Annotated in this window: 111 protein-coding genes, 2 pseudogenes and 1 riboswitch; of the genes and pseudogenes, 45 read left to right on the top strand and 68 right to left on the bottom strand. The window is 60.9% G+C overall.

The window, feature by feature from the left end; genetic code table 11:
• Positions 1-332: 332 nt before the first annotated feature.
• Entirely contained in the window at positions 333-803 is a 471-nt protein-coding gene (locus RE4_RS07145; protein ID WP_020906455.1) for a hypothetical protein, read from the top strand.
• 7 nt (positions 804-810) lie between these two features.
• Here RE4_RS07145 and RE4_RS07140 read toward each other — a convergent pair whose 3' ends face one another.
• The 3 genes from RE4_RS07140 to RE4_RS07130 all read right to left on the bottom strand — a co-directional run bounded on the left by RE4_RS07140 (position 811) and on the right by RE4_RS07130 (position 4,016).
• On the bottom strand, positions 811-1,734 hold the full coding sequence (locus RE4_RS07140) for a DUF2797 domain-containing protein (protein WP_042950954.1): 924 nt from the start codon (positions 1,732-1,734) through the stop codon (positions 811-813).
• Positions 1,735-1,797: 63 nt separating this feature from the next.
• Positions 1,798-2,454: a DUF305 domain-containing protein gene (locus RE4_RS07135; RefSeq protein WP_060938319.1), complete on the bottom strand. Its 657-nt coding sequence runs from the start codon at positions 2,452-2,454 to the stop codon at positions 1,798-1,800.
• Positions 2,451-4,016 carry an LVIVD repeat-containing protein gene (locus tag RE4_RS07130; RefSeq protein WP_020968633.1) on the bottom strand — a complete coding sequence of 522 codons (1,566 nt, stop codon included), beginning with the start codon at positions 4,014-4,016 and terminating at the stop codon, positions 2,451-2,453. Before RE4_RS07130 ends, RE4_RS07135 begins: the two co-directional genes overlap by 4 nt.
• Positions 4,017-4,194: 178 nt before the next feature.
• On the opposite strand from RE4_RS07130, the gene RE4_RS07125 reads away from it, so the two are divergent.
• Together RE4_RS07125 and RE4_RS07120 are read left to right on the top strand one after the other, a co-directional pair.
• Positions 4,195-4,782 (top strand): TetR family transcriptional regulator, encoded by a 588-nt coding sequence (locus RE4_RS07125; RefSeq protein ID WP_225320295.1) that lies wholly within the window; start codon positions 4,195-4,197, stop codon positions 4,780-4,782.
• Positions 4,783-4,827: 45 nt separating this feature from the next.
• Positions 4,828-5,964, top strand: a complete 1,137-nt coding sequence (locus tag RE4_RS07120) for a GIY-YIG nuclease family protein (RefSeq protein WP_060938318.1) — start codon at positions 4,828-4,830, stop codon at positions 5,962-5,964.
• A gap of 81 nt (positions 5,965-6,045) precedes the next feature.
• Here RE4_RS07120 and RE4_RS07115 read toward each other — a convergent pair whose 3' ends face one another.
• The 4 genes from RE4_RS07115 to RE4_RS07100 all read right to left on the bottom strand — a co-directional run bounded on the left by RE4_RS07115 (position 6,046) and on the right by RE4_RS07100 (position 9,851).
• Complete coding sequence (locus tag RE4_RS07115; RefSeq protein WP_047889153.1) at positions 6,046-7,263, bottom strand: Dyp-type peroxidase; 1,218 nt, start codon at positions 7,261-7,263, stop codon at positions 6,046-6,048.
• On the bottom strand, positions 7,256-7,756 hold the full coding sequence (locus RE4_RS07110; RefSeq protein ID WP_019747182.1) for a copper chaperone PCu(A)C: 501 nt from the start codon (positions 7,754-7,756) through the stop codon (positions 7,256-7,258). Before RE4_RS07110 ends, RE4_RS07115 begins: the two co-directional genes overlap by 8 nt.
• Positions 7,757-7,781: 25 nt before the next feature.
• Positions 7,782-9,212, bottom strand: a complete 1,431-nt coding sequence (locus tag RE4_RS07105; protein WP_020906462.1) for a PepSY-associated TM helix domain-containing protein — start codon at positions 9,210-9,212, stop codon at positions 7,782-7,784.
• Between the two features lie 108 nt (positions 9,213-9,320).
• Positions 9,321-9,851: a hypothetical protein gene (locus RE4_RS07100; protein WP_029254615.1), complete on the bottom strand. Its 531-nt coding sequence runs from the start codon at positions 9,849-9,851 to the stop codon at positions 9,321-9,323.
• 214 nt (positions 9,852-10,065) lie between these two features.
• Here RE4_RS07100 and RE4_RS07095 point away from each other — a divergent pair, with 214 nt between their 5' ends.
• Positions 10,066-10,410: a hypothetical protein gene (locus tag RE4_RS07095; protein WP_060938317.1), complete on the top strand. Its 345-nt coding sequence runs from the start codon at positions 10,066-10,068 to the stop codon at positions 10,408-10,410.
• Between the two features lie 386 nt (positions 10,411-10,796).
• Positions 10,797-11,963 (top strand): MinD/ParA family ATP-binding protein, encoded by a 1,167-nt coding sequence (locus RE4_RS07090; RefSeq protein WP_060938316.1) that lies wholly within the window; start codon positions 10,797-10,799, stop codon positions 11,961-11,963.
• 37 nt (positions 11,964-12,000) lie between these two features.
• On the opposite strand, the gene RE4_RS07085 is transcribed toward RE4_RS07090, so the two are convergent.
• The 3 genes from RE4_RS07085 to RE4_RS07075 form a co-directional block, all read right to left on the bottom strand.
• Complete coding sequence (locus RE4_RS07085) at positions 12,001-13,035, bottom strand: baeRF2 domain-containing protein (protein WP_060938315.1); 1,035 nt, start codon at positions 13,033-13,035, stop codon at positions 12,001-12,003.
• A gap of 201 nt (positions 13,036-13,236) precedes the next feature.
• The gene (locus RE4_RS07080; protein WP_019747189.1) at positions 13,237-14,319 is read right to left on the bottom strand and encodes a M48 family metallopeptidase; all 1,083 of its coding nucleotides are present in this window, start codon (positions 14,317-14,319) and stop codon (positions 13,237-13,239) included.
• 77 nt (positions 14,320-14,396) lie between these two features.
• Positions 14,397-14,600 (bottom strand): hypothetical protein, encoded by a 204-nt coding sequence (locus RE4_RS07075; RefSeq protein ID WP_003945456.1) that lies wholly within the window; start codon positions 14,598-14,600, stop codon positions 14,397-14,399.
• A gap of 145 nt (positions 14,601-14,745) precedes the next feature.
• Between RE4_RS07075 and RE4_RS31250 the strand changes: the two genes are divergently transcribed.
• Complete coding sequence (locus RE4_RS31250) at positions 14,746-14,901, top strand: DUF6131 family protein (protein WP_003945912.1); 156 nt, start codon at positions 14,746-14,748, stop codon at positions 14,899-14,901.
• On the opposite strand, the gene RE4_RS07065 is transcribed toward RE4_RS31250, so the two are convergent.
• The 5 genes from RE4_RS07065 to RE4_RS07055 form a co-directional block, all read right to left on the bottom strand.
• Positions 14,902-16,068 (bottom strand): carboxylate-amine ligase, encoded by a 1,167-nt coding sequence (locus tag RE4_RS07065; protein WP_060938314.1) that lies wholly within the window; start codon positions 16,066-16,068, stop codon positions 14,902-14,904.
• A 517-nt stretch (positions 16,069-16,585) separates the two neighbouring features.
• On the bottom strand, positions 16,586-16,972 hold the full coding sequence (locus RE4_RS30990) for a hypothetical protein (protein WP_127159968.1): 387 nt from the start codon (positions 16,970-16,972) through the stop codon (positions 16,586-16,588).
• 257 nt (positions 16,973-17,229) lie between these two features.
• Positions 17,230-17,508 carry a hypothetical protein gene (locus RE4_RS31545; protein WP_225320297.1) on the bottom strand — a complete coding sequence of 93 codons (279 nt, stop codon included), beginning with the start codon at positions 17,506-17,508 and terminating at the stop codon, positions 17,230-17,232.
• The gene (locus RE4_RS07060; RefSeq protein WP_238077062.1) at positions 17,444-18,637 is read right to left on the bottom strand and encodes a serine hydrolase; all 1,194 of its coding nucleotides are present in this window, start codon (positions 18,635-18,637) and stop codon (positions 17,444-17,446) included. Before RE4_RS07060 ends, RE4_RS31545 begins: the two co-directional genes overlap by 65 nt.
• Positions 18,638-18,821: 184 nt before the next feature.
• Positions 18,822-19,709 (bottom strand): SAM-dependent methyltransferase, encoded by an 888-nt coding sequence (locus tag RE4_RS07055; RefSeq protein WP_031331354.1) that lies wholly within the window; start codon positions 19,707-19,709, stop codon positions 18,822-18,824.
• 285 nt (positions 19,710-19,994) lie between these two features.
• Between RE4_RS07055 and RE4_RS07050 the strand changes: the two genes are divergently transcribed.
• Both RE4_RS07050 and RE4_RS07045 read left to right on the top strand, forming a co-directional pair.
• Positions 19,995-20,333, top strand: a complete 339-nt coding sequence (locus tag RE4_RS07050) for a hypothetical protein (protein ID WP_060938313.1) — start codon at positions 19,995-19,997, stop codon at positions 20,331-20,333.
• A gap of 47 nt (positions 20,334-20,380) precedes the next feature.
• On the top strand, positions 20,381-20,866 hold the full coding sequence (locus RE4_RS07045; protein ID WP_060938312.1) for a hypothetical protein: 486 nt from the start codon (positions 20,381-20,383) through the stop codon (positions 20,864-20,866).
• Positions 20,867-20,910: 44 nt separating this feature from the next.
• On the opposite strand, the gene RE4_RS07040 is transcribed toward RE4_RS07045, so the two are convergent.
• The 4 genes from RE4_RS07040 to RE4_RS07025 are packed head-to-tail and all read right to left on the bottom strand — an operon-like array spanning position 20,911 to position 24,082.
• Positions 20,911-21,681, bottom strand: coding sequence for a glucose 1-dehydrogenase (locus tag RE4_RS07040; protein ID WP_060938311.1), 771 nt, complete (start codon positions 21,679-21,681; stop codon positions 20,911-20,913).
• A gap of 8 nt (positions 21,682-21,689) precedes the next feature.
• Positions 21,690-22,265, bottom strand: a complete 576-nt coding sequence (locus RE4_RS07035; protein ID WP_019747199.1) for a TetR/AcrR family transcriptional regulator — start codon at positions 22,263-22,265, stop codon at positions 21,690-21,692.
• Positions 22,266-22,316: 51 nt separating this feature from the next.
• A complete protein-coding gene (locus tag RE4_RS07030) occupies positions 22,317-22,844 on the bottom strand; it encodes an SRPBCC family protein (RefSeq protein ID WP_020906471.1) in 528 nt (175 codons plus the stop codon).
• Between the two features lie 50 nt (positions 22,845-22,894).
• Positions 22,895-24,082, bottom strand: a complete 1,188-nt coding sequence (locus RE4_RS07025; RefSeq protein WP_019747201.1) for a zinc-dependent alcohol dehydrogenase — start codon at positions 24,080-24,082, stop codon at positions 22,895-22,897.
• A gap of 185 nt (positions 24,083-24,267) precedes the next feature.
• Between RE4_RS07025 and RE4_RS31245 the strand changes: the two genes are divergently transcribed.
• The gene (locus RE4_RS31245; protein WP_019747202.1) at positions 24,268-24,414 is read left to right on the top strand and encodes a hypothetical protein; all 147 of its coding nucleotides are present in this window, start codon (positions 24,268-24,270) and stop codon (positions 24,412-24,414) included.
• Positions 24,415-24,564: 150 nt separating this feature from the next.
• Here RE4_RS31245 and RE4_RS07020 read toward each other — a convergent pair whose 3' ends face one another.
• Positions 24,565-25,203 (bottom strand): PAS and ANTAR domain-containing protein, encoded by a 639-nt coding sequence (locus RE4_RS07020; protein WP_019747203.1) that lies wholly within the window; start codon positions 25,201-25,203, stop codon positions 24,565-24,567.
• Between the two features lie 168 nt (positions 25,204-25,371).
• On the bottom strand, positions 25,372-26,247 hold the full coding sequence (locus RE4_RS07015) for a haloalkane dehalogenase (protein WP_060938310.1): 876 nt from the start codon (positions 26,245-26,247) through the stop codon (positions 25,372-25,374).
• 62 nt (positions 26,248-26,309) lie between these two features.
• On the opposite strand from RE4_RS07015, the gene RE4_RS31835 reads away from it, so the two are divergent.
• Positions 26,310-26,768 carry a MarR family winged helix-turn-helix transcriptional regulator gene (locus RE4_RS31835; protein ID WP_169801337.1) on the top strand — a complete coding sequence of 153 codons (459 nt, stop codon included), beginning with the start codon at positions 26,310-26,312 and terminating at the stop codon, positions 26,766-26,768.
• Positions 26,769-26,893: 125 nt separating this feature from the next.
• Here RE4_RS31835 and RE4_RS07005 read toward each other — a convergent pair whose 3' ends face one another.
• The 3 genes from RE4_RS07005 to RE4_RS06995 form a co-directional block, all read right to left on the bottom strand.
• Positions 26,894-27,508 carry a hypothetical protein gene (locus RE4_RS07005; RefSeq protein WP_020968648.1) on the bottom strand — a complete coding sequence of 205 codons (615 nt, stop codon included), beginning with the start codon at positions 27,506-27,508 and terminating at the stop codon, positions 26,894-26,896.
• Positions 27,509-27,557: 49 nt separating this feature from the next.
• Complete coding sequence (locus RE4_RS07000) at positions 27,558-28,346, bottom strand: hypothetical protein (protein WP_019747207.1); 789 nt, start codon at positions 28,344-28,346, stop codon at positions 27,558-27,560.
• A 70-nt stretch (positions 28,347-28,416) separates the two neighbouring features.
• A complete protein-coding gene (locus tag RE4_RS06995; RefSeq protein WP_019747208.1) occupies positions 28,417-29,289 on the bottom strand; it encodes a hypothetical protein in 873 nt (290 codons plus the stop codon).
• A gap of 369 nt (positions 29,290-29,658) precedes the next feature.
• Here RE4_RS06995 and RE4_RS06990 point away from each other — a divergent pair, with 369 nt between their 5' ends.
• Entirely contained in the window at positions 29,659-31,035 is a 1,377-nt protein-coding gene (locus tag RE4_RS06990) for a WS/DGAT/MGAT family O-acyltransferase (RefSeq protein WP_060938309.1), read from the top strand.
• Between the two features lie 18 nt (positions 31,036-31,053).
• Here RE4_RS06990 and RE4_RS06985 read toward each other — a convergent pair whose 3' ends face one another.
• From RE4_RS06985 to RE4_RS06975, 3 genes are read right to left on the bottom strand one after another with little or no spacing between them, the layout of a single operon-like run.
• Positions 31,054-31,467, bottom strand: coding sequence for a PPOX class F420-dependent oxidoreductase (locus RE4_RS06985; RefSeq protein WP_060938308.1), 414 nt, complete (start codon positions 31,465-31,467; stop codon positions 31,054-31,056).
• A 55-nt stretch (positions 31,468-31,522) separates the two neighbouring features.
• Entirely contained in the window at positions 31,523-32,389 is an 867-nt protein-coding gene (locus RE4_RS06980) for a hypothetical protein (RefSeq protein ID WP_060938307.1), read from the bottom strand.
• A gap of 12 nt (positions 32,390-32,401) precedes the next feature.
• Positions 32,402-33,379, bottom strand: coding sequence for an HAD family hydrolase (locus tag RE4_RS06975; RefSeq protein WP_060938365.1), 978 nt, complete (start codon positions 33,377-33,379; stop codon positions 32,402-32,404).
• A gap of 177 nt (positions 33,380-33,556) precedes the next feature.
• On the opposite strand from RE4_RS06975, the gene RE4_RS06970 reads away from it, so the two are divergent.
• On the top strand, positions 33,557-35,917 hold the full coding sequence (locus RE4_RS06970; RefSeq protein ID WP_060938306.1) for an arylsulfatase: 2,361 nt from the start codon (positions 33,557-33,559) through the stop codon (positions 35,915-35,917).
• A gap of 15 nt (positions 35,918-35,932) precedes the next feature.
• Here the strand turns inward: RE4_RS06970 and RE4_RS06965 are convergent, their stop codons facing one another.
• The 5 genes from RE4_RS06965 to RE4_RS06945 form a co-directional block, all read right to left on the bottom strand.
• Positions 35,933-36,706: an ABC transporter ATP-binding protein gene (locus tag RE4_RS06965; RefSeq protein ID WP_019747215.1), complete on the bottom strand. Its 774-nt coding sequence runs from the start codon at positions 36,704-36,706 to the stop codon at positions 35,933-35,935.
• Positions 36,703-37,743, bottom strand: a complete 1,041-nt coding sequence (locus RE4_RS06960) for a FecCD family ABC transporter permease (RefSeq protein ID WP_020906481.1) — start codon at positions 37,741-37,743, stop codon at positions 36,703-36,705. Before RE4_RS06960 ends, RE4_RS06965 begins: the two co-directional genes overlap by 4 nt.
• A complete protein-coding gene (locus tag RE4_RS06955) occupies positions 37,740-38,492 on the bottom strand; it encodes a class I SAM-dependent methyltransferase (RefSeq protein WP_060938305.1) in 753 nt (250 codons plus the stop codon). The genes RE4_RS06960 and RE4_RS06955 overlap by 4 nt, the downstream gene beginning before the upstream one ends.
• Complete coding sequence (locus RE4_RS06950) at positions 38,493-39,506, bottom strand: ABC transporter substrate-binding protein (protein ID WP_020968657.1); 1,014 nt, start codon at positions 39,504-39,506, stop codon at positions 38,493-38,495.
• Positions 39,507-39,564: 58 nt separating this feature from the next.
• Positions 39,565-39,745: riboswitch (cobalamin riboswitch) on the bottom strand.
• Positions 39,746-39,785: 40 nt separating this feature from the next.
• Positions 39,786-40,643, bottom strand: coding sequence for a siderophore-interacting protein (locus RE4_RS06945; protein ID WP_060938304.1), 858 nt, complete (start codon positions 40,641-40,643; stop codon positions 39,786-39,788).
• A gap of 482 nt (positions 40,644-41,125) precedes the next feature.
• Between RE4_RS06945 and RE4_RS06940 the strand changes: the two genes are divergently transcribed.
• A complete protein-coding gene (locus RE4_RS06940; protein WP_020968659.1) occupies positions 41,126-41,917 on the top strand; it encodes an SDR family NAD(P)-dependent oxidoreductase in 792 nt (263 codons plus the stop codon).
• Positions 41,918-41,969: 52 nt separating this feature from the next.
• Here RE4_RS06940 and RE4_RS06935 read toward each other — a convergent pair whose 3' ends face one another.
• Positions 41,970-43,310: a DUF1254 domain-containing protein gene (locus RE4_RS06935; RefSeq protein WP_060938364.1), complete on the bottom strand. Its 1,341-nt coding sequence runs from the start codon at positions 43,308-43,310 to the stop codon at positions 41,970-41,972.
• Positions 43,311-43,409: 99 nt separating this feature from the next.
• On the opposite strand from RE4_RS06935, the gene RE4_RS06930 reads away from it, so the two are divergent.
• From RE4_RS06930 to RE4_RS06920, 4 genes are all read left to right on the top strand, one after another.
• Positions 43,410-43,811, top strand: a complete 402-nt coding sequence (locus RE4_RS06930) for a nuclear transport factor 2 family protein (protein ID WP_029537656.1) — start codon at positions 43,410-43,412, stop codon at positions 43,809-43,811.
• 164 nt (positions 43,812-43,975) lie between these two features.
• On the top strand, positions 43,976-44,131 hold the full coding sequence (locus RE4_RS31240) for a DUF6131 family protein (RefSeq protein WP_003945564.1): 156 nt from the start codon (positions 43,976-43,978) through the stop codon (positions 44,129-44,131).
• Between the two features lie 136 nt (positions 44,132-44,267).
• Positions 44,268-44,744, top strand: coding sequence for a hypothetical protein (locus RE4_RS06925; protein WP_029254635.1), 477 nt, complete (start codon positions 44,268-44,270; stop codon positions 44,742-44,744).
• Between the two features lie 64 nt (positions 44,745-44,808).
• Positions 44,809-45,966 (top strand): AI-2E family transporter, encoded by a 1,158-nt coding sequence (locus RE4_RS06920; protein ID WP_029254636.1) that lies wholly within the window; start codon positions 44,809-44,811, stop codon positions 45,964-45,966.
• A gap of 7 nt (positions 45,967-45,973) precedes the next feature.
• On the opposite strand, the gene RE4_RS06915 is transcribed toward RE4_RS06920, so the two are convergent.
• Positions 45,974-46,189, bottom strand: coding sequence for a hypothetical protein (locus RE4_RS06915; RefSeq protein ID WP_019747225.1), 216 nt, complete (start codon positions 46,187-46,189; stop codon positions 45,974-45,976).
• Between the two features lie 187 nt (positions 46,190-46,376).
• Here RE4_RS06915 and RE4_RS06910 point away from each other — a divergent pair, with 187 nt between their 5' ends.
• A complete protein-coding gene (locus tag RE4_RS06910; RefSeq protein ID WP_007734706.1) occupies positions 46,377-46,646 on the top strand; it encodes a DUF4235 domain-containing protein in 270 nt (89 codons plus the stop codon).
• A gap of 22 nt (positions 46,647-46,668) precedes the next feature.
• On the opposite strand, the gene RE4_RS06905 is transcribed toward RE4_RS06910, so the two are convergent.
• On the bottom strand, positions 46,669-47,076 hold the full coding sequence (locus tag RE4_RS06905; protein ID WP_019747226.1) for a RidA family protein: 408 nt from the start codon (positions 47,074-47,076) through the stop codon (positions 46,669-46,671).
• Positions 47,077-47,187: 111 nt separating this feature from the next.
• On the opposite strand from RE4_RS06905, the gene RE4_RS06900 reads away from it, so the two are divergent.
• The gene (locus RE4_RS06900) at positions 47,188-47,403 is read left to right on the top strand and encodes a BldC family transcriptional regulator (protein ID WP_021333209.1); all 216 of its coding nucleotides are present in this window, start codon (positions 47,188-47,190) and stop codon (positions 47,401-47,403) included.
• Between the two features lie 72 nt (positions 47,404-47,475).
• Here RE4_RS06900 and RE4_RS06895 read toward each other — a convergent pair whose 3' ends face one another.
• From RE4_RS06895 to RE4_RS06885, 3 genes are read right to left on the bottom strand one after another with little or no spacing between them, the layout of a single operon-like run.
• Positions 47,476-48,675: an acetyl-CoA C-acetyltransferase gene (locus RE4_RS06895; protein ID WP_060938303.1), complete on the bottom strand. Its 1,200-nt coding sequence runs from the start codon at positions 48,673-48,675 to the stop codon at positions 47,476-47,478.
• On the bottom strand, positions 48,672-49,334 hold the full coding sequence (locus RE4_RS06890) for a 3-oxoacid CoA-transferase subunit B (protein WP_020906493.1): 663 nt from the start codon (positions 49,332-49,334) through the stop codon (positions 48,672-48,674). The genes RE4_RS06895 and RE4_RS06890 overlap by 4 nt, the downstream gene beginning before the upstream one ends.
• Entirely contained in the window at positions 49,331-50,098 is a 768-nt protein-coding gene (locus tag RE4_RS06885) for a CoA transferase subunit A (protein WP_153211317.1), read from the bottom strand. Before RE4_RS06885 ends, RE4_RS06890 begins: the two co-directional genes overlap by 4 nt.
• A 167-nt stretch (positions 50,099-50,265) precedes the next feature.
• Here RE4_RS06885 and RE4_RS06880 point away from each other — a divergent pair, with 167 nt between their 5' ends.
• A complete protein-coding gene (locus tag RE4_RS06880; protein WP_019747538.1) occupies positions 50,266-51,045 on the top strand; it encodes an IclR family transcriptional regulator in 780 nt (259 codons plus the stop codon).
• On the opposite strand, the gene RE4_RS06875 is transcribed toward RE4_RS06880, so the two are convergent.
• Complete coding sequence (locus RE4_RS06875) at positions 51,042-51,644, bottom strand: helix-turn-helix domain-containing protein (RefSeq protein WP_019747537.1); 603 nt, start codon at positions 51,642-51,644, stop codon at positions 51,042-51,044. The genes RE4_RS06880 and RE4_RS06875 overlap by 4 nt on opposite strands.
• A gap of 110 nt (positions 51,645-51,754) precedes the next feature.
• On the opposite strand from RE4_RS06875, the gene RE4_RS06870 reads away from it, so the two are divergent.
• From RE4_RS06870 to RE4_RS06825, 10 genes are all read left to right on the top strand, one after another.
• Positions 51,755-53,161, top strand: coding sequence for an MFS transporter (locus RE4_RS06870; RefSeq protein ID WP_060938363.1), 1,407 nt, complete (start codon positions 51,755-51,757; stop codon positions 53,159-53,161).
• A gap of 96 nt (positions 53,162-53,257) precedes the next feature.
• Complete coding sequence (locus RE4_RS06865; protein WP_046378066.1) at positions 53,258-55,165, top strand: alkyl/aryl-sulfatase; 1,908 nt, start codon at positions 53,258-53,260, stop codon at positions 55,163-55,165.
• Positions 55,166-55,182: 17 nt separating this feature from the next.
• Positions 55,183-56,163, top strand: a complete 981-nt coding sequence (locus RE4_RS06860; RefSeq protein WP_060938302.1) for a linear amide C-N hydrolase — start codon at positions 55,183-55,185, stop codon at positions 56,161-56,163.
• A 104-nt stretch (positions 56,164-56,267) separates the two neighbouring features.
• Entirely contained in the window at positions 56,268-57,599 is a 1,332-nt protein-coding gene (locus RE4_RS06855; RefSeq protein WP_060938301.1) for an MFS transporter, read from the top strand.
• Between the two features lie 46 nt (positions 57,600-57,645).
• Positions 57,646-58,839, top strand: coding sequence for an anhydro-N-acetylmuramic acid kinase (locus RE4_RS06850; protein ID WP_060938300.1), 1,194 nt, complete (start codon positions 57,646-57,648; stop codon positions 58,837-58,839).
• The gene (locus RE4_RS06845; RefSeq protein ID WP_060938299.1) at positions 58,836-59,711 is read left to right on the top strand and encodes a MurR/RpiR family transcriptional regulator; all 876 of its coding nucleotides are present in this window, start codon (positions 58,836-58,838) and stop codon (positions 59,709-59,711) included. Before RE4_RS06850 ends, RE4_RS06845 begins: the two co-directional genes overlap by 4 nt.
• Before the next feature lie 71 nt (positions 59,712-59,782).
• The gene (gene murQ, locus RE4_RS06840) at positions 59,783-60,700 is read left to right on the top strand and encodes an N-acetylmuramic acid 6-phosphate etherase (RefSeq protein ID WP_020968668.1); all 918 of its coding nucleotides are present in this window, start codon (positions 59,783-59,785) and stop codon (positions 60,698-60,700) included.
• Positions 60,701-61,480 carry a glucosamine-6-phosphate deaminase gene (nagB, locus tag RE4_RS06835; protein WP_020968669.1) on the top strand — a complete coding sequence of 260 codons (780 nt, stop codon included), beginning with the start codon at positions 60,701-60,703 and terminating at the stop codon, positions 61,478-61,480.
• 61 nt (positions 61,481-61,541) lie between these two features.
• Positions 61,542-62,156, top strand: coding sequence for an FAD-dependent oxidoreductase (locus RE4_RS31540; RefSeq protein WP_238077150.1), 615 nt, complete (start codon positions 61,542-61,544; stop codon positions 62,154-62,156).
• A gap of 886 nt (positions 62,157-63,042) precedes the next feature.
• On the top strand, positions 63,043-65,340 hold the full coding sequence (locus RE4_RS06825; protein WP_060938298.1) for a serine/threonine-protein kinase: 2,298 nt from the start codon (positions 63,043-63,045) through the stop codon (positions 65,338-65,340).
• Between the two features lie 27 nt (positions 65,341-65,367).
• On the opposite strand, the gene RE4_RS06820 is transcribed toward RE4_RS06825, so the two are convergent.
• A complete protein-coding gene (locus RE4_RS06820; protein ID WP_024487387.1) occupies positions 65,368-65,676 on the bottom strand; it encodes an amphi-Trp domain-containing protein in 309 nt (102 codons plus the stop codon).
• A 73-nt stretch (positions 65,677-65,749) separates the two neighbouring features.
• Between RE4_RS06820 and RE4_RS06815 the strand changes: the two genes are divergently transcribed.
• The 4 genes from RE4_RS06815 (at position 65,750) to RE4_RS06800 (ending at position 69,454) form a co-directional block, all read left to right on the top strand.
• Positions 65,750-66,082: a hypothetical protein gene (locus tag RE4_RS06815; protein WP_060938297.1), complete on the top strand. Its 333-nt coding sequence runs from the start codon at positions 65,750-65,752 to the stop codon at positions 66,080-66,082.
• Positions 66,083-66,198: 116 nt separating this feature from the next.
• On the top strand, positions 66,199-66,642 hold the full coding sequence (locus RE4_RS06810) for a Fur family transcriptional regulator (RefSeq protein WP_019747524.1): 444 nt from the start codon (positions 66,199-66,201) through the stop codon (positions 66,640-66,642).
• Between the two features lie 36 nt (positions 66,643-66,678).
• Complete coding sequence (katG, locus tag RE4_RS06805) at positions 66,679-68,901, top strand: catalase/peroxidase HPI (protein WP_060938296.1); 2,223 nt, start codon at positions 66,679-66,681, stop codon at positions 68,899-68,901.
• Between the two features lie 79 nt (positions 68,902-68,980).
• Positions 68,981-69,454 carry an NUDIX domain-containing protein gene (locus RE4_RS06800; RefSeq protein ID WP_020906507.1) on the top strand — a complete coding sequence of 158 codons (474 nt, stop codon included), beginning with the start codon at positions 68,981-68,983 and terminating at the stop codon, positions 69,452-69,454.
• 17 nt (positions 69,455-69,471) lie between these two features.
• Here the strand turns inward: RE4_RS06800 and RE4_RS06795 are convergent, their stop codons facing one another.
• Both RE4_RS06795 and ctaD read right to left on the bottom strand, forming a co-directional pair.
• Positions 69,472-70,323 carry a universal stress protein gene (locus RE4_RS06795; protein WP_060938295.1) on the bottom strand — a complete coding sequence of 284 codons (852 nt, stop codon included), beginning with the start codon at positions 70,321-70,323 and terminating at the stop codon, positions 69,472-69,474.
• 242 nt (positions 70,324-70,565) lie between these two features.
• Positions 70,566-72,299 carry an aa3-type cytochrome oxidase subunit I gene (ctaD, locus tag RE4_RS06790; protein WP_019747520.1) on the bottom strand — a complete coding sequence of 578 codons (1,734 nt, stop codon included), beginning with the start codon at positions 72,297-72,299 and terminating at the stop codon, positions 70,566-70,568.
• A 198-nt stretch (positions 72,300-72,497) separates the two neighbouring features.
• Here ctaD and RE4_RS06785 point away from each other — a divergent pair, with 198 nt between their 5' ends.
• Entirely contained in the window at positions 72,498-72,878 is a 381-nt protein-coding gene (locus RE4_RS06785; RefSeq protein ID WP_020906510.1) for a VOC family protein, read from the top strand.
• A gap of 3 nt (positions 72,879-72,881) precedes the next feature.
• Here RE4_RS06785 and RE4_RS06780 read toward each other — a convergent pair whose 3' ends face one another.
• From RE4_RS06780 to RE4_RS06770, 3 genes are all read right to left on the bottom strand, one after another.
• A complete protein-coding gene (locus RE4_RS06780; RefSeq protein ID WP_021343146.1) occupies positions 72,882-74,582 on the bottom strand; it encodes a sensor histidine kinase in 1,701 nt (566 codons plus the stop codon).
• Positions 74,572-75,303 carry a response regulator transcription factor gene (locus RE4_RS06775; protein ID WP_060938362.1) on the bottom strand — a complete coding sequence of 244 codons (732 nt, stop codon included), beginning with the start codon at positions 75,301-75,303 and terminating at the stop codon, positions 74,572-74,574. Before RE4_RS06775 ends, RE4_RS06780 begins: the two co-directional genes overlap by 11 nt.
• 234 nt (positions 75,304-75,537) lie before the next feature.
• Complete coding sequence (locus RE4_RS06770; RefSeq protein ID WP_019747516.1) at positions 75,538-75,882, bottom strand: PNPOx family protein; 345 nt, start codon at positions 75,880-75,882, stop codon at positions 75,538-75,540.
• Between RE4_RS06770 and RE4_RS31795 the strand changes: the two genes are divergently transcribed.
• Complete coding sequence (locus tag RE4_RS31795; RefSeq protein ID WP_306305299.1) at positions 75,779-76,342, top strand: RGCVC family protein; 564 nt, start codon at positions 75,779-75,781, stop codon at positions 76,340-76,342. The two genes, RE4_RS06770 and RE4_RS31795, sit on opposite strands and share 104 nt — an antisense overlap.
• Before the next feature lie 122 nt (positions 76,343-76,464).
• A complete protein-coding gene (locus RE4_RS06760) occupies positions 76,465-78,078 on the top strand; it encodes an amidohydrolase (RefSeq protein ID WP_029254654.1) in 1,614 nt (537 codons plus the stop codon).
• A gap of 23 nt (positions 78,079-78,101) precedes the next feature.
• On the opposite strand, the gene RE4_RS06755 is transcribed toward RE4_RS06760, so the two are convergent.
• Positions 78,102-78,722 (bottom strand): TetR/AcrR family transcriptional regulator, encoded by a 621-nt coding sequence (locus RE4_RS06755; protein WP_029254655.1) that lies wholly within the window; start codon positions 78,720-78,722, stop codon positions 78,102-78,104.
• A gap of 156 nt (positions 78,723-78,878) precedes the next feature.
• On the opposite strand from RE4_RS06755, the gene RE4_RS06750 reads away from it, so the two are divergent.
• The gene (locus RE4_RS06750; RefSeq protein ID WP_060938294.1) at positions 78,879-80,330 is read left to right on the top strand and encodes an APC family permease; all 1,452 of its coding nucleotides are present in this window, start codon (positions 78,879-78,881) and stop codon (positions 80,328-80,330) included.
• Positions 80,331-80,360: 30 nt separating this feature from the next.
• Here the strand turns inward: RE4_RS06750 and RE4_RS06745 are convergent, their stop codons facing one another.
• The 10 genes from RE4_RS06745 to RE4_RS06700 form a co-directional block, all read right to left on the bottom strand.
• On the bottom strand, positions 80,361-81,338 hold the full coding sequence (locus RE4_RS06745; protein WP_020968685.1) for an ABC transporter substrate-binding protein: 978 nt from the start codon (positions 81,336-81,338) through the stop codon (positions 80,361-80,363).
• A gap of 59 nt (positions 81,339-81,397) precedes the next feature.
• Entirely contained in the window at positions 81,398-83,008 is a 1,611-nt protein-coding gene (locus RE4_RS06740) for an ABC transporter substrate-binding protein (RefSeq protein ID WP_158630208.1), read from the bottom strand.
• A gap of 14 nt (positions 83,009-83,022) precedes the next feature.
• Entirely contained in the window at positions 83,023-84,327 is a 1,305-nt protein-coding gene (locus tag RE4_RS06735; RefSeq protein WP_060938292.1) for an NtaA/DmoA family FMN-dependent monooxygenase, read from the bottom strand.
• On the bottom strand, positions 84,324-85,154 hold the full coding sequence (locus tag RE4_RS06730; RefSeq protein ID WP_060938291.1) for a sulfurtransferase: 831 nt from the start codon (positions 85,152-85,154) through the stop codon (positions 84,324-84,326). Before RE4_RS06730 ends, RE4_RS06735 begins: the two co-directional genes overlap by 4 nt.
• Positions 85,155-85,215: 61 nt before the next feature.
• Entirely contained in the window at positions 85,216-87,183 is a 1,968-nt protein-coding gene (locus RE4_RS06725; RefSeq protein WP_060938290.1) for an acetyl/propionyl/methylcrotonyl-CoA carboxylase subunit alpha, read from the bottom strand.
• Between the two features lie 4 nt (positions 87,184-87,187).
• Positions 87,188-88,789: a carboxyl transferase domain-containing protein gene (locus tag RE4_RS06720; RefSeq protein WP_060938289.1), complete on the bottom strand. Its 1,602-nt coding sequence runs from the start codon at positions 88,787-88,789 to the stop codon at positions 87,188-87,190.
• Positions 88,776-89,975 carry an MFS transporter gene (locus tag RE4_RS06715; RefSeq protein ID WP_060938288.1) on the bottom strand — a complete coding sequence of 400 codons (1,200 nt, stop codon included), beginning with the start codon at positions 89,973-89,975 and terminating at the stop codon, positions 88,776-88,778. The genes RE4_RS06720 and RE4_RS06715 overlap by 14 nt, the downstream gene beginning before the upstream one ends.
• Positions 89,972-91,198, bottom strand: a complete 1,227-nt coding sequence (locus RE4_RS06710) for an aminotransferase class I/II-fold pyridoxal phosphate-dependent enzyme (RefSeq protein ID WP_046378078.1) — start codon at positions 91,196-91,198, stop codon at positions 89,972-89,974. Before RE4_RS06710 ends, RE4_RS06715 begins: the two co-directional genes overlap by 4 nt.
• 501 nt (positions 91,199-91,699) lie before the next feature.
• The gene (locus tag RE4_RS06705) at positions 91,700-92,302 is read right to left on the bottom strand and encodes a hypothetical protein (protein WP_081098316.1); all 603 of its coding nucleotides are present in this window, start codon (positions 92,300-92,302) and stop codon (positions 91,700-91,702) included.
• Between the two features lie 23 nt (positions 92,303-92,325).
• Entirely contained in the window at positions 92,326-92,775 is a 450-nt protein-coding gene (locus tag RE4_RS06700) for a winged helix-turn-helix transcriptional regulator (RefSeq protein ID WP_046379802.1), read from the bottom strand.
• A gap of 49 nt (positions 92,776-92,824) precedes the next feature.
• Between RE4_RS06700 and RE4_RS06695 the strand changes: the two are divergent.
• Positions 92,825-94,000, top strand: a pseudogene (locus RE4_RS06695) (MFS transporter); the annotation flags it as partial.
• Between the two features lie 66 nt (positions 94,001-94,066).
• Here RE4_RS06695 and RE4_RS06690 read toward each other — a convergent pair.
• The 5 genes and pseudogenes from RE4_RS06690 to RE4_RS06670 form a co-directional block, all read right to left on the bottom strand.
• Positions 94,067-95,317, bottom strand: coding sequence for an amidohydrolase (locus RE4_RS06690; RefSeq protein ID WP_019747511.1), 1,251 nt, complete (start codon positions 95,315-95,317; stop codon positions 94,067-94,069).
• Between the two features lie 98 nt (positions 95,318-95,415).
• Positions 95,416-95,857, bottom strand: a pseudogene (locus tag RE4_RS06685) (hypothetical protein).
• A gap of 164 nt (positions 95,858-96,021) precedes the next feature.
• Positions 96,022-97,416: an FAD-binding oxidoreductase gene (locus RE4_RS06680; RefSeq protein WP_030535911.1), complete on the bottom strand. Its 1,395-nt coding sequence runs from the start codon at positions 97,414-97,416 to the stop codon at positions 96,022-96,024.
• A gap of 122 nt (positions 97,417-97,538) precedes the next feature.
• The gene (locus RE4_RS06675; protein ID WP_060938287.1) at positions 97,539-98,087 is read right to left on the bottom strand and encodes a hypothetical protein; all 549 of its coding nucleotides are present in this window, start codon (positions 98,085-98,087) and stop codon (positions 97,539-97,541) included.
• Positions 98,088-98,102: 15 nt separating this feature from the next.
• Positions 98,103-98,495 (bottom strand): hypothetical protein, encoded by a 393-nt coding sequence (locus RE4_RS06670; RefSeq protein ID WP_019747507.1) that lies wholly within the window; start codon positions 98,493-98,495, stop codon positions 98,103-98,105.
• Positions 98,496-98,682: 187 nt separating this feature from the next.
• On the opposite strand from RE4_RS06670, the gene RE4_RS06665 reads away from it, so the two are divergent.
• From RE4_RS06665 to RE4_RS06650, 4 genes are all read left to right on the top strand, one after another.
• The gene (locus tag RE4_RS06665; protein ID WP_019747506.1) at positions 98,683-100,380 is read left to right on the top strand and encodes a 3-ketosteroid-delta-1-dehydrogenase; all 1,698 of its coding nucleotides are present in this window, start codon (positions 98,683-98,685) and stop codon (positions 100,378-100,380) included.
• A 698-nt stretch (positions 100,381-101,078) separates the two neighbouring features.
• Entirely contained in the window at positions 101,079-101,903 is an 825-nt protein-coding gene (locus RE4_RS06660) for a peptidoglycan DD-metalloendopeptidase family protein (protein WP_238077148.1), read from the top strand.
• Positions 101,904-102,146: 243 nt separating this feature from the next.
• Positions 102,147-102,908: a pentapeptide repeat-containing protein gene (locus RE4_RS06655; RefSeq protein ID WP_060938285.1), complete on the top strand. Its 762-nt coding sequence runs from the start codon at positions 102,147-102,149 to the stop codon at positions 102,906-102,908.
• A 14-nt stretch (positions 102,909-102,922) separates the two neighbouring features.
• Positions 102,923-103,324 carry a hypothetical protein gene (locus tag RE4_RS06650; RefSeq protein WP_060938284.1) on the top strand — a complete coding sequence of 134 codons (402 nt, stop codon included), beginning with the start codon at positions 102,923-102,925 and terminating at the stop codon, positions 103,322-103,324.
• Between the two features lie 59 nt (positions 103,325-103,383).
• On the opposite strand, the gene RE4_RS06645 is transcribed toward RE4_RS06650, so the two are convergent.
• The 4 genes from RE4_RS06645 to RE4_RS06625 form a co-directional block, all read right to left on the bottom strand.
• Positions 103,384-103,932: an HtaA domain-containing protein gene (locus tag RE4_RS06645; protein WP_046378083.1), complete on the bottom strand. Its 549-nt coding sequence runs from the start codon at positions 103,930-103,932 to the stop codon at positions 103,384-103,386.
• Between the two features lie 76 nt (positions 103,933-104,008).
• Positions 104,009-104,641 carry a TetR/AcrR family transcriptional regulator gene (locus RE4_RS06640; protein WP_024488222.1) on the bottom strand — a complete coding sequence of 211 codons (633 nt, stop codon included), beginning with the start codon at positions 104,639-104,641 and terminating at the stop codon, positions 104,009-104,011.
• 131 nt (positions 104,642-104,772) lie between these two features.
• Positions 104,773-106,245 carry an MFS transporter gene (locus tag RE4_RS06635; protein WP_049941038.1) on the bottom strand — a complete coding sequence of 491 codons (1,473 nt, stop codon included), beginning with the start codon at positions 106,243-106,245 and terminating at the stop codon, positions 104,773-104,775.
• A 968-nt stretch (positions 106,246-107,213) separates the two neighbouring features.
• Positions 107,214-108,878, bottom strand: a complete 1,665-nt coding sequence (locus RE4_RS06625) for a hypothetical protein (RefSeq protein WP_020906526.1) — start codon at positions 108,876-108,878, stop codon at positions 107,214-107,216.
• 182 nt (positions 108,879-109,060) lie between these two features.
• Here RE4_RS06625 and RE4_RS06620 point away from each other — a divergent pair, with 182 nt between their 5' ends.
• A complete protein-coding gene (locus RE4_RS06620) occupies positions 109,061-109,678 on the top strand; it encodes a hypothetical protein (protein ID WP_031331749.1) in 618 nt (205 codons plus the stop codon).
• Positions 109,679-109,906: 228 nt separating this feature from the next.
• Positions 109,907-110,398 carry an FBP domain-containing protein gene (locus RE4_RS06615; protein ID WP_019747493.1) on the top strand — a complete coding sequence of 164 codons (492 nt, stop codon included), beginning with the start codon at positions 109,907-109,909 and terminating at the stop codon, positions 110,396-110,398.
• 142 nt (positions 110,399-110,540) lie between these two features.
• Here the strand turns inward: RE4_RS06615 and RE4_RS06610 are convergent, their stop codons facing one another.
• The 3 genes from RE4_RS06610 to RE4_RS06600 are packed head-to-tail and all read right to left on the bottom strand — an operon-like array spanning position 110,541 to position 112,572.
• Entirely contained in the window at positions 110,541-111,281 is a 741-nt protein-coding gene (locus tag RE4_RS06610) for a hypothetical protein (RefSeq protein ID WP_029254675.1), read from the bottom strand.
• On the bottom strand, positions 111,278-112,213 hold the full coding sequence (locus tag RE4_RS06605; RefSeq protein WP_029254676.1) for an ABC transporter ATP-binding protein: 936 nt from the start codon (positions 112,211-112,213) through the stop codon (positions 111,278-111,280). Before RE4_RS06605 ends, RE4_RS06610 begins: the two co-directional genes overlap by 4 nt.
• Complete coding sequence (locus RE4_RS06600; protein ID WP_019747490.1) at positions 112,210-112,572, bottom strand: GntR family transcriptional regulator; 363 nt, start codon at positions 112,570-112,572, stop codon at positions 112,210-112,212. Before RE4_RS06600 ends, RE4_RS06605 begins: the two co-directional genes overlap by 4 nt.
• Between the last annotated feature and the right edge of the window lie 1,226 nt (positions 112,573-113,798).

The following is a 113,798-nucleotide window of genomic DNA, read 5'->3' as shown; positions in this document are numbered from 1 at the left end:
ATACCCGGGGTCGCTGCGATCGAGGTTCTGCCCGCGATCGTCGTCTTCCTCCCGGGAGCCTCGTCGACGAAAAAGTCCCACTCGTTCCAGCCCCTTAAAGACGAACTATTTCCGATCAGAGCGTTCCGGATGAACGCGGCAGACCGGACAATCCCACCCATAGTTACTTTGCAGTTAAGTAACCGTAGCATGGGTTCGCAGACGGGGCATATGGTCCAATCCTGTAGGCGGGCCGACGAGGCACTCGGAATCGACAGGCTGCCCGGACGATTCTCGCCGGTCGACGATGCCGGTCCGTTCGAGCGCCAGACGCCCTCTGGCATCCTTGAAGGATGAAGAAAACGATCACCGGGTTCATCGGTGCCTGCTCGCTGGTGGCGCTGGTTGCCTGCGGTTCTGACGGAGACAAGCCGACCGAGGTCGGAACACTCACTTCCTCCGTTTCGGCGACCACCACTGCGTCACCGACGACGTCATCCGAGGCTCCGGCGACATCGTCGGAATCGACTACCGAGGCACCGTCGGTCGACTCGAGCGTCCCGGCTGAGGTCCCGTCGGACCCGAATGTGAGTTCGGCACTGCCACGGACCTACGCGCAGGCGTGCTCCGACGTTCTCCGGTACCTCGACGCATACCAGCCGGCAATTGACGAGTCGGGCGAGGAAATGGGCATGACGCGTGAATCATTGGCAAACGACATGCTGACCTCCATCCAGGCTTATCCCGAATGGTCGAGCTTGTCTGCCGACGAGCAGGCTGAGGTCACTCGCGGATTCGCCGCAGCGACCGCGGGAAGTTGCTGACCTACTTTCAGAACAACGATTCCTGAATCGCCACGCCAGGGGACTCGAACTCGCCGACGGTGATGGTTCGACCGACCAGTCCGGACACATCCGCGACGAAGCGTGGCGATTCAGGATCGGGGTCGATCCGCAGCGAGGCGATCGAACCGGCAAGGCCCTCCAAGTACAAGGAATGTTCCCCGGATTCGAAAGTGTGCGGATACGCGATCAACGGTGCCGCATCGAAGACAACGTCGGCGCACGCCGGCGCCGTCCATTCTTCGGGAGCCTCCAGGATCTCGATTCCGTCGATGTCCGATCCGATGTCATTCAGCTCGTCTTTGATCGACGATACGAAGTGGTGCAACGACTTTCGTAGCTTCTCGCGATCCAAGGGTCCTGTCAGCGCTTCGATCTTCCGAGACGTACGTATGGCCTGGCTCAAGTGGAAGTGCTCCGAAACTCGGGCTTCGAGGGAACGAATGCTGTAACCGTCCGTCGACCGCGCTACGAACAATGCGCAGACCGCTCCCTGTTCGGCGACTCGCGGATGCTTGCGAAACTCGGCCGCCGTCCCCACCTTCATCTGACCGCCGGCGAAGATGTCGATGTAGAGCCATTGTGGTTGCGTGAGATAGGTGCGCACGTTCGGATGAATGTGCGCGCCGCTGACATGTGCCTGATGAACGGTGGTGAATCCCTCACGATTTCGGCATCGATCGCACTGGCGCCCGGTAACGACCGTGGCCCCGCGGTCACACGGCGAGTGTCCCGGACCTTCGGCGGTGAGATCACGCCACCCGAGGCAACGGCGGCCCTTCGCCTCGTCGACGGAGAATCGCAGAACCGAGTCGTGAGTGTAGAAGGTCGTAGCGGAAGTGGTGTCGTCGACGCATCGGATCCGCGGTGCTGTCGGGTTCGACCATTCGATTCCGCGAACGAGCAGGGTCATTGAAGTGTCGATTCCTTCTGTAGTTCACAGGTCGACACCCATGGTAGTCAGTGCACATGCGGGTCAGTGCAGTGGTTGCGCCCCACGTTGTCCGAGCATCAGTGTCATCAGCCCGGATTCCTGACTCTGGGAATTGATCATGTCGCGGGCCGACTGTTTCACCGGCCCGCGCTCGAGCAGAGCATCGGCCACCTGTGCCATGGCGATCCCGCCACGGTGGTGGCGTTCCATCAGTTGAAGGAACATAACCTCGGCGTCGAGCCCGCGAGCGGCGCTCAGTTTCTCGAGTTCTTCCGTCGTAGCCATACCCGGCATGGCGTCGGCCTCTGTTTCCGGCGTTGCCGGGTGATGATGAGAGTCGCCAGCGCCGCTCGGTGACGCCTCCATCCACGCCATCGGCGTTCTACTGTTCGGCGGGACACCGGCCAACCTCAGCCAACCGAGCATGACACCGATTTCCGTTCTCTGAACATCGTCGATCTGCTGGGCCAGTCTCGTAACCGCCGGGTCCACATCGGGACTCAGACGCGCGAGAATGAAGAGGGCCTGTTGATGGTGGGCCGCCATGTCATGCACGAATCCGATTTCGGTTTCGCTCAGAACAGCTGTCTGCGTGTGGTTCTCGGGTGCGAACAGCGGACGTAATGCTGCGCCGAGTACGAGCAGCATCAGTGCCGCAGCCACGAGTGCGACGGCCTTGACCGATCGCGGCGCCGTCATGATCCCACGGTCGTCTTCTGGTCAGCGGGTGGTGTGTAGACACCGTTTTCGAGTTGCATGGCAACAAAGCCGTTGTCGGCGCACGTCGCCCACAACGTGGTACCGCGCCATTCGGGTGGGGAGAAGCACCAATCGGTCGAGATATCGCCGAGAGCGACCATGCCCGATCGCGAACTCAGCGCTTGGCCGGGGTCGAACTGGCCTTGCGCGATCGACTGCGCGATTGCCGGCGTGCTGAGAATGGGTACCCCGATGAGCGAGGCGAGAGCGTGCGGCGAGTTGGCGAGTTCGAGATTGTCGCCGGTCCGAGCGGGTGGGTTGAAGTACGCAATTTCGTGGACGTCGAAGGGATCTCGAACATCGAAGACCCGAATCCCGCTCGAGATCCATCCGCATGCCAGCGCCGTCGGGTCGACCGGGCGATCGGCCGAACAGTAGTGAGATTCGTACGCGAACAGCGATCCGCCGGCAGCAGACGCCAGCGCAGCATCTTGATTCTCCGGCAGATTGATCTCGAGCTTCACCGAATTGACGACCGCCGGTTCGTCGTCATTGGAGACGTCGATCAATTTGACTCCGCCGGAACCACCTTCGTCGACGGTGAACAGGTACGGCGAACCGTCGTAGGTGACCGGAATGCTGTGTTGGGTGGCCCAACCGTCGGTCCACGAGAGCTGGGACAGTTGGCGCACCCGAGGATTCGGGACGCGGCGCTGAACCTCACTGATGTCGAGAACATGTATTCCGCCGAGATTGTTCGACAAGTACATGCGATTTCCGTCTGGAGTGATTCCGAAGCCGTGGGTCGACAACCCGATGAGGTCCTGCCAGACGACACGCGGGTTGGCGGGATCGGTGAGATCGACGGCGCTCACCACGCCGGGAGCGGTGCCGGAAGACCAGTAGGTGTTCCCGTCCGGTGAAAATCCACCCTCGTGATTGGTGATGGGCAGCAGCATCCCCAGATCGGTTCCTGGTCCGGGGTTGAGCAGTTTCGGGTGCGCGCAATCGGAGATGTCGTAGACCGACATCAGGCCGACGCCGGTCAAGAGCGGAACGCCCGTGCCCACCAGCAGCTTTCGCGCGGTGTTGACCTTGAGACTCTCCCACGTTCCGGCCAGCATCGCAGGTTCGGTCAGCGTAGCGGTGAGAGCAGGATTGGCAGGATCCGACACGTCGAGAACTTGCACGCCCTGCGCGGGGCCCAGGAGGTTCCCGGGGAAGAAGCTGCCGATGTACGAGCAGTGTTCGAAGTTGGTGGACGTGATCCCGCCGCCGCGACCCGAGTAACCGCCGATCTGAGACATGTTGCAGCTGTACCCGTCTCGACTGCGTCCGCTGTTTCGGTCCTCGGCCGGAACATCACCCTGCAACCCGGTCTCGGGCATCGAGCCCGGGCCGCATTCGGCGCGGCTTGCAGCGTTGGAAGCGACACCCGGGTTCTCGTGGATCGAGCCCGGGGCAGTGGCGGGCTCAGCAGAAGCGACGCACACGGGAAGGACGGTGATCAAGGTGACGAGCGCGATGGCAGATCTGGTTCTGATGGTCGTAAACGATTTCATCGAGTCCAACTCCCGGTGCGGGATTGCCTTTCGTATCTCACGGGCAGACGTACCTCAAGGACAGGCAGCACGGAGGGCAGGCGCGCGTTCGAGCGCTCACGACGATCGGGTCGGGGTGTGAACCGGTGTCGGGCCGCAACCAACCGGACAATGCTGTCCGGTTGGTATCGTAGTGTGCGTGACATCGTCTGGCCGCGTCAATAGCGGATCTCTCAACAGAGGGCCGAGAGATGCGGCGCGCAATCGTGCGGCGCTCATCTCAGCAGCTCGCGAGGTGTTCGCCACCCAGGGATTTGCTGCTCCGCTCAGCCTGATCGCCCGCACGGCCGGCGTCGGCCAGGGCAGCCTCTACCGGCACTTTCCCACTCGCGAAAGCCTCGCACTCGCGGTGTTCGACGAGAACATCGTCGAGCTGCAAGATCTGGCGGCTGATCCGGATTCGACTCTCGACGATCTTTTTCGTTTGTTGGTCGACCAGATCACTACCTCCATCGTGTTCGTGGAGGTCATCAAGCCGGTCTCCTTCGGCGACTCGCGACTGAATTCGGCCGGCGCCCGTTTGACCGATCTCCTCGAAGGGCGCCTCGACGAGGCGCGTCGAACTGGGAAGATACGAGAGTCCGTGACTGCTGAGGACGTGATCCTGGCGATCGCCATGTTCGCCGCGATCATGGAACGGACTGCCGAGAGCTCGCGGAAAGAAGTCGCGCACTCGGCCTGGAACCTACTTGTGCAGGGACTGGCCGGGCCGGCAGCGGCGGGCTGAGTCGCGTTCGCCTCGCGTCTCGAGGTGATCGCCTAGGCTCGTGGCATGGCTATTGTCTGGACAGTTCCTCGCGCTATCGGCTCCACCCTGCTCGTTGCTCCGTTGATCAAGGAGTTCCTTGTCGAGGGTGACGGCACCCTCGATGCAAAACTGACTGCGGTCGGTACGGTCTCTGCATCTCTCGAGAAGCAAGTCGGCCGCACGTTCACCTCGATCAGCGCTGCTTCGGCGGCAATCTTTTCCGGTGCTGCCGGTTCTACCAGCGTGCCCGACGCACTCCGTCTGGCCGTGATGCGCACTCTGTCCACCGAGGTGGTCGTCAGGAAGCCGGCTCCGCAGCCGTTCACCGAAAAGGTTGGGAAGAGACTGGGGCAGTACGTCTTTGCCCTGCGTGACCCGCGCAACGATCAGGTGTTCCATGTCGGGCACGGCACGGGAAATCAAGTGTTCGCGCCGGTATTCGAAGCGCTCGGTGAACTTGCGAATCTCGAAGGAGCGGACGGCCCAGCCGAGTCGAATGCTGCTGTGACAGCAGCCAAGATCGCCCGCATCCGTGAAATCTACGATGCGGGTTCGGCGGTGGAGCACTTCGTTCTTCTCCGCTCGGTCGCTGCCGCCACGGATTCGGCCGCCACTACCGACGAGGTCGTCCGCGGCATCGTGGAAGCCTTGCGAATCACCGACGCGGGCGAGGGCCTGACCAACCTCGCGGGCGATACATCGGACAAGGACGCCCGTGCGACCCGCGTCGAGGAACTCGCGTTGCGCTACTCGGCCGATCCCGCGCCGGAACTCCCGACGCCGAGCATCGTCCTCCACGTGCCGGCCTCCGCTCGTCCGGGAGCAACGCCGGAAGAGATCTACGAACTCGCGCGCGCCGAGTGGTCTGCCGGTGCAGCTGTTCGTGCCGAGATCGGAATCCCCGTTCTGGTGTTTGCCGACAGCATCATTCGTGGTGCATTCCGCGCTCAGTCATGGGAGGTGTCCACCCGCAATGCCGACGGAAGCCAACTGTGGCGGTTCAACGGAACCGTCGACGACGAGCTCGCTGCCAAGTACGTCGGAACCGAGGTCACCCCGCACAACGTCGGCCTGAAGAAGTGGCCCGTCAGCGGTTGGGTCACGAGGTTGACTACCGCTCGTCCGGGGGCGGTTTTGCCGGGACCTCGTAAGTCCAAGTAACGCAACAACTTCAGGTAGAAGGCATTGTGGGGGGCGGGATCCGTTCGGATCCCGCCCCCACAGTATCGTTACCCGGGGTTGTCAGCCGAGCAATCCGCTTCCCACATAGTCGTTCTCGGTGCATCCCGGCGGAATGAGATACACCGCAGAACCGATCGGCGTCGTCCACTCGTTGAGTGCGTCGAAGTCACTCAATCGCTGTTGGACCGGTAGATATTGCTCGGCGATGTCCCGTTGGAATGCTGCGAAGATCAATCCCGAGTTCGAGGTCTGCCCGCTCTCGGGTGCGTCGTCGTAGTTGTATGCCCGACGGAAGAACTGCTCCTTCTCATGCGTCTGGTGGGCTCGCGCGATGTGTGATCCTGGCGGGATCACCGGAATGCCGAACTTGTCCGTGAGTGTGAAATCCGCTTCGTCGAATTCGTTGGTTCCGTTGAGCGGAGCGCCATTGGACAACGTGCGCCCCATCGTGAGTTCGCGCCCCGAGCGATCGAGTTCGTCCCAGGTATCCATTTCCATGCGAATGCGTCGTAGTACCAACGAGGTTCCGCCCGCGAGCCACGGTTGACCGGCGCCGTCGTGCCAGATCAGTGAATCGAAATCCACTGTTCCCGGAGCCGGATTGACCGTCCCGTCCACTTGGCCCATGAGATTGCGCATCGTGGTTCCCTCGGGCGTGGTGCCGCGCGCGTTACGGAATCCCTTTTGTGTCCACCGGATTGTCGTCAGTGATCGGACGTTCTTGGTCAGAACTCGCACAGCATGAGCAATGGTCACCGGATCGTCGCCGCAGATCTGCAGCAACAGGTCCGATCCGCCCCATCGATCGTCAAGTCGGTCGATCTCGTAGCTCGGCAACGGCTCGAACCAGTCCGGTTGACGTGCTTGCAATCCCAGCTTGGTGAACAGGCCAGGGCCGTAGCCGACGGTCACCGTCAAGCGGGCCGGATCCACGGCCAGTTCCCGTTCGGTATCGGCCAACGCCGGGTTACCGGCGGTCAGCCGTGACGCATCCTCGGACCACATCTTCATGATCCCGACCACGATTGCTCGATCGGCTCCAGGCAAGAGGTCGAACCCGATGAACGTGCCGTGCGCTTGCGGAGTGGTGGCGATCCCAGCTTGGTGGACGCCGTAGAACGGTTCCACCAGCTTGCCTGCTTGCTGTTCGTGTTCGCTGCGCTCCACCACTGTGGTTGCGCCCCAAGTTATTCCCGCGACGCCGAGCGCGGCGGCACCTCCTCCGAGAAGGCGCCGCCGGCTGAGTGCTCGGCTGGGCGGGTTCGTGTTCTCAGCCACCGTGATTCGGGTCGTAGTTCTCCTGATTACCGGAGAAGTCGCGAATCTGGGCTGTGAACGTGGTGCTGGAACCGTCGTCGTAGATCAATGTGAGGTCGGTTTCTGCGCCTGGGAGCAGCGGCGCGGACAGGTCCATGAACATCAGGTGGTCACCGCCCGGGGTGAGGCTGGCGGACCCGTTGGCAGGGACCAGGAACCCACCGTCCTTGGGGCGCATCGTCATCGTGCCGCCGTCCCCGGTCACGACCTCGTGCAGTTCCAGTCGCGATGACGCGGGACTGGTTGCCGAGACCACGCGTACGTCCTTGTCGCTGGAGTTGACCAGTTCGGCGAACGCCGCACTCATTCCCTCGGGTGCTGCCTTGACCCATTGATCCTGAACTGTGATGGATTGTGCGGCTTCGGTTTCCTTGTCGGAGTTCGAAGAACAGCCGGTCAAGGCGAGAGCTGCGGTCAGTGCAACAGCTGCGAATATCTTTGTTCGAACAGTCATGTGTGTCTCCGTGATTCGTGAGGTGTCAGGTGGTGACGCGGCGTTTGAACGCCGCAATGCAAACGTCGATCAGCAGGAATGCGAGAAGACTGATGCCGAGTAGCGGAACAAACCAGCCCACCAGTGCGGTTACCGCAACCAGCGCAACAATGCTGAGCGGGGAGAGGTTGCGAATCCCGCCGCGGGCAGGGGCCCGGCCGACAGCCCAGTCGGAGCCACGGGTGGGGCGTCGGCGCCACCACATGATGTAGCCACGAATGACCACGCTGACCAACGCGAGTGCCAGTGCGGTGAGTGCGATCTGGTTGGCAAGGCCGAACAGCAGGCCCATGTGGAGCTGGATTCCCCAAGCCGAAAGTTTTGCTGCGAGTGGCCAATCCGAGAACCACAACTCGTCGGTGACCTTCTGCGTCGCTCCGTCGATTGCGATGGTGTTGTTGCTGTACACCCACGGCTGACGCGTCTGGGCGACGGTGAAGGCTGTCTCGGCGTTGGCGGGTATCGATACTTCGACCGGACCGGTGATCCCGTTGTACCTGGCGATACCGAGGACGGTGTCGACACGTCCGACGTTGGTGTCTGTCAGCGTGCCGGCGGCGGCGGGGGCCATGTCGTGACCTTCGTGCCCGCCCGTTGCCGGTGGTGGAGCGTCGCCGAGAGTTTTCACGACCGAGGGCGTCGTCCAACTCAATGCGGTTCTCAGATTGCTGACGTTCTCTCCGGCGTACGTCGACCACGTGAGTCCGGTCGCCGAGAGAAACACCAACGCAACTGCTATCCAGATGCCGACGACACCGTGCCAGTTCAGGGTCCGGCTTCGTCCGGTGGACGCTCGGTCGATCGTAAGTAGACGAGCGTTCCGAGCGGTGCGGTATCGACGGAACCACAGGTAGACGCCACCGAGTGCGACCACCCACATCCACGACGCGGCCAATTCGCTGTAGAGGCGGCCAGGTTCACCGAGATGAAGGTGGCGATGCAGCTGAGAGATCCAGGTGCGCAGTGGCAACGAACCACTGCTTCCGTAGACCGCCAGCTCGCCGACCGGCTGTGCAAGCACTGGATCGACGAAGACTGCGAGCCTCTCCGATTCACCCAACGACGGATCGGTGAACAGGACCCGCGTGGTTTCTCCGGCCGCAGGGGACGGACGTACTGCCGAGACGGTCAGGTCAGGGCGGTACTGCTGAGCGGAACGGATCTGGTCGTTCAGCGACGCGATTTGTCCGGTGGTGTCGGTCTGGAGGTAGTCGCTGTAGACGAATTTCTCGATGGTGGGCGCCATCGCGTAGAGACCACCGCTCAGCGCGGCGATGAGGATGAACGGCCCGATGAGGATTCCGGCATAGAAGTGCAGGCGCAGAATCAGCGGTCTGGCGCCGCCGACCTGCTTCTTCGGGGGAGAGCTGTCGTTGGAAGCGCGTGTCTGTGCGCGCTCCAATTCGGGTGCGGACATGCGTGTACTCGATCCCGCCGTGCGCCTTTATTAACCGCCCGCGGTTAATAAAGGCGCACAGCAAAGTGGCGCACGTATTCACGTGCGTGAGAGGAAAGGGAAGGTGAGTTACACGAATGCCGGTGGGCCGCGAGTGCCCAGGCCTGAGGTGAGAAGTTGACGCAGAACAACTTTGGCGCGGTATCGAGTACGCGCAGTGAACGGCGAGGGTTCAGGTGCCCACGGGCGCAATAGGACGGCGACGATTGCCGCCACCGTCGATGCCGCCACGACGTACCCGCGTTCTGCGCCGCGGATCAGAACTGCGCACACTCCGACGGCAGCGATGTGCGCTGCGAGCATCGGAAGCGACAGGAGCAGGCCGTGTTGATGATCCGAAGCGATGGTCAATGTCGCGTGACCGATGGCCTGACCCGCAGCGAGCATAAGGGCGAGCAAGAGGGCAGGGGATCGGCGAGTGTCGATGGACGTGACCACCGCGCCGACGCTCGCGCACGCGAGGATCAACAACACCACCGCGCTCTCGGACGGGGCCATGCCGCCGCCACCGAGCGCGTGGGCTGCGACGGAAACCGCGCCGGAGGTACCGCCCACGAAAGCGCCGCGCAGCTGCGCGACATCTTTCGGACCCGGCGTCATACGCGAAAGGATACAGGCAGCTACTACGAGGGCTAGTAGTCGAGCCCGGCCGAGTCGGTTTGACGCCGTCGACGGCAGTCAGGTCGCGCCACTCACATTCTTGCAATCCCTGTATACGAATGGTGCACGGTCATCGTTCAACGCTGTCGGTCATCATCCGTACTCGTATCCGGCGCTGCCTACAGATGAACATGACTGGAACTCGTGGTCTCAGATGAGTGTCGAGTCGTTCGCGGGCGGCGGGATCGTTCGGCCGAGCCTTCGCGGAATCATGACTGCCAACGGAGATTCTGCAAAAAAGATTTGGATTACCGAGTTCGGGGCGCCTACAAGTGGGACTCCCGACAGCGTCAGCGAAGCACGTCAACTCGAGATCTATCAGGCAGCGATGGCAGACAAGCAAACCAAGTCTTGGTTGGGGCCGCTCATCTTCTACCGTCTCAACGACTACGCGCCTTACGGGGCAACGACGGATAGAGAGTCGTATTTCGGCGCAGTGAGGTCGGACGGCACCGTCAAGCCGAGTGCTGCATACGTGAAGAGTGTGCTCTGCCCGTGATGACGGTCGAATGGTACGAGTGATCCGTAGGGCTGGGAGGCACTTCGTTCGAGAGCGCGGAATTATGCAGCAGCTGAACACTTGTCCATGAAGGGAGGGCGATCGCCCAGGTGATCACCCTCCCTTTTCTCGTTTGTTACCAAGGGATTTGCCCTGACATTGCGGAAGGCTGTTTTCAGCGGCAGATGAAGATATCTGTGCCGCATATCGTTACGACGTTCGTATTTGCTGAGATCGGCACAGGCGTGGGGACCAAAGTCATCGAAGTGCGGGTGTAACGGTCTGTTGTGCCGTGACGGTATTGAGCAGAGAACGGCAAGCCCGCCAGAGTGATAGCGTCCGAGAGGCTATGTCCGAAATGATTCCGAACTCGACCTAGGAAAACGGTGCGCAGCGATAACAACGGTTCGAATAACGGAGTCCTGGGGAACAACACCGGAACGACTCAGGGCGACGGCCTTTTCGACGCGTCCGACGACGGTTACGCAACGTCGATTCGAACCGTCACCTTCACGCCGCAATTCGACGAACCTGCGGCAAAACCGTTGCCCAGTCAGCGGATGCGCCAGCAACGTCGTGAAGAGCCGACCGATTTTCGGACCTCGACGCCCAGGGCTATGACCTCTGTCGACGATCTGGACATCATCAAGCGGGCGAAGCGTCCACCCGAACGCGGTTTGGGCAGTGTGTTGTTCAAACTCACCGGGGGTCGGATCAACACTGGGCAGTCGGCCGCCGAACTCGAACATCAAGCTCTGGTGCGCCGTGCCAACCGAACAGTGCGCGGCGTGTACAAGATTGCTTTCATCTCACTCAAGGGTGGTGTGGGAAAAACCACGGCGGCAAAGACCGTCGGTTCGACGTTCGCGTCGATCCGTGGCGATCGAATCGTAGCCATCGACGCCAATCCCGACCTGGGGACTCTGGCTGATCGTGAACGACGTGAACATCACCTGACCGTTCGTGATCTGTTGGCCGACGGTGACATTCGTACGTACAGCGATGTTCGCTACTACACCTCGCAAGGCGACAGCCGACTCGAAATCCTTGCGAGTGAGGCAGATCCGGAAACTTCGGAGTCTTTCAACGAGCAGGACTACCTCGATACTCTGCGAATTCTCGAGGTGCATTACAACATCGTCATCACCGACTGTGGCACCGGAATCATGCACTCGGCCATGTACGGAATTCTCGACGAAGCAGACGCTTTGGTAGTCGTCAGCCCGACGGCGCAGGACGGTGCCCGTAGTGCCGCAGCAACGCTCAGTTGGCTGACCAAGCACGGCTACGCAGATCTGGTGAGCAGGTCGGTCGTGGCGATCAATGCGACGCGGCCGGGTTCGTCTTCGCTCGACCTCGACCAACTCGAGGACGTTTTCGCTCAGCGTGGAGTGCGAGCGGTCAAGACGTTGCCCTATGACGATCACCTCGGTGAGGGCGGTCCGATCGACTTGAAATTGTTGAACAAGCGCACTGCACGGGCATATCTGGAACTCGTCGCAGCGATTGCCGATGGTTTCCCGGACTCGGTGGGCAAGCACGCTTCTCGCTGAACGTGCTCGCCCCCGAATCTGATCATCGGGCCGGTGTTCAGGGGTGCCGAAGTATCGCGCCGTATCCGTCGGCGAGAACGAGGCGTTCGTCGATCTGTACCAGCTCGGTGCCGGTCCCGATTGCGATGTAGGGGAGTACGCGATCGGCGGCCCCGATCAGCTTTCCGCTGGTGACTTCCTTGTCGTCGGGATCGGTGAGCAGCAGCGTCTCGACCTTGCCCTGCTCGAGGGCGTCGAGGACGCGTGCGGTCCCGTCGATGGAGAGGCCGGAGTCCCGGCCCTGCTCTGCGACGTAGCGTTCGGTTTCCGCATCCATTCTGCGTAGTCGCTGCGTGTCGATCAGTTCACGAATCGACTTCGACACCTCGGCGGGTGTCGAACCGACTGAACGCGAACCCTTTTCGACGTCCACCACCCGTAGCGTCGACGGTAGAAGCTGTGCAAAAGCTTTGCGGGACTGTACTTCTCCGATCACGACCACCAGTGCGACCTTGTGTTCGCGGGCGAGCGCCGCCGCGCGCTCCACGGCCTGTGTCAGGTTCTTTCGGATGTTCTCCTCCACGAGGCTTTGGCTGTCGGTGTACCGCTCCTGGCCGCCCACGTGTGCCTTGTGGACCGGGAAGCCGTCGCCGTCTACCGTTTCGCCGTACACGTCACGCCCGCGAGCATCGCGCACGCACAGGTCCGCGCCAGTGTGGTCGACCTTTGCGATGAGGAACGGTTCGGTGTCGTATCCGTGTGCGATCAGTGGAATCAAGTAGGGCAGTTCGCCCAAGGTCGCGATGGTGGAGCCGGCAGGTTCGAGCAGAATATCGTCGATCAGCACTGCCTCGGATGTGGCGACGATCGCGCGTCCGGCGCGACCTGAGATGCCGTGATGGTTGTCCTTCACCTCGTCCAGTCGCGCGATCAGCGATTCCGATGCTCCCTGTTTCGTCAGTTGATTGCGCATCGAGCGCCATTCGAGTTCGAAGCGCTCGCGTGCATCTTCCCGGTTGCGGACGTCTTCGAAGTACACGGAGGCAAACGGGCCGTCACTCGAACCGACCTTCTTCAGCCGCCCAGCATGCATGTCGGCTCCCTTCTGTAGTGGTCCTATGCCGCGTACCCGACAACTGGTGATTCGACACGACCGCTTTCAGTTCGCACGTTTGTTCGACTGCTGGTACTGTCTGTGAACGTGAGGGTGGTGCAGAGGGAAGCCTGCATCACCTTCACGCCAAGAACCCGGGATCTGCCGCCGACTGCCTTCGGTGGCAGGTCCCGATTCTGCTTAATCGGCGTCGTCAGTGCCCTTCGACCTGTCGGAACTCTTGCGCCAGTGAGTGAATCGTTCCTTGATGTCCGTCGCTACGTCGCCGACGCCGTTCCCGACGGCGCCCACGGCACCGCCCAATCCGCTACCGATGTCGCGCACCATCCGGACCAAGGGGTCTTCCGACTCGTCGAAGTTCTGCTTGTACGTCTTGGCTGCATTCTTGAACTCGTCGCTGATCTTCGCTCCGTCGTCATCGCCGCGGCGGGGGTAGTTTCCGCGCAGAATCGCGGCGTAGTCTCCGCTGTCCACCCACTTCTTGAGTTCGGCGGCGCGAAGCACCGAGAACGGGTGAGAGAGCAGTTCGATGTTGAGGAGCTTGAGTACACCGTCGCGGAGGTCGCCGCTGGCGTCGTACTCGGCGGCCTGGGCGAGAAACGCGTCGATGTCGATTTCACTGACTCGGGATCCGCCGGCCAATTTCATCTGCACGCGAATCGCTGTGTGTACGTCCTGGCCGCACAGTAGTCCTGCACGATCGCCGGACAGTTCGGACTTGCGTTGCCATTCCATCAGGGCGGCGATGATCGCGCGCAGTGCCCATCCGCCGACCGGCAGCCATCCGATGGTTCCGGCCAGTCGCATCAAATGCATCAAGATGGTGCGATACACGGCATGGCCGGACAGTGCGTGGCCTAGTTCGTGGCCGATGATGAACCGTTGCTCCTCGTAGTTCATCACGTCCAGCAGACCAGTAGTGACCACCATGAACGGCTTGTCCATGCCGATGGTGAAGGCGTTGACCATCGGGGTCTGGAGTACGAACAGCTCCGGTGTCTCGTCGGCCTGCAGGATCTCGACGCAGTCACGGCGCAGATCGTTCAGGTCACTGAACTGGCGTTCGTCGACTCGCACTGACGTGGCGAGGTACATGAGGCGGTGCTGACGTTCTTGGAGCAGTCCGGACAGCGTCCGCAGAACAGTGTCGAACCCCCGAAGCGTCCGGAGCGTCACCAATGCGGCCCGATCGGCTGGGTGTTCCCACGCACGCGAGCTGATGTCCGGGAACTCGATTCGGGTGCGATCTGGTGCAGTGGTCATGGTGGCCCCTCACTTCGATGTGTGTCGACTCACCTCCAGGGTAACGACTAGTCGGTTTAGCGCGGATTTCCGGCAGCTCACTCGGTGGGCTGGGGGAGCGTGCAATCCGTGACTTTGGGGTTGACGCCGAAGTAGTTCAACGGGCCGGCGATGACCGTGAGTGCGATGGTCCCGACGCCGGCGCAGTTGGTCGGCGAACTGCTGTAGTAGCCGCGTTGGCCGGCCGCGACGGCCCCGACTATCAGCCAGATCAGAACGATCAGAGTCACAATTCTCATCATGGCGGGCTCGATTCTTCAAATATTATGGTGCCCAGCGAAATACCCGGTCAGAGTGGGTATGAAACGCTCAGCCGACGGGTATCCCTGATGTATGCGGCTCGAGGCGGGCGTATCCGCCCGAGTGAACGCACTGAAGGAGCTTGTGATGATCATCCTCGGCGTAATCCTGCTGATTATCGGTTTCGTGGTGAACATTCCGATCCTCTGGACGATCGGTGTCGTCTTGTTGGTGATCGGAATCATCCTGTACGCGCTGGGCGCGGCCGGGCACGCTATCGGTGGTCGGAGGCATTACTACTGATCAGGGGGTCGGCCCGTCATGCGTATCCGTGCCAGTCGGGACGGTGCGCTCAATCGCACGTGCGATCAGTTCCCGCAGGCAGACCTCGCGAAGCGTCCGCTGTTGCCAGTCGCTGCCGCCGCCGGTCACGCATTTGTCGCGTAGTGCTGATTCCACGCTCGTGTACTCGCCTGTCTCGTCGAGGGAGTCACGGACATGGATCAGGAGTCGGTGCAACTGTTCCGTGGCCGAAATTCTTTGTGTGGTAACCGGATCGATCGACGCTCCCAGGGCGCCTTCCTTCGCGGACACCCAGGTTGCGAGGCGGAGGTTCTCGAGGGAAGTGCGCGGAGCGACGACTCCTCGTTCGACGGCGCGCAGTGCAGTGGCGACCAGCGCGCGCACAAGTGCTGCAAGCAATACGGTGTCGTCGACCGTCGGCTGAACGTCGCAGACCCGGATCTCGACGGTCGGTAGGTGGCAGGAAGGCCGGATATCCCAGTAGGCCATCCGCTTGTCGAGCATCACGCCGCAATCCACCATCTTCGCGACCGCGGTGTCGAAGTCCCCGGCGGCCTCGAAGTACGGCGGCGGCCCGGCGACGGGCCACCGGGACCATTGGATCGCCCGCCAACTCGCGAAGTCGGTGTCGACTCCTTGGTGGATACGGGAGTTGGCGCTCAGTGCCAGCAGGGCAGGCAACCAGATGCGCACGTGATTGCAGACCTGCACGGCCTCTACTTGATCAGCGACGCCCACATGGATGTGGCAACCGCAGATACTTTGTTCAGCGGCGAGGGCGCCGAAGTGTTCGCCCATCTGGCGGTAGCGAGGGGAGTCGCTGATCTCGAAACGCGAAGGCCCCGAAAGCGGTGCGCCGACGGCCAACAGCCTGCAGCCGTTCAACTCGGCCGCTTTCGCCGCGAGCCGACGCATGTCGATCAAGTGGGTTCGGAGTTCGTCGATGCTCTGGCACACGGGAGAGTTGGTCTCGACTTGGCAGCGGGACAACTCGAGCTGAAGATCCAAACCGAGTGTCGACGCGGTTTCCGCAACCGCGGCATTGTCGGTGGACGGCAGCCAGGATGTCGGGTCGACGAGGATGAATTCTTCTTCGACGCCGACGGTCGGGGGCGTCGATTCGTAGCGGCCAGCGGTGGATCCGGTCGAGCAGGTGGCGGCGCCCATGCTCGCGTCTACCCGGTCGGTCGAAGGCGGAAACCGACCCGAGGAAGCCCCGTTCTCGTCGGGAGAACGGGGCCCGTGGTCGGTCTTGCCAACATCTCGGAAGCGTCAACGAGCCCTTGCACACCGTATGAATCTGGGGACTGGCGTGCCTGGGAAAACGTACTGTGTCGGGCTCGGCAAAACGAGACCTCCGGGCATGTTTCACCCCCGATTTCACCCTCGTGCGAGGGTGCCTGCGCGACCTTCGTCGAGGCGCGGATCGTGACCTGGCGGCCTGCGGCGGTGCAGTCGCGGTTTATCCGTGGGGCCGCCTTTATCGGGAAGATTGCGAGAAATGCGAACCCATCTAAACTAACGTCCAGCATTCGGATGTGAAGTTCTGGCGAAGTGTGGGGACTCGGTGAGTCAACAGACATTTGATCAGTTAATCGCGTGCACAGTATCCACTGAAGATATGAAATTTTCGAACTGGTATTGCGTTTCATCTGCGAGAATATCCAGTGGTCATGGGGGAAAGTCAGAAGGTGGGAGAAAGTGCCTGGGATTGTGTTGCTAACGGTTCGTTATCGCCGCCGAATGCCCACCATGTATGTGGATGGCGCCTCTTGGAAGCGGGAAAACTGCGTGTCATCCGTGTCGCAACTTCCTCTGCCTTGTGGTCTTGGATTGAGAGTTTCACCAGGAGGATTTTTCGTGATCGACGCGTCCGGGAATTTTTCTCAAGATTTACCCACTTGCGAATTAGGGAATTTAATGGGTTGTGGAAAGTGGAAATATTGCGGGTGGGAGCTGTTATTTGCGGTGATTTGCTCATATCTTGCTGGGTGAGGTATTTGCAACCGAAGTGCCACGTGGTCGAGAAATAATGCTTTTCATGCTTTACATTGGAAATTGCAAGATGCACGTTTCATCCTCCAGTGTTAAACGAAAGGACGAACGCAATGGGTAGCTTGGAAGATTTCGACATCGCGGCACTTCTTCAGAAGGTCATCGCATTCTTCGACGGATTCTCGTCGGACGAGACCGAGCCCCCCACGGGCTAAGACTTGGCGAAGCCGCTGTGCATCCGGATGACACTGGAAGCACAGCGGCTTCTCTGTGTCCGGACCTCATCTGTCAACCCAGTCGGAGACTGTCGCGAAATCTCAACCTTCTATCGTTCTAGCTGGTCGCATCCTTCTGGATCAGGAGCATCGCGTCGTCGACCGGATCGAAGTACAGAGCCGGATCGGCAACCAGGGCAGCGTCGTCACCGTGAGTTTGCATGGTGACGACCCAGGCGCGATCGTCGTGTTCCACGTAGTAGGCACCCGCAAGGACCCCGATGGAGCTGCCGCCCTTGAATCCGCCGTAGGTGAACCATTTCGCGGACTCGTCACCGAGCGCCGGATCTTCGGCCAGTATGTCTCGAACCGGTGCACCGCTCTCGGTCTTCGCCATCTCTTGCAACGAGACCAACGCGGCACGCAGGTCGGCGGGCGAGGCGAACCAGTCGATGTCGAAAGGCCATGCGGGGGTGGTGAATGCTGACGCCGGGATGTCCACCAGGCCGCCAGGTAGTGCCGCCAGTATTGCTCGACGCTCGTCCGGGGGTTCCGTCGCGCCAGGCGATACGTTGTGCGCCGTCGTTGCCCCAGCCGAGTTGGAACAGTGCGCGGGTCGGCTTCAGTGGAATGTTGAGCGAAGGATCCGCCATGCCCATCGGGGCGAATTCGGCCTCGACCTGCTCGCGCCCGACAGCAGCGATCAGCATGTCGGTGGCGGTGTTGTCGCTGATCGAGATCATCTTGCCGGCGGTCTCCCGGACCGTGACTTCGGTTCCCGACGGCAGGTCCTGCATTGTCCCGCCGGGCATCGACTTGAGGTCGTCGGTGATGGTGAGCTTCTGATCCCACGAGAGTGTCCCGTTCTGGACAGCCGTCGCGACCGCGCCGAGAACGTACAGCTTGATCGTTGACCCTGTGGGCTGTGGTGAGGTGTCGCCGACACCGAAGACTTCGGCGTTCTTTCCGCCGGTGACCTCGGTGACGGTCAAGTTCGTCGGCGCGGGAAGTGCTTTGACAGCTGCCTCGAGCTCTTGCCACGATGCGGCAGGCACATGATCGTCTTTGGTCGGTGTTATCGCCATTCCAAGGACCAACCCGCTGCCGTCGACGACGACGTTTATGTCGAACGCGCCGCCGGTGGTACTGGTGATGGAAACGGTGCCGTCGGTATCGCCTCCCTTGTAATTCACTGTTGTCCAGGGCTGTCCGGCTCGGATGGAGTCGAAGTCCGCAGGCGTCAGGACAACTGGTGCGGTGGGTCCGAAGTGCTCGGCGATTTCTTCGTGGGGCAATGGCGCGCTCGTGTTGAACGCACTGAGAAGCCAGCTGATCTGCTTGCCGACGGGGCTGTCGGGGATCGTGACTGTCGTGGGTGTCTCGGTGGCGGAGACCTTTGTGCTGTTGTCCGAAGTTTGTGCAGAATCCGGCCCGGAAGTACATGCGGCGAGGGCGAATACCGCTGCGGAGGCAAGTGCCACCAGCGTGAGCGGGCGACTCTTCCTGCGTGTGTGTTCGAGTTTCATGGACTCATTTCATCAGCGTTCTCTTCGGCGCGCGTCCGTCTGAGGTGTAGACGTACTCAGCCTGAAGTACTGAATCGGTTCATCCTCGAGTACCGTCAACTACTTGTCGTGGTGACACGCATAGTGAAGCTGGACAAAACGGAGAAATGCTGCACCCGAGTAACTTTCGTGAGGACTGCCCGAGTTAGTTCTTGGTCGCGGCCAGGAAAGAAGGCTGCGTCGACAGTGCGGCGATCTCTTCGGGGAGATCAGGAATCCGGCGATCGTACAGATCTGCCAACTCCACCGAGCTGAAGCGTCGGACGGTCCAATTGTGTTCAGTGAGCCACCGGCCGGGATCGGATCGTTTGTCGCTGTAGAACAGTTGCGAAATGTCCAGGTCTCCGAACGGGTTCTCGGCAAAGTACTTGGATCTGATGGTCGCCAGCTTCTTCGGGTCCGTGCCGGCCGGAAAGTCGTTCACTGCCAACCGACTACCAGTGGCCGAGAGTTCGTCGATCCGCTCGAACAGGGCGTCGTGGGCCGGGCCGGGGAGATAAGCGAGCAGGCCTTCTGCGGACCATGCAGTAGGTTCCTTCGGATCGAAACCGGCCTCCGCGAGCGCAGCCGGCCAGTCGTTGCGCAGATCCGTAGGCACAGTGCGTCGATCAGTTTTCGGCTGGGCGTCGCGCGCCGCGAGCACTTCGGCTTTGAACTCCAATACCTTTGGTTGATCTACTTCGAACACTGTGGATTCTGAGTTCCAATCCAGCCGGTACGCACGCGAATCCAACCCCGCCGCAACGATTACCGCCTGCTCTACTCCGGATTCGGTTGACGACAAGAAGAATTCGTCGAAGAACCTGGTTCGCAATCCCATGAAACCGCCGAAGGGTGTGTCGTCGAGGAGTGCCGGATCTTTCAGAAGAGCTGTGAAATGCGGCTCCGCTGCAGCTTCTACGAACCACGATGCGAACTTGTCTTCGATGATCGCGTCCGAGCGGGCGCTTTCCAATGCGCGGAAGGTCGCCACTGCAAGCGCGGTGAGTCCGACGCTACTGACGATGTCCCACGTATCTCCATCGCTCCGCATTTTCTGGGTGTCCTTCCGCTCTGGACGACTGAGCCGAACCCTCTCGACTTTACGCCCGAGCGACCCCTTGCCGCCTGGAACGGAACGGTCGGAACTGGGGCGCGAACAACAACGAGCCGGCATCGGAACATTGTGTAGTGCAAGGCGTTCGGTTTGAAGTCAGCCCTGCCAGGAATCTGCCAGGGTTGTGCCAGTGGACGGCCAGGATGCGGGACTTCACTGGTGTGTGCCCCGTTCGGGACAGCCAGAGAGAGTCTGGAGAAATCTTCGGAGAAGGGATCGATCATGACACGACTATCCGCACCGGAACAACGTAGGAAGTACTTCTGGACCAAGCTCGCGGTGACGGGGGCGGTATTGACCGTACCCATTGCCGTGCTCGCCGCACCGGCCTCGGCAGATACTGTGAATCATGATGTAACACAGGCCGATAACAGTTGGTACGGAGATCAGGGGGGCGATCACTCGCACGATTGGGGCCATGGTGGAAACGGCGGCTGGAACCAGGGTGGTAACTGGAATCAGGGCAACGACTGGGGCAATCAGAACCAATGGCAAGGCCGGCAAGATCAGGCACCCGCGCCGACAGTGAACCCCTTCGCCGGACTGTTCGGATCCAGCTGATCCCCCGGCTACACGACGAATTTCGGGTCGAGAGAGATTGTAAGCCCATGTTGCAGGAAGGCTCGCTCGAGATGTTGGCCGCCGCGGCACGGAGCGGTAGCCATGAAGCCATGACCGATTTGTACGCAGTGTTTCGCCCGATGGTTGTGCTGCGGTGCCGCGCCGAGCTTGATCGGGCCGTCTCCGACTCCGCCGCGGATGCTGCATGCATCTCTGTTCTCACGGCAGTTTGTGACGGATCGGCGGCGAATCAGCCTTTCCTGCGCCTGCTGTACGTGAGTACAAGCGTCGCGATTGCTCGGGCGGCATCCGACCGGTTCAGCAGTGGGCCGCTCCCGCCTCCAACAGCGCTCCCGGTTGTCGAACGCGATGTCCTGGTGTTGCGGTTGATCGTCGGCCTCGACAGTGAGGCGACGGCAACATCGCTCGCCCGTACGACCGACCAGGTGTCACTCGACCTGCATCGTGCGCTGCAGCGCCTGCGAAAGTTGAGTTCTCCGAATGCAATCAGGGAGACGTTGGTATCTGCCTGAGGACGTTCGGAATGCGCAGGTTCAGGCGGGAACGGATCCCTGCCTTACTGGCCGGCGATGTATTCGATCGACGGTCCGGCGGTCCAACCACCGTCGACGGCGATCTCGGAACCTGTTGTGTACGAAGCATCGTCGGAAAGAAGGTAGGTGACCGCACCGACCAACTCCTCCGGGCGACCGACACGGCGATACGGATTGTTGGGGAATGCGCCCTCTTCGAGGCTGATGCCCGTCGGCGCAGTCATGGGGGTGAGGACCATGCCGGGGTGCACGGAGTTGACCCGAATCTTGTCGCGACCGAGTTCGACGGCGGCGATCTTGCTCAGCCCACGCACGCCCCACTTGGCTGCGCCGTAACCGCTGGTCAGAGCCATGCCCATCAGGCCGGCGGCCGAGGAGATGTTCACGATGGATCCGCCGCCTGCTGCCTTCATGAACGGCACCACCGTGTGGATACCGGTGTGTACGGACACCAGGTTGATCTGGATGATGCGTTGGAACGTCTCGAGCGGTTCTTCGGCGACCGTCTGGCCGGAAGCCGAGATTCCGGCATTGTTGACCAAACCGTTGATCGCGCCGAATTCGGATACCGCGTACTCGGCGGCGGACTTCCAAGACGCCGGATCGGTGACGTCGAGGTGAACGTAACGTGCTGCGTCGCCGAGAGATTCGGCCACTGCTCGGCCGTCCTCGTCGAGTAGGTCGCCGATGACGACGCGGCCGTTACCCGCGACGATGCCGCGCGCAAACGCTTCGCCCAGGCCGCGTGCGCCGCCAGTGACGAGAACGATTTTTCCGGAGAGATCCTGAGTCATGATTGTTCCTAACCTGTTGGTGTTGCGAGATATGGCTTCGAGAACGCGCCGAGCGCGCGGGTGATGGCCTTGGGTGCGGGGGTCCGGAGGTCTGCCATCTCGCGCAGTGCGGCCACTACCGCCAGTGTTGCCTGGCCCGAAGCCGCTGTCGTGTCGAGCGAGCCTTCTGGCCGATCGATCAGACGTGCAACTTCTGGGCGGATCAGTTCCATCGTCTCGAAAGTTGCTGATTCCCACACTCTCCGGAGCGCCGCGTCGCCGAAGATGATGGGCATCAGTGACCGAGTCATCGGCTCGAAGGACTCGCCGACCGATGCGATAAAGGCCGTCTTCACTGCCGCTGAGAGTCCGTATTCGCGGGATTGCGCGCTGAGGGCGGTGGCAAGACTGCGGTTTCCCTCGTCGAGCATCGGCCAGATGCTCTCTTCCTTGGTGGCAAAGCAGCGATAGAAGGTGCGCTCGGAGATTTCTGCCCGTTCGGCGAGCTCCGCGATGGTCGTCGAAGTGTCGCCGCGTTCGACGAAAGCGGCAGCGCAACTCTGCGAGACGCGGAGAAGTAGTGCAGTGCGGCGGGCTGTTGCCATATCCGCACTGTACCAAAAGTGGCAGAAACTGCCACAAGCTGTGCCGGTCGGTCAGCCGGTGCTGCCTTCGATGCCGGATACCTCCTGCTCAACGGCGCTCTTGATATTCAGCAGCGTCTTGCGGATGTTGCCGCGCTGAAAGTCGGCGAACGTCTTTCCGCCGGTGGCAACTTTGTCGAATATGTCGGCCGCAAAATCCGGCCAGCCCCGTCTGTCGTCGATCCACGTTTCGGTAACTCGGGTTCCGCCGGGGACGGGCTGAAATCGGTACCGCCAGGTTGCAATAGCGGCAGAGATTCGTGGCGTGGCAAGGCCGATCTTGTGAACACGGAATTCGAACAGTTTCCCGGCGTCGGCAGCGGTGACGGTGCATCTTGTGGTCCACTGCGCGCGCCCACGTTTGTTGTGCCCGTCGAACTCCATACCCAGGAAAGCGCTTTCGCGGTCTCCCCGCAAGGTAGCTCCCAGGTTTTCGGGACTCCAGTCGCCCATGCGAGTGGGATCGCTGATGAGCTCATAGAGAGAAAGCGCGTCGACATTGACGACGACGCTGTCGGAGACGGTGAGTTCGCGAGCCATTTCGGTTTCAGTTTCTTTCTGTCGAACGTGGATGGAAGCGGTGCTGATTATTACCCGTGCGGTTTCAGTTGGATCTTGACCGCGCCTTCCTGCTTTTTCTGAAAGATCTCGTAGGCGTGTGGCGCCTGATCGAGCGGCAGCTGATGAGTGGAAAAGGTGTCGACGCCGAGTGGGTCGTCATCAGTGAGCAAAGGCATGATGTCGTCTACCCACTTCTTGACGTTCGCCTGACCCATCCTGAGCTGAATCTGCTTGTCGAACATAGTCATCAGCGGCAGTGGATCAACCATGCCGCCGTATACACCGATCAGAGAAATCGTCCCCCCGCGCCGAACGATGTCGATGGCCGAATAGACCGCACCGAGTCGATCGATTCCTGCGTTACGCATCGCAGGCGCGGCAAGAGCATCGGGAAGGAGTCCGACGAACTGCTGCGCGAGCTTTCCGATCGGAGACCCGTGAGCTTCCATTCCGACAGCATCGATCACCGAATCGGTTCCACGGCCGTTCGTCGCATCTCTGACTGCGTCACCGATCTTGCTGCCGTAGTCGTCGAGATTGAGGGTTTCGATCCCGCGTTCGGCAAGGCGTGCAAGGCGTTCGGGTACACGGTCCACGCCGATTACTCGAAATCCCTTGTGGTGAGCGATGCGGGCCGCCATGTCACCGATCGGTCCGAGACCGAGGATGGTCACGGACCCACCCGGCGGGATGTCGGCGTATTCAACCGACTGCCAGGCTGTGGGAAGCACGTCGGAGAGGTAGACGAATCGCGAATCCGCGGGACCTTCGGGAACTTTGATGTGTGTGAAATGTGCTTGCGGTACTCGAAGGTACTCGGCCTGCCCGCCTGGCACCGAGCCGTACAGCTCGGAGAAGCCGAACAACGCTGCGCCCGTTCCCTGATCGCGGACCTGAGTCGTCTCGCACTGTGTGTAGAGGCTCGAATCACACATGAAACAGTTGCCACACGAGATCTGGAACGGGATCACGACGCGGTCGCCTATCTCGAGATTCGTGACTTCCGAGCCGACTTCTTCGACGATGCCCATCGGTTCATGACCGAGAATGTCGCCGGCATTCATGAACGCACCCAGAGTCTCGTACAGGTGCAGATCGGATCCGCAGATATTCGTCGTGGTGACCTTGATGATCGCGTCACTGGGTTCGACGATCTTCGGGTCCGGAACCGTATCGACGCTTACTTTTCGTTTGCCTTGCCAAGTCACTGCGCGCACTGGGATCGACCTCTCATCGCGGAAATGCTGTTCGCAGTCACCTGCCCGAAAGCGCTGAAATGCAAACAAAACCGGTGAGGGTTGCGGGAAGTGCTGAGAGCGTTAGATTGAGAGGGAGGCGGGCCGAGGCTCCTGAAAGGCCGCACGCCGTATGACTGACAGGACCAAATGACGGGGATGACCGCATGACCGAGAAAGACAACAACGACCAGTCGCCCAAGGGTGGGCACCCAGGGCCCGTGGACAAGGGCGGCGACGGCGGAATGGCAACTCGAGAACAGGCGCCTGAACTGGTCGAGGAGACCTCCGAGAAGAAGTCTGACGACAAGTAGTTTCCTTTTACTCCGCGTTGGGTAACAACGGGGATAGGCCGCATCGGACCGTCCCGGAATCAATGCGGGCGAGGTTCCTCGAGGTTGAGCAGCCAGCCACGGGAACCGCCTTAAGCATCTCCCAGTTCGTGGTTCAGCCGGGTTAGAAGTTCAACCCTGTAACAGCAAGTGATCGAACCGGGTCCGCAGAAGTGTCGGGACCCGGAAATCGTCCAGCGTGCGAACTATCAACTGCTCGGCAACATCCCTGAGTTTCACGTTGGTCTCCTGCGAACGCCACACGAGGATGTCGAAAGCTCGATCGGCAGAGATTCCGTAGATCACCATGAGCATGCCTTTGGCTTGCTCGATCACCCCGCGAGAAGCAGTGATTTCGTTGACCAGCACGTCGACAGATGCTTTCACCGTGCTGTCCAGGGTTTCGGTGACGTCGATGTAGAAGCCTGAGCTGCCGACCACAGCACCCGACTCGTCCACGACGCTGTCGCCGACGACGATTACCGAGTGAGTGTCCCCTGCGGTGTCGATGATGCGGTGGCGGCTGCTGAACGGGCCGCCTGAAGTGCGGATGGCATGGAGTGTCTGGGCAACGTGTCTTCGGTCGTCGGGATGCTTGTGCGCGAGCATCAATTCCGTCGTCGGAGCCACTTGGTCGGGTTCGTATCCGTGAATCCGTGCGACTTCGTCCGACCACTCCCACCGGTCGCCGTTGCGGTGATAAAGAAAGCCGCCCACCCGGTGTGGAGCCCCCGATCCCGACGTTCGCCCCAACCCGTCCTCGTTCACCACACACGCCCCCTCGTTCTCGACCTCGTCCCAACCGGCGTACTCGCCAGTTAGTTATATCGGACAAATCCGGCGGAGGTGGTGTCGGTCCCATATTTCGGAGCACCGTCTGGATCGCTACCGCATGGGTCGGGGAAACCGGCGCTCAGAGAACGTGGCGACGGTCCCACTTCAGTCGCGGCTGAAGCAGTGTTGCCGCTGTGTCCATTCGGTGATCGCCGCCGCGATGGCCGCAGGCTGATCCTCGGGGGCGAGATGTCCTGCGGGACCGCACTGTTTCACCTCGAGGTTTGCGATATTCGATCGGCTCCACGCGACTTCGTCAGGTCCGATCATGAGAAGTTCGGCGGGGCCGCTGAAGGTGAGAAGGAGTTTGGGTACCTCGCTGCTTTCTGCGAGCCAATCGCTGTACGCCGCCACTCGTGCATTCACGTCGCCGGGACTTCCTTCGACGGGGAAGGACCGTGGCCACTCGAGAAGGGGCCGGCGACTCTCCGGCGAGGGGTAAGGGGCGCGATAGGTTTCGGCATCGGTTTCGGACAGTTCTCCGAGAACTGTTCTGTGAAGCGCAATTTCGAGGAAGAAGTTTTCGTCGAGTACCTTGGTCTCGCCGATGCCGGGAGCTCTCAGGGCCTCGACCCGCGCTCGTGCGTCTCCCGGGAAGTGCTCGTCCCAGGTCATCGGACGGAGGATCGTTTCGAAGAAGGCAACACCTCGAACGCGTTCGGGATGGCGGGCAGCCCAGTCCAGTGCAAGTGCCCCGCCCCAGTCGTGTCCGACGAGTACGACGTCGTCGAGCTCCATCTGGTCGAACCATGCGTCGAGGTAACGGGCGGTGTCGAGAAAACCGTAGTCGATTGGCGGTTTGCCCGACGCGCCCATTCCGATGAGGTCAGGGGCAAGCGCTTGGCCGAGATTTCCTATCTGCGGGAGGATGTTTCGCCACAGGTAGGAGGATGTGGGGTTCCCGTGGATAAGTACGAAGGGTGTTCCGTCTCCGCACGAGCGGTAGGCCACAGTCGAGTCGAGCACGGGAATTGTGGGCATTGCGACTCCTCAAATAGTTTCCATGTACCCTAATTTAGATAGTAGCCATGTATTCTATTTGAATGCAAGATCGAGAAATATGGACGACGGGGTCGCTGGTGTGGCACCTTGGCTTGCGCTGGCGGGCGGGGGTTGACCGAGCGATCGCGCACCTCGGGTTGACCCACGCCCAGTATTCGGTGCTCGCGTCTCTCCATGGTCTGGTGAGTGCGGGGGAGAGGCCTAGTCAGCGAGAACTCGCCGCGCACACGGGGTTGCAGCGAATCTACATATCCAAGCTCGTGCGAGCGTTGGAGAAGAGCGGGTTTGTTGTCAGCGAACGAGACAGTCGCGATGCGAGAGCCGTTTGCCTCGATCTCAGTGACGAGGGGAAACGAGTCATAGAACTCGCTAAAGACATTGTCCGCCAATTGGATGCAAAGAATACGGAAGTGCTGACGAAAACCGGTGGGCGGGAACTGGCCGAGCTCCACCGCGCCCTCGGTGCGTTACTCGACGCCACCGAAGCAGGAGATGGATAATGCGCCGGTCCGCTTCGTGGCGCAACCGATGGTGATCGTGTGCTGACTCGGTCCATAGGACGTTCGTTGGGGGAGCGGCGGAAGCGTCGATCCCCCAACGAGCCCTATTGTCTAGCTGTCGATCGTCACGGTGTCACGTTGATCGGTGTGGCCGATGCGAACTGCAGTGTGCCGGACATGGTTGCCGTGCCAGTGGCCGCGGCGGGGCAGACGGGCCCGGTGCCGGTACGCGTGTAGTTCACAGTGCCGGTGTTGCTTGCCACGACGCGCTGGTTGGGAATATCGAATGGCAGCGGTCCGATAGTGCTGGCCCCGACGGTGACTGTGCACGTGGATCCGGGCATCGTGACGACTGCGCCTCCTGCAGGAATGACCAGGGATCCCTGAGCCGATCCGGTGTCTGCCGAGACGTTCAATAGCCACGAGCCGGAGGTCGTGACCACAGCGGGTAGGCCGTTAGCCTTGCACCCGGTCAGGCTGGGGGTGCCGATGTTTACGTTGATCCCGCCCGTGCCGGTGGTGGAGTTACCCGGCGCCGCTGGGATGGTTCCGGATCCCGTCGTGCTGGAGCAGGTAAGCGTGATCGTGCCAGTCTTGATACTGAGATTGCTGCTCGAGGCAGTCACGGCTTGTCCCGCGGGAGTGACGACGGTCGAAGCCGAAGCGGTGCCGGCTGCGACCGCGATCGCGGCTACTGCGGCAGCTGTGACGAAGGTGGTGCGGCGAACTGCATGGGACATCGATATCTCCTTGTTGTCGGTGATACTTCGTGAGTCGCCGGTGCTTGCTCTACTGCGTCCGCAGGCTGTCGGCGCCGATGTTGAACACATCGCTTGTGGTGGTCAACGAGTTGTGACCACTCGAAGACGGAACGTTGGCGCGAAGATTGACTGCCCAATTCAATGCGCCGAACAGTCCGCATCCAGATGCGCCCGGTACCGCGAACGTCTGGTCGGCGTGCGTCACGTTTCTGACGGCGGCGGTATCCGGAAATCCTGGAACTTCCTCCAGGACACCATTTTCGGACACTCCGAGTTTGAACATGATCGGGTTGCTCGCAGAACCCAGATAGCAGTTGCCGCCCAGCAAGGGGTTGGAGATCTTCAATCTTGCCGGAAGTGTGACACCGAGTTGGAATGCGTCGACTGTCGGCAACGCGACCGGTTCGACTGTTGCCTTGATGGTGGTCAAGCCGCCGGGGAACGGTATACCGAGCCCGAAGATTCCTCCTGGTACCTCGATGGGGCTGGAATAGACGCCTTTGGTGCCGTCAGTGGGAGGAATGAAGATCTGGTCGAACCCGAATTCTGCGTCGGGGTTCTCGCGATAGGCGACACCGCCGGCGATATTCAACGAGCCGGAAGGAATCGGTACTTTGAGCCCGTTGATGTTCATTTCGCCGCCTTTGACGACGACGTCGACACAGGTGCTTGTCTCCGGATTTGCTATCGGGCACTTTCCCCAGCCCCCGAACGGCGCATTGGGCAGCGGGGCCGCCGTCGCGGTTGACGCCGCCCCGAGAGTGAGGACTCCCGCTGCGACGACGGCGAGCGTGGCTCTGAATCGTATTGTGCGCATGGACAAGTGAACTCCGTTTCGAGGTGGCAATCTGTCGTCGATGACGGTTCTGTGGCAGTGGGTTGGATTGCTAGTTGGCGCTACGTTCGGCAATGACGGCAGCGGGTTCGGGTGAGCCGGCCGGCTGTGGCCTGAGGCTGTCGGCACCGATGTTGTAGACGTCACTCGTCGTGGCGAGGGAGTTGGACGTGGTGGACGAGGGAAGCCCGGCGCGCCAGTTGACGATTGGATTCAGAACGCCGAACGGGCCACATCCGGAAGCTGTCGGGACGGCGAAGGGCTGTCCGGTGTGCCCGGTGTTTCGAACGACGGCAGTATCCGGGAAACCTGGAACCTCTTCGAGGACGCCGTATTCGGTCACATCCAAGTTGAGTTGAACGGGGTTGCTGTCCGAGCCCAGGTAGCATTTGCCGCCGAGGAGAGGGTTCGCGATCTTCAATTTGACGGGTAGCTTCACGCCAAGCTGAAATGCATCCACGGTGGGGAGTGCAGACGTCGACTCGACGGTGGCCGAGGCCTTGTTCAGTCCGAAGAGATTGTTGAATGGTAGGTCGATTCCGAGTGCGCCCCCGGGGATGTCGATAGGTTCGGCGTAGATCCCCCGACTGTTGTCGTTCGGTGGGATGAAGACTTGGTCGAATCCGAATTCAGCCTCTGGATTCTCCCGGTATGCAACTCCGCCTGCGATGCGCATCGCCCCGGCGGGAATGCCGACGGAAAGCTTGCCGATCTTCATGTTTCCGCCGGTAACCGTGACGTCCATACAGGTGCTGGTCTCGGGATTGTCGATCGGACATGAATCCCAACCGCCGAAGGGGATCTCCGCTGCCGGGGCGGCTCCTGCAATGCTTGCTGACAGGCTTCCCACCGCTGTGACGGTGGCGAACACAGTTGCGGTGGCGAGTGCGCCGAAAAGCCCACGCGACGTCGAACGTCGGGACATGTATTTCTCCTTTGGTTACAACCGACCAGTCGGGATTGTGATGATGAGTGACGGTAGTCACGTGTGACTTGGATGTACAGACAATTTGAAACAATTCCGACAAAAGTATTACTGCGATCGCCTTCGCTACTACTTGTGGCTGTGAGGATTGAAATTTGTTGCAGTGCTCTGTGTCTCGTCATTCACCCACGAATCTCTGTGAGGTGCTACGACCCGAAAAGGCGTTCGTCGACGGGAATATCGGACTCCTGTCGAAATCGAGGGGGCAATGTTTTGTCGGAGTCGCCAATGAGGGAAGTCAGGGCGAGTAACTTTGTCGAACAGCGGCTGATCGGTACTCCGGGCAGCTGCCCGAGAGAACGGATCGCCATGACGCTGATGCTGCCGCTCGACTCGATGTTCCTGCTGATGGAGTCACGAGAGCATCCCATGCACGTCGGTGGACTGTCGCTTTTCGTTCCGCCGGAAGGAGATGACGGCGAATTCGCCAGGTCGCTCTACCGTTCGCTCACCGACGTCGACTCGATTCGCCCCCTCTTCCGCCGCAAGCCGGTGCAGTTCTTGTCGAACTTCGCGCCGGTGCGTTGGACGGAAGACACGGATGTCGATCTCGAGTATCACGTCCGGTTGCTCGCGCTGCCCAAGCCGGGACGAGTCCGCGAATTGCTCGAGCTGACCTCCATGCTCCACGGCACGCTGCTCGATCGGCATCGGCCGCTGTGGGAGGCGTATGTGATCGAAGGTCTCGCCGACGGCCGAGTTGCCGTGTACATGAAGACGCACCATGCACTCATGGATGGTGTGTCTGCTGTTCAGGCGTGGTACCGCAGCCTCTCGTCGGACCCGCTCGATCGAGAATCGTTGCCTCCGTGGGCGCAGCGACCTTCTTCGGGGCGGGTTCGAGCCAGTCGCGGGCTGGACCTGCAGAGGCGGGTGGGCTCCGTGATCGAGACCGTGCAAGATGTGGTCGGGGTGGGCCCTGCGATAGTGAACGCCGCTGCCTCGGCAGTGAAGGACCACGTCGCACCGTTGCCGTTTGCTGCTCCGAAATCGATCTTCAACGTCCCGATCGCCGGCGCGAGGCGTGTCGCCGCGCAGTCGTGGCCGATCGAGCGCCTGCGCAAGGTCAGTTGCGTTGCAGACGTGACGCTCAACGATGCGGTGTTGGCTATGTGCGCGGGCGCGCTACGGCGATACCTGATCGAACTGGACGAGTTGCCGGACAAACCGTTGATCGCGATGGTGCCGGTATCACTTCGTAAAGGCACTGAGGGTGAGGCTTCCGGCAATGCCGTAGGTGCGGTGTTGTGTGATCTGGCAACCGAATTGGCGGATCCGGCGGCCAGACTTCAGAGAGTTCACGACTCGATGAGTAGCGCCAAGTCCCTGATGTCGGGCCTGACGCCCCTTCAGATCACGGCGCTCAGTGCATTGAACGTCGCGGGCCTCGGGTTGCCGCTGATCCCTGGTTCATCCCGACTGATCACTGGGCGCCCAGTCTTCAATCTGGTGATTTCCAACGTGCCCGGCCCGACGACGACGCGATACTGGAACGGCGCGAAGCTCGAGAGCTGCTATCCGGCATCGATTCCGTTGGACGGGCAGGCAATGAACATCACCGTCATCGGCTATGCGGACACCATGCAGTTCGGTCTCGTCGGTTGCCGCCGCAATGTTCCGCACCTGCAGCGGCTTCTCGGTCACCTCGAGGAATCACTGAGTGAACTAGAAGCCGCCGCAGGCTGATCAATTCGATTTGGGCATTCAGACGTCACGTCCGTTCACGACCAACTGGTGGACGTCCAGTTCTTTGTCGTCGAGGCCGAAGCTGATGATGCGTTCGGGGTGGATACGGATGATCGGTGCGTCGAGACCATGCGCACCAGCACCCGTAACATCCAAAGCCTCTGCCCGTCCACGGATTTCGACACACCTGACCCGACATGGATCTACAGATGCGATGTCGTCCACGACAAACGCGACCCGCCCGTTCTCCGCGACGTTGTGAAACTTACGGCTGCCCGTCATGTTGTAACCGCTGATGTCGATCGTGGCTGTATCCGGGTTGTAGTGGAATCCGACCGGACTGACTTGCAGCGTTCCATTCCGTTGAACCGTCGCGAGGCGTCCGAGAGTCTGTGTGGCCAGGTAGTCGAGTTCGATTCGGGTGAATGTCATGAAATCACGCTAGAACCTGAACTGCTGTAGAGGTCAAGATCTCCGAACGTGCAACTCATTCCGTCTCGTCAAGGCCCTCTTCTGCTTCGTCGACCCGGCGCTCGGCCTCGCGAAGCTCATCCTCGGACTCTCGAACCGCGACACCGGCAGCCTTCTCGGTGTTCTTGGCGAACTGTCGTTCCTGTTCTGCGTGTTCGAGATCGGCGCGGAGTTCTTCGATGCGGCGGTCGAGGTCGGACAGCTTTGACCTGGCATCCTCGAACTGGGCGGTCTCGGCCTTGACCCGTCGTCGGATTTTCTCGAGGTCTGCCCTGGCTTCCGTCAATTCTGCTTTCGCCTTGGCTTGTTCGGCCTTGCGATCCGGAGCAGTGGATTTGGCCGGAGCGCTGTCTTCGGTGTGGATCGCAGGGGCATCTTGTACGGAATCCTCCTCCACTACAGCAAGTCCCGCCGGCCCGAAACCGCTGTAACTGGCAGCGGTAACAACTCGTCCGAGTCGGACCTGCGCGGCAGTCTCCTCGTCGGACAGGGCGGCATTGAGGGTCTGCGCGACATCACGTAACGCATCCTCGCCGGCATTCTTTCCACGCGAAGCCGCGATCTCACCGGATTTGTGGGCGAGACTTCGCACCACCTGCTGCCTCTGTGTCGTCAGCCGTCGCAAGTCCTGACCTGAGAGATGGCGTTGGGCGTCGCGTAGCGATTCGCCAAGCGCGAGAAGTGCATCCAGATCTTTGGATAGATTGCGCGAAATGAGATTGACCAACCATCCCACGGTGGTTGGCTTCCGAAGTTTTCCGATCTCCGCGGCCAGTGTGCGGTCGTTGTCCTCCCGGGCAGCCTTCACATGCTTTGTACGCGCCTCGACGAACTCGCCGGGGTCGAGGCCGTAGAGTTCGTCGGCGACATCATCGAGGGTCACACGTCCATACTGTCATTCGGCGAGTGGTTCGAAGACTGCCTTCCAGTCGTTTTTGATGCTCACCACTGTCCACCCGTTTGCGCGCGAGACGTTGAGTGCGTGCTCGGCTCCGTCCACGTAGTCGAACTCGCGTTCCAGATCGTCATGGAGCACCAGAAGACGAAGTGCCGGAATGTTCGGGTGTTCGGCGAACTGCAACATCGGTAGGTCACCGTTGCTGTTTCCGGCCGCGATGACAGGTCGTCGGCCGATTCGGTTCCATATCTGTACGGGCTTGGCCGGCCCGTCGTCGACGACATCGGTTTGGGGCTGACGAAGGATCGTGCCGCTGTGGCCGTCGTCCTTCCACGTCAATGCCACGCCGCTGCCGATGACGCGATCTCGGGGGATGCCGTAGACCTCCTGACTGATCGGCCGCATGAAATCACGTCCGCCGCCAGAGACTATGTAGTTGGAGAAGCCTTTGGCAGCAAGGTAATCGAGCAACTCCACCATGGGCGAATAGCTGCAGTGCAAATACTTGCGATCGAGAGTGGGATGCGAAGCAGTGCGCAGGTAGGTATCGGCGTGGGTTTCGAATTCGTCGACTGTGACTTCGGCGAATGCCGCCAGGACACCGGCCGCGAGCACCTTCAGTGCGCTGTCGTCGCCGCGATAGTGCTTCGAGATCACATCGTTCAACCAGACGTAGTCCTGTTCGAACGCCGCCTGCCACGGTTGACGGTTGCGAAGAGTCGGATCCTGGTTGGTCATCTCGACGAGGCGGCGCAAGATGAAGTCGAGTTGGATCGGCATCGGCTTCTCACACCACAGGGTTCCGTCGTTGTCGAAGACTGCGATCCGGTCTTCCGGTGCGATTTCGTCCGGACTTCCCTCAGTCGTCGCGCGTTCGACGAATTGCCTGATGGCCTGTTTCGGCGTGCCGTCCTGCCAGCTCGGAAGCGGGTCAGAGTTATCGGAGGTGGAGGCTTCAACGAATTGACTGCTCATGTGGTCCCTGGCTTCCAGTGAGGCGATGACAGACCCGGCACTTTCATACTCGGACCTCCTGCCGAAGATGGCATCGCCCATTTCGGGCGACAGCGCTTCGGTGAGCACAATCGGGGTATGCGATTGACCATGCAGCCGTAGAGGCTGGCATTCAGATCACCTACAAGGAGCCAGGTCATGGCCAACGCATTCAAAGGCGTCGTCAACCTCGATATTCGCGATTCGATTCCCGACTGGAGCCCGTACGAGCAGCCGAAGGCTGCCGCCGGCACGCCTAACATTCTCTACATCGTTCTCGACGACGTCGGATTCGGCGCCTTGGGTTGCTACGGGGGACCGATCGAGACGCCGAACATCGACCGCATCGCGGGCAACGGATTGCGGTACGGGCAGTGGCACACCACAGCGCTGTGCTCACCGACGCGATCGTGTCTGCTCACCGGCCGGAACCACACGACCAACGGAATGGCTTGCATCAGTGAGTGCGCGGTCGGGTTTCCCGGCGGGAACGGTCACATTCCTCCCGAATGTGCCACGCTCGCCGAGGTTCTGGTCGAGCAGGGGTTCAGTACCGCGATGGTCGGGAAATGGCACCTCTGCGCCGAAGACGAGATGAATCTTGCTTCCACGAAACGGAATTGGCCGATCGGTCGCGGATTCGAGCGGTTCTACGGCTTTCTCGGTGCCGAGACCAATCAGTGGTATCCCGACCTCGTCCACGACAACCACCCCGTCGAACAGCCGTCGACGCCGGAAGAGGGGTATCACTTCAGCGTCGACATCACCGACAGAGCGCTCGAATACATCGGCGACGTGAAGTCGATAGCTCCGGACCGGCCTGTATTTCTCTACTACGCACCCGGGTGCGCACACGCTCCACATCACGCGCCCCGCGAATGGGCCGATCGCTACGCGGGCAGGTTCGACGCAGGGTACGAAGCCATGCGGGATGAGATTCTGGCGAGGCAGAAGGACATGGGACTTGTCCCGAACGACACGACTCTGCCCTCACTCAACCCGATAGGCACTCCTGACACCCGCACCGGACCTGACGGCGAACCGTTCCCGCCGCTGGATTTCACCCGCCCCTGGGACACCCTCTCCGCTGACGAGCAGCGACTGTTCTCACGGATGGCGGAGGTGTACGCGGGCTTCCTCTCGCACTGCGACGATCAGATCGGACGCCTGCTCGAATACCTCGAAGAAATCGAGCAGCTGGACAACACGATCATCGTGGTGGTTTCCGACAACGGTGCCAGCGGTGAGGGCGGACCCGACGGTTCAGTCAACGAGAACAAAATCGCGAACGGGGTACCCGACGACCTCGCCGAGAACCTGGCAAAGCTGGACGAGTTGGGCAGCACCGAGACGTACAACCACTATCCCAACGGGTGGGCGATGGCGTTCAACACGCCCTTCAAGATGTGGAAGCGGTACTCGTTCAACGGCGGAACCTGCGACCCCTGCATCATCTCGTGGCCGGAGGGCATCGACGCCCGAGGCGAGATTCGAGATCAGTACCACCATGCCATCGACGTCGTCCCGACTCTGCTCGACTGCGTCGGTGTCGACTTGCCAGACACGGTGAAGGGATACACCCAGCACCCGATCCAAGGCGTGAGCATGCGGTACAGCTTCGACGCCGGCAACATCCCCACCGCCAAGCACACCCAGTTCTATTCGATGCTCGGAGGACGAGGGATTTGGCATGACGGGTGGAAGGCCGTCACCACGCACCCGACTCTGAGCGGGTGGGGTCATTTCTCCGAAGACACCTGGGAGCTCTACCACACGGAGGTGGACCGAGCCGAGCTCCGGAACCTTTCCGGCGAAGAACCCGGCAGGCTCGCCGAGCTCGTGGGGTTGTGGTTCCACGAGGCCGGCGCCAATCAAGCTCTGCCACTGGATGATCGGTCCGGCGTCGAACTCCTCACCACACCTCGCCCCCAGCTGGCTCCGCCGCGCAACCGGTACGTCTACCGTCCAGGGGGAGCCGAGGTACCGGAAGCCGTCGCTGTCAACCTTCGTAATCGTTCATACTCGATCGGGGCAGTTGTCGACTTGGCCGAACCGGGTGCGGCCGGCGTGCTCTTCTCTCATGGTGGCAGGTTCGGTGGTCATTCGCTGTACGTCAAGGACAACCGACTGCATTACGTGTACAACTTCCTCGGCAGTGAACAGCAGAATATCGATGCCACCGAAGACCTTCCCATCGGCGAAAATGTAATCTTGGCAGCAACTTTCGACAAGGAAGGTGAGGATCCGCCGGGCACTGCGCACGGGGTGCTCGGCCTCTACTACGGCGATCGTAAAGTCGGTGAGGGCAGAATCCGCACTCAGCCAGGCAAGTTCAGCATCGGCGGCGGCGAAGGGCTCAATGCAGGCCGTGACAGCGGGGAGCCTGTGACCGACGACTACCCGGGTACCTCACCATGGGCGTTTACCGGTGGAACGCTCAGCCGGGTGGCGATCGACGTCAGTGGGGAACCGTACGTCGACCTCGAACGCGAAGCAGTGGCGATGCTCTCGCGTGAATGACAGATCTGCGTGCGTCTAATCCGAGCTGGGTGGAAGGTATCTCACGGTGGGTACTCCGCCGGGACCGTCCAGGCGGACTTCGGCATCGACCTGGTAGACTTCGGCTATCAGGTCGGCGGTGAGGACCTCGGTCGGGCTTCCGTGGGCAACGATGGAGCCACGGTTCAGCATCACTATCGAATCGCAGAACATGGCGGCCAGATTCAGATCGTGCAATGCCATGATCGTGGTGGTGGGCAGGCGACGCACGAGCGCGAGCAATTCGAGTTGATGGTTGATGTCCAGGTGATTGGTCGGTTCGTCGAGCAGCAACTCGTGAGGTTCCTGAGCGAGGGCGCGCGCGATCTGCACGCGTTGGCGCTCCCCGCCGGACAGGGTGTGCCACGACCGGTCGAGCATCCCGGAGAGGTTGGTGTGTTCGATCGCCGCGCGGACGGCGTCGCGGTCGGAACCTGAATGCCCGCCCCACAATCCGCGGTGCGGGGTGCGACCCAATTCGACGACCTCGGCTACCGTCAGGTCGATCTCCGTGTTGCTGTGCTGATCGACGGTGGCAATCCGACGCGCGACATCTCGGCGTTTCCAGTCAGGCAACGGAGTTCGGTCCAGGGTCACCTCCCCGATTGTCGGACGGTTCTGCCCGGCAAGCAGTTTCAGCAGTGTCGATTTTCCCGAACCGTTGGGGCCGAGAAGCCCCACCGTACTTCCGACGGTGGGGGACACGTCGAGGGCGTCGACTATGAGCGCCCCGCCGACCCGCCAGCTGACGCCGGCCGCTTCGAGTGTCATGGCCTGGCCTTTCGTCTCCAGAGGATGACGGCAAACGCAGGCACGCCGACCAACGCGGTTACCACACCGGCCGGGAGTTCCTGCGGCGCAATGGCTGTACGTGCCACGGCGTCGACCCAGACCAGGAAGATCGAGCCGATCAGTGCGGACGCGGGCAGCAGTCGCCGATGGCTCGGACCGACGAGAGCCCGTGCCGCATGCGGGAGGACGAGGCCCACAAAGCCAATGGCGCCTGCGACGCTCACGATCACCGCCGTCATCAAAGCTGTTGCCAACAACAGGGTCACGCGCACCCGCCACACGTTCACCCCCAGCGACGACGCCGCGTCCTCGCCGAAGGCAAAGGCGTCGAGTGCGCGGGAGTGAGTCAGACAGACCACGAGGCCGACGGCGACCACCGCAGCGCAGAGCGCGACGTCGAGCCAGTCGGCGCCGCCGAGTGAGCCCAGGAGCCAGAACATCACGCCGCGAGTCTGCTCGGGATCGGCCGAGGTGATCACGATGAACGAGGTGAGCGCCGAGAACAGTTGGGTCGCGGCGACTCCGGCCAGGATCACCCGATCCGGCGTGCCGCCGGCCGCATGGGCGAGCAGCAACACAAGGGCGAAGGAGATCACCGCGCCGATGAAGGCGCCGCTCGACAAGCCGATCACCCCCGACCCCACTCCGAGGATCACGATCAGTACGGCACCGGTCGAGGCGCCGGACGAGATACCGAGGACAAAAGGATCAGCCAGTGGATTGCGAAGCAGAGACTGCATGATCGCCCCGCACAGCCCGAGGCCCGCACCGCAGAGCGCGGCGAGCAGAGTACGTGGCAGACGAAGATCCCACACGATGCCGTCGCGGATAGGGGTGACGTCCGCCGCGGTACCGCCGAGATGGCCGACGACGATCGAGGCCACCTCGCCGACCGAAAGACCGGCCGGCCCCAACGTGATCGCCACGGCGGCCGACCCGGCCAGTGTGACAACACCGATCACCCACAGCAGGGTGACGGTCGTCGGGTTGTCACGCAGGCGAACTCTTGTCGTCATCTCACGCCGTAGACCACGTAGTCGTCGAACAGTTGCCAGACCGTTCCCGACTCTCGAAAACCTGCTTGCGCGAGCGCCGCCAACTGGAAGTCGACGGCAGTGGGCGCGGTAGCGTCGCGTCCGGCGAATCTGCGCTCTCGCTCGTCGGTCAGTGGTCCGATGCCGGGAGTTGCCCGCAGCTCGTCCCACCAGCTGTCCCACTCGGGAGCACCGGCAGCAAAGGCGGAGCGTTGCGTCTGCTCGTCGTGAGCCTTCGCCCATCGACCGATGACAGGGAAGCGGCTGTCGAAGCGAAAGTGATCACCGTTGAGCAGGACTCCGTCAGGACTCAGCAGTTCGCGGCACTGCCGGTACACCTCGACGAGCTGTTGTGGTTGTAACCAGTGCAGCGCTGTTGTCGACACTATCGCCTGCACCGGTGCAGTCACCGAAGTCGGCCAATCGGTGCTCAGCAGGTCTGCGTCGACCAGCTGCAGTCGGTCTCCGAAACGAGTCGACGACTGACGGGCGACTTCCAGCAGCATCGGGTCGTAATCGATCCCCACAACGGTCGCGTGCTTGAACTTCTCGAGGATCCGGGCGCTCAGTGAGCCCGGTCCGCAGGCCACGTCGACAACCGTGAACGGGGTGTGCGCGTACTGCAATTCGAGAACGTCGAGAATCGCGTCGAATCGCTTTTCGCGGTCGGCGATGTATGCCGCCTGCTGGTCGTCCCACTGACGCACCAGTTCACTGATCTCCGCGGACATCTAGACCACACCCAACTGGCGCAGCCCGTCGGAGAGCTGTTCGATGCCACCGACATTGCGGATCGAGGGATCCATCGTCGTTCCCTCGAGGATGATGTAACGCTTGTTCTTCACTGCGGTGAGCTTGCTGGCGACCGGGTCCGATTCGAGGAACGCGATCTTGTCTGCGGCACTGTCGCCGTCTCCGCCGCGGTCGAGATCTGCGAGCACCAGCACGGTCGGGTCTCGATCGAGCACACTCTCCCAACCGATTTCGGGCCAGTACTGTTTATTGTCGTCGAAGGCGTTCTTCGCGCCCACCGCGTCGGTCATGATTCCCGGTGCACCGCAGCACCCGGCGAAGTACGGAGTCTTCGTGGCTGCATACCACCACGCCAGCGTCACGTTTTCGGCTCCCAGCGACGCCGTGGCGGTGGCCGCGCGATCCTTCAAACTCTCGGTCAGCTCGACACCTTTGTCCTTGACGTCGAACAGTGTTGCCACGTCGCCGATTTCGGCGTACAAGTCGTCGAGTGTGAGGGCCTTGCTCTGCTCGGCATCCTGACCGGTGCACTCGCTGGGCGACTGGTACGTCGCGACCCCGAGGTCGGTGAACTTGGTCCGGTCGGCGATGCCTTCCGAGGTGAACGTGTAATTGAAGGTCGTGTAGACCATGTCCGGTTCGCGTTCGAGGACACTCTCGAAGGACGGGAACTCGGTGTCGAAAGCTTGAACCTGACCGCGTGCCTCACGTAATTCGGGGAGTACGTCGTCGTCGCTCATGGCGTAGCCGGCCATCCGGTCCTGAACTCCCAGTGCGAACAGCATTTCGGCCGCAGGCTGATTTACCGCGATCGCCCGTTCGATCGGTCGCTCCACCGTGACGTCTCGGCCACAGTTCTGGACTGTCACGTGCGATTGTTCGGAAGAGTTGGATTGTCGGGCAGCACTGTCGTCGGAGGAGCAGGCAACCAACGACGCGCTCAACAAGGCCGCGACGGCAGCGGCGGGTAGGCGAAGTCTGGACAGACGCATGGAATCTCGTTCTCGCAGGGGCTCGTTCGCGGAGCCCGTTACCGTGTGAACAGGCGCCTGTTGACCCCTGCTGCCAGCCGGTATTCGGACTCGAGATCGCCCCACCCGAGCGCCTTCCCAGATTTTCATCCAGTGGCGTAAGCCCGGGCGGTCACCCTCACCGCTGCGCGTCAGTTCCGGATTCACACCGGATTCCCTGACCCCCTGTGTGGAGGTCCGCTGGCACAGAGGAACTTATCACCGCAGTGCACGGCCGGTCAGGTCGGCCGGTGTACGCGATCAGATCTCGATGGCCAGGTCGTCGATGTCGGTGAGGGTTCCACCGCCGGCGAGGATTCGCTCGTAGTTCTCGCGCCGACGGAGGTCGATTTCGGTGTTGCTGATGCCGCGCTTCCAGTAACCGAATATCGCGACTTCGTCTTTGTCGAGTCCGACGGTCGACCGAAAGTGCTTACGGATTGCGCGCATCTCGTTGCGTTCACCGGCTCCCCACACGACGTAGCTCGCGGGATCGGCGAGCTCGCGTGCTCGTACCGCCAGTGGGCCGTCGGGCTCGGCGAGATCTGCGCTCACGCGGTGAAGCTCCAGGCCGGGGAGGGCGGGCAGTTCGGCGAAAGCGACCTCGTCATCTGTTGTGACCCAGCCGATTCCGACCACGTCGGTAGGTAGCTGCTCGATGATCGAGTACAGCGCAGGTATTGCGGTGCCGTCCAGAAAAAGTGCGATCCGTCGACCTGGAACGTCGGGGACCAAGAAGTGTGGTCGCGGACCGGTGAGACCGAAGGTGTCACCGATGGTCAACGCCGCTGCCCACCTCATCATCGGGCTGGTCTGTCCGTGCAGGACCACGTCGATGACGATCGATCCGGTGGCGGAATCGTAGGAACGCACCGTGTACACACGCGAAGCGTCGTCGAAATTGGGCCCGAGATTCATTCGTACGGTGACGTTCGGGCGTGACCAGGTCGGATCGCCGGTCGACTCCGTCAAACGAGCCGTGATCCGCAGCAGGTGGTCGCTCGGTCGCTCCATTGCTTCGACGACGGCGAGAACGTCGTTGAGTCCGCGATTGTGGTCAGCGGTTCGTAGGACGCTCGCCCGGGGAGTTGTTGTGCTCGTGGCGTCTGCATGTGTCATCGACTGTGCTCCTGGATCGGGTTTTCGAGATGCCATCAGGTTAGTGCTGCCTAAGTTGGCACAGTTGTCCAGAAGTGACATCTGATTACCTGAATCAAACCTGCGTCGCGAACAACGCGTTTGAGCGACTTGTACTCGCGCTGCTACGGTGCCTGTGATGTCCATACGCCGCTGTACTCTCGATTCCGGCCGTGCACTGCGCACGGCCCGATTCGGCGTAGCGACATTCCGCCGGGGGCGTAAGGCGATCGACCGCCGCCCCTCTGGTCTTGTCTGGATCGAAAGAGCCTTGGCCGCACCGGCCGGATCCGTCTGACATTCGCCACTTCGGCGAGCATTACCTCGCTGAGATTTCGCAGTGCCACACCTGTTGCAGTGCTGCGTATTTCCCGTACCTGAAGTTTCTCGCGGGTGAGTTGTGAGTGTCGGCGCCGCCGAGCCCGGATTACCAGCCAACTCGTTTTCGTGAAAGGTACACAGCAATGAATCGTTTCGAAGGTCGTCGTATTCTCGTCACCGGCGCAGGATCGGGAATCGGGCAGGCCACCGCGCTGCGGTTGCTCGCCGAAGGTGGCCGCGTGGTCGCTGCCGACATCTCCGAGAAGGGTCTGGCAGACACCCGGAGGTCGGCTGAACATGCTTCGACGGAGGGTCGTCTCGACACCGTCGTCGTCGATATCGGTGACGAGAGTTCCGTCATCACGGTTGTGGGTCAGGCAATTTCGGCTCTCGGGGGATTGGACGTACTGGTCAACGCCGCCGGGATATTGCGAGGCGGGCACACCCACGAGACCTCACTGGACTTGTGGAATCGGGTGATCTCCGTGAACTTGACCGGCACCTTCCTCGTCACTCGTCAGGCACTGCCAGCTCTCCTGGCCACCGGCAACGCAGTGGTGGTGAATTTCAGCTCCACCTCCGCAGCCTTCGCGCACCCGTACATGGCCGCATATGCGGCGAGTAAGGGAGGAATCCAGTCCTTCACTCACGCACTGGCTCTCGAATACGGCAAGCAGGGTCTGCGCGCCGTCGCGGTAGCTCCGGGCAGTGTGAAGAGCGGGATCACCGACACCACGGCGTCGTACCTGCCGGAAGACACCGACTGGTCGCTCTTCGGCAAGCTGTCGCCAATTCTGAGCACTGATCTGGAGTCCGGTGGTGCTCCCATGGCCGGGCCGGAAAGTGTTGCGGGAGTTATCGCGATGCTGGCATCCGACGATGGTGCCTTCATCACCGGCACGGAGATCCGTGTGGACGGCGGCACTCACGCCTGATTCTGTGTCCGTCTGACGGCCTGGCCTGGGGCAGGCCGTCAGACGTGAGCCGTCATTCTCGCGAGCGAGTGATAGCGGGGACGACGTAGGACTGATCGAGTACGGCGGGCGAAGGTTCGTACATTCTCAGGACCGGTCGGAAGTCTCCGCGCGGGCAGGGGAGCCAGTTCGCCTTCGCCGTGGCATCTTTCGGCTCCTCGTGACTGATTGTGATCGTCAACGCACCGTCGGCGTCGTGGACGATGCCGGGAGTGCGGTCGCCGATCGAGTATCGGTCGATGGGGTTCGCCACGAGGAAGAAGTCCGGCACCGAGTACATCGTCAGCGACCAGAAGGCGCTCACCGGCGGAGTGGGGTCGAGTCTGATCGTGTAGGTGCGGTTTCCGTTCAATTGCGTTCCCTGATCGTCGACGTAGGTCATGATGTACGCCGCTTCGTAGGGGTGGTTGCCCCACAGCCCGCCCTTGGCCGCCGCCGCTCGTTCGATGATTCGCAACCTGGGATCGGCGATCTTGAATTGTGGATCGTCGATTGCACCGACCTCGAAGTAGTCGAGGTTGTAGTCGAAGGCGTGGAAAGTCAGCTTCCAACCGTTGGCCTCGGGGCTGGAGCCGTGCGTGAGTGCTTCGTGCAGATTCTTCTCTCCGGCGGTCAACCCGTCTGCGAGCGCCGCAGCGTCGTCGGCAGACAGCGATACATAGGGAGAGGCCCCGTGCTCGGTGACTCCGATCGGTGAGAACGAATCCTGGAGTTCTCGATCGCGCGGGGCCGGCGGAAAGGCCTGCGACCAGATGCGGAGTTTCTCGAGGAAGAGGAGGTCCTGGCTGACCTCGGAGTCGGGGACCGGTAGACCGGCCGGAGCCCCGGCGGAGTCGACGACGGTCAGGGTGGTGGCGTCCTGCAAGGCGTGCACGGCGGGGAGGTCGTCGTCGCCGCCGCACGCCCACCGACCGACGATCGATGCAACGGTCGTGGGAAATCTGATCACTGTGGTCTGGGCGGTCGGGGTTCCGGTCCAGGTGGGTGGGACGAGAAGGAAGTCTCCGCTCTTGGTGCCGGTGGCACGGTGCCCGACGTAAGCGAAATTGTTTGTCCAGGCGTCGACGAACTGGAGGACGTAGTAACGGCCATCGGTATCGGGGACGTGCAGCGCAACGGGGCCGACAGAAAGGTCGATCTGCGCCATGGAATACACGGTGTCGTTGTTGATCGTGACAAAAGTATCTGCCGGGCCGGCGAGTGTGCGGGCGTGACTGAAGGTGTTGAAAGGTGCGGCGGGGTTCGCTCCGACACCGTCGTGAACGTACCGATGGACCTGGTCGAGATTGAAAACGAGGGGAAATCCGTAGATGTACGCCTGAGCTGCAAGCTCGGTGCGACTGGTGTCTGTCATCTCTGCCCTCTCGTAGTTCGTCGGTTCGACGTCCACCTTGCGGGAACCCTGCCGTCGAGGCATCACCCGCCGAGGGTGACGACGGTAGAGGGAGAGGCCATGTCGGATCAGGAAACAGCGGTGCTGACTGCAACTGCAGACGAGTGGAACGTCGCGATGTGCTCGAACGACGCCGAACGGATCGGCGACTTCATGGCCGACGACTGGGTGATCGTCTCGGAGTCCGGGGTGTCCACCAAGGCGGAGTTTCTGGGTTTCGTGGCCTCTGGCGACCTGACTCATTCGGCGATGGATCGCGTCGGGCGCGCGCGCGTGCGTTTCTTCGGTGACGTTGCGCTTTTCACCACGCGGATCACCAATACTGCGCACTACGACGGAAGGCAGTACGACGCCGAGGAGTGGACCACCGACGTGTTCGCCCGGCGAGACGGTCGTTGGCGCTGCGTGTTGAGCCACATCACGCCGGCCGTCGAGGCCAAGATCGAAGGCATCGAACCGTGAGGGATAAGAAAAAGAAAGGCCAATGTTTTAACGCCGACATTATTGGGTAGTGATACGAGTTTCGTATTGATGATGTCGATTATCGGATTTCTTGATTGTGAAGTTTTTGTAGTAGCGTCAGTTGAGTAGATCATTTCTATACGCATACCGGATGAGGTTCTCACATGATTGTTCTCGGCATTATTCTGGCGTTGATCGGCTTTTTCACGGGGTTGAGCATTCTGACCACCGTCGGCATCATTTTGGTCGTCGTAGGTGCAGTTTTGTCCATCCTCGGTGCTACCGGGCGTGCAGTGGGCGGACGAAAAGTCTGGTATTGATCGATACTGCGCGAGTAGCTGAGAAGGCGGTACCTGATCTCTTCGGAGATCGAGTGCCGCTTTTTCGTTCTCCAATTGATTTTCGGTGTCTCTACCCGAAATTATCGCTCTGAGCTGCGTCGGGTAAACATGAAGGATGCTTTCTCGAGATCATGCGGAAGAGAAACCTGTGGAGAGATTCAGGTTTCCTCGCAGATGGAATCAAGTTGACGAGTCACGCCGCGGTTTGGTGTTGGCGTGGGTGGCCTTCACACTGACGTTCGGTGGAGCACGTCTGGTGACCTGGTTGATCCAGATCGACACCAGGGACGTCGGCGACATCAGTGCCGGTGGGACGCACCTTCACCATTACCTGTGGGGAATCCTCCTGTTGGCCGGGGTGGCGATCTTCGGCCTCGTAGACCGAAGCCCTCGCGCACGAACATGGATGGGCATCGCGTTGGGTATTGCACTCGGGCTCATCGTCGACGAGGCCGCGTTGCTGATCACTCTCGACGACGTCTACTGGCAGAGCGACGGTTGGCCCAGTATCGCCATCGCAGTGTCGATCATCGGAGTTGTGGGAACCGGGCTGGCACTGACCCGAAGCGGAGCGGAGAGGTCCCGAGGTTGATCCGACTACGGCACGGGTACTCACTCCCGTGCCGGGAAGTCGCGCGGATCGTGAGGTGGCTTGAATGGATCCCAGTTCCGCAGACCGATCACCGGACTCCGAAAGTGAAGTCCAAGCCGTAGATCCGATGGCGGAAGCGGAACGCGAAGCCGCAGCATTGGCGACGCCTGTCCGGCCGCTGGGTGAGCCCGGACCGAGATTCGACCGTCGGTCACCGTTCTTCATCGGTCTGAGCGCCGCGGCCGGAGTTGCCGTGACTTATGCGGTGATCGAAGTGCTGCTTGCGGCGCGAGGCATGCTGATCCTGATCGTGGTCGCGCTGTTTCTCGCGGTGGGCATCGAACCGATGATCGTCTGGCTGGAGCGGAGACATTTCCGGCGCTGGATCGCAGTCACCGTGGTACTCCTCGGAATTGCAGTGATGTTGGCGCTGTTTCTCGTTGCTGCGATCACCCCGCTGGTCGAGCAGGGACGTCAGTTTGCATCGCACGCTCCCGAACTCCTGACACACATTCGTGACCGGTACCCGATCGTCAACGACCTCGACGAGAAGTATCACCTCGAGCAGCACCTCACCACACAACTGGATGGTTCGGGTTCTGCGCTCGCGACGGGTTTGCTCGGTGCGGGGCGGGCGGTGTTCAGCGCAGTCGCCGACGCCGGAATCGTTGCTGTTCTGACGACGTACTTCTTGATCGACTATCCACGAATCCGCACGAATCTGTATCGGCTGGTGCCACATTCGCGGCGGCCCCGAGCCATCGCCATCGGTGATCAGATACTGGCAGGTGTGGGTGGGTACGTCCTCGGCAATGTTCTGATCTCCGTGATCACCGCAGTGTGCACCTTCGCGTGGTTGTTGATCTTCGACGTGCCGTACCCGTTGATCCTGGCGCTGCTGGTCGCTCTGCTCGATCTGATCCCGATAGTCGGTTCCACGATCGCAGGGGTTATCGTCGCTCTGGTCTCCCTGACAGTCTCTGTCCCAACGGCATTGGCGACAGTTGCATTCTTCATCGCGTTACGTCTGCTCGAGGACTACCTGCTCGTTCCGAAGATCATCGGGAAGACGGTAGCGGTCCCGGCGTTGGTGACTGTAGTCGCGGTCCTGTTGGGCGGAGCGTTGCTCGGTATTGTCGGTGCGTTGCTGGCGATTCCGGTCGCTGCGGCCTTGCTGTTGCTCGCAAGAGAAACGCTCTTCCCCCGCCTCGACGCTTCTTGACCGGTTTCTATCGGACGCTTCGCGCGCGACGCCGCGAACCAGGATTCGGCTTGGGGCACATCCGAGTCGGGATGGTTTCCCCTTCGTCGGTGATACGGAATACCGATACTTTCTCGCTACAACCGTGATTCAGATCGACCGCGTATGCGATGGCGGCGCGATCCGAGACGAAATCTTCCATCACCGTAGTACCGTCCGGTAGTTCGATTCTGTAGTTTTCCATGACTTACACAACCTTCTTTCGCTAAGACGATCCTACCCGGCCCGCGAAATGGCAAACCGTGGAACATAACGTGCGACAGTCAACTTCGCGCCGCGCCGGTGCAATGTTTCGACAGTTCGCCTGCGGGGTAGTGAGAGTCGGTCAGCCCGCTCAGGCGGTACGAATCGAACCATGGAGGATCCGCGCAATGAGCGCAGTATCGAAAGCGATGTACAAGCCACTCTCACTGGCGACGAGCGTCCTCGGCGGCATTCTGGCCGGCGCCGTCTTCCAACAGGTGTGGAAGCGCATCGGTGACGACAAGAATGCGCCCGAGCCAAAAGATTTGAGCAGGTCGAGTAAGGAAGTCCTGATCGCCGCCGCCCTGCAGGGAGCCATCTTCGCTGTTGTGCGAGCAGCTGTGGATCGTGCGGGGGCAAAGGGCTACCAGGCCCTTGCTCACGAAGATCCCCGGTAGGAACGCCCGGTTCGGTTCGAGTTCAGTCGACGACGGCCGCGATTGCCTCGATCTCGACCAGTTGATCGTCGTAACCGAGAACGGTCACACCCATCAGAGTGCTTGGGGCGTCGTGATCACCGAACGCGTCGCGGACTACCTCCCACGCAGCAACGAGGTCGGCTTGATTGCTCGACGCCACCAGGACGCGGGTGTTGATCACGTCGGTGATGGACGCGCCCGCGTCCGAGAGAGCTGTTCTCAGGTTGTCGACGGCCTTGGCTGCCTGTCCTGCGTAGTCGCCGATGGCGGCAGTGGAGCCGTCCTCGTTCAACGGGCAGGATCCGGCCAGGAAGATCAGTCGAGCCTCGGCGGGAGCCGTTGCTGCATAGGCGTATTCAGCGACCGATGAGAGTGATGTGGAACGGATCAGAGTTACCGACTTCGACATATTTTCCCCAAGGAATAGTAAAGTTTTGCAGCGAGTCTTTCACAGCGCGCCAGGGGTTGCCAATTCATTGTCGGACCCATCCATCCACGCTACGGCTACGAATCACTGTCAATGAGCCGAGAAGAAGAGCACGCAGCATCTGTCGACGAATGGCTGACAACCAAACAGGTTGCCGCACTGTTCCATGTCGACAGGACCACGGTGTCCAGGTGGGCGAGGGAGGGCAAGGTCGGCACTCTGAGAACGCTTGGCGGACATCGGAGATACCGACGTTCGGAGATCGAGAAGTTGTTGCGTAACCGTTTGACGACGCTTGATCCGAACTAGCCTCCGACATGAAACAGACAGGTCGCCGAGCACGATGAGGGCTCGGCGACCTGTCTGGTCAGGATGAAGTAATTACGCCTTGGGGACGCGGATGATGAGTGCGTCGCCTTGTCCGCCGCCGCCGCAGAGTGCGGCTGCGCCGATGCCGCCGCCGCGGCGTTGCAGTTCGAGGGCGAGGTGCAGGGCGATGCGGGCGCCGGACATGCCGAGGGGGTGTCCGACGGCGATGGCGCCGCCGTTGACGTTGACCTTGGCGGGGTCGAGGCCGAGTTCGCGGGTGGAGGCGATCCCGACGGCGGCGAACGCTTCGTTGATTTCGACGAGGTCGAGGTCGGTGGGGTCGATGCCTTCCTTGGCGCAGGCCCTGGCGATGGCGCGGGCGGGTTGGGACTGGAGGGTGGAGTCGGGTCCGGCGACGACGCCGTGGGCGCCGATTTCCGCGATCCAGGTCAGGCCGAGTTCTTCGGCTTTGGTTTTGCTCATCACGATCACGGCGGCGGCGCCGTCGGAGATCGGGGAGGCGGAGCCGGCGGTGATGGTGCCGTCCTTGCTGAACGCGGGACGCAGTTTGCCGAGGGATTCGGTGGTGGTGTCGGCGCGGATGCCTTCGTCCTGCGCGAAGACGATGGGCTCGCCCTTGCGTTGGGGGATGGAGACGGGGACTACTTCGTTGTCGAACAGGCCGTCTTTCCAGGCGCGGGCCGCGTTCTGGTGTGAGGCGGCGGCGAAGGCGTCCTGCTCGGCGCGGGTGATGTGGGCGGTTTCTTGTTGGTTGACTTGTTCGGTGAGCAGGCCCATGGCCTGGTCGGTGAAGATGTCGTGGAGGCCGTCGTAGGCCATGTGGTCGCGGAGGGTGACGTCGCCGTATTTGAAGCCTTCGCGGCTTTTTTCGAGCATGTGGGGTGCGCGGGACATCGATTCCTGCCCGCCGGCGACGACGATGTCGAATTCTCCGGCGCGGATGAGTTGGTCGGCGAGGGCGATGGCGTCGATGCCGGAGAGGCACACTTTGTTGATGCTCAGGGCGGGGACGTTCATGGGGATGCCGGCGGCGACGGCGGCTTGGCGGGCGGGCATCTGGCCGGCGCCGGCGGTGAGGACCTGTCCCATGATGACGTAGTCGACTTGTTCGGGGGCGACTCCGGACTTGTCGAGGGCGCCTTTGATGGCGATGCCGCCGAGGTCGGACCCGGAGAGGTCTTTCAACGATCCGAGGAGTCGACCCATCGGGGTACGAGCTCCCGCAACAATCACAGTGGTCGTGTCGGTCATGCCAGTTCAACTTTCAGTTCGGTGCCGGTCGCGGCGACAACGTCTTCGACGCTGACATCGGGGGCGAGTTCACGCAGGACGAGTGGGCCTTCGTCGCTCACATCGATGACGGCGAGGTTGGTGATGATCCGATTCACCACGCCCTGGCCGGTCAGGGGCAGGGTGCATGCGTCGACGATCTTGGGGTTGCCGTCGCGGTCGTTGTGCTCCATGACGACGATGACACGCCGGGCACCGTGGACGAGGTCCATTGCGCCGCCCATGCCCTTGACCATCTTGCCGGGGACCATCCAGTTTGCGAGGTCACCCGTCTTCGACACCTGCATGCCGCCGAGAACGGCGGTGTCGATGTGGCCGCCGCGGATCATCCCGAACGAGAGAGCCGAATCAAAATATGCCGCACCGGGATTGACGGTCACGGTCTCCTTGCCGGCGTTGATGAGGTCAGGATCGACGTTGTCCTCGGTGGGATACGGTCCGGTGCCGAGAATTCCGTTCTCCGAGTGCAGGACCACACGAACGTCCGAGCCCAGGTATCCGGGAATCAGTGTGGGAAGACCGATTCCGAGATTGACGTACTCGCCGTCGATCATCTCTGCAGCCGCCCGCGCTGCCATCTGCTGGCGCGTCCAACCCGTCACTGTCACTGGTGCGGTCATCGTGAGGTTCCTTCCGAAGCGCTGACGGTTCGCTTTTCGATTCGCTTGTTCTGAGGGCCGGTGTGCACAATTCTCTGCACGAAGACTCCGGGCAGGTGTACCGATGCCGGGTCGATTTCACCGGGCTCGACCAGACGTTCCACCTGAGCAATGGTGACCCGTCCCGCCATCGCGGCGAGCGGGTTGAAGTTCATCGCGGTCTTGTCGAACACGAGGTTGCCGTCGGTGTCACCGAGAACAGCGTGCACGAGTGCGTAGTCGGCGTTGATCGCCTCTTCCATCACGTAACGCTTGGTTCCGAAGACGCGAGTCTCCTTCGGAGGCGATGCAATAGCGATCGAGCCGTCGGCGTCGTAGCGCCAGGGCATTCCGCCGTCGGAGATGGGGCTACCCACTCCGGCCGGTGTGAAGAATGCGGGGATTCCGGTTCCGCCGGCGCGCAGACGCTCGGCGAGCGTGCCCTGCGGCGTCAGTTCCACTTCGAGTTCGCCGGCCAGGTACTGCCGGGCGAACTCCTTGTTCTCACCGACGTACGACGCGGTCACCCGTCGGATACGTCCGGCGCTCAGCAAGATTCCGAGACCGTGATCGTCGACGCCGCAGTTGTTGGAGAACACCTCGAGGTCGGTTGCACTCGTTGCTGCGATCGCGTCGATCAATACGTCGGGGATGCCGCACAAACCGAATCCGCCGACGGCCAGCGTTGCTCCGTCGACGATGTCGGCGACCGCGTCCGCCGCGGACTCGTACACCTTTGCTGTCATGTTTTCTCCCTGCCAAGCGTTCATTGAGTAGACACTCACTCACTTCGCTATCCAGTGAACTATCTCCAGTTCACAGGTTCAAGGGATCTTGAATATCAAGACAGAACTGATCGACTGCTGACCATCTGAAGAAAATTCGTTCACTGAATGGACGCTAGGATGAACTCATGCCTACTCACGAGCAATCACCGGCCATGGTCGCGCGGGTGGCGGCACTTCTGCGAGCCCTCGGCGCCTCTGAGCCAACGGGCATTTCCACCACTGAATTGGGCAAGGTCACCGGCCTCGCTCGGCCCACCGCGCACCGACTGCTCACGTCTTTGGCTGCCGAAGGACTGGTCGACCGTGACGCACGAACCGGTCGGTGGTCTCTCGGCCCGGAGTTGTACCTCCTGGGCGCCGCGGCCGGAAATCGGTACGACATCACCGACCGCGCTCGCGACATCGTCGACGACCTCGCCCGGGTCACGGGGGAGAGTGCATTCCTCTCGGCACGTCGCGGCGACGAGACCGTCTGCATCTTGAGTCAGGAAGGCAGTTTTCCGCTGCGATCTCACGTGCTGCACGAGGGGAAGCGATTCCCGTTGGGGGTCGCGTCGGCGGGGCTTGCCATCTTGAGTCACCTACCGACGCGGGACGTCGACGACTATTTCGCCCGAGTGAATCTGGAGTCGGAATGGGGTGAGATCCACAGTGAGGCATCAATCCGCGAGCGAATCGAGTCGACGCGTGTCACCGGCTATGCCGTCAATCCAGCCCTCATCGTCGAGGGAAGCTGGGGGATGGGTGCCGCGGTGTTCGACCGCAACGGGCGCCCGGACTGGGCGCTGAGTCTGACCGGAGTGGAAACCCGCTTTCGGCCCGCGCGTCATGCCGAGTTGGGAACGCTACTTCTCGAGTACGCTCATACGCTGTCGAACCGACTGAAAACGCATGCAGTGATCTAACTTTCGGGTACCGGTTCGTGCGCAGTAGTAGTTTTTGCCTTCGTGCGTACGTGCGCCTTTTCGCCCTGCGGGCCGAACAGATGCAAGATCTCCACGACCTGTTCATCGGCGGGCCCGAACCAATGGGGCTCGGCGGTGTCGAACTCCGCGACTTCACCGGGGTGCAGGACAACCTCGTTCGTACCCAGAATGAGACGCAGATCCCCAGCGAGCACGTAGAGCCATTCGTAGCCGGCGTGGGTGACGAGCTTCGGTGGACGTGGACCGATCACCTGTTTGAACACCTGCACCCGGCCCGGATAGCGCGTCAACGGAACGACGGCACTGCCGTTCTTGCGTCGGCTCGGGGTGAGATGGACCCGAGGATCGCCCGTGGCGGGAGCGCCGACGAGTTGGTCCAGCGCGACCCGGTGAGCACGCGCGAGCGGTAACAGCAGATCGAGGGTGGGACGACGCTTACCCGATTCGAGTCGCGACAGTGCGCTGACGGAGATGCCGGTGGCGTCGGACAGGGCCTCGAGGGTCAAATCGCGATCCCGACGAAGTGTGCGCAGTCTCGGCCCGATATCGGTAAGCAACTGCTCGAGTTCGGCGTCCATGCGCTCATCTTTGCAGTTTCTGCAAATTTCTTACCGGCTTTGCAGGCCGGGTTGCGACGATCCTTTCGACTGGCGAGCACGGCAGAACACTTCGAGAGATGGAGTCCGAGATGAAACCTTCGAGCGGGATCGACGAACCGAAAGTGATCGGACTTGACGCACGCCGCCGGTGGGGCATTCTGGCCATCTGCTGCACGAGCTTGTTCGTCGTCGGGTTGGACACGACCATCGTCAACGTCGCTCTCCCCGCGATCGGGGAGGGATTCGGCGTCGGAACCGTTGGTCTCGAATGGATCGTCAACGCGTACACACTCGTCTTGGCGAGCTTGCTGATCTCGTCCGGCGCCCTGGCCGACAGGTTCGGTAGAAGGCGGATCTTCCAGATCGGACTGGTCGTTTTCGGGGTGGCGTCGATCGTCTGCGCGCTGGCCCCGTCGGTGGGAGTTCTGATTGCGGCGAGGATCGCGCAGGGAGTCGGTGGGTCGATGCTCAGTCCGGTGGCCCTGGCGATCGTCGTCAACGTGATGACCGACCCGAAGGAGCGAGCCAAGGCGATCGGCGTGTGGGCTGCGGTCTTCGGTCTGAGCATGGCAGCAGGACCGATAGTCGGCGGAGTCCTCATCGAGAGCTTCGGCTGGAGATCCGTTTTCTGGATCAATGTGCCCGTCATCGCAGTCGTTCTCATGCTGACCGCGGTGTTCGTACCGCAGTCCCGGGCTGAACAACCTCGACGTCTCGACTTACCGGGGCAGGTGCTTCTGATGGTCGTCGTGGGCGGATCCGTGGCTCTGCTCATCGAAGGCCCACGAATCGGGTGGCTGGCCTCCGGTGCAATCGCGGGTTACGTCGCCGTCGCTGCCGCGCTGGCAGCGTTCGTCCGCGTCGAATCGAGAAAGAGCGAGCCGCTCATGGACCCCTCGCTGTTTCGGCACCGGCCGTTCACCGCGGCAGTCCTCGGCGCGATCGTGGTGTTCGTGGCTCTCAACGCGACGCTGCTTCTGGGCACCTTCTACCTTCAACAGGCGCGTGAAATGACTCCCGCCGCCGCGGGCGCGATGACACTACCGATGGCAGTCGCGGCAACCATCTGTGCGCCGTTGTCGGGGATTCTCGTCGGGCGCTTCGGTGCACGATTGCCGTTGCTGATCGCCGGAAGCTTCACCGCGCTCGGCGGACTGTGCCTGGTCTCTCTCGACAACAGCACAGGCACTTCGACGTTGCTCGTCGCGTACCTGTTCCTCGGTATCGGCTTCGGTTTCTCGAATGCTCCGATCACCAACACCGCCGTCAACGGACTACCGAGATCGCAGGCAGGCCTTGCCGGCGGGATCACCTCCAGTGCAAGGCAGTTCGGCGCTGCTCTCGGTGTGGCGCTGGCCGGCGGCATGATCGCAGGCAGCGCACAATCAGACATCGCCGAGGCATCGAGAGCGGGTTGGATCCTTGTTGTCGCCTGTGGGCTCGTGGTTCTTGTCATCGCCCTGGCGTCGGGAGGTTCCGAGAAGACGAAGGGGTGAGGAGCGTGAGTTCACCCTGCGCGGGTGATTCCAACGCGGCTGCCGCCGGATAGAGATTATGGGGTATCTGATCGTCGTATCCGAGCGGGGAGAGCCATGTGCCAGACACCTAAGGACGCAACACCGGCCACCGTGGCGGTGAACCGCGAAGCGGTCACGCGGTACGCCATGGATGACCGGCAAGATTTTGTCGACGCGGACCGTGGCTTGATCGCACCGTTGCCTGGCAATGTTCTCGGCGACGACGGGCATGTGGTCTTCGACCCCGAGGCATTGGCGTACATCGGTGACGACGTTCCGGCGCCGGACACCGTCAATCCCAGTTTGTGGCGCCAGAGTCAGGTCATTCGCCGGGGTGGGCTCTACCAGGTGACGGATCGCCTCTACCAGGTGAGAAACAACGACATCGCAAACCTGACGGTCGTCGAGGGTGACGAAGGCCTGATCATCATCGACTGCATGGCGGGAGTCGAATCAGCGCGCCAGGGCATGAAGATGATTCGCGAGCACGTCAGCGACAAGCCGGTTGCAGCGATCATCTACACGCATACCCATATCGACCACTACGGCGGAGTCAAAGGCATCATCGACGTCGAGGACGTTGCGTCGGGAAAGGTGCCGATCATCGCGCCGGGCACGATCGCATCGTTCGACAAGTTCGCAATCGGCGAGAATGTTGTCGCCGGCAATGCCATGGCGAGGCGGTCGTTCTATGCCTTCGGCGGATTGCTCGACCTCGGTCCGAAAGGGGCGGTCTCGTGCGGGATCGGCGTGCTCAGCACCAAAGGCCCTCAGATCTCGTATATTTCCCCCACCGACGGCATCACCGAAACCGGAACGAAGCGAGAAATTGCGGGTCTGGAGTTCGAATTCCTCTATGCACCCGATACCGAGGCTCCGGAGGAGATGCACATCTGGATCCCCGAACTCGCTGCACTGACGTGTGCGGAGAACGCCAATCATTCACTCCACAACATCCAGACCCTGCGCGGTGCGCGTACCCGCGATGCCCGCAATTTCGCGCGATACCTGGACGAGACTTTGGAACGGTGGGGCGACGACGCGGCCGTTCACTACGGACCGCACACCTGGCCGGTGTGGGGCAACGAGAACCTCGTTGGCTTCATCGAATCACAAAGGGATACCTACAAATACATTCACGACCAGGCGCTCCGGCTCGCGAACAAGGGATACACGCCGCTCGAAGCCGCCGAGGTGATCGAGCTACCCGAGGAGCTCGGCCGCAAGTGGCACAACCGCGGGTACCACGGAACTCTGCATCATGACGTGCGTGCCGTGTACACCAAGGAACTGGGAATGTGGGACGGCGATCCGGTGACGCTTCATCCACATCCACCGGTCGAGTCGGCGAAGAGGTTCGTCGATCTCCTTGGCGCGCAGAAGATCCTGGATGAGGGTAAGCGAGCATTCGACGCCGCGGACTACCGGTGGGCGGCAGAGATCCTGCACAAGTTGGTGTTCGCTCAACCGGAGAACACGGAGGCGAAGAACCTTCAGGCTGACGTCTACGAGCAGATGGGGTATCAAGCCGAGGGACCTCAGTGGCGAGGTATCTACCTTTCGGCAGCGTTGGAATTGCGTGAGGGCTCGCAACCCCCGCCGTACATCACTGCGAGCGAAGACAGCGTCCTCGCGATGCCCATCGATATCTTGTTCGACTTCGTAGCAGTGCATCTCATCGGAGACAAGGCAACTGACGTCGACCTCCACATCGATTTCGTGTTCACCGATCACGACGACGAGACCTGGACGGCCTGGGTCAGGCGCGGCGTCCTCAATGCCCGCCGGGGAGCGGCGTCGAACACGCAACTGACGGTGTCCGGGCCGAAAGCTGCACTGATCGGCGCACTTCTGCAACCGGGCGCGGCTGCGGAACTTGCCAAAGCCGGGAAGATTTCGCTCACCGGAGACGAATCGGCGCTGGAGACATTGGGAGGGCTGCTGGATACCTTCGATCCCAGTTTCAATATCGTCACGCCGTGAGGAAGGGATAGTTTTCGATGTGTACACGCTTGGTCTACTTGGGGCCCAACGACACTGTGATCACTGCTCGATCGATGGATTGGAAGGTCGATCTCGGAACCAATCTCTGGGCATTTCCGCGGGGCATGACGCGCGAGGGTTGCGCGGGTTTGAACTCGATTCAGTGGACGTCGAAATACGGAAGTGTTGTCGCAACGGCCTACGACATGTGCACAACCGATGGGGTCAACGAGGCAGGACTGTCTGCAAATCTCTTGTGGTTGGTCGAGTCCGAGTACCCGGCATACGACGGCTCGACTCCGGGTCTGTCCATCGCAGCGTGGGCGCAGTATGTTCTGGATTGTTTTGCGACAGTTCAGGAAGCAGTCGAGGTCTTGGCAGCGGAACCGTTCACCGTCGTGACTGCTGCTGTTCCCGGTGAAGACCGTCTCGCTACCCTTCACATGTCACTCTCGGACGCCAGGGGAGACAGTGCGATCATCGAATACGTCGGTGGACGCGCGACTATTCATCACAGCCGTGAGTACCAGGTGATGACAAATTCTCCGATCTTCGATCAGCAACTCGCGGTCAACGAGTACTGGAAGCAGATCAACGGGACTGTGATGCTGCCCGGAACGAACCGTGCCGCTGACAGATTCGCCCGCGCGTCGTTCTACGTGGATGCGATACCGCAGACGGACGATCCGCGGTCCGCGTTGGCGTCGACGTTCAGTGTCATTCGCAATGTCTCGGTGCCGCTGGGTATTTCGACTCCAGACGAGCCCAACATCTCGTCGACCCGCTGGCGTACGGTGGTCGATCACAAACGCACGCTCTATTTCTTCGAGTCTGCGATGACCCCGAATACGTTCTGGGTGGATGTGGCGTCGATGGATCTCGGGGAGGGGACGCCCGTGCGGAAGCTCGGGCTGGGCCCGAACGAGAGCACGGTCTACTCCGGAGACTCCACCGACCAGTTCGAACGGGCGGAGGCCTTCACGTTCGCAGGAGCGTAGGGATTCTGGGACCCACGAAAACCTAATTGTGAAACTTCTTGACATTTCTACTCCGTTCAGATGAAACTTTGTTGCATATTCGGGTTTCGTCAACGGAGGACGGCATGGGCATCACAGTGCAGACACGGAACGATGGTGCGCAGCTCAAACGGCGCAGGGCGCTCGTCGCCGGCTCCGTCGGAAATTTCATCGAGTGGTACGAGTTCGGTGTGTACGGGTTCTTCGCGACGATCATCGCGTCGAACTTCTTCAGCGCCGACGGCTCCGGCGACCTCGAAAGCCTGATCAAGACCTACGCGTCGTTTGCGCTGGCCTTCTTCTTCCGCCCAGTGGGGGCAGCGCTGTTCGGCCGACTCGGTGACCGCATCGGCCGACGCCCCACCTTGGTGATCGTTCTTCTGCTGATGTCGGGTGCGACGACCCTGATCGGTGTGCTCCCCACCTACGAGAGCGTCGGAATTCTGGCACCGCTGCTCTTGACGGTTCTTCGGATCCTCCAGGGACTGTCGGCCGGAGGCGAGTTCGGCGGCGCGGTGTCGGTGATGACCGAGTTTGCGCCCCCGGGACGACGCGGACTGTACGGGTCGTGGCAGTCGTTCACGGTCGCGCTCGGATTGCTCGCCGGTGCCGGAATCGCGGCGCTCCTCGCGACAGTTCTCGACTCCGGTCAGCTCAACGACTGGGGCTGGCGCATCCCGTTCCTCCTTGCACTTCCGATGGGCCTGGTCGCCCTGTGGCTCAGGCTCCGACTCGACGAAACGCCGTCGTTCGAGCGTGCCCGCGCAGTCCAGTCCGAACCGACAGTTGATGCGGCGACGCCGGTAGCGCAGCCGACCGTCGGCGAGACCGCCAGGGCGATCCTGCTCGGCATCGGTCGGTTGATGGGCTGGTCTGCGGCGGGTTACACGTTCCTCGTCGTGATGCCGACTTATCTTCAGAGTTCACTCAACGCGACATTCCATCAGGCACTGGTTGCTTCGGTACTTGCCAATGCCGGCTTCGCGGTGACGATTCCGCTCGCGGGCGGGCTCAGTGATCGCATCGGGAGACGCGCGGTCATGCTCACCGGCACCGTTTTGATCTTGGTCCTTGCGTTGCCGCTGCTCAACGTCCTGCAGAATGAGCAGACGTCTCTGACCGCCAAGGGATTTGCAGTGTTTGCCGCCGGCGCCGCAGTGGGACTTGTCGCCGGACCCGGACCCGCCATGCTCTCCGAGATGTTCCCCACCTCGGTCCGGTACACCGGATTAGGACTCGCATACTCCCTGTCCAACGCGGTCTTTTCGGGCTGCGCCGGTCTGATAATCACATGGCTGATCAAGGAAACTTCCAATCTCGATATTCCGGCCTACTTCGTGATGGCAACGTGCGCCGTCAGCGCGATCGCTTTGAGTACCTTGCGAGGAAATGCCCACAAGCGGGCACTCGTCGACTGACCGCAGCTTGCCCGAATGCCGAAACGATCCGAGTAAGGGAAATTTCATGAGAGTCATCGGCCTGATGTCCGGTACTTCGTACGACGCTATCGATGCTGCCGCAGCAGATATCCGGATCGACGGGGACACTCTTGTGCTGACCCCACTGGGGATGGTCAGCGAACCATATTCCGGTGAGTTGCGGGCAGCGGTGGCCGCTGCGGTACCGCCTGCGTCCACCACTGTCGGTCAGATCTGCCAACTCGACACCGAGATCGGGCAGGCATTCGCGGCCGTGGCTGCGCGGGCGAACGCGGAACTGTGTGGCGGCAGTGCGGAATTGATCTCCTCACATGGGCAGACGATGTTCCACTGGGTCGAAGGAGCGCAAGTAAAGGGGACTCTCCAACTCGGGCAGCCAGCCTGGATAGCCGAGAAGACCGGATGCACCGTCGTGTCGGACCTGCGTTCTCGCGACGTGGCGACGGGTGGTCAGGGTGCACCATTGGTCAGCGTGTTCGACGTATTGTGGCTCAACGGAAGAACTTCGGGTTCCGTCGCGCTCAATCTCGGTGGCATCGCGAACGTCACTGCTCCGGGTGGCGGCGGTACGACGGCAGATGGTCCCGCAGTGCCGATTGCCTTCGACACCGGCCCGGCAAATGCGCTGATCGACGCGGCGGTAAGCGAATTCACTGCGGGGGAGCAGTGGTTCGACCTCGGTGGCGCTCTGGGTGCAGCCGGCACGCCGAACGTCGATCTGCTCGCACATCTACTGAGCGAACCGTATTACATGCAGCCCGCTCCCAAGAGCACAGGCAAAGAATTGTTTCATCGGGAATATCTGCTCGCCGCTCTGCGGGGCTACGAGTCGTTGTCTCTGGCAGACATCGTCGCGACTCTGACTGCACTTACGGCCCGGACGGTCGCCGATTCCGTCAAAGCACTCGCGGCCACCGAAGTGGTGGTGTCAGGTGGTGGCACCAAGAACCCGACGTTGATGGCGATGCTCCGTGACGAACTGGGCGACATCGCGCTTGTCTCTTCGGACGAACTCGGAGTCACCTCCGACATCAAGGAAGCATTGGCTTTCGCGGTTCTCGGCTTCCTCACCGCACACGGATTGCCCGGCAGTATTGCTTCGTGCACCGGTGCGCGTCACGCCAGTGTGCTCGGATCTTTGACGCCAGGAAGCCGTGGGCTGCCTAGAATCACATCGGTGCCGTCAGCTCCGAAAACGATGCGAATCGAGGCGTTATGACTTTGGGCCGGAGTGCTCCGGCGTCCGTCGACCTGCTTGCTCGTATTCGTGCATCACTGAGCAGCCTCTCACCTGCCGAGATGCGGATCGCCGAAATCATCGAAGCCGACCCCAGCCTGGCGTCCACACTGACGGTCAACGATCTTGCCGAACGAGCGTCGACAAGCACGGCGACAGTGGTCCGCACAGCCAAAAGGCTCGGCTTCGAGGGGTATCCCCAGCTTCGTCTGGCATTGGCGGCCATCAGCGGTTCCGCGTCAAGTGATTCGATTCCACTCGGTGTGGACATCGTTGCCGCCGACTCTGCCAGTGAAGTCATGGCCAAACTCGCCGAGTTCGAATCCGAACAACTCAAGGGCACAGCACAATTGACTGACCCTGTTGCACTCGAAGAAGTGGTGTCGCGGATTCGATCCGCCCGCCGGGTCGAGGTGTACGGCATCGGCGCGTCAGGCATCGTCGCGCAAGACCTCACGTTGAAGCTCTCGCGGATCGACGTCAACTGCCGGGTTCATCTCGACCGAGACGCGGCGATGGTCAGCGCCAGTTTGCTCGGACCGGACGACATAGCAGTGGGAATCTCGCATTCCGGCGAGACTTCTGATGTGGTCGAACCGCTTGCCCTTGCCCGTCGCACCGGGGCGTCGACGGCCGCGATCACCGGCGGGGCGCGGTCGACGCTCGCTGTGCAGTCACACCACGTTCTACTCACTGCCGGTAGAGAATTCGGTTTCCGGTCGGCAGCGATGGCAAGCCGCACCGGCCAGCTGTTGGTAGTCGACACAATTTTTGCGATGGTCGCGCACTCGCTGCCGAGCGCCCTGTCTGCGCTGCAACGAAGTCATGATGCCATTGCTTCGAAGCGTCACTGACGAGGAGTCGTCGCTGTGATTACTGACGAGGAGTCGTCGTAGTGAAATTTGATCGAGGAGGACTCGCCACAATGCAATTGGACATGCTGTCTACCGAGAGACCGAACCCTCTCACCCGCGATCTCGACGTCATGTCGGTGTCGGATCTGCTGACGGTGATGAACCAGCAGGACGCAATCGTGGCCGACGCGGTCGCGGCGGTGTTACCGGCCATCGAAGCCGCAGTCGATTCGATCGTCACCGCTCGGGCACAAGGTGGTCGGCTGATCTACCTGGGAGCTGGGACCAGTGGGCGTCTGGGAGTGCTCGACGCGGTGGAATGCCCTCCGACTTTCGGGACCGATCCAGGCGAGGTGATCGGAATCATCGCCGGTGGCCCGGGAGCGTTTCTGAACGCCGTCGAGGGAGCAGAGGACGATCCGCGAGCGGCTGGGGCCGACCTCGACGCAATCTCGTTGAACGCCACGGACGTCGTGGTGGGTCTGGCGGCGAGTGGTCGTACTCCCTACGTCATCGGGGGACTTGATCATGCCCGCGCACTCGGCGCCGCAACAGTGGCAGTCTCGTGCAACCGAAATGCGGCAATGAGTTCGCACGCCGGAGTGGCCATCGAAGTGGAGACCGGCCCCGAGATCCTCACCGGATCGACGAGGCTCAAGGCCGGGACTGCACAGAAGATGGTGTGCAACATGCTTTCGACGGCAAGCATGGTCCGTTCCGGCAAGGCGTTTCACAACCTGATGGTCGATCTTCGGCCTACCAACGCCAAACTGGTCGATCGTGCAAACCGGATCGTCGCGGCAGCCACCGGAGTGGATACCGAGATCGCTTCGGAGACCATCGAGAATGCCGACGGTCATGTGAAGGCAGCGGTCGTCATGTTGTTGGCCGAATGCGACTTCGCCGAAGCAACCGAATTGTTGGATCGCGCTTCGGGTTCCGTACGCGAAGCCATCGTCGGAGCCGGCAAGAGCAGAGAGGAAGCCTGAATGGAAATCGTCATAGTTCCCAGTCCGGAAGACGGCGGGCGAATCGCTGCCGACATCGTTTGCGGCGCAATCGAAAACGGAGCCCGGACGCTCGGCCTCGCGACGGGATCGTCACCGCTGCACACGTATCGGGAGCTGATCAAGCGGCATCGAGAATCGGGAGTGTCGTTCGCGGCGATGAGCGCGTATCTTCTCGACGAGTACGTAGGTCTCACGCCCGATCAGCCGCAGTCCTACGCGCACACCATCCGCACGGAACTCGTCGATCACCTCGACATCGACAATGCGCGAGTGTTCAGCCCCGATGGGGGAGCCGCCGATCCCAGTGAAGCTGCACGGCGTTACGACGCTGCCATCGTCGACAACGGTCCCATCGACGTGCAGATTCTCGGCATCGGTCTCAACGGGCACATCGGCTTCAACGAGCCGTCCTCCTCACTCACATCGCGTACCCGAGTGAAGACCTTGACCGAGAGGACCCGCGCCGACAACGCGCGGTTCTTCGCAGACCCAGCCGATGTGCCGCATCACGTGATCACGCAGGGTCTCGGAACCATCAGTGATGCAAAGCATCTTGTGCTGATTGCGGAGGGGGCGCGCAAAGCCCCCGCGGTCCGGGCTGCGATTGAAGGTCCGGTGTCGGCGTTCTGCCCGGCATCGGTACTTCAGTTGCATCCGCACGTAACAGTCGTCGTCGACGAGGCAGCGGCCGGTGAACTCCAACTAGCGGACTTCTACCGCTACACAACCGAGCACAAGCCGGCCGAGCAGGGTTACTGAAAAGCGGGTTACTGAAAAGCGGACTTGATCTCCAGCGCAGTTGAGGTCCTAGTCTCGGGGCATGATCAACGCTAGAGGTTCAGCGGTATCCCCGCCGGCGGCGCCCCGGATTTTCTCACCACCGCTCAGGGTCGCGATCGTCGGAGCGGGGCCGGCGGGAATCCACGCTGCCGGCGCTCTCGCTGAACTGGCTCCTGGCACCAAGATAGACATGTTCGAGCGTCTACCGACGCCGTACGGACTCGTGCGCTACGGTCTCGCCCCAGGGCACGCCGAGTCCGAAAAGTTCGTCGATTCTCTGCACACCGTGCTGGTCGCCAGTGACTTCCGGCTGTTCTGCAACGTAGAGATCGGAAAGGACCTTTCCGTCGAGGACCTACGTTCTTCCTACGACGCGGTGATCATTGCAACCGGTGCGCCGCGGGATGCACTACTCGACATTCCAGGCGTCGAGCTTCCCGGTTCATTCGGGGCCGCCGATTTTGTCGGTTGGTACAACGATCACCCCGACGCCCCCCCAACATTGGCCCTTGCGCGCCGAGTCGGTGGCAGTGATCGGCGGCGGCAATGTCGCGCTCGATGTCACGCGGATGCTCCTCGTAGAGGCGCAATCGCTGCAGGCCACGGACGTCTCCGACGAAGTTCGGGAAGGGATCGCCGGCAGTCGCGTTCGTGAGGTACACATCTTTGTCCGGCGCGGACCCGCCGACGCTCGCTTCTCCCCGAACGAGTTGCGCGCTCTCGGTGAACTACCCGGCGTAGATGTTGTCGTCGATGCTGCCGATGTCGCGCCGGACCGGCATATCGAGCGGATGACAAAACAGTTGGTGCACACCCGACTGGCAGTCGAGACACTCCGTAGTTTCGCGGACACTGCACCTGCCGACCGAACTGCCCAGCGTCGAGTTCACCTGCACTTCTACCGACAGCCCGTGGAGATTCTCGGTAACGGGAAAGTCGAGGCACTCCGCGTCGAGCGGACTGACCCCGACGGCTACGGTCACGTCACCGCTTCGGGTGTCTGTACCGACTATCCGGTTCAAGCTGTGTACCGGGCAATCGGATTTCTCGGCACGCCACTTGCCGGGGTGCCCTTCGATCACGGGCGCGGCATAGTTTCGCACCGGAGCGGCGCGGTGGTCGACGAGAGCGGTCTACCGATCGCGGGCTTGTTCGTGACCGGTTGGATGAAGCGCGGTGCCGCGGGGCTGATCGGTGCGGCGCGGCCAGACGCTCGCCAAACAGTCGAAACGATGCTGCGCCAACTTGATTCGTTCGGCGGGCGTCGGGTAGATCGCAACCGGATCGAGGAGGTCCTCGCGGCCGGCGATCTGTTTCCCGTCGATTGGGAAGGATGGCTTCGTATCGACGCCGCCGAGAAGGACCTCGGTGTCGAGCACGGACGTCCACGCGTCAAGATCGGTGACCGCGAAGAACTCGTTCGTATCGGCACGAAGTCGGCAGTTCACGCCGAATAGATTCGCTGGGGTCAGAGGTACCGCCGGGGTTACGCTGAAATGAGTCGCCTCGATTCATCGTGCTCGAGGTGCGGAGCAGAACTCATGAATGAACGTGGTGCGCAGGCCAGTGACGCGACAGTCGCGAGCGGGCCCCTGACCGAACGGGGCACCGTCACCGAGTTGCGCCTGTCCGCACTGCCGGTAGTGCGCGGCGAATCGAACGATGCCGACGGTCTCGGGCGCCTGGTCGGGGACTGGGAGGCGGGACGAACCCCGTCCGACCTGAGCGAGTATCTGCCCGATCCAGCCAAGATTCGTCGGGGCGCGCTGATCGAACTGGTCGGAATCGACATGGAGTACCGCTGGCTGAAGAATGACGGTCCGAAACGACTCACGGAGTATTGCGCCGAGTACCCGGAACTGCTCGAAGAGCCACTACCGGCCGAGCTTCTGTACGAGGAGTTCCGGCTGCGGAAGCAGGGCGGGGAGGACGTCGTAGCGGCCGAGTACCTCAGCGAGTTCCCTTTGCAGGCAGAGGGTTTCGAGCGGTTGTTCGACCGTGATTCGATGGCCGGTCGAGAAGACGTGATGATGTTGGGGCTCTCGGGTTTCGACGAGTTCGAGATCGGACAGCGCCTCGATGATTTCGAACTGGTGTTGGAACTCGGGCACGGTGCATTCGCCCGAGTGTTCCTGGCACGGCAACTGTCGATGCAGCGGTGGGTTGCGTTGAAAATCTCGCGCAACGTCGGGGTCGAGCCGCAGACTCTCGCCCAACTCGACCATCCCAACATCGTTCGCGTCTTCGATCAACGACTGCTCGAGGAACGCGCACTGCGAGTTCTGTTCATGGAATACGTGCCAGGCGGGACCTTGCTCGACGTGGTCAAACTCGTCCGCGTGACACCGCAGGCTCAGCGGTCCGGACAACTACTTCTCGACGCCATCGATCAGACCCTGGCGAAGAAGGGGGAGATGAAACCGAGCGAGACGAGTTTACGGAGCGAGATCGCAGCGATGTCGTGGCCGGAGACCGTGGCCTGGATGGGAATGAGACTGGCCGACGCCCTCGAGTACGCGCGTGAGCACGGCGTACTACATCGGGACATCAAGCCGGCGAACGTACTTCTCAGTGTGGAAGGCATCCCCAAACTCGCCGATTTCAACGTCAGTTCGAGCGAGGAGGTTTCGACCGAGGATGCTGCCTGCTTTGTCGGAGGCTCGCTTGCCTACATGTCTCCAGAGCAGTTGGAGGCCTGTGCCGTGGGGTCTCCCGGCACACTCGACACCCGTAGCGACATCTATGCACTCGGCGTGATGCTGTGGGAACTCCTCACCGGGAGTAGGCCTTTCACGGACGACGGCACGGGGCAGAACCCACCGTCGCCCAAGAAGGCGCTCGAGGCACGCCGGCGTGGAGTGGATTCCGCGGCCGAGGCCCGGTTACCGGACGACTGCCCGCCGGCGCTGCGCCGAGTACTGGTGAAGTCTCTTTCGCCCGAGAGAGACGGAAGGTGGTCTGGCGGACGAAAGCTTGCCCGTCAGTTCGCACTGTGTCTGGACCGGTCTGCCCGGAACCTGGTGGACCCACCGGAAGGGAGCCCGCGTTCGACGTTGTGGAAGTGGGCACTGCCGATTCTTCTGGCCGCGATCGGAATTCCGAATCTCCTGGCGGCGGGCTACAACTACTACTACAACAAGATGCTGATCATCTCGGGACTCTCGCCCCAGGCTCAGCAGCACCTCGAGCAGGTTCATCTGGTCATCGGGGTGGCCGCGTTCTCGCTCGGTGCCGCGGCGATCCTGTATTGGTGCCGGCTTGCGCTCACTGTGCCTCACGGACTGCGTCACGGTCAGACGTACAGCGCGGAGGTCTTGAACAAAGCCCGTACCGCGACGCTGAACGTCGGACACCGCGCGGTGGTGATCGCATTCGGTCTGTGGGTCCTGGCCGGTATCGCATATCCAGTTGCGTTGCAGATTGCCGCCGGAGGTATTCCGCAACGAGCGTACGTGCACCTGATGTCGTCGCTGGCGGTGTGCGGCGCCGTCGCAGTCGCGTATCCGTTCTTCATCCTGACGTACTACTCGGTTCGATGTCTGTATCCGATCTTGTTGTCACACGGCGAGTTACGAAGCGACGACGGACGCGATATTCGCTCGTTGGGTCGGAGCAGCACGCGTTACCTCGCAGTCGCGGCGTCGGTTCCACTGGTGGGAATCGCGGGACTCAGTTTTGTCGGTTCCGGGGCCGGGGAGGAACTCAACGCAACCGTCCGTGCGCTGTGTCTGGGCGGGATCGCGGGCTTCATCGTTGTGTATCAACTGTTTCGACGGATCGAAAGTGATCTCCGAGCACTGCTGCGCGTTGTGTCTCTCGAGGTGTCGGCGTCTCCGTAATTGCCTGACAACCGCACCCGGGTTGGCCTATTTGGCAGTGCTCTTGCGCGGTCGGCTGCGACGAACTGCTTTGGTGGGCGGCGGAGACTTCTCTTCTGATTCTTCCTGAGGGTCGTCGCGCCAGTGAATCTCGATTTCTATCTCGACCTCGTTGCCGTCGACTTCGATCTCGAGTTCCCACCGAACCTGTTCCGGAACACTGATTTCGATCGAGTCCCCACCCGACCCCAGTTCCACTTCCGATCCACTGGCGAGGGCCTGGCCGAGGGCGATGAGTCGGTCGGCGACTTCCTGCCGTGAGAGTTGTGACTTCCTCTTGATCTCCAATTTGGGCACGATCACTCCTGACCTCGGCGGATTCTCCCCTTCACCGTAGTTGGAACAAACGGAAGATTGTTACCTTTGGACGATGTCGACCCGCTACCACGTCACCTCCGCCTTGAACCGTGCGTCGATCCAGCGGTATGGATTGGACTGGCGCCGAATGGGCTCAGCTCGCGGAATCGCAGGAAGTCTACGAGCAGAGCAGGAGGGATGCTTCCTCGCCAGCGACGAGGGCGAACGGGACTGGTTTGTCAGAATGAACAACACCGGCGGCGCGGTTGACGTATGGGAAGTCGACGGTATCGACGCTGCATCTCTTGTTCAGTCGCCGGAGGGGCACTACTACTTCCCCGGCGTCATCGCCGCCGCTGAACTGCGACTGGCACAACAAGACATACCCCCAGTTCATCTCCCATGATTCCCGGCCCCGTCCGTCCTGTTCGGAGCGCTGACGAATCGGTCGGCAAATCCGCGTAGGCGAGGATTTTCGCGAAAGTCTGGGTTCAGTCCAGAAGATTGCGCAATAGTGGAAAGGTGCCTTCGACGCCGGATTATGCAGCCCAACTGCGTAACGCTGAGCTTCGCGTGACTCGTCCCAGAGTCACGGTGCTCGAGGTTGTGCATGCACGCCCACACGCAGCCACCGAGACTGTCTTCGATGCTGTGCGGGCTGTTCTGCCGGGGGTGTCGCGGCAGGCGGTCTACGACGTGTTGCACGCTCTCACCGACGCCGGGCTGATCAGGCGGATCCAACCGTCCGGATCGGTGGCGCTGTACGAGTCTCGCGTCGGTGACAACCACCATCACGTCGTCTGCCGGTCCTGTGGGGCCGTTGCAGATGTCGACTGTGCAGTCGGAGAGGCACCGTGCTTGACGCCGTCGGCGCACAACGGCTTCGTCCTCGATGAAGCCGAGGTCATCTACTGGGGCCTGTGTGCCGACTGTTCGACAACTCAGAGTTTGCGATCACACCCGTGATCGAAGTCCGTTCTACTCGCTCATGGAGGGATTACCGTGTCCGATAGTTGCCCGGTTGCTCACGATGGAAACACCGCGAGCACCAGCGAAAGTGAAAACCCCGCGATCCCGTCTCCGACACCGACCGGGAATCGTCCGAGAACCAACCGGGACTGGTGGCCGAATCAGCCGGATCTCTCTGTCTTGCATGCGCATTCGTCCAAGTCGAATCCGATGGGAGCCGACTTCGATTATGCGCAGGAATTTGCCAAGCTCGACGTCGAGGCGCTCAAACGCGACGTCATTGCCTTGATGACGGCGTCGCAGGATTGGTGGCCGGCCGACTACGGACACTACGGCGGACTCTTCGTGCGTATGAGCTGGCATGCTGCCGGCACCTATCGCATCGCAGACGGCCGCGGCGGTGGCGGTCAAGGCGCTCAGCGTTTCGCCCCGCTCAACAGTTGGCCGGACAACGCCAGCCTCGACAAGGCACGTCGCCTGCTCTGGCCGGTCAAGCAGAAGTATGGAAAACAGGTTTCCTGGGCCGACCTGCTGGTGTTCGCAGGCAACTGCGCTCTGGAGTCGATGGGGTTCAAGACCTTCGGCTTCGGCTTCGGCCGAGAAGACATCTGGGAGCCCGAGGAGATCTACTGGGGTCCTGAGGACACCTGGCTCGGCGACGAGCGCTACAGCGGAGACCGTGAACTGTCCGGACCGCTCGGCGCAGTTCAGATGGGCCTGATCTACGTCAATCCCGAAGGACCCAACGGACAACCGGACCCGGTAGCGGCCGCCCGCGACATCCGAGAAACCTTCGCTCGCATGGCGATGAACGACGTGGAAACGGCCGCGCTGATCGCCGGCGGCCACACCTTCGGCAAGACACACGGTGCCGGTCCGGCCGACCTCGTCGGACCCGAACCGGAAGGCGCACCCGTCGAGCAACAGGGACTGGGCTGGAAGAGCGCCTTCGGTACGGGCGTGGGTAAGGACGCGATCACCAGTGGTCTCGAGGTCGTGTGGACTCCCACTCCGACGAAGTGGGACAACACTTTCCTGGAGATTCTGTACGGATACGACTGGGAGCTGACCAAGAGCCCGGCGGGTGCGTGGCAGTGGATCCCGAAGGATGGCGCGGGGGCCGGCACGATCCCGGATCCGTTCGATTCGTCGGCCGGACGTACTCCGACGATGCTGACCACCGACCTCTCCCTACGCCTGGATCCGACGTACGAGAAAATCACACGGCGTTGGCTCGATCATCCCGAAGAATTCGCTGAAGAGTTCGCCAAGGCTTGGTACAAGCTCCTGCATCGCGACATGGGACCGGTCACGCGTTACCTGGGACCGTGGGTTCCCGAACCGCAGTTGTGGCAGGACCCGGTTCCCTCGGCCGATGATCAACTGATCGGGGACGCGGACATCGCGATCCTCAAGAGTCGACTTCTCGATTCCGGGCTGTCCGTCTCACAGTTGGTGTCGACCGCGTGGGCGTCGGCTGCGAGCTTCCGCAGCACTGACATGCGCGGCGGCGCCAACGGTGCTCGAATTCGCCTGGAGCCGCAGAAGAACTGGGAAGTCAACGAGCCCGCAGCCCTCTCCGCGGTGCTTCAGACCATCGAGCGAGTTCAGCAGGAATTCAACCAGGCTGGTGGAGCCAAGGTTTCACTTGCCGACCTGATCGTTCTGGGTGGTACAGCGGCAGTCGAGCAGGCCGCGAAGAACGCCGGACAAGACATCACGGTCTCGTTCACGCCGGGACGTACGGATGCGACTCAGGAGCAGACAGACGTCGACTCGTTCGAGGTACTCGAACCCCGGGCCGACGGATTCCGGAACTACCTCAAGGGAGGGGAGAAGATTCCGGCAGAGATTCTGTTGGTCGACCGCGCGTACATGCTGTCGCTGACCCCGCCCGAGGTGACAGTTCTGGTCGGCGGACTTCGCGCGCTGAACGCGAACTTCGGCAAGACCGGCCACGGGGTGTTCACCGACCGTCCCGAGACGTTGACCAACGATTTCTTCGTCAACCTTCTCGACATGGGTACCGAGTGGAAGCCGTCGAAGACGGATGAGAACGTCTACGACGGGGTTGATCGGGCGACTGGAGCTCCGAAGTACACGGCAACTGCGGTCGACCTTGTTTTCGGATCGAATTCGCAACTGCGCGCACTCTCCGAGGTGTACGCCAGCGAAGACGCGAAGCAGAAGTTCGCCGAGGACTTCGCTGCCGCCTGGACCAAGGTGATGGACCTCGACAGGTTCGACGTCAACTGATTCAGCAGATTAGCCGTCGGCGCCCCGCGAGCTTTGTTCTCGCGGGGCGCCGCCGTTTCCCGCACGATAGCGTGGTCATGTGGCCGATCAATTTGCGCTGGTACCAGCGGTGTACGTGATGTTTCGTCGAAGCAACCCGGCGCAACGGCCGGAGGTGCTGTTGCAGTTGCGTGAGGGCACCGGTTTCATGGACGGATACTGGGCTCACGCTGCTGCGGGACACGTCGAACTGGGGGAGTCGGCACTCGATGCGGCTGTCAGGGAGGCCGCGGAAGAACTTGGCGTGGAGCTGCTTTCCTCGGAACTGAAGCCACTCACCGTGTTGCATCGCCGACATGCGGAAGGGGTCGACCCGGTGGATCATCGAGTGGACTTCTTCTACGAATGCCGCACGTGGTCGGGTGAACCACGCCGGATGGAGCCGTTGAAATCTGCAGATCTGCGGTGGTGGCCGGTTGACGAACTCCCGGAGAAGTTGGTCGACCACGAGCGTTTCGTGATCGAAGCCCACCACGCCGGTCAGCTCGCACCCATCCACAGTTACGGCTTCTGACCGAGCGAGGATCCAATTCAGGCTTCGCTCGCAACGATGACCGGGCAGTGAGCTTTTCGAATCATTGCACTGCTCGTGGTGCCGAGAGCGGTGTCGTCGAACGAACCTCGGCCGCGCCGGCCCACGACGAGAAGCCGTGCCTCGGTGGAGAGTTGTTCCAGAATGGCAACCGAAGGGCCGTCGTACTCGATCTGTCGGATGGTGACGCCGGGGTAGAGCGTGGCCCAACCTGAAAGTTGCCACGTCAGCGGCGTCGAATGCTGGGGCGCGTGCCAGGCTTCGAAGTTTCGACTCAGCTCGGCCTCGGGCGGGACAGCGTGCACGACGACCAGTTCGGTGTTCGCGGCCTCGGCTTCCTTGAATGCAATGGCCAGAGCGCTTTCGCTGTAGGCGCTTCCGTCCAAACCGACGACAACGGGAAGATCAGCCGTAGCCTGGCTTTCACACGAAGTTCCGACTGTTGCGAATGAACATGCCGGGGCGGGTGCAGTGAGATCGTCCTGTTGAGTGACGATCAAGGGGTTGACGATCAAGGCGGCCTCGGACGTCAACGCGGTGAGGATTGCGGTGTTCTCCCCGGAGATCAGATCGGTCCGGATCCGAAGATCTGGCGACACCGACTCTGCGATCTGAATGGCTTCCATGAACAGGCCGGTCGGTGATGCCGAGGTATTCGGATCGCCGGTGTTCGGATCTGCGGTGTTCGGAGCTACGAAAACTATTCGCATCCAGAGACTGTGGCGATGCGCGAACTCGGCCGCCCACGTGATCACGTCGGTGCGCAGCGGGGATCCATCGATGCACACGACGACCGCTCCGTCTGCGGACCACTCCGAGGTGAAGACGTCAGTCGAAAGTTGGGAGGTCATTCCGAGCTCCTCGCGTTATGTCTGTCGAAGGTTCTGTTGAATGCGAACTGGCTTGCAGGACAGTGCCGAACAGCAATCCTGCAACCACTATCGAGCAAGCGGCAGTTGTCAGGGGCAACCACACGAGCGTCGTGACTGCGAACATGAGGACGAGCAACGGCATCAGGAGATGGCCGGGTTTCGCTCGGCGTTCAACCTGCTGACTTTCTGCCCAAACTCGATACTTCGTGCCGTCATTCATGTCATTTCACCTCTGTGCTTACCGTGGAAACCGGCTTGTGACCAAGCAGTCCGACGTGCGCCTCGTCGCGCATCCTCTCGACCATGTGGGGGTAGTGCAGTTCGAATGCCGGCCGCTCACTGCGGATTCGGGGGAGTTCGGTGAAGTTGTGTCGTGGTGGAGGGCAGGACGTCGCCCATTCGAGTGAGTTTCCGAATCCCCAGGGATCGTCGACCGTCACGATCCGTCCGTACCGATAGCTCTTGAAAACGTTCCAGATGAACGGAATCGTCGAGGCTCCGAGCACAAACGCGCCGACGGTCGAGATCGTGTTGAGAAGAGTGAAATTGTCCGACGGCAGGTAATCCGCGTACCGCCGAGGCATACCCTGAGCGCCGAGCCAATGCTGGACGAGAAATGTCGCGTGAAAGCCGATCAGTGTCAACCAGAAGTGAATCTTGGCGAGCTTCTCGTCCAACATCCGGCCGGTCATTTTCGGGAACCAGAAATAGATTCCGGCGTATGTCGCGAACGCGATTGTTCCGAAGAGGACGTAGTGGAAATGCGCGACAACAAAGTACGAGTCGGTGACATGAAAGTCCAGGGGCGGGCTTGCGAGAATTACGCCGGAGAGTCCGCCGAACAGGAATGTGACCAGGAAGCCGACGGAGAACAGCATCGGCGACTCGAAAGTCAACTGCCCCTTCCACATCGTGCCGATCCAGTTGAAGAACTTGACTCCGGTGGGAACTGCGATGAGGAAGGTCATGAACGAGAAGTAGGGGAGGAGAACGGCGCCGGTTGCGTACATGTGGTGCGCCCACACAGCGATCGACAGAGCTGCAATTCCCAGTGTTGCGTAGACCAATCCGGTGTATCCGAAGATCGGCTTGCGGCTGAAGACAGGGAAGATCTCGGAGACTATGCCAAAGAACGGAAGCGCCAGAATGTAGACCTCGGGATGGCCGAAGAACCAGAACAGGTGCTGCCACAACATGACTCCACCTGTCGCGGGGTCGAACAAATGCGCTCCCAGGTGCCGGTCCACCCACAGCCCGATCAAGGCAGCAGCGAGCAGCGGAAAAACGAGGAGGATCAGCATGCTGGCGACCAGCGCATTCCACGTGAAGATCGGCATGCGGAACATCGTCATCCCGGGGGCCCGCAGGCAGACGATCGTCGAAACGATGTTGACTGCGCCGAGGATGGTGCCGACGCCGCCGAGAGTAAGCCCGATGATCCACAGGTCGGCACCCATACCGGGGGAGTGGAGTTCGCTGGTGAGTGGCACGTAAGCGGTCCAGCCGAAATCTGCTGCACCACCGGGTGTTACGAACCCGGCGGAGGCGATCAGGCCGCCGAAGAGATACAACCAGTAGCTGAACGCATTGAGCCGCGGGAAACACACGTCCGGCGAGCCGATCTGCAGCGGCATGAGGTAGTTGGCGAATCCGAAGAAGACCGGGGTCGCGTACAGCAAGAGCATGATCGTGCCGTGCATGGTGAACAACTGGTTGTACTGCTCGTTTGACAGGAATTGCATTCCCGGGACAGTCAATTCCATGCGCATGAGCAGCGCCATCAGTCCGCCGATCAGGAAGAAGGCAAACGATGTCACGATGTACATCAGCCCGATCATCTTGTGATCGGTGGTCCTCAGGATCTCGACCAGTTTCGAACCCTTCGGAGCGGTCCGGGGAGTTGCGCCGACGTGGATATCGACCTCGTCGACCGGCCGGGGCGCGAGATCAACCACGACGGCCGCCTGTGCGCATCGACGTGACGAAATACCGAGAATTCTTGGGACTGTGGAACATAAACGCAATGATCGCGGCGGCCACGACCTCGGACGAGGGGAAAAGGTCCCGAGGATCGGACAGGGCGGCATGGCGTAGATCACGTGGTCCGGTACGGTCGAAAGACAATTGTCCTTGCGGATGGAAAGCGAGTTGTCATGGCATGTCGTATCAGTGAATTGGTGCTCGGTTGCCGGGATCCTGAGGTTCTGGGGCGGTTCTGGTGCGAGGTCCTGGACTTCGTCGTGCTCGATCGAATGCACGACGGTTCTCTGGAGATCGGCCCGCGCGAAGGGTTCGGCGGTCCGCAGCCGACGATCATCCTCAGTCGCAGAGACGAACCGGAGAAGGGTAAGCCCCGCCTGCATATCGACGTCAACGCCACCGACCGCGATCAGGAAGCCGAACTGGAACGCCTATTGGGTCTTGGTGCGCGGCCGGCCGACATCGGCCAGACGGGGCAGGAACAATGGCATGTCCTGGCCGATCCAGAAGGTAACGAGTTCTGCCTGCTCAAGGCCCAACTGGATCCGCTCTGACGCTCAACGGTGCTGGATTGACAACGGACTTCGCCTGGGGCTCAGCGGAACTCGCCACACTAATTCGGTGACGCCGTTCTCGCTGGTGATGTTGCTCGAGCCGCCGCACTGACGAGCGCGGGTCGCCAGGTTGTCGAGACCGTGGATTCTGGTTGCCTGGTCGATTCCCACACCGTCGTCGACGATGCTGATGACAAGATCTTCCGTTGCCCGGATGGTGACGTCGATGGCGTTGGCATGGGCGTGCCGCAGAGCATTGCTCAACCCTTCTCGCACAACGGCTTCGGCGTGCGGGGCGAGTCGAGCCGGGACGGAACTGTCGATGGTCCCCTCGAAAGTGACGCTGGGAGTGATCGACGAGTGACCGGACAGACCGTTGACGGCGTCGAGTAATCGGCGTCGCAGGCTTGTGGGAGTCGACATCTCACTCGTGTGGAGGTCGAAGACTGCGGTGCGGATTTCGCGGACCGTTCGATCGAGTTGATCAACGGAGTTGTCCAACACCGTGCGAATGGTTTCCTCGTCGCCGGGACGTTGCAATGCCCCCTGCAAACTCAATCCGGTGGCGAACAACTGCTGAATGACGTGGTCGTGAAGATCACGCGCGATTCGGTCTCGATCTTCGAGGACGTCGACCAGTCGCTCTTTTCGTTGCTGTTCGGCGAATTCGACAGTGACAGCGGCGATGTCGGCCATTGCCGTCAGCTGCTCGATCTCATCGACGCCCCACGGACGATCGCTGCGGCGTGACGCGAAGAGGACGCCGCCGCCGAACGAGGTTCCCGACAATGGGAGTGCGACGACGGATTCCTCGCTGGAAACATGCAGTGCCGGAACAGCACTGGCGCTGGGGGCGGAAATCGTTCGCCGGCTGCGGGCAGCTTCGTCGATCACGGTTCCGGAAAGATCGAGAACTGTGCCGTCCGAGACGGTCATCCCGCGAGTCCGGGATTCTGCGACGTGAACACCCGGCCCTTCGCCGAGGTCGTAGCGAACTATGCACACCAGATTGCCGTCGGTGAGACGGCGCGTCGTGCGAACCAGTTCGGCCAGTGTCTCGTCGCGAGATCCTCCACTGAGCAGGCGTGCGTTTACGGCGGCGACGGCCTTGAGCCACGCTTCCCGCGTTTGGGATTCCTCGAACAGACGCGCATTGTCGATGGCGATGCTCGCAGCGTTTGCCAGAATCTGGAGTACGGCCTCGTCACGGTCGTCGAATGCAGTCCGTTCCGAGCTGTCCGCGAGGTAGATGCTGCCGAACACCTCGCCCCTGACGAAGATCGGAACACCGAGAAACGTGTCCATCGGTGGGTGATTGGTTGGAAACCCCGCCGAGGACGGGTGTGAGGCGATTCGGTCGGTTCGAACCGGACAAGGTTCTTGAACGACCAGGCCCAGCAGTCCGTGACCTTCGGGAAGATGCCCGATCTTGGCAACCTGCCCCTGATTCAAACCGGAATGGATGAAGCGCGACAAGCGGCCGTCGGGAGACTTCACGCCGAGCGCACCGTAGTCCGCTTCGAGCACATGTCTTGCGACGTCGACTATCTGTTGCAGCGTTTCGTCGAGTTGGAGGGTGGACCCGACTGTCAATACGGCACTGAGCAGCTTGGGAATTGCAGTCGGGTTGAGGGCAGTCAGCTCTGCGCTTCCGGCGATGTCGCCGAAAAGGCTGAGCATGAGCGCGTCGCGGCTACCTGGCATGGTGTGTGCCTGTAGTGGCGGAGAATGGTGAACCGGACGGCGTCAGTAGGTGTGTGGTCGCCTGTCCCGATGGATCCGGGTAAGCAGTGCCCGCACGAAGCTTGGTCGCCAGAACTGCAGCCTGCGTTCGACGTTCGAGACCCAGTTTTTCGAGGATGCGTGAGACGTAGTTCTTGACTGTTTTCTCCGAGAGTTCCGCGTGCGTGCTGATCTCTCGATTGCTCAGCCCCTTGCCGATCAACTCGAAGATCAACAGTTCCTGATCGGTCAACAGTGCTGCCGCAGTGCCCGACTCCTGCTCGGATCGGATGCGCCGGACCAAACCGACCACCGCCTGAGTGTTCAACAGCGATTTGCCGGTGGCGACCGTACGGATCGCGGATACCAGGTCGTGGCCGCGGATGTTCTTGAGGACGAATCCGCGTGCGCCGGCGATCAGGGCGTCGAGTAGGGCGTCGTCGTCGGAGTACGACGTGAGCATCAACGTGGCCGCTTCCGGGCAGGTCGACGCCAGTTCCCGGCACAGTTCCACACCGTTGCCGTCGGGAAGTCTGACGTCCATGACGACCACGTCGGGTCGGCATTCGGGTATTCCGTCCGAAGCTTCGCGAACACACGACGCCTCGCCCACAACGTTGAGTCCCGATACCTGATTCAACAGGTCTGCCAATCCACGACGGACGATCTCGTGGTCGTCGACCAGATAGATGCCGATCGTCACGGTGGTCACCTCTTCCAGCTCGCGCCTGCCATCGATGTTACCGGACGGTAATGTACTGGCAAGGACGGGTTGTTCGTCAAACGGTCGACAAAAAACCCGCGTCGAACGGTGCGAGACCGAGTGTCGATTGCACAGAGTCAAAGGTCCCGATCGCGACGAGATATGGATCACCGAGGTTCGGCTAGGCGATCAGTGTGAAGTGAATGTGATTGCGCCGGTGCCGTTTCGATCGTTTCAGTCCGTAGGCGCGAGTTCGACCGAAACGTAAACTCCCTTGCCTTTTCGATGTGCGAGGGCTTCGCCAGGACGATCGATACCGTCCAGTTGGAGAACGATGGGGCCTTGTTCCGGATAGAAATTGCGCCACCAGCTTTTCTTGTCCGGCATGGCAACTCCGATCGTCACATGGTCGCCTTTTCTTTTGTAGGACACGGGCGCGCTGAAGGTACGTCCCGATTTGCGGCCGACGTAGGTGATGACGGTCATTGAACGGCCGAGTAATTTGCCCACGATCGGAGCGCCGATCAGTGGTTGGACCACTACGTTGACGGCGGCGGATACACGTTGGAAAGTGTTCACAAGAAGCCCTTTCGCTTCGGATGCTGCACGGATTCGAACGCTGCACGGAAATGGTGCGTGCTGTAGTTCTATCCTGCTCGACGGTGATTGTCGCGTGGCAGAAATTGGTACAAACCGGTGCGCCGAAGCGAGTAGCGTGGGGGTACGTCGAGGGTCATTCGTATATGCGCGGTCAAGCCATGTCGTCCTCGACGCCAACCCGGTCTGTGGTCGAACGGCCGAGAACTGGAGCGCCTGTATGGCGTCGAACCCGTCCGATGTGTCGAATGCACCAGGGCAAGCCGAGTCGACAGACGCGGATCAGAAAACGCCGTCCATTTGCCCTGCGTGTCAGCACAGTATGGAATCCCACGATCCGCTCGGCGTTCGGTTCTGCGCAGTGACAGCCGACCGCGGTCTCGATCGAAAGTGCATCTGCGCTGCCGATCGTGAGGAGATGCAGCACTATTCGCGATACTGAGCTTTCGGGCTGAACAGCGCCGGAGATCCTTCAATTCGCAACGACTGAACCGCTATTGACGGCGGTACAAACGCGGTCTAGATTAATCGAATCAAATTCGATTAATTGCGGAGGTGCTGGAAGTGGAGGCCGAACTTCTGTTCGTCGGAGGCACGATTCGTACGGGGGATTCGGCCCGCGGTGTCAGTGACGCATTGGCCGTTGCAGGCGGCAGAGTTGTTGCTTTGGGGGATGCGGCCAGGGCGTTGGAGTCGGCCCGTACGGAAGTTGTCGACTTGGCAGGGGGAGCGCTTCTACCGTCGTTCGGCGACGGCCATGTTCACCCGTTGATGGCTGGCCTGGAAATGCGCGGCGCCAAGATTCGTGATTGCGACAGCATCGACGAGGTGGTGCGGGAAGTGCGTCGCTGGGCGGACGCGAATCCGGACGCCGAGTGCATCTTCGGAGAGGGCGTCTCTCCCACTCTGGCGCCGGGCGGACTGTTCGACGCCCACTGGCTCGACGATGTAGTGCGGGACAGGCCGGTCGTCTTGCGCACGATGGACTATCACACCGCGTGGGTCAACAGCGCCGCGCTTCGGAGCGCCGGTCTGACGCGCGATACCCCGGATCCGGTCGGCGGGGAAATTGTGCGAACAGCTGACGGCGAGTTGCTGGGGACGCTGCGTGAATGGGGAGCGATCAACCCGGTACTGGCTCTTCTTCCCGAGGTGACACTTCACGACGGAGTCGATTCGCTTGCTGCGGCATCGAAAATGCTTGCGGCAGCGGGTATCACTTGGGTTCAGGATGCATGGACCGAGTTGGACGATGTCGAGATCTGGTTGGCCACCGCTGAAAGCGGGCGCCTGTCGACGCGAGTGAATCTTGCCTTCCGAGCAACACCTGAGAGCTGGAAAGCCGACCTACCGGCGTTTGTCGAGGCTCGGCAGAAAGTTGCAGAACGGGGCGGTGACACAGTCAGAGCCGAAACGGTGAAATTCTTCGCCGACGGTGTCATCGAGGCGGGCACGGCAGCGCTCCTTGCGCCGTACTCGGACTGCCCGCATTCGCACGGAATCAGTAACTGGACGACGGATGAACTCGGTCGGGTTGCAGCTGAAGTGGACCGGTTGGGCTTTCAGATCCATATCCATGCCATCGGTGATGCAGGTGTACGCATGGCGCTCGACGCGATCGAATACGTCGATCGCTGTAATGGCCCGCGTGATCGGCGCGCCACGATCGCGCATCTGCAATTGGTTGACGGCGACGACCTCGACCGGTTCGAATCATTGGGCGTGATTGCCAATTTCCAGCCGCTCTGGGCTCAGCTCGATCCTCTGATGACGGAACTGACCATTCCGCGTATCGGCGTCGACCGCGGTGAGCTGCAATATCGCATCGGAAGTCTCGCCGAGCGAGGCGCGCGAGTGGCATTCGGCAGCGATTGGCCCATCACGGCCCACGAACCGATCAAGGGAATTGCCACCGCAATTCACCGCCAGACGTCTGCAGGAGTTCCGAGCGAAGGATGGCTGCCTCGTGAACGCGTCGGCCTCGACTGGGCCCTCGCGACATATTCGGCCGGTATCGCCTATCAAGGGTTCGAAGAGAACTCGTGGGGTCGTCTCCTTCCGGGCATGCGAGCCGACATGATCCAGCTGCCCGTCGATCCCCGCCACCTTGCTTCGTCCAAGGAGCTCAGTGACCTGGTCGTGTCCCGAACCTGGTTGGCGGGTAAGCGCGTTCATTGACCTCCCGGCCGGATTCGCGACGGCTACTCGTGCACCTCATGCAAGAGGCGTCGAAAACCTGAAAGCAATGCCGTCCAGCCGAGTTCGAAGGCTTGCTCGGCCCTGGCCGGTCCCCTCGGTGCCGCGGCAAGTGCCCGAGTCAGGGCGTCGTCGGGTGTTGTCGCGTCCGCTTCGATCATGACCTCCGGTGCGGCCGCATCCAGTGCCGCTCCGAGCAGAAAATTCTCCGATGCAGTGATGACGGCCAAGATGTGGTCGTCCGGGAATCCCGCCTCGCACAGACCCGCAGCGGGAGCGCGGTACACCGACAGTGACGTGGGGTCGCGCACCGTCTCCGTGGCGAGGAGGCGGATGGAAGTGGGGTGGCGACTGAACGCGGCTCGATACGACCTCGCCCACTCGGAGAACGCTTCGTCCCATGGCAAGCGCTCAAACGACGACCCGTCGATTTCACGTACGACGCGATCACGAACCAGGTCTACGACCGCGGCGCGGCCCTTGGCGTGGTGATAGATCGACGAGACTTGAACATTCAGGTGTTTCGCCAGGTCAGGCATCGTGAAGTCGCCGTCGCGGTCGACTAGTTCCAGTGCAGCCTTTGCGATCCGTTCGCGGTCCAGGCGTGCGATACGAGGTCTACCCACGGTCCCACCTCTCTAATCGAAGTTGATTCGATTATGCCCTTGTGGCGCCGGTCACAAGGATCTATCATAATCGAAACTGATTCGATTAATCCGGTCGGTGATTCCCGTTCCTGTTTTCTCCTCGTCATGCCCCTTCCTTCACTGGAGAAGTGCCTCATGAAGAAATCTGAAACCTCGCCCACCGTGCAGCTGCAAGGAGGCGTCCTGGGCACTGCCGGGATCGTCTTCTTCGTCGTGGCCGCCGCGGCTCCATTGCTGGTGATGGCAGGGGTCGCGCCGCTGGCCTTGAACATTGCAGGCATCGGGGCTCCGGGCGGATACATCTTGGCGGGGCTCGCGTTGGGAGTGTTCGCAATCGGTTTCACTGCGATGAGCAAGTACATCCACAATGCAGGCGCCTTCTACGCCTACATTTCAGTTGGACTCGGGCCTCGCTGGGGGCTCGCCGCAGCAGTACTCGCGTTGGTGTCCTACAACGCTCTCGAGATCGGAATCTTCGGGGCTCTAGGATATTTCGCCCAAACCACTATGGCGGACCTGGTCGGGGTAGATCTGCCGTGGGGATTGTGGTCGCTGTTGGGTGTTGGATTGGTGTGGTTCCTCGGATCTCGATCGGTACACCTCGGGGCGCGATTTTTGATCCTTTTGCTGACCGCGGAGACAGGGATTCTGGTTCTGCTCGCAGGAGCGGTCCTCTTTCAAGGCGGAGCCGTCGGAATCGATGTCGAATCCTTTGCTCCTTCCAATGTTTTCAGTCCAGGCCTCGGCGGGGTGTTGACTCTGGCCTTCGCTGCGTTCATCGGATTCGAAGCCACCGCCCTGTATCGGGAGGAAGCTAAAGATCCCGCTCGGACGGTTCCGCGGGCAACGTACGTTGCCGTCGCGTTCCTCGGACTCTTCTACGCATTCATGGTGTGGATCATCATTCAGGCGTACGGCCCGGATCAGGCTCTCGCGCTTGCTGCTTCCGATCCCGCCGGCATGTACTTCAACGCGATCGAGCAGTACGTCGGCGGTTGGGCGAGCACCTTGATGGAACTGTTGATCATCACGAGCATTCTCGCCAGTCTGCTCGCGTTCCACAACGCGATCACCCGCTACGTCTTTGCGCTCTCGCGTGAACGCGTGCTGCCCCGAGCGTTGGGCAAACTACATCCGGTCTACAAGTCGCCCTACGTTGCCAGCGCAGTCCAGAGTTTCCTCGCGATGGTGGTGATCGTCGTGTTCGTGATCATCGGCGCAGACCCGTACCTCGAACTCCTGCTGTGGGTGAACTCGCCAGGCATTGTCGGCATCGTCGTGCTTCAGGTCATGGCGGCCGCGGCTGTCATCGCATTCTTCTGGAAAGATCGCCGTGGGCATTCGGTGTGGAGAGTCTTGATCGCGCCCGCATCCGCTCTCCTGATGTCGGTCTACGCAACGTATTTGATCGTTGATCAGATGGAGCTGATCACTGCCGCCGGCACGGCAGTGAACGTGGTGCTCGTTGCCGTCACACCGGTCAGCTTGGCTGTCGGCTGGCTACTCGGCTCCCGACTCGAACGACGTGACCCGGCGCAGTTCGCACGGCTGGGAACTACCGACGTCGATGCCGGTCCTTCGGCCTGACTCGGCTTTTACTCCACCAGTGGTGTTCTCCTATTTGTTCGTCTTCGGGAGGCCAGGGGGATTGACCAGCGACTTGTCGACTGCCTCGTTGGTGATCTTCCACCGCTCGAGAACTTGCTCGTATGTGCCGTTTTCGATGAGATGATCTATCGCTTCGCTGATCGGTTGTACCAAGCCGTTGTCTTTCTTGACCAGTACACCGATCTGGCCCAACGCGGCCTCACCGGCCCCGGAGAACTGACCGATCACTTCGTTCTCGCCAGTCTGTGCAGCGTGAAACTGCGATGACGGGTTGGGGCCGAAGTAAGCATCGATTCGACCGGAAGACAGCGGCAGGTAGTAGTCAGTGGTCTTCTGGTACACGGTGATTTCAGCGGGAGCACGCCCGGCCGCGACGTTGTCCTCGTTCCACTTCACAAGCAATGCCTCCTGATTGGTGGCAGCGCCGACTCCGATCTTCAGTCCGGCGATGTCTTCCGGCTTCTCGAGTGAGAGATTCTTGTCCTTTCTGACTTCGAATGCGAGAGTATCGAGGCGGTACGTCGCGAAGTCGTACTTCTCTTTACGCTCTTCGGTGACCGTCACGTTGGAGATGAACGCATCTGCATCTCCCGAATCGATCCGCACTGAATTCTGGGCCCAATCCGCGACCTGAAGGTCGATTTTCAACCCGAGCACCTCTGCAATCAAATACGCGAAGTCGGTCTCGGAACCGATGACCGTCTTGTCGTCGTCGGCATAGAAGCGCAACGGCGGCGCGGTTCCAGCGTTGCCGGTGATTCGGATCGTGCCTCGGTCGCGGAACTCCTGAGGGACCTTCGCTGCGATCGAATCAACCTTGTCGGTACTGATGCGGTTCTGCTCGGCCGACAAGTTGATACCGGATGTTGTTGCACCGGAATGTTGCTCGGTCGATTCTTCATCTGGGCTTCCGCAAGCGGTGCCAAGGAGGGCAACTGTGGCCAGGGCAGAGATCAGAAGTGTCGCGGTGCGAGGACGGGTGAACATCGGGTTCCTTCCGAGAAAAGGGTTTGTCGAAGCAGGTTGTCGAGTTGAGGAAGTGTGAACTAGCTCTTCCACGCATCCACGAAGTCCACCGAGTAGAGATCGGCTTGGATGCGCAGGTCGTGAACCGCGGGAGTCGTCGCGTAGATCAACGAAGAGGCGTGCAACGGGATCGCCAGTGCCTGATCGGCAATCAGCTCCTGAATCTCCTTCAACACTTCGTTTCTCGCATCGATGTCAACGGTCTGAGATTGTTTGACCAGCAACGCATTCAGCTCGGGAGTCGAGGCGATGCCTTTGGTCGAGCCGAGAGTGGGACTGAACACCAGCAGTACGTCACCGTCGGCGCGCAAGCTCTGGAAGTAGATCGATTCCCACGTGCCGTCGGTTCTCGCGGCGTTGTCCTCGGCAGTCGAGCGAGGTTGCAAGTTCACCGTGACTCCGATGTCGCGCAGCTGAGATTGGATCAGTTCGAACTGCGATTGTGGGAGGTGGTTGCGGTAGGCCAATTCCACGGTCAGTTTCTCACCATCCTTGGTTCGGAATCCGTCACCGCCGACTGTCCATCCACTGGCGTCCAGCAGTGACTTCGCACCCGACGGATCATAGGTGTACTCGGACGAGAGATCGGTGTAGCCGGGCGCTTTCACAGACAGGATGCTGCGTGCTTTCTCGTCACTCGGTGTGTAGGTGGTGTCGATGATCTGTTGGGTATCGATGCCCTTCACCAAAGCACGCCGCACGTTCAGGTCCGCAAGTACCGGCGCGAACGTGGGGTTGAGCAAGAGCGAGTCGTTGATGCCGGCAGCAATGGACGGGATGACAGTGAGTCCGGCGCTTTGTGCGCGGTCGACGTCTGTGCTCGGAATGTCGATCGCGGCGTCCAGTTGTCCTGACGTCAAACCGCCGATTCGCACCGAGGATTCGGGGATCACCAAAAAGGTGATCGAATCCAGATATGCCTCTCCCTTGTTCTTGTTGAGTGAGGATCCCCAGTGGTACCCGTCCCGGCGGGCGAGTACGACCTTCGCGTTGGTCTCCAGTTCTTTCTGTACGAACGGACCAGAAGCGATAACGCCCTGGGCGCAGCGTTCTTCGGGCGTCTTCTTCAAGGATTCCGGTGCGATGATGGCGAGCGTGTCGGAGCGGGCGGCTTGAAGGAATCCTGCCGATGGTTCCGAGAAATCGAGTGCGACAGTCGAGGGGTCGAGTACCTCGGCCCCGATGAAGGTCGCGAGATGAGATTTTGCAGTGGTTGCGAAGCCGCTGTCTCCCAGTCTTTTCTGGCTCTCGAAGTTATCTGCCACGACCTGTGCATCCAGACGTTCGCCGTTGCTGAAGGTAACTCCGTCCTGGAGAGTGAAGACGAATCGTCGACCGTCGTTCTGGACCTCCCAGGACGTCGCCAACCAAGGCACGATCTCCCCGGTGTCGAGATTCTGGTCGACGAGTTTGTCGTAGAGGGGATGGAACGCCGTGGCGGTTTGACCGTTCAGGGTCTTGTCGATGCACGGTGGAAACGTATTGATGGCAAAGGTCAGATCGCCCCCGGACGCGGGCTCGGAGTCCGCGCTGGCAGTTGGTGTTGCAGTGCTGCAACCAGCCGCAACTGCAAGCGTCGACGCCAGGATGGCGACTCGGATCGGTGTGGATGAAAGCCGCGACGTCGTCATGGACTGAGTTCCGTTCATCGTGTGGAAGTGCGAGTGGAATCGAAGATGTTGGACCGCAAGGTCGTTCCGGTGTATTCGCGCCGGAACACGCCCCGATCTTGCAGAAGTGGCACAACGGAACTGGCGAAGTCGTCGAGCCCCCTGGGGAAGTGGGTAGCCGTCAGGATGAAACCGTCAGCTGCTCCCGATTCGAAGAGATGGGTCAACTCGTCCGCTATCTCTTGCGGCGAGCCGACAATCTCGGGAGTGAGATCGTTACGCGCGAACAACTGTGCGGCTTCGGCGATAGTGAGATCCTGGGCGTCGATCAGCCGCGCCAGACGACGCGACGGACCTTTTCCCTGATCGACGACGTCGTTGATCGGAGTTGTCGGATCGAACTGCGACAGATCGAGTCCGGCGGAGTGGGAGACCCACTCGATTGCTGCATCCGGATGGATCAGGGATCGCAGATACTCCTGCCGTTCCTTCGCGATGCTCGTCGTCTCGCCGACTATCGGTTGCACGGCGGCGACGAGGCGCACCGAATCAGGGTCGCGTCCAGCCTCTTCCGCGTAGCCGCGAATTGCCTGGCGCTTCGCTCGAAGATCTTCCTCCAACGGGTCGATCGCAAAGACCAGATCTGCCCACCGCCCACCGAACTCGCGCCCTCGCGCCGATTCACCTGCCTGGATGAAGACCGGGCGGCCCTGAGGTGATTGTGGCAAGGTGAGTGGACCCTGCACCGACAAGTATTTGCCCTTGTAGTCGGCCGCGTGAATCTTGCTTGTGTCTGCGTAGATTCCGCTGTCGCGATCGGCCAATACGGCGTCGCCGTCCCACGATGACCAGAGTGCGGTGGTCGCTTCGAGAACCTCGTCGCCGCGCTCGTACAGTTCTTCTCTCGGAAGCCGATCGACTTCGGGAAAGTTGTCGTTTGCCGGACCGGGCGCCGTCATCACGATGTTCCAGGCCGCGCGCCCACCGCTGAGTATGTCGAGGCTGCCCAGAGTTCGCGCCAAGTTGTACGGGCTGTTGAAGCTTGCCGAAAGGGTTACGCCGAGACCGATACGATTTGTTACGCCGGCTACCACTGCAGCCAACTGCGTCGGATCATGTTGAAAGCCGGTCAGCAGACCGTATTTGGTGTGGCCGTCGACGTAGTGCACACGCTCAGGTATCAATATCAGGTCGAATTTCGCTCGTTCCGCGGCTTGCGCGTATCGCTCGTAGAGCGCTCTGTCCTCGAAGGCATTCTCCGAGTACGAATGTCGCCACATTCCGGCACTGTGCATACTCGGAAACACCATGTAGGCGCCGAGGATCATCTGTCGTGTCATCGCTGGTCCGGATTCCTTGGTGTGTGATGGATGTCAGTGGAGACGGGTCGTTCGGGGTCGGCGCTCCACCCCGACCACGACGCGACGTAGACCGCGGAGCTGATGCCGACCGCTGCAAGCGCCAGTGCGTTGTGCGACGCGGCAACTCCGCCGCCGCAATACGACACGACGGTGCCACCACGCTCTATTCCGAACTGGTGGAAGTATTCTCGTAACTCGCGGTCGGGAAGTAGGAATCCGTTGTCGTCGAGTAGGTCAGTTGCCGGCGCTGAGATAGATCCGGGGATGTGGCCGGCGCGGAAACTGCTCGATCCTCGGGCGTCGAGCAATCTGCCGGCCGATGCCGCGCGCAGGGCGCCTTCTGCGTCGGCGAGTGTCGTGCTAGCGGTGGAAGGTGGTACGGGCATCGAATCGTTTGTCGATATGGGTTTTCGGGATGAAGCCCATGCGGACGATCCGCCGTCCAAGTACCGCACTGAACGTCCCGCCCAGCGAAGCGTGAACCACGCGCGGGCCGCAAGCAGGGGGCTGTCCGAACTGTAGACCACGATGTGAGCATCGGTGGATACTTTCAGATCGTTCAGTGTTCCTCCGAATGCGTCGAGATCTGGCAGCGGTCGATTCCCTTCAGTCCCGCCGCCACTGCTTTGAAAGTTGTTGATCGACAATGTGATGGACTGCGGCGCAGTAATGATTCCGGCTCCGCCCTCGCTGTTGTCTCGTACCACGTTGACGACGACGAGCGTCCGATCGGAACGAATGAGTTCGCAGAGTTCGGTTGCGGAAACAATGACTGCGCGACGCTCGATTCCCCCTGCTTCTGACATGAAAGATATTGTGTAACAATTGCTTCAGTCAAGAAAGAGATAAGATCGTGGCAATCTTTACTCATGGCGCCACGGCTGCCAGCACTTGTCCGGCATCGATGACATCTCCCACCGTTACTGTCACCGCCGAGACGATTCCGGGTGAGGAAGCACGAAGGGCAGTCTCCATCTTCATTGCTTCTACGACCGCGACGACATCACCTTCCGACACCCGCGTTCCAGTCTGCAGCACTGCCAGCACGGTTCCCGGCATCTTCGATGTGATCTCTCCGTCACTGAGATCGGAATCCTTTGCTGTATAGACTTTCTCGATTACCTTCACGGTCCAGCCACCAACGCACACCCATGTACCGGTGCCGACTCCGAGGCGTCCAGCGGTGGTTGTCAAACCATCGGCGACCAGGCTGAGCGTCACTTCGTCGGTTCCGCCCCTGACGACCACCGAAATGTTCCGGCCGTCGGCGGCGACAATCCAGTGGTTGCTTCGTTGTGAGATGACCGTGGTCGGCACGACGCGGCCGTCGGCAATGAGTTCGCGTCCGATCGGGTCGGATCCCACCTTGCGCAATGTCTCTCGATGTAGTCCGTGGGGGCCGGTCCATGACGACCCGGTGACCGGCGATTGTTCCTCGACGGAAGTCCACACCATCGCAACAGCAGCGGCGGTGGCCTGGAGCTCTGCAGAATCCGGGATCAACCGAGGGAGGTGCTCGTCGACGAAGGAAGTGTGAATGTCATCCGCGCGCACAGCCGGTGTCGCCAAGAGAAGTCGGAGGAAACCGATATTCGAGGTTCCACCGAAGTAACTGGAGTCGGCCAAAGCTCGGTCCAGTGATTCCAGTGCGGTTGACCGCGTCGGACCGCTTGCTATGACCTTTGCGATCATCGGATCGTAGAACGGCGGAATGCTGCCGGCACCCTCGAAAGCACTGTCGATGCGAACCGTCGACGGCCAGGCTACGTCCACAGAATGTGAAGGTGCGGGCCGAAATCCGTTCGACGGATCCTCTGCGTAGATTCTGGCTTGCACCGCGAAACCCCGCAGCGCGATATCGCGCTGCTGTAACGGCAAACGGGCGCCGAGGGCGATGTCGAGTTGCAGTTCGACGAGATCGACGCCGGTCACTTCCTCGGTGACCGTGTGTTCGACTTGCAGGCGCGTGTTGACTTCGAGGAAGTAGTAGCGGTTTTCGGCGTCAACCAGAAATTCGACGGTTGCTGCATTCACGTAGCCGACGCCTCCGAGTAGTCGCAGAGCGTCGTGCTGCATGGCTCCCAGGACCGATTCGGGGACAGAACTTGCCGGTGCCTGCTCGATGATCTTCTGGTTGCGACGCTGTAGGGAGCATTCACGGGTGAAGAAGTGAACTCCTGTACCGAAGGAATCGAAGAGGACCTGAACTTCGATGTGACGCGGACGCTCCACCAGCGTTTCGATCATCAGGTCGCCGCGGCCGAAGTTCCTTCCGTTCAAACCGATTGCAGAGGTGATGACCTCTCGTGCGTCATCACCCGGATGTAGTCGAACCATCCCCTTGCCGCCGCCCCCGAACACCGGTTTCAGCAGCACCGGCACGTCGAGAGATCGAACGTGACCGAGGACGGTATCGGGATCGGCGCTTGCCTCGCCCCACGCGGTGAGAGTCGGGATGCCGGCGTCAGCGGCGGCCTTCTTCGCTCTTGCCTTGTCTCCGAGTAGAGCGATGGATTCAGCGGCAGGACCGACGAATGTCAGACCTGCAGCGACGACGGCTTCAGCGAAATCGGAGTCTTCGGAGAGAAATCCGTAACCCGGGTGCACGGCGTCGCAATCCGCGGCCAGCGCGGCCGCAATGATTTGATCCGAATTGGTGTAGGACTCCGAGGGGATGTCTCCGTCCAGAAGCACGGTGTGATCGGCGAGGCGATGCCACTGTGCGTGTGAATCGACGGGGGAGGAGATCGTCACTACCGACATGCCGAGACGACGGGCCGTGCGCGCGATGCGCGTGACGATTTCGCCCCGATTGGCGATGAGAAGTCGAGTCATGTTCTCACATCCTGAAGACGCCGAAGCGCGTAGTTCCGTGATTGCGGGGAAGCATGGACAGCGCGAGTGAAACCCAGGATCGCGTGTCGACCGGGTCGACGATCGCGTCCACCCATAGCCTGGATGCGACGTACACCGACTCGCCCTGCCGGTCGTAACCTTCGCGTATCGGCCGTTTGATTTCCTCGATTTCCTCTTCCGTGAGCGGAGTTCCGCGTGTGCGCGCAGATTCGATCTTCATCAATGCCATCACCGACGCTGCTTGCTCGGAACCGACCACGGTGGTCTTCGCGTTCGGCCACACGGCCATGAAGTCAGGACCTATCGAGCGTCCGCACATCGCGAGGTTTCCCGCCCCGTAGCTTCCGCCGATGACGATGCTGAGCTTGGGAACCCTGGCGCAAGCAACGGCATTGACCAGTTTCGCTCCGTGTTTGGCGATACCTTCCGCTTCGTACTGCTTCCCGACCATGAATCCGTTGACGTTGTGCAGGAACAACAATGGGATGTCTCGTTGTGCGCACAGTTCGACGAAGTTCGCGGCCTTGAGGGAGTCCTCCGAAAAGAGCACACCGTCGTTCATGATGACCCCGACGGTGTACCCCTCGATGTGGCCGGTCCCGCAGACGATGGTTCGGCCGTAATTCGCTCGGTACTCGACTAATTCGCTGGCATCGAGCAGGTGGGCCAGAACGTCGCGCGCGACGATCGGGGTTTTCGAGGAAGCCGGGATCACCGTGTCGAGCGATTCGGGGGAGTGAAGAGGTGGTCGCGGAGATCGTGACGGCGCCCGTACCTCCCGTCGATCACCGCGGGCGACGATGTCGGCGATCATGCTCAGAGCCTCGATGTCGTCGTTGGCGATGTGATCGACGACGCCGCTGATCACCCCGTGCACGTCGGCGCCGCCGAGCTCTTGCGGTTCGACGTCGACACCGGTTGCAGCCTTGACCAACTGAGGGCCGCCCAGATAAACGGTGCCGGTACCGCGGACGATGACGGTCTCGTCGCACATCGCTGGGATGTATGCACCTCCAGCCGTGCAGGAACCCATGACCGCTGCGATCTGAATGATGCCGTCCGCCGACATTTCGGCGATGTTCTTGAACATCTCGCCGAAATGGTGCTCGTCGGGGAAGATCTCGTCCTGCATCGGAAGGAAAACACCTCCGGAATCGACGAGATAGACACACGGCAGCCTCAGCCGACGAGCGACGGATTGCAATCGCAGTTGCTTCTTGACGGTCAGCGGGTAGTAGGTGCCGCCCTTGACGGTGGCGTCGTTCGCGAAGATGGCGCAGAGTGAGCCGCGGATGAGCCCTACGCCCGTGACCAGACCAGCCGACGGGAGTTGCTCGTCGTACACCTCGAATCCGGCAAGTTGTCCGATCTCGAAGAACGGGGACTGCACGTCGAGAAGAGCATCGATGCGTTCGCGAGCGGGCAATTTGCCGCGAGCCCGGTGCTTGGCGACCGACCGCTCGGGTGCCCCGTGAACGGACAAGTGTTGCGCGTCCGCAACTCGCTCGCGAATTTCCTTGTATGCCAGTAAGTTCTGCTCGCGGGTACCGGGGTCGAGTTGTGCGGTGCGTTCAATGACTGGCATGGGACGTACCTACTGTCGGTTCGGAGGAAGCTGTGCGGAGGGAGAATACGAGCGCAGTCGCTGCTGCAGTGATCAGTGCGACGATTGCCGACCACACGCGTTCATCGGATGCGAGAGGTCCGACTACAGAGGCGATGCCGGCAATCCCCTGCTGTACGAGTCCGCAGTACGCGACGGCGATGGCTCCGCCTTCAGCAAAATGCGTCACTGCTGATGCTGCCGAGTTCGGGAAGAGAAGTGATTGCCCAAATGTCAGTGCGATGTATCCGAGCAGGAAGACCGCGAGCAACGGCGTGGAACCGAGTGAGGGATACCAGCAGAGCATGAGGACGAGACCGGCAAGCAGCATGCACAGCGCACCTCGGCGCATCAACTTCTCTGAACCGACGGTTGTGGCCCTTCGATTGACGTAAAGCGCGCCGCTGAAGTAGGCGGTTCCGTAGAGGATTCCGAAGGCTCCGAATGCCCACGGTTGCAGGTCGAATCGATCGCTGAACAGGAAGGGGCTCGATTGCTGCACCAGCACTATCGCGCCGAAACCCAGGCCCCCCGCAATGGCTGGTTTGTAGAACTGGGGTGTCAGGACTATGGCATTCCACCGAACAACGCGTTCGTTGTTGTCGCGGACTGTGGTGTTCTCGGTCCTCAGTGCCACCGCAGCGAGTGCTGCTCCGAGTACTCCGAGCACGCCGAAGCCGGTTCGCCACGAGGTGAACGACGCGAGAGCGCCGCCGATCAGTTGACCACCGCCCAGAGCCACCACAAATGCCATCGACAACAGCGACAATCGACTAGCCAACTCCGAACCGGTGAACTTGTCCTTCACCATCATTCGCACGATGATGGCCGCACCCCCTGCTCCGATGCCTTGAACGATCCGGCCGATCAGTAGTACGGCGACGCTCTGGACCAAAGCCAATGCAACGCAGGCGATCACGAACAATACCAAGCTGGACAACAGTGCCGTCCTGCGTCCGAGTCGATCTGCCAACCGCCCCCACACGACCACCGGAAGTGCGGCACTGATCACGAAGAGTGTCACAGACCACTTCACCACGGAATCTTCGATGCCCAGATCCGTCGCGATCTTCGGCAGTGAAGGGAGGTAGATGGTCGTGGCCATTTGTGCTGTCAACACGACGGCACAAGCCAGAGGTGTCACTGCGACAGTGCGGTCGTCGCTCATTCCGTGACTCTTCGTAGGACGTCGGCGAAGCGCTCGATCGTTGCATGTGGAAGGTCCGCCCGAAGCATCAGTCTCAGCCCGGCTTTGCCCCGGCCGATGACAGGGAAGAAGACCGCCGATGTGTAGAAACCGCTAGCCAGCAGTTTCTGTGCTGCGGTGATGGTTTGTTCTTCCTCGTGGAGCGTGACGAAGCGGATCGGGAGTCCATCGCCCGATGCCGGCGTGTCGACGAGCGAATCGAACAGTTCGACAACCGTGCGGAGTTGCCGCTGCCGCTTGTCGACCTCTCCGCTGCGGTGGAGCTCCACGGACGCCGCAATAGCACCCAGCCCGGCTACGTTCACACGCTGCGACCACGTCAACGGGCCGCCGTAGCGAAGTGCGAGATCACGATTTCGACTGTCCCGGTTCCGGCCGAGTGCGATCGCGCCGCCGGAAGCACCGAATCCCTTGTTCAGTGATGTCAGCAAGAATGTTCGATCATTGAGGCTGCCGATGAGATCCAGGACCGCGCCACGCCCGTTGTGTCCGATGACCGAGGTGCTGTGCGCCTCGTCGAGAACGAGAATCAGTCCGTATTTGGCCTGTAATGCAAACAGTTCGTTCAGCGGCGCCTTCCCGCCTGTGCTGTAGACGGTGTCCGCCACGTATGCCACCTGAGAATTTGTTCGGCAAAGACTTTCGAGTTCATCGACGTCGTCGTGCCGAATGGTCACGATCGTCGTTTCGTCGGCGACGCTCGCCTTCATGGCATTGAGGCAGAAGTGTGCGTTCTTGTCGAACACCATGAGGGGAGGTTCACCGCCGGTGAGCAACCCGGACGCAACGAGGGGGAGCAAACTCCACGCAGCGTTTGCGGCGGATCCGAGGGTGAGCACATGTGCGTCAAGCAGTTCGCTCAACGCGGCCTCTGTGTCGTCGAGAAGGCTGGAGTGGACTCTCATCCGCGAGATGGAACTGTTCAACGTTCGTTCGCGCTCGAGAGCGGCGATCGCACCCGAACGAATTCGGTCGTCGGTGTCGAGCCCCAGATACGAGTACGTGGAGAAGTTCTCGAATTCGTATCCTTGGATCGTCCGGTGTTCGAAACCTGCGACGCGATCGGCGGTGATATCGGCCAGACCCTCACTGACTGCGCGATCCCAGAATGGGTTGCTCAAATCAGCAGCACGCCTGAGGTTGGAGTACAGATTCCTATCTTTCAAGCTCTCGGCAACCGTCATTTCGCGGCTGGTCCCTTCACTGGATTCGATAGCGGAATTACTGCGTTGATGCACTGAGATGCATCATCGTCAGTTGACATCGCTCATTGAGAACGAAAGACAATTCGATGTCAAGCATTACGGATTCGAGACGCCGAGAAAAAGGAAGAAACCCCATGGTTTGGAACTAGTTGAATCTGTAACTTAAGGCGTTGTTGCACTTCAGTGACGGTGATGATTTATCACGATTTCCCGTGATAAATCGGATAATGTCGTGAGTCACAGGCTTGTGTGCGCATCCACGTGATGTCCGAAGAATATTATGATCCGCATGCGTCAAAGGGTTGGCAGGGAAGCGATAAGGCTTCTGTCTGATATTTTTCGAGGATCTCGTGGAGGTTCGGCAATCAGGCAATTAGGCGATCGTGTATCTGGAATCGATTTTCTTCTTAATGAATTTCAAGACGTGTTAGGTCCGCTTATCGAATTCTTTACTCGTTGGATGGATGATCCGGCAATGATTCATTCTCGTCGCGACCACTTGCCGCGCAGAAGCATCAGTGCGGTAAGGGTGAGGCCCCATCCGATCGTGGACAGTGCGACGCCCACGCCTGCCTGTCCGGTGGCATCAGTACTGGCGTCGATACTGAATGCTGTGGTGAATCCCGCAGCCGTGCCGGCAGCTGCAGTCAGGCCGCCTGCCTTCATCCACCGCGACCGATGTGCGGAAACGAAACACGCGAGGATCACCGTTAATCCGCAGGCAAACACCTGCCAGGGAGGAAACTGCGTCGGGGCAGGCAGGCCGGGGCCGCGGAATCCGCCTTTGTAGTCGGCTGACCAGCTGAGCCAGCCCACACAAGACAGAAAGCCCAGCGCAAAGGCCAACAGGCCGGTGCGCCACAGTCCGAGTGGGCCCGATCCCGTGCGCCCGGCGTCGAGGGCGGTCGTGGAGTGCTCCACGCCAGTTCGTTCCGAACGCCAGATTGTCCAGATGATGCTTGCGCCGATAGTTGTGGGTACGCCGACGAAGATGAATGCAATCCAGAGAAACTGCGGCCAGGAAAACTCGAGATCGACAGTCATGATCGGAGTATGCGCGAACTTCGAATCCTGTGCGCCCATCTACCGATCTGGCGAGTTGCGGGTCAGCCTTCCTCGACCTTCTCCACATGTGTACTTGCCGGGTCCAGGTCGATATTCCGTGCGTTGATCAGTCGAAGCCTGGGCACCGGATCGCCCGTGGTGTCGTCGATCAAGATCGAGTGTGGCTCACCGTCATCGAAGGCGTGGCGCTCTCCCCATTGCCGCAGGCTCGTGATCACGATGAACAGATCCATACCGCGTCCGGTCAGGATGTACTCGTTGCGGGTCCCTTGTTCGTTCGGTCGGACTTCGAAAATTCCTTGCTCGACAAGGGTTTTCAGCCTGTCCGTCAAGATATTCTTTGCGATGCCCAGGTTTCGCTGAAACTGACTGAACCTCGACGACCCGTCGAAGGCGTCTCGCACGATCAACAGCGACCATCTGTCGCCGATGATGTCGGCCGCTCGGGCCGTCGGGCAGTGCGGGTCCGTCCATTGCGTGCGATCAGGCATCGGGTTCCTCATTGGTTGCGTTTTGAAACTGTATTGACATAGTCTTCAAATGGTATCAAAACGCAACCAAATTGAGGTAGAAGTGACTGCACGTCAATCTGTCGAGAACGCACGGGACAAGTTCAAAATGCCTCGTGGACTTCGCCTGTTGCTCGCGGTGCTCTGCGGTGTCTCGGTAGCCAATATCTACTACGCACAGCCGCTCCTCGGGCAAATCGGTTCAGATCTTTCCATCCCTCCGGCCGGCCTCGGCTTCGTAGTCGCACTCGCCCAAATGGGTTACGTGGTGGGGTTGATCGTGTTGGTGCCACTGAGCGATCTCGTGAATCGCAAAAGATTGATCGCAATCCAGATCGTCTCTGCTGCAACAGGAACGATGCTTGTTGCTCTTGCAGCCACGAATCTGCAACTGCTGATCGGGATGGCTGTCGCAGGCACGTTCTCGGTCGTCGTTCAAGTCGTAGTCGCCTACGCTGCGGCAATCAGCGACCCAGATGAGCGGGGCGCAAACATCGGTGTGATCACCAGCGGCGTTGTCGTCGGCATCATCCTCGCTCGGACTGTCGCCGGCGCAGTTGCGGATCTGGCAGGCTGGCGGGCTGTCTACGCGGGATCCACCTTGATTTCGGTCCTGATCGCGGCGCTCGCGTCGACGATGCTGCCGAAAGACCCTCGTTCGCAATCGGATCGGGGTTCGTACGTGGGTGCAATGGGATCGGTCGTGACATTGACTCTTACGAACCGACTATTTCGCACGAGGGCTCTGATCACCCTGTTCCTGTTCGCGTCCTTCGGTGCGCTCTGGAGCGGTATGGCATTACCACTGAGCGAGGAGCCATGGCGATTGTCGACCACACAGATCGGGCTCTTCGGAATCGCCGGATTGGTCGGAGCATTGGGCGCGATCGGTGCCGGACGTTGGGCCGATCAAGGCAAAGCCCAACGCGTCACCGGGGCGTCGTTGGTCGTTCTCTTGCTGTCGTGGGTTTTCAACGCGCAGGCGACGCACTCGCTGGTGTTACTCGTAGTCGGTGTTGTTGCTTTGGACTTCGCCGTGCAGGCTGTTCATGTCTCGAGCCAGAACCTGATCGTCGCGGATGAACCGGAATCGGCCGGGCGGACCATCGGTAGTTACATGGTGTTCTATTCGTTGGGCAGCGCGGCTGGGGCGGTTTCCACCACTATGGTTTTCGACGCGGCAGGGTGGGGCGCTGCAAGTATTCTCGGCGGCGCCTACGCGTTTGCAGCCTTGATCGTGTGGACGGTCGATCGATTGCGGACCCGCAACACCCTAGGGAGTGGGGAGCCACGTCCTGGCCGCGACGACCAAGGCGTTCACGCCGATGGTCAGGGTCGGCTCGATCACGGGAGCGTAGTGCGGGGAGTGGTTCGACGGCACGGTTCGCAAAGCCGGATCGGTCATGTCACCTGTCGTGAACAGTGAAGGGTCGGTACCGCCCAACAACCAGTACGACAGTGGCGCACCGGCACTGGTCGCGAGAATGCCGACGTCTTCACTACCTGCTCCCGCACCGGGATCGAGAATCTTGTTCGTCCCCAACCATTCGGCGAAGGCATCGAGTGTCTTGTCCAGCGCCGCCGGGTCATTGACGACGATCGGAAAGTGCTCCGTCTCGGTGATGGTCGGTGGGGTGGGAGCGCCGGCGGTGGCCGCTTCGCCCTGGACGATGCGGTCGACGCTATCCAGGATGCGCTGACGCACAACTGCGTCGTAGCTGCGGATGTTGAGTTGCAGTTCTGCTTCGCCGGGAATGACGTTGGCGGCATCTCCAGCATGGATGGAGCCGACGGTGAGGACAGCTGTTGCAGTACTCGGGACCTCGCGTGAGATGACAGTTTGCAAACGCAACACGGTTTCGGCCGCCATGACCACGGGATCGACCGAGTTCTCCGGCATAGATCCGTGGGCGCCCTTTCCGACCAGTCTCACACGAAGTGAGTCCGATCCCGCATACGAGGGGCCGGCGTGCCCGGCGATCGTGCCTGCCGGTAGCGGCGATACGTGTTGGCCGAGAACGATGTCGGGCTTCGGGAATCGCTCGAACAGTCCGTCGTCGACCATGGCTTGCGCACCCGCGCCAAGTTCCTCCGCCGGTTGGAAGACGAGGACAAGAGTGCCGGACCAGGTCGTCGTGTCCTGCGAGAGGATCCGGGCTGCACCGAGTAAGCAGGTCGTATGCAGGTCATGGCCGCACGCGTGGCTGACCGAGACGGTCTTCCCCTGATCGTCGGTCGTTGTCACGGTGCTGGCGTAGTCCAATCCGGTTTCTTCCCGAACCGGGAGGGCGTCCATGTCCGCACGCAGCAGCGCTGTGGGGCCCGCTCCGTTCTTCAGGACTCCGACGACTCCGGTTGTCCCGACGCCGGTAGTCGTGTCGAATCCCAGTGCTGTCAAATGTCCTTCCACCAGACTGGATGTTCGATGCTCGTGAAATCCAAGTTCCGGGTTGCCGTGGAGGTCTTTGTACAGGTCGATCAAATCCAGATCCACTGCGATCGTTTCGTGCACTGACGAGGTCATGAGAGTCCTCTCGGTAGCGTCTTTTCAGGCTAACCGGGATGACGGGTCGGTAAACAGGACCTTAGGCCCCACCGCGTCCGCGATGCGGAGTTCTGGTGCTACGGCACGTAGAACGATGCGACACCTGGGGTGATGATGGATCCGGCCACAGACGTCACGGCGACAGCGACTTGACCGGTCCCGGTCTGCACGATCGCCCCTGCCGGGACTCCGTTCAGACCGTCCGAGAGACGAGCGGAGCCGGAGACCCCGGTCGAAAGGTTCAGCCAGCGCACTTCGGACGAGAGCAGGCATCCCCAGCGGTCTTCCTTGCCCCCGGTGATCGTCACTGTGCCGGGTAGTTCGCCGACTACAGCTACGCAGCGGACCGCCGGCGCGTCGAAGCTGCCGTTCCGCGTCGAAGCTGCCGTTCGGGTTGCCGTACGGCGCAGGGTTGATCTGGAATGGAATGGTCACCGCAGCGGATGCGAGCGCTACCGACGTCAGAGCCGACGTGATCACGACGGATGTGCAGACGCTCAGTCGGCGAACGAGATTCATCACGGAGGCCTCCAGCCATATCCAGGCGATTTGCTTATTCCCCGACATAACGTCTTGGTCGTAACTTCCCTTCTTGCACCGCCGCATTGAAGACGACAGCCTCACCATATCCGGTTGCACAGGAGAATTCAGGTACTCGTCGCTATTCGATACCTGTAGCGGCCTCAGATGCCGTCCGTCGAACCGCTCGAGGGGATCAGAACGCGCGGATTCAAGATGTTGTTGGGGTCGACAGCGTTCTTGATGGTCCTGTTCAGTTTGCTGACGACGGGATCGAGCGAGTTCGACAAGCGATCTCGTTTATCTTGTCCTACACCATATTCTGTTGCTGCGAATCCGCCCAGAGTGCTCACGAGTTGATAGATTTCTTGTCGCGCCGCGGAGGCGGATTCAGCGGCGGCCACGTCTCCGATGGGGTAGTTGAGGACTGGGTGCGTGAGCTCGTCGGCTGCGTGGGTGTAGCTGACGATGGTGGTGCTGTAGCGCTTCGCGATGTCGGCTATACCGTCGGTGAGCTCGGGGAGTCTGTCGATGGGTACCGCGACGTCGTCGCCGATGACCACCCCTTTCCGCTCGAAGGCTTCGTAAACGGCATAGCGGGGGCGGATGAACAGTTCGCCTTCGTGAGGGTCGTCGGTAGCGTATGTAGCTGTGGCTCGATGCTTTTCGCAGAGAGTGCTCATCAATTTCATCTCTGTCTCTGCGCCGTTACCGGCGTCGGATCGCCCGATCAGGAGTGCTCCGGCATCGGTGTCCAGTTCCATGTTGAGGAATTCTTCCGCCACCTTGATGGCTGCGTTGTCGAGGATTTCGAGTTCTGAAGGGCGTATTGAACTTGTGATATCTCGGGCAGCGGCAACTGCGTCGGCCATGAGTGGAAAGAAGGCCACCAATGTGTGGGGAGTCGGAGGCTGAGGGATGAGTCGCAGCGTCAGTTCGGTTATCACACCGAGCGTTCCTTCACTGCCGACGAATAGCTTGGTCAATGCAAGCCCTGGGGTGTCTTTGATCCGTTTTCCGCCCAGTTCGGCGACGGATCCATCAGGCAGCACAACCGTCATACCCAGGATGTAATCACTGGTGACGCCGTATTTTATGCAGCACGGTCCGCCTGCGTTGGTGGCGGCATTACCGCCGATGGAACAGATTTCGTGAGACGACGGGTCTGGTGGATAGTACAAACCTTCGCGTGCGGCAACAGCCTTGACGTCATTGGTGATTGCCCCTGGTTCGACGATCGCGGTTCGTGACGAGACGTCCACTCGAATAGATTTCATTCGCTCGAGGCTGAGGGTGATAGCGCCGTCGACGGCGGTGGATCCGCCGACGACGCTCGTGCCGGCGCCCCGTGGAATGACCGGGACATTGTGACTGTTGGCGAAGCGCAAGGTCTCCTGGACATCTGCCGTCGTCGAAGCACGTACGACGGCGATCGGAGTGCCGGCTGCGGGATCGAAACTCCAGTCCTGCCGATAGGACTGGAGTAGATCTGGATCTGTGATCATCGCACCCGGCGACAATCGTCGGGCGAGCGTGTTCAAAGCGTCGACATTGACCATGATCTGGCTTCAGCCTTCCGATCCGAGATGTGAAACTCATTGTGTCCAAGGCATGTCCGTGGACCTAAGAGTTGAAAGTTAGTATCTCGAGTGCGGTTGAGATCCACCGAATGTGGCGTACGTCATATGTTGCTGAGGTCGGTCAGTACCTGATCGAAGGCACCGGTACGTCCAGGTGTCACTACATTCTGAAACAGAGTCAGGACACATTCGTCAAGGGTGTCCGTTGCCGTGAGGGTTCTTCTGGTGACGATACTTCTACCGGACCATCGCCCACGTTCCATGTGAGCCAATGCGATTCCGTCACGTCGGGCTGTTGCCTTTCGGCCCGATGAATGAACGAAGAGGTATCTTCTGCCCGCGATATCGACTTCGCACAGCTTGTTCTTGCGGCGCATGGCCTTGGGTCTCTGGTCGATCAGAGTCCCGATCGTTCCGTCGGACAATCGAAGTGATGCAGGTCGGCCCTTGCGGAATGCGAGCCTTGGTCGATCCTGCTCGGCTGTTGACGATTTCCTCTTCCGCCCGCCGGAAACGCTCTCCAATTCGTCGTCGGGTGCGGGAATCAGTTCGCCTTGGACGCTCCCCGACGGATCGAATATCGATACGGCCGAACCACCTTCGGCAAGGTTCACGAACCAGCCGGTCTCTGTAGGGGTGTTCCATTTCATGTAGATGATTATTCTTCATCGGTGCCGAGGAACGTCAGCAGATAGTCCGAGACGAGGATCGCAGTTGTCGGGAAAGACCTCGACGGACTCGAGCACCAAATCGCGCAGTGCATCGATTACTTCGCCTCGTGACGGAGCTTCTTCGCTGAATTCGTTGACAATCGCTTCGACAGCCAGACGATGAAGAGCCTCGTGCTGGTCGAAGACGTGGCGTAGGCGGGGAAGCATGCCGCGTACGGCGTCAGGCTCGAGTGAGTGGGCGATAAATCCGACGGCTCGCCCGTCGAGGTTGCAGGTCAGGCTGTAGTAGTCGTCGTCCAATCGCTCACCGTCGGACAAGATGTAGTGCCCGCGGACAAGGGTGCCGAGCGCTTCGTCAGTGATGCCGAAGCCGGAGTCTGTCGTCACGAGAGCAGCCTAAAGGTCGACGAGGGCAAGGCGTAGTTCTGCTGAGACGGCCACAACGTCCGAACCGTGGCAGGAGCTGTTTTTCGCCAATCCACTCGCAATGTCCCGCTGACTGGGCATCCGGAACCTTCTGCGCCGCGACTGCCTTAGCGTTCTACGTCGATAACCACGTGAAGGGATTTGTTCAATGGCTAAGAATCAGGCACCCCCCGCGACACAAGCCAAGGACATCGTTGTCGATCTATTGGTGATCGGGTCCGGTACCGGCATGGCTGCCGCTCTCACCGCGAACGAACTCGGCTTGTCCACGCTGATCGTGGAGAAGACGCAGTACGTCGGCGGTTCGACGGCGCGGTCCGGTGGGGCGTTCTGGATGCCTGCCAACCCGATCTTGGCGAAAGCCGGTGCGGGCGACACCGTTGAGCGAGCGAAGACATACGTGCGTTCGGTGGTCGGTGATACTGCCCCTGCCCAACGAGGAGAAGCATTCGTCGACAACGGTGCGGCCACTGTCGACATGCTCTACCGCACGACGCCCATGAAGTTCTTCTGGGCCAAGGAATACTCCGATTACCACCCCGAACTGCCGGGCGGTAGCGCCGCCGGACGTACCTGCGAGTGCCTGCCGTTCGACGCGTCGGTACTGGGAGCGGAACGCGGTCGCCTGCGCCCAGGTTTGATGGAAGCCGGACTGCCGATGCCGGTGACGGGTGCGGATTACAAGTGGATGAACCTGATGGTGAAGAAGCCGAGCAAGGCTTTTCCCCGCATCATCCGCCGCCTGGCGCAAGGCGTTTACGGCAAGTACGTCCTCAAGCGTGAATACATCGCGGGCGGTCAGGCGCTCGCCGCCGGACTGTTCGCCGGTGTGGTCCAGGCCGGTATCCCGGTGTGGACGGAAACGTCGTTGGTTCGGCTCATCACCGAAGATGGCCGCGTAACGGGTGCAGTTGTGGTGCAAGACGGACGTGAAGTGACGGTGACCGCTCGGCGCGGTGTCGTCCTGGCAGCCGGCGGGTTCGACCACAACATGGAGTGGCGCCACAAGTACCAGTCGGAGAGCCTCGGTGAGCATGAGAGCCTGGGCGCAGAGGGCAACACCGGCGAAGCGATCGAGGCAGCACAAGAGCTCGGTGCAGGTATCGGATCGATGGATCAGTCCTGGTGGTTCCCCGCGGTGGCAAGCATCAAGGGCCGCCCGCCGATGGTGATGCTCGCAGAGCGTGCGCTGCCCGGCTCTTTCATCGTCGACCAGACCGGTCGTCGATTCGTGAACGAGGCGACGGACTACATGTCGTTCGGCCAGCGCGTGCTCGAACGGGAAAAGGCTGGCGATCCGGCCGAGTCGATGTGGTTTGTTTTCGACCAGGAGTACCGCAACAGCTACGTGTTCGCAGGCGGTATCTTCCCCCGTCAGCCCCTTCCGCAGGCATTCTTCGAGTCCGGCATCGCGCACCAGGCGAGCAGTCCGGCCGAACTCGCCCGCAAGGTCGGTCTCCCCGAGGATGCGTTTGCCGAGTCCTTCCAGAAGTTCAACGAGGCCGCTGCTGCAGGTAGCGATGCGGAGTTCGGTCGCGGCGGCAGCGCATACGATCGGTACTACGGCGACCCGACAGTGTCTCCGAACCCGAATCTGCGCCAGCTCGACAAGAGCGCCCTCTATGCGGTGAAGATGACGCTCAGCGACCTGGGCACCTGCGGCGGTGTGCAGGCGGACGAGAATGCACGCGTGCTTCGTGAGGACGGCAGCGTCATCGACGGCCTGTACGCGATCGGCAATACCGCGGCCAACGCATTCGGTCACACCTACCCAGGCGCCGGCGCGACGATCGGCCAGGGGCTGGTTTACGGATACATCGCGGCCCATCACGCAGCAGAGAAGTAGCTCAAACCGTAGATGCACTAGCTAGTAGATCGACCTGACGGGAGATCAGCGCGCGTTTCCGATGCCGGAACGTGCACTGGTCTCCCGTTCGGCGTGTAGCAGCAATGCCAGCTGTATGTCCCATCTCTGTAACGCTGACGTGCCGGGCGACCGAGGCGCGGTATCGTCTCCAGAAGTGATGTGAGGCACCGATTTTTTCACCAGATGCCGTGGAATGAAGTGGCGCCTGATATCGACCGGTCGGGTCGAAAGCGCAAAAACAGGTACGTACCCAGGTAATTCAACCGTGGCGTGGAGCGTCGTGAAGCGACAGCGTATGAGGTGATTCCTCATCCGCAACGCAAGGATCTCCATGTTCCACCCCATTTCCGACCATCCGGGTAGACACCCACCCTGTCGATCTTCGAACGAAATGCCCTCAGTTCGGTCCGGCATTCGTAGTCCTCGATCAACGATCGATTCAGGCACTGCCTCGATGTAGAACCCGTATCTCCTGTGCTGTCACCAGGAGATACAGACCTGCGGGTCTATGCGCGCGATCGCGTTCGAGAGTGGTCACCGTACTTCTCTCCATGGCGCAATCCGAAAATTTCACTCCAACGGAGTCTCGGTGCGATGCACCGCGTAGCTCAGCACGTTCTGAGTGCTGTCTGGCGGTAGAGCCTGCGCCGGCTCCGAGCACATCAGTCAAGGAAAATATGAGTAAGCACAGAAAACACAAGCCTTCCAGCACAAAACGATTCATCGCCGTAACTGCAGGACTGGGCGCCCTTGTGGGGGCCGGAGCAGTTGTCAATGCAGGTACCGCCGGTGCGCAGGGCTGGTCGGCGAGTTGCAGTTGGGAGTGGCCGGTAAGCGGATCACTTTCGCAGGGGTACCACGCGGGACATGACGGAGTCGACTTCGCTGTCAACGTCGGCACCGCGCTTCACGCGCCGACATCGGGCACGATTTCTGTTGCCGGACCCAATGATCCGGGTGGATACGGAACGTACATCCAGTTGGAAGCGGACAGTGGCGAGCAGATTCAGATGGGCCACCTCTCCGAAACCTGGGTCGGTGTGGGGCAGCACGTCGAGGTAGGCGACCAGATCGGGGCAACGGGTAACACCGGTAGCTCCACCGGTCCACATCTGCACCTCCGCATTCACAGTGGTGGCGCCGTCGATCCCATGTCCTTCCTGAGTTCGATCGGGGCGTGCGATACCGGGTCGAGTATCGTGCCCGCACCCGCACCCGCACCCGCACCCGCGCCCGTGCCGGCACCGGAAGTAGCACCCGAATCCACACCGGAACCGGCACCAGTTCCCGTCGTCTACTCTGAGGCAGCCGAATCTGCACCGGTAGAGAGCATTCCGGAGTCGAAGGCTCCAGCGTCTGGCGAAGAGGTAGTCGTTGCGGCCGGTGATACATTGTTCGACCTCGCTGCAGAACGAGGTCTCACCTGGCAGCAGTTGTGGGACATCAATCCACAGATCGCCGATCCCGACCAGATCTTTGTGGGCGACGTAATCAATCTGTGAGAGTGGATAATTCGATACTGATCCTGGGATGAGTCAAAGATTCGTATACGACCGGTTCCAGTACCCGAGTTAACTCCGAGTTCCAGTTGGTGCGTGTGAGCGCTGCAGCCGGGCCGTGTATTTCACGGTCCGGCTGTTTGCGCGCTCCGAGAAGTGATTCCTACCGAAGTGCTGATGCGTGGCGGTTCGCTTCTTGGGCAGCCACGGCCAATCGCGGGGGATCTTGCCGATACTATTGAGCCCGTGAACCGGTCCGCGATCACCTCCCTACGTCGACGTTGGTCAGATGAGGGCGTCGACAATTTACGGGCGCAGCTGCTCGATCAGTCGCGGATCGTCAAGCCGCCCCACACCCTCGTCTCCCCATGGGCGGACACCGATGACGGGCTGATCGATGTGCGTGGCCTGACAGCGGGTAGCGGTGGATTGGACATCCGGTATCTCACGTTGGAACGGATTGATCTGAGTTTCGCTCGGGGTGCGATCTCCGTCTTCGAATCCGAATTATTCGACTGTCGTTTCGATTTCGTGGCACTGACCGGACAGACCCGTTTCAATCGCCGATTCGAACGGTGCAGTTTCCGGGGTGCCACGCTCTCGCGTCTGGCGCTCGGACCGAGGGTGGTCGATTGCGATTTCACTGGAGCCAAAGCACGCGGGCTCCGCTCCGTGCCCAATACTGTGTTCGAACGATGTGCATTCGACGACACAGACCTGACTGGTGCGCAGTTTGCCGATACCGCTTTCGTGGAGTGCACTTTCGGCGGCGCACGATTCTCGGCGGCCACGAGTTTTGTGCGGTGTTCCTTCACCCGGACCGCTGTCGAGTTCTCCGAGGCGCGAGTGTCGCGAACAACGGGTGACGGCACCGCGATTCCGGATCAATGGGCAGGTGAGGCCGATTCAGCAGTCGCACTGGAGCGGTATGCCGGTCGATATGCCCGAGCACTCGGCGTGGGGGACACAGAGGGTATGGCCCTCGATCCTGAAATGGATGATTCGTAAAAGGGGGCAGATCGATGACTCGCGGGGTCACGTTCAGAACAGTATTCGGTGGACCGTCGGTGCCGCTCGACTTCATCGAGGAATTGACACGGCTCAGACACCGGCTGAGGGGCATCGCGATGCAGTACGACTTCGATCTGTTTGTTGTCGTTGGTGGCGACATCACCGTGGTGACCGATCCGACCGGGATCCGGCTTCCACGTGTGTTTCTGGGCAGGCGTACCGCTACGGCGCAGGTACAGATGAACACTGACGACGTGATGGGGGTGTCCGACCCGCGTGCATTTCTGTACACGACGATCCATGCGGCACTGACGGAACTGATCGCGCGTGTCTCAGACCGCGACAACGACTTCGATGCGGACGGGGAGCGAGCGAAGATCGAGTTCTTGATCCCGGAAGACAGACGCGATTGACCCATTGGTATCGATCTGTGGGTATTGGCCCTGGACCGCCGATTGCAGTGCCGCGGCCGTCAGGGTGACGGTCGCTGTGGTCCGACCCCGACAGTCAACGGCGAAAGCTTCGCACCCGAAGGATAATTCGCGCCGAACATCATCGAACCTGCAGGGGTAACCCTGACCTCGGCGCACACGGTTGATGCTGGGCTCTCGACAACATCGAGGGTCGCAATCACGATGTGGTCCGAACCGTCGAGGGTGGTCCTGACGCTTAGTTGACCCTGTTTGTCGTTGATACGAACCTCGGGATCGGCAATGACGATGTCGAGAAGCCCGTCGTGGGCCCGGAGGTGAATCTCACCACGGTACTGGGAAATTCGCGCCCCATCGGGGTCGTGGCGATCGGCGACGAGTGGCCAGTGGAGTTCGTCACCTTGTTCGGCTAGGCCGTAAGCGTATGAAATCTCGCCCAGGGCTCGAACATATTGCAGTAAGGAATCTTTCACTGACCATCTCAGTGACGTGGCGGTAGTGTTCTCCGATATGTCCACTGTGGCTCGCTTCTTTCCTGTGGTACCGACCGTGTTCGATCGGTCCGACCAATCTTGTGCATTCAATTTCATTGTGCGGCAGTAACTTCGGCGATATGAACTAGTCGTTCGTTCAGTGGTGAGTCAGGACGATGAACCGTAGGCGCGACTACCTGTCAGCAGAACTGCTTTGAGATTTGACGCCCCCGAGGACTAGATCGACGACCGACTCGATATATTTATCGATTCCGGCTTCGAACTCTTTGAGTTTCGAATTCGGGGTCATCAAATAATGGTGTTCGATCGTTCCTGCGACGGCATCAAGTATCAGAGCTGGCGAAGTTCCCTTCGCTATCTCTCCGCGTTCAATCGCGCGGAAAATGATTTCGCGACCGCCGGTTATGCCTTCAGCGCGCACCCCAGCGATTTCGCCTTCGAATAGTTCTGGAAAGACTTTGGCGTCGATCATGGCCCGCATCCGTACTGTGCCATGGTTCCCGAACAACCGCTCTGCAGTTTCTTGGCCGACGGCCACCAGGTCCCCCCGCAGTGTTCCAGTATCCAAGTCACCGAGAGATCTTTGACTGAATCGCAACGCGGCTGACATTATCTGTTCTTTGGTTTGCCATCGCCGGTAGAGGGCGGCTTTTCCAACCTTGGCGTGTCGCGCAATGAGATCGAGATTCAATCTTGCCCACCCTAGATCCCCGTACAATTCCAGAGTGGTGGACAGAAGACGTGTTTCTATGTCGGGGTCGATGGGGCGGCCGCGCCCAGACGGTTGTGAGGCGGCGCGTGGCATGACTCCATCATGCCACGCACCACCTGGCGATCTCCTTAGGGCATCTCGTCAGTTCCGGTCTAGCCTGGTGTAGTTGCGAGGTTCAGTGTGCTCCCTTGTTCGGAACTGCGGCCAAAGGCTCTCGTTCCGAATCATGATGATTCTCGGACCGGAAGATTGATCATTTGCTCCGGAGTCTCTGGCTGGTAGGCCTTTCCGCCCAGTTTGTTGAGGAATGGGGCGAGAACAAAGATCAGAACGGAAACACCGATACAGATGGCCCAGATCGTTATGAAAGCACTCTCGCTAGGTATTTGCGACCCGCTGATCAGCATGCTGGACATGATTGCAGCGAACGTGGCGCCGGCGACGGCCCCAGCCATCGTTCGAGAGGTGTTGTACAGAGCGCCGGCGATTGCGGAGTCTTCTGGACGTGCACGAGAAACGATGAGGGCGGGGAGGAGTGCCGCGATAAAACCGACACCGATACCACCAATAGCACCCATCGAAATGAAAACGGATAGATTGTGTCGAAATGTAATCAGCCCAACGAACCAGATGGCAATCAAAAGGGAAGACATCTGTAACGTGGTTCGATTTCCGAATCGTCGCGAAACGCTGTCGGCGAGGGACGACGAAATCATCAGGGCAATCGGCACCGGACTGATAGCAAACGCCACGCCCACTGAGTCGAGACCGAATCCGTACCCGACGGCTTCGGGTTTGGATGCGAAGAACAGTACTGAGACGGTGGCCGCTCCGTAAAATTGTAAGCCGAATAGTCCCGTCAATCCCATCAAAAATCCCACCCCGCCCTTGGTCAACAAGCTCACATCGACCAGTGGGGCGCTGATTCTCTGCTCGAGCGCGACGAAAGCGACAAGTAGCGCCAAGCCGCCACCAATCGCCATGAGCGTTGTTGCAGAAGTCCACCCCAGTTTGCTTCCGTTGCTGATCCCGACAAGGAAGATCGCGAGGCCGATGCCAAGCAGCGCTGCACCTGTCCAATCGATGGACCCAGCTGCACGGGTGGAGGTTTCGGGGACGAACAGCGCGATGGTGGCAAGGCTTACCAGTGCGAGTGCGGCGGGTACGAAGAGGACCAGAGTCAGGTCGGCGTTGGTGCCGAGCATTCCGACCAAAAGGGTTCCTGCCGCTCCTCCGGCGCCAAGGCACCCGACGAGAATTCCGATTGCGCGGCCTGAATTAGCTCCCGCTCGTTCTCGGAGAATTGCAAGTTCCAGCGGAAGTAGAGCTCCCAGGGATCCTTGAATTACCCTGCCCAACAGAAAGATTCCGAAGGACGGAGCTGCTGCTGTCAGGATCGTTCCGAGGGTTACGGAGCCAAGCACAATCAAAACCATGCGACGATGACCGTATCTGTCGCCCAGTTTGGCTAGCAATGGGACGAAAATTACGGTGGAGAGTAGGTATGACGCCAGGACCCAGTTGAGTTGTGCCGGGTTGACGTCGAGCCTCTGCCCGATTTTGGGAATGAGCGGTATATACCACGACTGCAACATTCCGCTGGTGACTTCCGAAAATGCGAGGAACCCAACCGCTGCTAGTCCTCCGGCCTGGAGAGGCGCAGTGGCAATACCCGACTGGACGTTCGGTGTGGTCAATGGAGCCCTCCGGCGATAAGCCCACTGCGGGTTCGGTTGTTGCGCATCAGTTCTCGGTTCCTTGTCTGCGGGAGATTTGGAGTCGACCGAATAAGAGACGACTATCGTCCGTTGAACAATATTGAGTGTGTTGCTGATGTGTCAAGGCTCACAAAATTACTACTGGGTGGTAGCTAGACCGGGCGCTCGGACTCCGGTGCTCGGCAGGTGCGGCCGTGCGTGCGGACCTGCGCTCAGTGGCGTGTGGTCCGACGTCCGGACTTCACTTGTCGGCACAGTCAGCCTGCAGGGCTTGCTATTTCAGCGATGGTTCGCTCGACGGTGTGGGCGATTTCGCCGGCTGGAGGGAGAAGCTCGGCATCTGTCTGGATTCCGATCCAGAAGTTGTCGTTGCAACACGCCGCCGTGAAGCCGACGCGGGGATTGCCCGCCAACGGGCCAAGCGGCCAGCGCTAGACGAGCGCGGCCTCGAGCGTGAGCGGAAAGGTTGTTCCTGCCGCACGTGGAGACGGCTTGCGACCGAAGTTTGCTTCGCGACGATTGCGACGGCACGTTCGAGGTCTGTTTCTTGAAATGGGAGGTCGATGATCATGAATCCGACGGCGTTGCGTGCGTCACCGATCGCTGTGACGGAGACGGGGACCGGAACGGCGATCGTTTTCAGAATGGACTCGCCACGATCTTCGAGGATGAATCGCAGTCGGGTGCCCGCTGCAACGAGGTAGGCATCGTTCAATGTGCCTCCCGCACTTTGCCAACCGGCACGACCGGAGCGGTCTGGGCGTTGACGGACGCGATGGATCTAGTGGTGCCGATTGTGCCTAGCAGTGGCCGTGATCGGATCGGCCGGTGTAGGAACGTCCTGATTCGAAATCGGAGGAGGTTCGAGAAACTGGCCTTTTGCGGGATGTGGTGTCGACCCTCTGCTGAGCTTATCGAGGCGACACGGTGGACGACGCTGGTTTCGGCTAGCGGATCACCAAGTCGTGGTCGGTGGCGCTGAGCGTGATCGCGGCAATGGGGTTTCCGCGCATCCAGTCCTGCACGAACGCGTTCAGAGCGGGGTTCGATGCCCGATCCGCGTACGCGTCCGACGGGATCTCGATTGCCCCGACGAGGTGGCGCGGATCGGCATCGAGGCCGGATGCGCGGGGAGTCATCCGTAGTCCGTCGGCGGTGTGCAGGACGACCGGAAGAACCGTGCCATCCGGTGCAGTCACGGTCGCGGTCCGGGTGGTGGCGACCGGGTCGAAATGGTCCACGTCCAGTCGGTATCCGGACGGTTGTGCGTACTGGCCGATCGCGTCCAGCATGCGCGGATCCACCACAGAGTACGGAAACCCGATGTCGATCAGAGTCTGACCGTCGATGGCGCCGTCGCGGGCGGGCAAGGTCGTGGACAAGTGCCAGGGGGCAGCGGGGGACAGGGTATCCGTCGACCGGTCTGTCGGCGCGTTTTCGATCAGTGTGCCGAGAAGGGACGCGCCAGTCGGCGTGAACTCCCAAGCATCCCCGACGAGATCCTTGTGCCAGAAACCGGATTCGGCGCCGCGGCGGCCCTCGACACGCAACTCCCGCCGGTTCGGGCCGGGGCCGAGTGAGTGCACACTGATCGCGGATGTGACTTCACCGGGAATCTTGGGCTGGTGCACCCAGTCCGGTGCCGGAAGTTGGATCGCGGCGGTGCTGCGGTCCAGCGTTTCGGCCACGAGGTTGGGTGCCGACGGCTTGTCCGACTGATCTTCCCAGCTGTAGCGGAAGAAGATCGAGTCCGATCCCGAAGAATCGAAATCAAATGTGCGGGTGTACATGTCGCCGTACTTGTTCATCACGAAAGTGGTTGATCCGGCCGCCGACAGCGAGTCCGCCTGGAATCGCCCGCCGAGCGGGCCGCCGATCTCGTAGCTGTCGTCGTTGGGCAGCCACGGGTCTGCGTAAGTTATTCGGCTGCCGTCCGCGGTCAGCGTGGGGATCATCGTCATCTTGGCGAGTCCGACGAAGTGAATCCGTCCCGCGATGTCGGTGAAAGTTTGATTGTCCCAGGGCGACGAGACGCTCAGCGCCCACCCGTTCGGCCGGTCTCCCGGAAGTTGTCGGCCTGGACCACTCCAGAGGGGCGCGCCCCACGCGGAAGTCCAGTTCCACACGAGCGGGTCCTGGGAGGCGTTGTCCATCGTGTAAACCCAGCCGTTGTCGTCGACTGCGACGAGTTCGTCGTCGTCCAGTGATATCCCGACCAGTCGTCCACGTAGGCATTCGGGCATCGGCACGAAACGCCATGGCTCGGTCGTTGGTTCGCCGGGTGCCCGCGGACGAGCGAGTAAGTCGTGGTCGACCAGTGCAAAGTCCCAGAATCGATTGAATTGGGTTGTTGGCGTGCGCATCTCGATGGAAGACGGGGTGGCCGTGCCGTTGAACAACGGAAGGTTTTCCAACCCGACTCGTCCGCCTCCCGAGGGTGCGCCGGGTGGCAGTTGGGCGGTTCCGAATGGTACGCAACTGGCCGGCCCGGTTTCGGTGGGCGTGGCTGCGGAGAGGGGAGTGGACCACAGCAGGCCGGCGGCGAAGAGGATGCCGACGGTCGACAGTCGCGATCGGTACGGGTGCGAAACTCCACTCGCGGTCTCGTTCACCGTCCGATTGTCGCATGATCGGCACGTTGAATCTGCGGATTGTGAGGTTTGTCCATCTGTGTCGGTTGCGCCGAGAGTGCCGATCGCTGCGTTGGTTGTTGTGAGTGGAACGAGAGTGCTTGTACTGCAAAGGTATTCGCCGTGTAGCTGAGTTTGCCATGACCTGCAGATACGGTGGGGTGATGAGAAGGCCGAAGTCGCTGGGTGAATGGTTGGTAGCTGACCCTCCGGAGTCGTCCAAGCCACCGGGGCCGATTCTTTTGGCATTCACCGTTGTTCCGCTTATTGCGTTGGTCTGCCGGCATTACGGGTGGTGGCCTTCGCCATTCGGTGACTTCAGGTGGTTCGATCCTCTCCTCGTCAGCGCTGCGGCTCTGCTCACCTTGATCGTTGTTGGTCTGGTGTGGGCGGTTCGTACGCTCTACGTTCTCGGCCAGGACCGACGGTGGTCGTGGTGGATCCTGCCCTCTCCGGTTGCCGTTATCGCCGCGGTCGCTGCGGTGTTGTTGATGCCGCCGGCAACTTTCCTCGACAAGAGCGGAGAGTTCGAGACCGTCGCGATTGCTCTCCTGGAGCAGCCTGGATCGACTGTGGAAGAGCTCGAGATCGGCCAGTTCGAGATCAGCAGTGCCCATGTCGTACGTCCCGATGAGGTCTACTTCATCGACAACGACAGCATGTTCACCACCACGAGTGGATGGGTGTACTCGCCCAGCGGCGCACCAACGGGGTTCGACGATTTCTCCGCAAAGCACCTCGGCGGACCTTGGTACGAGTTCACGGCGGTCTGGCGTGACTGATTCACCGCGCCATTTCACGCATGAAGTGCGTCGATAAATCGAGTGGCCCGTGTCGAGGACCTGTGGCTACCATCGGGGTGTGGACATCGTGATGCCCCATGGGCGTGAGGGGGTTGTCGGCGTCGTCTTCGCCGGCGGCAGATAGCGCATTTCGGACCCGACAGCACTAGGTGCTGGTCGGGCCATGAGCTGTACCCACCTTCACCGATCCACGATTGGCATACACCCATGATCATTTTGACCGATACATCTACCCGTTCCAGCCTCGTCAACGCGAGCCGTAAGGAGAAGACTGATCTCACGTTGCCGGATGGCTTCGACACCATCGACTTCGACGCTCTCGACTATCTGGGCTGGCGAGATCCCAAAATGGGCCGACGCGCCTACGCGATCGTCCCGACACTCGACGGGGAGATCATCGGAGTCTTGCTCGTTCAAGCGCAAGCCACTCCGCGGTCGCGTGCCCAGTGTTCCTGGTGCCGTGACACGCGCCTTCCCAACGAGGTCGTCTTCTACGGCGCCAAGTTGGCCGGGCCCGCTGGTCGACGTGGCAGCACAGTCGGAACACTGATCTGCCGAGACTTCCAGTGCTCGGCCAATGTTCGTAACGACCCCCCGCTCCCGTATGCCGGCTACGATGCCGCCGCTGCGCGCCAGGACCGGAAAGATGAACTGGTGCTGCGTGCTTCGAGTTTTGTCGAGCGAGTGGCTCGGCAGTAGAGGGGACCCCGGGGACGCGATATCCCTGTTGTGAAGTTCGGCCCCTCCCTGGGCTGAGGAAGGGGCCGAACTGCCTGGACGGTGTCGATCCGAGGGGCACTCGGACACGGTGCGACATCTGGCGTCGCACATGATTACTCGGTCAGGGCGTTGCTCGACGTAAAGTGACCCAGGCTCCGGCTATGCAGGCGATGGCCAGGGCCAATGGAAGTAGTGCCATCGGCACCACTCGGGAAGTATCGGCAAACCACGAACCGATCGCCGGCCACCAGCTGGCCCAGGTGATTACGATCGCTGACAGGCCGAGCACACCGAAGAGACCGGTGAGAGAGGCGAGCAGACCGGTGGTCCTCCATCGCTGGTAGATCGCACCTGTCAGCATTGCGATCGAACTGGTCAGCAGCAGCGTCGCGAACAGCGCGAGCAACTGAACGGCTGCGCTGTCGGTGAAATAGCGTGCGATGCCGAACATGCGCATGTGCACACCCCAGCCGTTGGTGGCGGACTCCACCACTGACAGCAGTTGTAGGGCGATTGCGAAGATTGCGGACTGTGCCAACGCCATTATCGTGGTGGCAGTGAAGAACTCGCGGCGAGTCACGCTGAGTCCGAGTGCGAACGGGAACGTCTGGGTCATCGACTGGAGGTAGAACGCCAGCACGAAACCGTAAACGGAGAACACACTGCCGGTGAATCCCTCACCCTCATCGTTCCGGACGATCGCGTAGATGGTGAAGCTGATGAGGAAAGAGATCAAAAGGATGCCCACCGGCCAGGCGATCAGCAACGGCCACGCGACCGTGTGCAGTTGGAGGACGGAACCGATCCTGGACCGGGTGGGCGCCTTCGGGACCGTCCGTGGCGCTGTCGTTGCGATGCTCATGCGGTGATCTCCTTGCGCTGCGTCGAAGTCGCGATGACAAGTTCCTGCAAAGATGCCGGTTCCACTTGGACTCCGGCCTCCCTCAGTCGGATTCGCTCGGTCTCGGTCACATCGGCCTGCAACATGATTCGGCTGTGGGAGCCTAGTGTCTCTCGGCGCAGGACCCTGCCGGACGCGGCAACGGCATCCACCGCATCAAAGGGGCCGGATACCACTACGGCGCGACCTCGCAGTGCGTCTGCGTCCTCGTCGACGACAATCCGGCCGCTGTCTACGACGATCACGTGCTCGAGCAGATTGGCTACCTCGTCGATAAGGTGAGTCGAAAGCACTACAGTGCGAGGATGTTCGGCGTAGTCGGCAAGCAGTCGATCGTAGAACAGTTGGCGTGCAACGGCATCGAGGCCGAGATACGGCTCGTCGAAGAGCGTGAGCGGTGCACGGGAGGCAAGTCCGATGATCACTCCCAACGCTGACCGCATGCCGCGCGAGAGCTTCTTCACCTTGCGGCACAGTGGAAGTTGGAAATCGTCGAGCAGTGTCTCGGCGAATGCGTGGTCCCAATTCGGGAGCAGATGGCCGGCGGCGACGAGTACATGCTTGACCTTGAGGTCTTCGGGGTACGTCTGGCTTTCCTTGACGAAGCACACGTTCGCCAGGACGTCGGCATTTTCGAAAGGGGCAGCGCCGAATACCTCGACGTCGCCGCTGGTGTGCAGGTCCTGTCCGGTCAGTATCTGCATGATCGTGGTCTTGCCTGCGCCGTTACGGCCGAGCAGGCCGTAGATTTTGTTCTGGCCGATCTCGAACGAGACGTCCGAGAGCGCATCGACGTCCCCGTAGCTTCTGTTCACTGCTCGCATCGAGGCGACGAGTTCAGTCTCGTCGAAACGCCTGACGTGCGACTTGGTCGTTGTCGTGCTTGAGTTCATCGGTCCGCCTTCCTGTCGTCCAGCATGGATTTGAGTTCGTCGAGGGAAATCTGAAGGCGGTCGGCCTCCATGACCAACGGCTCGATGTATTGGCGCGCGAACGCTTCTCGTCGTCTGAACCTGAGTGCGTCGCGGGCGCCGACGGTGACGAACATTCCGATTCCCCGTTTCTTGTAGAGGAGCCCCTCGCCTACGAGTTGATTGAGGCCCTTGGCTGCCGTCGCTGGATTGATTCGGTGGAACGCCGCCAGTTCGTTGGTTGAGGGCACCTGCCCGTCTTCCGGCAGTGAGCCGTCGATGATCGAGCCTTCGATCTGCTCGGCGATCTGCTGGAACAGTGGTCGTCCGTCGTCGATCACGATGATCGGCGCCCGGTGTTCACTGGTTCATTACTCATGTAATGAACCATAGAACGTCGTGGGGCATGTTGGCAATGAGATCGCGGAATCTGGCACCGATGACTTGGGTCTCCGAGCGCTACCCATCGGGATATTCATCGCAGAGGCTGATGGAACAGCTTGGATGCAGACCAGCTACGACTTCCAGATCCCCGGGGCGCTGCGCACAGGCATTGAGCTTCTGCGGAACCGTGGAACCGCCGATCTAGGTGGTCGACCACGGGACGGGGTTGACCGAAACACCCGTCAGCATCGGCAATTCGCCACCCAACGTGAACAGACGAAACCCGCGGCCTCGGCTTCGGGGCGTAACCCGGAGTCGTAGAACAGAAGCCGGACCGCACGCCGCGGTCGGGCTGTTCTTCGTCAACCCAAAGACGGACCCGCATCCACCGCAAGTAGGGACTTAGCGCCCCGTTTTGGTGTTTCTGTACTGATTCGCGATCCCGATACGTACGCTTCCGGCCAGGGAATCGGACACTCGACCAACAGGGGTATCAATGCCGAATCTGACAGTGAAGTTCGGGGGTTCAGACCCGGAAACAGCAGACCTCGCACGCCGGGCACTGCAACCAGTACTCGACAGCATCTACCGCACATACCGCAGGAAACCGCTCCCATTCGTCGAAGCCGCACTGAAACGCGCAGGCCGAGGGAGCTTCTCACAAGCAGGAATTGAGCGATTCGCCAATTACATTTCAAGAGGCGACCGACCGATTCTCACCAAATAGTGCGGCCGCCCGTGATCAGGCCGAAGACCGAAGCGCTTCCACCGGCTACCTGGTCGACGACTTAAAGTGGTCTGTGCCAACTAGGTTCTGTGCCAACTAGGTACAGGTCCATCGTGGTCAACATCGGAGACAGCTCTCGCTCGCGTCCGAGATCGGTAGCTGCCTCACCGTGGCATGGGACCTGTCAAACACAATCTCCCCTTCCTGGACAGGTAGGGGAGATTGTGTTTGTGACCACCGCACGATCCACGCATCTGCTGATATGCAGGTTTCAGGCAGAGCTGAAACTGTCATTCACATGCGGTCGGCCGATCTTCCTACAAGTCGGGGGCGGTTAGTGGCCCTGCGCCTTCTAATGAGAAGGGGATCGTGGAACCGTTCGCCATCGCCACGATCACGTTGACGATAGCAAAGAGAACGCTATTCATTTCAAATTCACCTCCTCTCTCCGTCTAG

It is taken from the genome of Rhodococcus erythropolis NBRC 15567 (assembly GCF_001552595.1).
GTDB lineage: Bacteria > Actinomycetota > Actinomycetes > Mycobacteriales > Mycobacteriaceae > Rhodococcus_F > Rhodococcus_F erythropolis.
This window is presented reverse-complemented; position numbering and strand designations above follow the sequence as displayed.

Bases quoted from the DNA above. Each gene is read 5' to 3' on its own strand.
- RE4_RS07145 (WP_020906455.1), top strand. From the start codon at position 333: ATGAAGAAAACGATCACCGGGTTCATCGGTGCCTGCTCGCTGGTGGCG.
- RE4_RS07140 (WP_042950954.1), bottom strand. From the start codon at position 1,734: ATGACCCTGCTCGTTCGCGGAATCGAATGGTCGAACCCGACAGCACCG.
- RE4_RS07135 (WP_060938319.1), bottom strand. From the start codon at position 2,454: ATGACGGCGCCGCGATCGGTCAAGGCCGTCGCACTCGTGGCTGCGGCA.
- RE4_RS07130 (WP_020968633.1), bottom strand. From the start codon at position 4,016: ATGAAATCGTTTACGACCATCAGAACCAGATCTGCCATCGCGCTCGTC.
- RE4_RS07120 (WP_060938318.1), top strand. From the start codon at position 4,828: ATGGCTATTGTCTGGACAGTTCCTCGCGCTATCGGCTCCACCCTGCTC.
- RE4_RS07110 (WP_019747182.1), bottom strand. From the start codon at position 7,756: ATGACTGTTCGAACAAAGATATTCGCAGCTGTTGCACTGACCGCAGCT.
- RE4_RS07105 (WP_020906462.1), bottom strand. From the start codon at position 9,212: ATGTCCGCACCCGAATTGGAGCGCGCACAGACACGCGCTTCCAACGAC.
- RE4_RS07100 (WP_029254615.1), bottom strand. From the start codon at position 9,851: ATGACGCCGGGTCCGAAAGATGTCGCGCAGCTGCGCGGCGCTTTCGTG.
- RE4_RS07095 (WP_060938317.1), top strand. From the start codon at position 10,066: ATGAGTGTCGAGTCGTTCGCGGGCGGCGGGATCGTTCGGCCGAGCCTT.
- RE4_RS07085 (WP_060938315.1), bottom strand. From the start codon at position 13,035: ATGCATGCTGGGCGGCTGAAGAAGGTCGGTTCGAGTGACGGCCCGTTT.
- RE4_RS07080 (WP_019747189.1), bottom strand. From the start codon at position 14,319: ATGACCACTGCACCAGATCGCACCCGAATCGAGTTCCCGGACATCAGC.
- RE4_RS07075 (WP_003945456.1), bottom strand. From the start codon at position 14,600: ATGATGAGAATTGTGACTCTGATCGTTCTGATCTGGCTGATAGTCGGG.
- RE4_RS31250 (WP_003945912.1), top strand. From the start codon at position 14,746: ATGATCATCCTCGGCGTAATCCTGCTGATTATCGGTTTCGTGGTGAAC.
- RE4_RS07065 (WP_060938314.1), bottom strand. From the start codon at position 16,068: ATGGGCGCCGCCACCTGCTCGACCGGATCCACCGCTGGCCGCTACGAA.
- RE4_RS31545 (WP_225320297.1), bottom strand. From the start codon at position 17,508: ATGGCGAAGACCGAGAGCGGTGCACCGGTTCGAGACATACTGGCCGAA.
- RE4_RS07060 (WP_238077062.1), bottom strand. From the start codon at position 18,637: ATGAAACTCGAACACACACGCAGGAAGAGTCGCCCGCTCACGCTGGTG.
- RE4_RS07055 (WP_031331354.1), bottom strand. From the start codon at position 19,709: ATGCGGAGCGATGGAGATACGTGGGACATCGTCAGTAGCGTCGGACTC.
- RE4_RS07050 (WP_060938313.1), top strand. From the start codon at position 19,995: ATGACACGACTATCCGCACCGGAACAACGTAGGAAGTACTTCTGGACC.
- RE4_RS07045 (WP_060938312.1), top strand. From the start codon at position 20,381: ATGTTGCAGGAAGGCTCGCTCGAGATGTTGGCCGCCGCGGCACGGAGC.
- RE4_RS07040 (WP_060938311.1), bottom strand. From the start codon at position 21,681: ATGACTCAGGATCTCTCCGGAAAAATCGTTCTCGTCACTGGCGGCGCA.
- RE4_RS07035 (WP_019747199.1), bottom strand. From the start codon at position 22,265: ATGGCAACAGCCCGCCGCACTGCACTACTTCTCCGCGTCTCGCAGAGT.
- RE4_RS07030 (WP_020906471.1), bottom strand. From the start codon at position 22,844: ATGGCTCGCGAACTCACCGTCTCCGACAGCGTCGTCGTCAATGTCGAC.
- RE4_RS31245 (WP_019747202.1), top strand. From the start codon at position 24,268: ATGACCGAGAAAGACAACAACGACCAGTCGCCCAAGGGTGGGCACCCA.
- RE4_RS07015 (WP_060938310.1), bottom strand. From the start codon at position 26,247: ATGCCCACAATTCCCGTGCTCGACTCGACTGTGGCCTACCGCTCGTGC.
- RE4_RS31835 (WP_169801337.1), top strand. From the start codon at position 26,310: ATGCAAGATCGAGAAATATGGACGACGGGGTCGCTGGTGTGGCACCTT.
- RE4_RS07005 (WP_020968648.1), bottom strand. From the start codon at position 27,508: ATGTCCCATGCAGTTCGCCGCACCACCTTCGTCACAGCTGCCGCAGTA.
- RE4_RS07000 (WP_019747207.1), bottom strand. From the start codon at position 28,346: ATGCGCACAATACGATTCAGAGCCACGCTCGCCGTCGTCGCAGCGGGA.
- RE4_RS06995 (WP_019747208.1), bottom strand. From the start codon at position 29,289: ATGTCCCGACGTTCGACGTCGCGTGGGCTTTTCGGCGCACTCGCCACC.
- RE4_RS06990 (WP_060938309.1), top strand. From the start codon at position 29,659: ATGACGCTGATGCTGCCGCTCGACTCGATGTTCCTGCTGATGGAGTCA.
- RE4_RS06985 (WP_060938308.1), bottom strand. From the start codon at position 31,467: ATGACATTCACCCGAATCGAACTCGACTACCTGGCCACACAGACTCTC.
- RE4_RS06975 (WP_060938365.1), bottom strand. From the start codon at position 33,379: ATGAGCAGTCAATTCGTTGAAGCCTCCACCTCCGATAACTCTGACCCG.
- RE4_RS06970 (WP_060938306.1), top strand. From the start codon at position 33,557: ATGGCCAACGCATTCAAAGGCGTCGTCAACCTCGATATTCGCGATTCG.
- RE4_RS06965 (WP_019747215.1), bottom strand. From the start codon at position 36,706: ATGACACTCGAAGCGGCCGGCGTCAGCTGGCGGGTCGGCGGGGCGCTC.
- RE4_RS06960 (WP_020906481.1), bottom strand. From the start codon at position 37,743: ATGACGACAAGAGTTCGCCTGCGTGACAACCCGACGACCGTCACCCTG.
- RE4_RS06955 (WP_060938305.1), bottom strand. From the start codon at position 38,492: ATGTCCGCGGAGATCAGTGAACTGGTGCGTCAGTGGGACGACCAGCAG.
- RE4_RS06950 (WP_020968657.1), bottom strand. From the start codon at position 39,506: ATGCGTCTGTCCAGACTTCGCCTACCCGCCGCTGCCGTCGCGGCCTTG.
- RE4_RS06945 (WP_060938304.1), bottom strand. From the start codon at position 40,643: ATGACACATGCAGACGCCACGAGCACAACAACTCCCCGGGCGAGCGTC.
- RE4_RS06940 (WP_020968659.1), top strand. From the start codon at position 41,126: ATGAATCGTTTCGAAGGTCGTCGTATTCTCGTCACCGGCGCAGGATCG.
- RE4_RS06935 (WP_060938364.1), bottom strand. From the start codon at position 43,310: ATGACAGACACCAGTCGCACCGAGCTTGCAGCTCAGGCGTACATCTAC.
- RE4_RS06930 (WP_029537656.1), top strand. From the start codon at position 43,410: ATGTCGGATCAGGAAACAGCGGTGCTGACTGCAACTGCAGACGAGTGG.
- RE4_RS31240 (WP_003945564.1), top strand. From the start codon at position 43,976: ATGATTGTTCTCGGCATTATTCTGGCGTTGATCGGCTTTTTCACGGGG.
- RE4_RS06925 (WP_029254635.1), top strand. From the start codon at position 44,268: ATGCTTTCTCGAGATCATGCGGAAGAGAAACCTGTGGAGAGATTCAGG.
- RE4_RS06920 (WP_029254636.1), top strand. From the start codon at position 44,809: ATGGATCCCAGTTCCGCAGACCGATCACCGGACTCCGAAAGTGAAGTC.
- RE4_RS06915 (WP_019747225.1), bottom strand. From the start codon at position 46,189: ATGGAAAACTACAGAATCGAACTACCGGACGGTACTACGGTGATGGAA.
- RE4_RS06910 (WP_007734706.1), top strand. From the start codon at position 46,377: ATGAGCGCAGTATCGAAAGCGATGTACAAGCCACTCTCACTGGCGACG.
- RE4_RS06905 (WP_019747226.1), bottom strand. From the start codon at position 47,076: ATGTCGAAGTCGGTAACTCTGATCCGTTCCACATCACTCTCATCGGTC.
- RE4_RS06900 (WP_021333209.1), top strand. From the start codon at position 47,188: ATGAGCCGAGAAGAAGAGCACGCAGCATCTGTCGACGAATGGCTGACA.
- RE4_RS06895 (WP_060938303.1), bottom strand. From the start codon at position 48,675: ATGACCGACACGACCACTGTGATTGTTGCGGGAGCTCGTACCCCGATG.
- RE4_RS06890 (WP_020906493.1), bottom strand. From the start codon at position 49,334: ATGACCGCACCAGTGACAGTGACGGGTTGGACGCGCCAGCAGATGGCA.
- RE4_RS06885 (WP_153211317.1), bottom strand. From the start codon at position 50,098: ATGACAGCAAAGGTGTACGAGTCCGCGGCGGACGCGGTCGCCGACATC.
- RE4_RS06880 (WP_019747538.1), top strand. From the start codon at position 50,266: ATGCCTACTCACGAGCAATCACCGGCCATGGTCGCGCGGGTGGCGGCA.
- RE4_RS06875 (WP_019747537.1), bottom strand. From the start codon at position 51,644: ATGGACGCCGAACTCGAGCAGTTGCTTACCGATATCGGGCCGAGACTG.
- RE4_RS06870 (WP_060938363.1), top strand. From the start codon at position 51,755: ATGAAACCTTCGAGCGGGATCGACGAACCGAAAGTGATCGGACTTGAC.
- RE4_RS06865 (WP_046378066.1), top strand. From the start codon at position 53,258: ATGTGCCAGACACCTAAGGACGCAACACCGGCCACCGTGGCGGTGAAC.
- RE4_RS06860 (WP_060938302.1), top strand. From the start codon at position 55,183: ATGTGTACACGCTTGGTCTACTTGGGGCCCAACGACACTGTGATCACT.
- RE4_RS06855 (WP_060938301.1), top strand. From the start codon at position 56,268: ATGGGCATCACAGTGCAGACACGGAACGATGGTGCGCAGCTCAAACGG.
- RE4_RS06850 (WP_060938300.1), top strand. From the start codon at position 57,646: ATGAGAGTCATCGGCCTGATGTCCGGTACTTCGTACGACGCTATCGAT.
- RE4_RS06845 (WP_060938299.1), top strand. From the start codon at position 58,836: ATGACTTTGGGCCGGAGTGCTCCGGCGTCCGTCGACCTGCTTGCTCGT.
- murQ (WP_020968668.1), top strand. From the start codon at position 59,783: ATGCAATTGGACATGCTGTCTACCGAGAGACCGAACCCTCTCACCCGC.
- nagB (WP_020968669.1), top strand. From the start codon at position 60,701: ATGGAAATCGTCATAGTTCCCAGTCCGGAAGACGGCGGGCGAATCGCT.
- RE4_RS31540 (WP_238077150.1), top strand. From the start codon at position 61,542: ATGATCAACGCTAGAGGTTCAGCGGTATCCCCGCCGGCGGCGCCCCGG.
- RE4_RS06825 (WP_060938298.1), top strand. From the start codon at position 63,043: ATGAATGAACGTGGTGCGCAGGCCAGTGACGCGACAGTCGCGAGCGGG.
- RE4_RS06815 (WP_060938297.1), top strand. From the start codon at position 65,750: ATGTCGACCCGCTACCACGTCACCTCCGCCTTGAACCGTGCGTCGATC.
- RE4_RS06795 (WP_060938295.1), bottom strand. From the start codon at position 70,323: ATGACCTCCCAACTTTCGACTGACGTCTTCACCTCGGAGTGGTCCGCA.
- RE4_RS06785 (WP_020906510.1), top strand. From the start codon at position 72,498: ATGGCATGTCGTATCAGTGAATTGGTGCTCGGTTGCCGGGATCCTGAG.
- RE4_RS06780 (WP_021343146.1), bottom strand. From the start codon at position 74,582: ATGCCAGGTAGCCGCGACGCGCTCATGCTCAGCCTTTTCGGCGACATC.
- RE4_RS31795 (WP_306305299.1), top strand. From the start codon at position 75,779: ATGACGGTCATTGAACGGCCGAGTAATTTGCCCACGATCGGAGCGCCG.
- RE4_RS06750 (WP_060938294.1), top strand. From the start codon at position 78,879: ATGAAGAAATCTGAAACCTCGCCCACCGTGCAGCTGCAAGGAGGCGTC.
- RE4_RS06745 (WP_020968685.1), bottom strand. From the start codon at position 81,338: ATGTTCACCCGTCCTCGCACCGCGACACTTCTGATCTCTGCCCTGGCC.
- RE4_RS06740 (WP_158630208.1), bottom strand. From the start codon at position 83,008: ATGACGACGTCGCGGCTTTCATCCACACCGATCCGAGTCGCCATCCTG.
- RE4_RS06735 (WP_060938292.1), bottom strand. From the start codon at position 84,327: ATGACACGACAGATGATCCTCGGCGCCTACATGGTGTTTCCGAGTATG.
- RE4_RS06730 (WP_060938291.1), bottom strand. From the start codon at position 85,154: ATGTCAGAAGCAGGGGGAATCGAGCGTCGCGCAGTCATTGTTTCCGCA.
- RE4_RS06725 (WP_060938290.1), bottom strand. From the start codon at position 87,183: ATGACTCGACTTCTCATCGCCAATCGGGGCGAAATCGTCACGCGCATC.
- RE4_RS06720 (WP_060938289.1), bottom strand. From the start codon at position 88,789: ATGCCAGTCATTGAACGCACCGCACAACTCGACCCCGGTACCCGCGAG.
- RE4_RS06715 (WP_060938288.1), bottom strand. From the start codon at position 89,975: ATGAGCGACGACCGCACTGTCGCAGTGACACCTCTGGCTTGTGCCGTC.
- RE4_RS06710 (WP_046378078.1), bottom strand. From the start codon at position 91,198: ATGACGGTTGCCGAGAGCTTGAAAGATAGGAATCTGTACTCCAACCTC.
- RE4_RS06705 (WP_081098316.1), bottom strand. From the start codon at position 92,302: ATGGGCGCACAGGATTCGAAGTTCGCGCATACTCCGATCATGACTGTC.
- RE4_RS06700 (WP_046379802.1), bottom strand. From the start codon at position 92,775: ATGCCTGATCGCACGCAATGGACGGACCCGCACTGCCCGACGGCCCGA.
- RE4_RS06690 (WP_019747511.1), bottom strand. From the start codon at position 95,317: ATGACCTCGTCAGTGCACGAAACGATCGCAGTGGATCTGGATTTGATC.
- RE4_RS06680 (WP_030535911.1), bottom strand. From the start codon at position 97,416: ATGGTCAATGTCGACGCTTTGAACACGCTCGCCCGACGATTGTCGCCG.
- RE4_RS06675 (WP_060938287.1), bottom strand. From the start codon at position 98,087: ATGAAATGGAACACCCCTACAGAGACCGGCTGGTTCGTGAACCTTGCC.
- RE4_RS06665 (WP_019747506.1), top strand. From the start codon at position 98,683: ATGGCTAAGAATCAGGCACCCCCCGCGACACAAGCCAAGGACATCGTT.
- RE4_RS06660 (WP_238077148.1), top strand. From the start codon at position 101,079: ATGAGTAAGCACAGAAAACACAAGCCTTCCAGCACAAAACGATTCATC.
- RE4_RS06650 (WP_060938284.1), top strand. From the start codon at position 102,923: ATGACTCGCGGGGTCACGTTCAGAACAGTATTCGGTGGACCGTCGGTG.
- RE4_RS06645 (WP_046378083.1), bottom strand. From the start codon at position 103,932: ATGAAATTGAATGCACAAGATTGGTCGGACCGATCGAACACGGTCGGT.
- RE4_RS06640 (WP_024488222.1), bottom strand. From the start codon at position 104,641: ATGCCACGCGCCGCCTCACAACCGTCTGGGCGCGGCCGCCCCATCGAC.
- RE4_RS06620 (WP_031331749.1), top strand. From the start codon at position 109,061: ATGAGAAGGCCGAAGTCGCTGGGTGAATGGTTGGTAGCTGACCCTCCG.
- RE4_RS06615 (WP_019747493.1), top strand. From the start codon at position 109,907: ATGATCATTTTGACCGATACATCTACCCGTTCCAGCCTCGTCAACGCG.
- RE4_RS06610 (WP_029254675.1), bottom strand. From the start codon at position 111,281: ATGAGCATCGCAACGACAGCGCCACGGACGGTCCCGAAGGCGCCCACC.
- RE4_RS06605 (WP_029254676.1), bottom strand. From the start codon at position 112,213: ATGAACTCAAGCACGACAACGACCAAGTCGCACGTCAGGCGTTTCGAC.